We start from the raw sequence: 115343 nt of genomic DNA, 5'->3' as shown, positions 1-115343 counted from the left end.
GCTGGGCAATAGCCGTCAGCGAGTAAACCGAAATATTCATGGTCATAGCAAAATTTGCTTCGCTAGTATCAACATAACGGCCAGTAAGCTCGTCCTTATCTGAAAAGCCAATAGCATGGATAACAAAATCAATTTTGCCCCATTTTTCAGCAATGACGTCAAAAACGGCATCAATGGTAGCAGGATCGGAAACATCACAATTACCGCACACCAATGCGCCTAACTCTTTTGCAAGCGGCTCAACCCGCTTTTTCATAGCATCACCTTGATAGGTGAAAGCGAGCTCGGCACCTGCATCATGAGCAGCCTTGGCAATACCCCAAGCAATTGAGCGGTTATTTGCAAGACCAAATACTAAGCCGCGTTTTCCACTCAACAAGCCCTTAGTCTTATTTTGATTTTCTGTTGTCGTCACGTTCTTGTTTGCCCCAACTCTTTCATTTGTCGCAATACCATTTATGGTCATTGACAAGTTCCTGTATTTTAAAATGCAATATTATCTTGAGCCTATGGCACAGCTTTAACTTTTCTTCAAGCAAATGGCAAAAATTTTATCGCAAAATAACGTATCCATAACAAAATTATGATTACCTTTACTAATTCCCACAGGTTTAAACTTGAATATTTAAAGACTTTGGTCATAATATTTCTCTGCTGCGCTATTTATGACGCAGCAGAAATTTTGACTATTTATGCTATTGAAAAGCTTAAATTTTTACATCATTTTATTCTAATTAACTTTATTAAACAGCCAAGGCTTTATTACCTAACAACACTTTATTATGTAACAACGCTTGATTAAGTAATAACACTTGGCTTATCGCGGCCAAGCTTGGTTTGCAAATCCGTAAGCTGATTAGCAATGGTGATAAGCCTTGCCAATGCAACTTGCGTATCAAGATTGTGGTTTTGTGGATCACGCTCATAATGCTCCATATAAAGGCGCAAAGTTGCTCCTTGTGTGCCAGTACCCGATAAACGAAACACAATACGTGCACCCCCATCAAATAAAATACGAATACCTTGATGAGCACTCACCGAGCCATCAATTGTATCATGATAGGAAAAATCATCTGCCTTACTAACAGTTAGGCCATCAAATTCTTTACCAATGAGCGCGGGAAGACTATTGCGCAACGTATCCATGAGGTCTTGAGCAGCTTTTGTATCCACTTCCTCATAATCATGGCGCGAATAATAATTGCGACCAAAACGCGACCAATGAGCATTGATAATATCCTTGACGCTTTTTTGACTTGCTGCAAGAATATTAAGCCAGAATAACACCGCCCATAGACCATCTTTTTCACGCACATGATTTGAACCTGTGCCAAAACTTTCTTCACCGCAAAAAGTCACCTTATCAGCATCGAGCAGATTGCCAAAAAATTTCCATCCTGTCGGGGTTTCAAACATATTGATTTTAAGATCTTCCGCAACACGGTCTGCCGCTTCACTGGTTGGCATCGAGCGCGCAATGCCCGTTACCTTATCCTTATAGGCTTTTACAAGATTGGCATTTGCAGCAATAACAGCCAAAGAATCAGATGGCGTTATAAATATATCGCGGCCAATAATAAGATTGCGATCGCCATCACCATCAGATGCTGCGCCAAGATCTGGCGCTTGCGGTGAAAGCATTAATTCATAAAGATCATGGGCATGTACAAGATTTGGATCGGGATGATGGCCACCAAAATCAGGCAACGGCACGGCATTAACTACACTGCCTTTGGCAAAGCCTAAGCGGTTTTCAAAAATTTCAAGACCATAAGGACCAGTAACCGCATGCATAGCATCAAAGCGAATGGTCAGCCCTTCGCTAACTTTGGTTTTAATCAAATTAAAGTCAAAGAGTTCTTCCATAAGATCTGCATAATCCTTAACTGGATCAATGATTTCAACCACCATATCACCAATAAGATAATGCCCAGTAACATCAAGGTCGATATCTTCGCTTTCTTCAATCAGATATTCATCAATAACTTTTGAGCGAGCAAAAATAGCATTGGTGACTTTTTCAGGCGCTGGCCCACCATTGGCAATATTATATTTAATGCCAAAATCACCATTTGGACCACCCATATTATGGCTAGCTGACAAAATAATACCGCCAAGCGCCTTAAACTTACGAATAAGATGGGACGCTGCTGGTGTTGATAAAATGCCGCCACGACCAATCATCAACTTTTCAAAACCATTAGCAGCAGCCATTTTAATCAGCTTTTGGATAACTTCGCGATTATAATAGCGCCCGTCTCCGCCAACAATGAGCAAGGCTCCGGCTTTCTCGCCCACACAGTCAAAAATTGACTGGATAAAATTTTCCGCATAATTTTTACTTTGGAACACGCTGACCTTCTTGCGAAGCCCTGATGTGCCGGGGTTCTGATCAGAAAATGGCTCTGTTTTAATATGCTTTATCATAAAATTATCCAGTTTTTAAAATTTAATCTAATACCATAATAACCGAAGCTTGAAAAAACACCAAGGTAGATCTTTAAAAGCAAAAACTTTTAGCCCTTTTATAAATATTTTTTGCTTTTTTCGCGGTTATTTCGGTAAGCTTTTATTAAAAATTATATTTCTATTTTAAAAGAAATGCGAAGCTATAAGCCTAGAGTGAGACCTCTCATTTAAAACAGAAAAAGAGCAAATAACTTATTCGTAAGACAAATGTAATCTACACCATAAAGCATCGCCATATGTTTTTCTTATAAGTGCAATAACCCCAGTTTATTGGCATTTTCCCAATCGTTTCTACGATTTAAATTTATTCTAAAGATGCTAAAATCCTTTGACTATTTTCAAAAAATTCGTTAGTGTCACCAACATTAGAATTACCTTTTCCAAATAGCCTTATCATGACTATGTTCCTTTCTGCTATGCAGGTAAGGCTGTTTTATTTGTTCATTTTTAGGAGTAATTTAATATGATGATCGGTAGAAAAGTTCCTGATGTTACATTCCGCACGCGTATTCGTGATGAATCAATCGGGGGCTCAAACCCTTACCGTTGGGAAGATGTGACATCAGCTGATTATTTTGCCAATAAGCGGGTTATTCTTTTCTCATTGCCAGGTGCATTTACGCCTACCTGTTCAACATTTCAGCTACCAGACTTTGAAAAACTTTTTCCAGAATTTCAAGCTCTAGGCATTGATGACATTTATTGCTTATCGGTTAATGATGCTTTTGTTATGAATGCATGGGGCAAGCAGCAAGGTGTTCAGAACATTAAGCTTATTCCAGATGGCTCTGGTGAGTTTACTCGTAGAATGGGCATGTTGGTGCGTAAAGATAATGTAGGCTTTGGCCTACGCTCATGGCGTTATGCCGCCGTTATTAATAATGGCACTATTGAGCAATGGTTTGAAGAAGAAGGCTTGAGCGACAATTGTGATAGCGATCCTTATGGCGCATCATCACCACAGAATATTTTGGAAGTTTTAAAAGCTGAAGCCAAGGCTGCTTAATTTCCATAGATTATAAATGTTTTTTACTATTTAAATATATAAAAAGCGTTTGCATATTGATTATGCAAACGCTTTTTTATTTTGATTTCAATAATAACCCGTCGAAATCTGGTTAATTTAACGAATTATCTGAGCCAAAAACTCACTTAATTTATACTGAAAATGCAATAAGATTATCCCCAGTCTTAAGAACAAGCGCTTTTGGTTTAAAAAACAAACTCAATAAACAGCAAGTCGCTTTTAACAAAGCTTGAAAAACTCTAAACTGTCATGATATTATCAAGATTGATAGGTGAAGTTTTATAGCTTAAATGCGGTTTCACATTTATTTAACGAGGCTGCTAATGTTTTTGAGTATTTTTGAAATTTTTAAAATTGGCATTGGTCCATCATCATCCCATACAATGGGACCAATGAGTGCGGCTTCCCTTTTTTTAGATTATTTAAGAAACTATCGTAAAAACAACGAAATTCATGCAATTAGCGCAACGCTTTATGGATCACTCGCCTTTACCGGTAAAGGACATGCTAGCGACCGAGCAATTGCTTTAGGATTATTAGGCTTTTTACCTGCAACTCTAAATTCTAACCAAGCCGAAGCCGAGCTTTTAGCACTGGAAGAACAAAAGCAGATTAGACCGCTTGGGCTGCCCAAAATGCGATTTGATCCGCAAAAAGATATTATTTTTGATTATGGCCCGCCTTTGCCCGGCCATGCTAATGGCATTATATTTCGAGTTTTTGATGAAAAATGCACCGAGCTTTTACAAGAAACCTATTATTCAATCGGTGGGGGCTTTGTATTAACCGCCGCGCAATTAGAAGACCAAAAGCATAATATTGAGCGTAATAGCGATGCCACGGTATTCCCTTACCCCTTTGAAAATGCTTTAGAAATGCTAACCATGGCACGCGAGAGTGGCCTATCTATTGCCCAAATGAAGCGCGAAAATGAACTTTGCCGCCGCTCATTAAGTGATTTTGATGAGGGTATCGACCAATTATGGGCGGTTATGAATAATTGCATTGATAACGGGCTTGAACATGATGGCGAATTACCGGGTGGCTTACGCGTAAAGCGACGCGCAAAAAGGATCTATCAGCAATTAATCACTGAAAAACAAAGTAATTTAATGCAGCCCCACGCCGCCACCGATTGGTTAATTGTTTATGCTATGGCGGTTAATGAAGAAAATGCTGCAGGCGGCCGTGTGGTAACTGCTCCAACCAATGGTGCAGCCGGTGTAGTACCGGCAGTTTTGCGTTATTATCTTGACCATTGCCATGGTGCGACAAAGGAAAAAATTGCAGATTTCTTACTAACTGCCGCCGCAATTGGTGGACTGATCAAACATAACGCGTCCATCTCTGGTGCAGAGGCAGGCTGTCAAGGTGAAGTTGGATCAGCATCAGCTATGGCGGCAGCAGGTCTTTGCGCAGCTTTAGGCGGTACGCCAATGCAAATAGAAAATGCAGCCGAAATTGCGCTTGAGCATCATTTAGGCATGACATGCGACCCCGTTGCAGGTCTTGTGCAAGTGCCATGTATTGAGCGCAATGGCCTTGGTGCAACCAAAGCCGTTGCGGCGGCATCGCTTGCCTTACGCGGTGATGGCACCCATTTTATGCCACTTGATAATTGTATTGAAGCCATGCGCCAAACCGGCGAAGACATGAATTTGAAGTTTAAGGAAACAAGCCAAGGCGGTCTTGCTGTCAATGTGCCAGAATGTTAAATTTCTAAGTACATATGATTTATTTTAAAAATCATAGGCATTTGTATTGGTATCATTGTAATTGAAAATTTTTAATTTCAAACCAATAGGCTCATTTCGACAGCCAACAACATAAGATAAAGGGCTAGCATAGATAGTTTATAGCTATTACAGTTAAATGGATAAGTCATATAGACAGCTTTGCAGCATCTGATGTTCAATATCTGCCTATATCCCGTTCGTTAACAGATCAACAACTACAAAACATTTGTGGATGAGCGTAATCATATCAATAAATTCTATCCCTAAACAGTACATTTGAATTTTTAATATGTATTAATTACATTATATATTTAAAAAGCTGCATAATTCTATAAATAAAATAATTTATGATTAAATATCAAAGGATATACTCTCTTTTAATAAGGCTTCTAACTTGTATACAAAATCTAAAATATTTATCCTTTTTGCAGCAATTGGAATATTAACTGCCCAAGCACAAGCAGCAGCACAATGTCCTATTCATCTACCAAAACAAGGAGAAGTTCAAAATTTGATCGATTTAAAAAACATTACTATTGATGAACTGCTAGACCATCAATTCTTAGGATTAGCTAATGAGTTGGTCCCACAGCTTCTAAATCCGCCTGAACAAAATCAACAAGCCTATGGCAATTTAAAAGCCGATCAGCGTTTGCTTGCAATGGATGATGATGTGCAAGATATCTTTTGGCTTTATGATGTCGCACGTTTTCCCAATATAACCAGATATTTTCAAACTCGTGACTCTGATTTTGCGCCCTATGTGCTAAGAGCTTTAAACCGGCAAAACATGCCCGAATTGGCTAGCCAATTTGAAGCAATCATGAAAGAATTTGATAAGCGTTACGATGCCTTTGATCCACATCAAAAAAACATAATTGGCTTTAAAATACTAGCGACACAAGACGAGCTTGACGCAGCTTTTTTCGACGGATTAAAAGAGCTTGGCTCTTCAGCCCAAGGAAAAGCCTATATAGAAAATATAAAACAACGCCGTGCTACAGCCAAAGCCAATAATCGGCTAGCGGAAGAATTTAGTGAACATGACTATGAGCAGCTTTATTTTTCTTCTGCCAAAACAAAAAGCATGCAGGAAAAGCTACAAAATTTCCCCAACCAAAAGGCATTTTTTGCAGCAATTGGCCACAGCCTATGTCAAAAGCCCAACCTAGTAAAATGGTATGAAGAACAAAGAAAAAATATAAGTGATGAAAACCGCTTTAGATATTTGAAATATAAATTGGTTGCAATGATCCAACAGCCAGGCGTGGATGAGGCGACTGCCTTCAAAGGATTACCGCGGGCATATCAAGATATATTTTCACTCTTTTGGTTCAATATGGAAATAACCAATGGTGGCATTGGACAATATTTATTCAACACCCAGGGTCGAGATATTGCGAATTTGCTAAGGGCTTTAAATGATAATGACGAAAAAGACCTAGCATTGCAGATTAAAGAAGCTATTTATCTTTACAAAAAGGCTTATCCCGACGAATTATCAAACGTCCCAACTGACATGACAATTGCCGGCAACATTGACTATGATAATTTTACTGACTTTGATGAAGATGTAGATCTAATAGCAATAATCGAGCAGGTTGAAAACCTCATGTATACTATTACCATTAACGAAAATCTTATACCGCATTAGAGCTGTTATCGCACCCTATAAAAAAGGCAGCGGTAACGCTGCCTTTTTGCTTTATAAAACTACCAATGTATAAAACTACCACTGTGAGACGGCTTTGCTATCAAGGAATTCTTCAATCCCCCAAATTCCACCTTCTCTTGCGCGACCGGAGCTTTTAACACCGCCAAAGAAGCATTGACGTGGCAAGCCCTTACCATTGATGGCCACCATGCCAGAGCGCAAAACACGCGCAACGCGGCGACATTTTTCTGCGTCTTGTGATTGGATATAATTGGTCAAACCATATTCCGTATCATTGGCAAGTTTTATTGCTTCTTCCTCGCTATCAAAGGGCATAATTGACAAAACAGGGCCAAAAATTTCTTCACGATAAATGCGCATATCATCACGCACATCAGCAAAAATAGTGGGGCGCACATAATAGCCTTTTGACAAATGATCGGGACGACCAACACCGCCACAGAGCAAAGTTGCCCCTTCATCTATACCAACTTGAATAAGGTCTTCAATCTTATCAAATTGTGCTTTAGACACAACAGGGCCAATATGATTGCCTGCTTCCTTTGGATTGCCAACTTTAACGCTTGCACCAAAGCTTTTCGCAAATTCAACTGCTTTTGCATAAAGTGGACGTTCAACCATCATACGGGTTGGCGCATTACAGCTTTGACCGCTATTATTAAAGCAATGTAAAATACCGCGCTTTACCGCATCTTCATCTGCATCAGCAAAAATGATATTAGCACCTTTACCACCAAGCTCAAGTGCAACCCGCTTTAAGGATTTAGCCGCATTTTCAGATATTGCCTTGCCAGCGCGAGTTGAACCGGTAAAGCTAATCATTTCCACATCAGGGTGACCAGAAAGACAAGTGCCAACACCAGCGCCATCACCATTAACCAAATTGAAAACGCCTGCAGGAACGCCAGCTTCATCAATAAATTCTGCCATGAGCAATGATGACATTGGCGCAATTTCCGATGGTTTAAGCACCATAGTACAACCAGCAAGAAGGGCCGGTATGACTTTCAAAGTAACTTGGTTCATCGGCCAGTTCCACGGCGTAATCAAACCAACGACACCAATGGCATCATAAACAAGTGCGCCCTCATTTTCTTCGTTAAGGGGGCGTACAAATTTGAATTTTTTAAAAGCAGCAATAAAATCTTCAATATGGCATTTTCCAGCTTCTGCCTGTTGAGACAAAGCCATGTCGCTTGGCGCACCCATTTCATAGGTAATAGCTTCAGCCATTTCACTGATACGGCGATTATAAACAGCCAAAATACGTTCCACATAATTAAGCCGTTCCTCTGGTGTTGTTTGCGACCATGTTGGAAAGGCCTTTTTAGCTGCTGCAACAGCATTATTGGTGTCTTCTATACCACCAATGGAAATAACCGCATAGGCTTCTTCGGTTGCTGGATCAATAACGCTTAAGTCATTATTTTGAATTGGATTAACCCATTTACCATCAATATAGAATTGGCGTTTCTCAATCATATTCTATCTCCCATAGTTTATTGATTAAAGTGTTTGCACGACAATGGAGCAATGCGATTACCCCAGAATTTATTTCATAATATCTAAATACAACTCTTATTGGCTGTTTATATTACAGTTCTTTAGGCTTTCCCATATACGAACTGGCAAATTACAAAAAATTTATCCATGAATTTTAAGAATATTCATGCTATTATTAAAATACCTAACGAACCAATGTCCACCTTAAGTTTCAACGATTAAATATTCACTTTTTTTTATATATATCTTAACATGCATTGGATCAAAATATTCCCGTATCATGCATTACCTAGATATTCATTTGTGTTAACGCAGGTTTTCAAGATCCTTAGCCATAATACAATGAAACGCTTTTTGAAATAGAAAATACCATAATTTGATAAAATACGTAAATATTTTGATCAAATTATGTAGGGTTTTTAATTTATAATATGGCATATTTCGTATAATAGGCAAAAAATACGCTAAAAATGTATGAAAAGAAAAACAATTGAAAAATAAACCAAAATATTTACTGCTAAAATTTGTCATTTTAGCCCTGCTTTGTAATTTTGTTTTTGGCTGCAAAAAAAATCCTGCTAATGCAAGCGATGAACAATTAACTGTATTTTTTGGCGAAATAACCAAAGACCCTCTATTCAAAGAACTCTCAATACGAAAAATAGATATTACAAACATGCTTTGCTTAACCAAAATGGCAAAGCTTCCTGTCGATAGTTCCCTTCAAAAGCTTCAAGACTTGATGACTTCAGACCAGCGATTTTGTGAACGAATTTTCGTTGATCTTATTAATGATCCACAGAAAAATAAATTAGACATAACTATGGATGACTTAACCGACCCCCAATTAGCTAAACGCGTCCTTCATTTATACCAAACGCAAGGTATTTTCTACGGCAACAGCAAATAGTCGTAAAGCAGGGTTATTCCTATATTGAATTCATAATGTCACTATAGGAATTTTTGTTTGTCTATGCTATGGCATAGCCATTCTTTCCCTCCATCTTCAAATAGGGTAATTCTCATGGCTGTCATTTCTAAACATGTTCCCGCTCCTGATTTACATCGGGTGCGCCGCGCTTTGCTTTCTGTTTCTGATAAACGCGGTTTGATTGATTTTGCAACTAAGCTCACTGCTCACGGGGTTGAACTTATTTCAACAGGCGGCACAGCCAAAGCAATTAGTGAAGCAGGCTTGAAAGTGCGCGATGTGTCGGAAATTACTGGCTTTCCTGAAATTATGGATGGCCGTGTAAAGACCTTGCATCCATCGGTCCATGGGGCATTATTAGCCGTGCGTGACGACCCAGAACATGCCAAAGCTATGCAAGATCATGGCATTGTTGGTATTGACCTTGTGGTTGTTAATCTTTACCCATTTGAAGAAGTTGTCGCCTCTGATGCTGACAATGACACCATTGTTGAAAATATCGACATTGGCGGCCCTGCTATGATTAGGGCATCGGCTAAAAACCATGCCTATACCGCCATCGTCACCGATCCTGATGATTATGACCAAGTTCTTGCTAATCTTGATAAATATGAAGGTAGCCTCAACCTTGAGTTTCGCCGCAAATTAGCGGCTCGTGCTTTTGCTCGCACTGCGTCTTACGATGCGGCTATTTCTAATTGGTTTGCCAAAACATTAGAAATTGATACACCAACTTGGCGCGCAACAGCAGGTAAATTGCACACAGTTATGCGCTATGGAGAAAACCCACATCAACAAGCTGGCTTTTATGTCAATGGTGAAAAACGTTTTGGTGTTGCAACAGCGCAAGTTGTGCAGGGCAAACAGCTTTCTTATAATAACATCAATGATACCGATGCAGCCTTTGAATTAGTTGCCGAATTTTCGCCAGAAAAGCAAGCCGCGGTTGCAATTATCAAGCATGCTAATCCTTGCGGTGTAGCGCAAGGCACAAGTTTAAAAAACGCTTATTTACAAGCCCTATCTTGTGATCCTGTTTCAGCCTTTGGTGGCATTGTGGCATTAAATCGCATTCTTGATGAAGACGCTGCAGAAGAAATCGTAAAAATCTTCACCGAAGTTATTATTGCACCCGATGCAACCCCAGCAGCGCGCGAAATCATCGCCGCCAAGAAAAACTTGCGCTTGCTCATTGCCGGTGGTTTACCTGACCCTAAAGCTGCAGGCATTACCTATCGCAGTGTCGCGGGTGGCCTTTTGGTGCAAAGTCGTGATAATGGCATTGTTGATGCCTGTAATTTACAAGTGGTAACTGAGCGCCAACCAACTGAGCGTGAATTAAATGACATGAAATTTGCTTTCCGTGTTGCAAAACATGTAAAATCAAATGCCATAGTTTATGCTAAAAATAGTGCGACCGTCGGCATTGGTGCTGGCCAAATGAGTCGTGTGGATAGCGCTCGTATTGCCGCACAAAAAGCCATCGATGCAGCCAATGCCCAAGGCTTGAGCGAGCCGCAAACCAGAGGCTCGGTTGTTGCATCAGACGCATTTTTCCCATTTGCTGATGGTTTATTATCAGCGATTGAAGCAGGTGCTACCGCAGTTATTCAACCAGGTGGCTCTATCCGAGATGATGAAGTAATTGCCGCGGCTAATGAGCATAATGTTGCCATGGTGTTTACTGGTATGCGTCATTTCCGCCATTAATTTTACCTGCAATATTTAAATCCGCTCAATATGTCATTGGGCGGATTTTGCTTTTGTAATGGAGGCATAGGATTTGACTTTTATTTGTCCCGCACCAATATTTTTTGAGTGAAATAGAATAGATAATTGACTTATGGCAAAAAAACGCTAAAAACAAATCCCATAGGAGTTTTCGAAAATGCGCAAGTTATCGGAAAATTTGGCTCAATTTACACACCATTTTGGTGTAAGCCTTGCTGCGCGCTCGTCAACTCTAAAATCTGGCCTCAAGAAAACGACAACCAAAACGGTTTAATGTCCCTTGGCCAACTCGCCCCTCTCCCGGGTCAAGGCCCGGGGAGAAAGCCTGGTGTGGCCGCCGGGTTCTCGTGAAAAGCGGAGAGGGACAGGAGTGACAAAATGGGTTATAAGGTTGCAATTGTAGGTGCGACAGGCAATGTTGGCCGTGAAATGCTTAACATCTTGGAAGAACGCGGCTTTCCTGCAGATGAAATTATTCCGCTTGCTTCAAGACGCAGTTTAGGAACAGAAGTTTCCTATGGTGACAGAACGCTTAAAGTTCGCGCCCTTGATAATTATGATTTTTCCGATACTGATATTTGCCTTATGTCGGCTGGTGGTACTATTTCAAAAGAATGGTCACCTAAGATTGCCGCACAGGGCTGTGTCGTTATCGACAATTCCTCGGCATGGCGTTATAATTCTGATGTGCCTTTGATTGTACCTGAAGTTAATCCCGATGCGATTAATGATTTTAAAAAGCGCAATATTATTGCCAATCCAAATTGCTCAACTGCACAGCTTTTAGTCGTGTTAAAGCCTTTACATGATGCAGCGACCATCAAGCGCGTTGTTGTATCCACCTACCAATCGGTATCGGGTGCAGGTAAGGAAGGCATGGACGAACTTTTTGAACAAGCACGCGGCGTTTTCGTTGGTGATCCAATCTCGGTTAAAAAGTTTACCAAGCGCATTGCTTTTAACGTTATTCCTCATATTGATGTCTTTATGGAAGATGGCTACACCAAGGAAGAATGGAAAATGGTAGCCGAAACCAAAAAGATGCTTGATCCAAAGATCAAGATGACCGCAACAGCTGTGCGTGTTCCTGTCTTTATTGGCCATGGTGAAGCGGTTAATGTTGAATTTGACAAGCCAATTAGCGCTGAAGAAGCCCGCGAATTATTGCGTGACGCTCCAGGTGTTCAGGTAGTTGATAAGCACGAAGATGGTGGTTATGTCACACCCCATGAAGCTGCCGGCGAAGATGATACTTTTGTTAGCCGTATCCGCGAAGATATCACCGTTGAAAACGGCTTATCTTTCTGGGTGGTTGCTGATAATTTGCGCAAGGGCGCTGCCCTAAACGCAGTACAAATTGCTGAACTTCTCGTTGCCAAGGGTCTATTGACACCTAAATCAGCTGCATAAATGACGACAATCTATCCCCAAAATGGAATACCCATTTTGGGGATTTTTATAGGTGCTTAACGAGATCTCATCATTATCCCTAAAAGTTATCATCCAATGAGCTAAGCATCACATGGTATGACTACAAACCACATGCACTTTTTCTAAGGTGCTATTTTCTAGGCATTTTTTAACGAAAAACCGTTACACAATTTTTCTAAATTACTGTTTTCTACGCATTTCTTAACGAAAAACCGCTACGCACTTTTTCTAAAATGTTTTTTTCTACGCATTTCTTAACGAAAAACCGCTACGCACTTTTTCTAAAATGCTTGCCTCAAACATCAAGACATATATCAATATTATATTCCAAAACGCCATCTTCCTGAAGTGTGGAAAGATTATTGTTAGGATTAATATTAATCAAACGATAAATAAGGCTATTGTCAATATCGCCATTATTATCACGGAGTGGGTTGAGCCTTTGTTCCCGCCAAACAATATTCAACATATTGCCATCCAAAACGCGCCAATATATGCTTATATTTTCAAGCTCAACATTATTGTCAATCGCATCGTGAATGAGCCCTTGTATTAAAAGTATCAAAGGAGGTTGGTAAAGCGCACTCAAAGCAACACGATCGCCCTTAATAGAAATAGCGCTGATATCAGCCACCATTAATGATAATGCATTCCTGATAGTTTCCTCAATATCTTTAGATAAGCCCTGCATATCAATAAAAGATGCTTGAACTTCAACCAAGAGATCAAAGCGGCGTTGTAATTCCATTTCAGCGCTTACTGTATCACTTTCACGGCTTAATACTTCATCAACTGAACGCTCAATCATTTTGATTATATCACGAACCACGCTTACCGATTGTTGTTTCAATAAAGCAAGATTTTCATGAAAATGCTTACGTTCTGTTACATCTGTTCCCTGCACATAAATACCAATAATCTCGCCTTCCTTGTCGCGAATAGGATGATGCAAAAAATCGGCATAGCGAATTTTAAAGTCTGGACCGTTATTGATAAAAGCACGATAAGGCAGCTCCCGCGCCATAAATGGTTTTCCAGTTTTCCAAACTGAATCTAAACGGCCGACTATATCCTTTCGTAATGGTTCAGGTGCAAGTTCTTTAATGCTTAAACCGATTACATCCATACCACCAAGCATCACTTCAACTTCCTTATTTGTAAAAGCGAACCGGTAATCTTCTCCTAAAAAAATCATCACAAACCCTGGGGCTTGCGCGAGCAAATCCTGTAAAAATGCCAATTCTGGAAGTTTTTTAACATTAGTCAAAATAAATATCCAATTCAAACAACGCATCTTAAGCCAAGCGAAAATGCGCTGAGCAATGCAGGAAAATAGGTGTGACTTTTGAAGGGAATTCATCTAATTGATTAATTAGAAGGTAAATAGATCACTTAAAAATAAGCGCATTCCACAGTAAGTCATGATCGATATAGTAACAACGCATAAAACTGATAATTGGTTGCGCGCTTGAATGACTTTTATCAAAGCAAACAGATTTTAAGGAGCCAATAAATAGAGCAAAGTTTTAATTTTAGGCGATTGTTTATATGAAAACTACAATTAAAACTGAATTAATATGTTCTAAGCGCGCGAGCCATGAATAATCATGCTAAGTAAATGACCACTATAACTTATTGCACCTGCAATAGAATGTCTGGTTAAACATTGCTATTAATTTCCACAGTTAAACAGTAAGATGATAATATCTCCCTATGCTCATGCATCTTCAAGACATAGGTCAAGTACATATTCAATATTTTGCGAACGTCTTAACGATTTTATCTTATTTTTCTGGTTCAGCGTCATTAATCTATTTACAACACTGCTATCAAGGCTTGATAATTGACACTTATCAGTTTCGATCGCTTTTTCTTGCCAAGCTATATTTAACTTATTTTGGCCGTTTCGCTTCCAACTTATATGGATTTTTTCAGGCGCTACCCCGTTTTTAATAGCAATGCGTGCCATGTCTTGCATCAACAACACCAAAGCTGATTGGTAATTGCGGTCTAGTTCAATTGGTTGCCCACTAATTTCTATAGCTTGCGCATTAGGCATTATGAGCGATATCGCGCTTCGGATAATGCTGTGCAGACTTCTATTGCCATTCGTATTGCTTAAAAAACTTGCCTGTAACTCTGCCAATAAATCAAAGCGACGTTGCACGTCGTTATAAGCACTATCCAGATTATCAGCTGTTTCTAATGCATGATCAACCGAGTTTTCGATCATGATTATATTATCACGCATAAGGCTTATAGACTGATGCTTTAAAAACGCCAAATTTTCTTGTGCAATTTTTCGATCGGTAACATCAATCCCTTGCACATAGATGCCCACCATTTTGCCATCATGGTTTTTAATCGGTTGATGCAAAAAGTCACCATAACGCACAATAATATCATTCTTATTCTTATCGTAAGTTCGATAAGCTAAGGCTTTGGCCATGAAAGGTTTTCCGGTTTTCCAAACGCGGTCAAGTCGATTTGTAATTTCATGACAAAGATCAGCGGGCAAGGTTTCAAAAACGGTTTGGCCAATAACATTGCGTCCGCGCAGCATCACTTCCATGCCTCTATTCATAAAAGCATAGCGATATTCACGACCCAAAAATACAGTAACAAAACCTGGAGCCTGCGCGACGACTTGCCTTAAAAAATCGAGCTCAGACAAAATTTCCTTTGCATACACTCAATATTACCTCATAAATTTTAAATCTAGTCTTAAAGATGCAGCAAAAATGAAATTGAATATTGAAAAATAGAAAGATCAATAAATTACAAATATTCTTTTGCTTTGATAACAGTCAAATGTAAACCTTTTTTATTTCCTAGTTTAGAAAAATACTACAATACCGCACCTAATTTCGTTAGTTATGGCGGTTAAAGACAATTGAAAGGTTTGCGCGGTTAATTTTTGTTAAAATTTTTTGATTGAAGTTTAACGATACGCTAATTGGCAAAATATCTTACAGAACCGCTTTGACAATTTTTATTCAAACTTCTGTCCAACTAAATGAGATAATTGAAAGCGAAAAGCTGTTAAATGTTTAAATATTATTTCCTGAGTCCAAATGATGCTATCGTGATTTTTTATATATAAAATTGATTCTGTCTTATGAAATGTTAATGGGGTTGGGCATTTGCGATGGTAAAGGAAAAAGTTATTTCCGACATCAATTTTTTAAGGGAGCTTATCGCACAGGCTCCCGGCTTTGTTATTGTGTATCTTCACCGGCAACATGAGATATATATAACCAATAAGGCCCTAGAAGAGCTTGTTTGGCAAACTGATCTTATCGGCCATACAGTTGATGAAATTGTACCTGAATTTGCTCGTGATGCAGTGCGCGAAAAGCTTGATAGAGTTTGGGAAACCGGCGAGCCCTATATTGGTAATGACATACCAATTTTGGTACAGCCTCCAGGTAGTGATCACCCCGTTACCCGTTATGTGGATATGATTCACCAACCATTGCGATCCGCCAGCGGTGAAATGATTGGGATCTATGTGCAAGGAGTAGATGTCACTAAACGGCGTGAATATGAAGAAGAAGTAAAGCTGTTAAATGGCGAATCGATTCATCGTATTAAGAACATTATTTCAGTTGCCAAAGCAATTGTATTGCAAACCCTTAAAACAAGTGATGATATTAGCAGCGCCCGACAAAAAATTTACAATCGACTTGAAATATTAAATTCAGCTCAAAATGCCATTGCTGGTGAAAGCATATTGAAGCTTGATCTACGCAATATTATTAAAGATTCTATTGCAACAAGCCTTGAAACTTTTCCCAATATTACAATTGAAGGCCCTTCTGTAAATTTACCAAAACGCTATTGTTTACCGTTAAGTCTGACCTTGCATGAGTTGGCAACCAATGCATTGAAATATGGAGCATTAGCGGTGCCGGATGGAGCATTGTCAATTCATTGGCAATTACAAAAAGATGGTGCAATCGATATTTTATGGGAAGAAAAATTTACAAATAATAATATAAAACAGGAAGACAATTCTTCTAAGCCGTTTAAAAAAGGGAGAGACGGCTTCGGCTCAAAACTTATACAACGTAGTCTTGGCATTGATGTACGCAATAAAATCTCAACTAATTATAAGCCTGATGGATTTAGCTGTTATATCAAACTTTATCTGGATGACTAGAAGTTTTTGCGCAGTACTCAACAGCAATAAGCGTTTAGATTTATGGCTAAAAACAAATAGGATATTCATTGTCTTTAACTAACGCAGAGCTGTCTTGGCATTTTTTTTCACTCGATAATTATAGGCAAATTTTGTGTTTTCGCCACTAAATTTGCTTGAACTAGGGCTATAAGGCTTTTAAAAGGCTCCATGTTAACTAGCTCAGCTGCACATCACGACAAGTAGATAAAAATGACTGATAAAAATAATGCTTCAAGCGACAATGTAACACCATTGCGCCCACCTGTACCCTGCCCAGAATGTGGAAAACTGTCTAGCCGCAGCACTTATCCATTTTGCTCTTCAGGCTGTAGATCAATGGATCTTAACCGTTGGCTATCAGGTCGTTATGTCTTACCTGGTAAACCAATAAATGATGAGAATGAAAATTGATTTTTGCATTTCTTTTTATTGAGATTTTGTGAAAGCTTTAATCACTAGCTTCGCCAATCAACATATTAATTGATTTTTTACTTTTAAATCAATTAGATGGTCTGATTGTTAAGTAATAAAATACGCAAATTAAATATTACTAAATATACAATTAAATTATTTTAGCAAAAATAAGTATTATTGATTGAATGGACTTGCTTACCTAATATGTAAAAAAATTTAATTATGGATAAGCCCCCGCATGGCTTATCAAAATTTATACACTAAATGAGCGCATGGTTGCACCGGCAGAATCTGCATCCGGTCCATAATCAGATTCGCCATCAACACCTAAAAGCTCTTGCAATCGAATACGGGCGCGACTAACGCGACTTTTAACCGTACCAACCGCACAACCGCTAATCTCCGCCGCTTCTTCATAAGAGAAACCTGAAGCGCCGATAAGAATAATTGCTTCACGCTGATCGGCTGGCAATTGTTCCAAAGCTTTTTTGAAATCTTGTAAATCTAAAGCACCATATTGTGAAGGATGCACAGCCATATTATCGGTAAAGACATTATCTGGGTCTTGAACTTCACGCCCACGTTTGCGCATTTTGCTAAAAAATTCATTACGCAAAATAGTAAAAAGCCAAGCCTTTATATTTGTACCCGCCTCAAAACTATCTTGCTTGCCCCATGCTTTCATGATGGTATCTTGCACAAGATCATCAGCCCGATCATAAGCGCCGGTTAATGATACAGCAAATGCGCGCAATTGCGGCAAAGTTGCCAACATATTTCGTCGAAAATCGTTTGCTTCACCAGTCACTTTATTCCCCCTTAAAGCCTTTCGCTTGCCCACTCATTTCTATTTCGTCAAGTTGTTCGAGAAGATCCAAAAATCGATCTGGAATCTCTTCTTCTTGAATCGAAGTATAAAAGGCACGCAACTGATTTGCGATTTGGCTGTTAGAACCAAATAACTCATCAGACACAGGCTGACCCCGATTTTCACCTTTGTCTTCTTTATTTTGCATTTTTTCTAACCTTTTAACTTTAACCACAAATATAAGTGATGTATGTTCTTTATCATCAAAAGATGATAAGTGGTATATGTTCTTTACCACCTATAGATGATAAGTGATATATGTTTTTTATCATCTATAGTTGAACATGTAAAAATAAAAAAAGTTCCGAATTGTATGAAACTTTTTTCCTCGTCAGGCATTATACCCTAAAGTTGTATTTTTTAGGGCCAAAAGGAGCTAAATGGCATGTCCCTTTCCACACGGATTGCACCGCATCTTCCCTATTTAAGACGCTTTGCACGCGCAGTTACAGGTTCCCAGCAGTCAGGGGATGCTTATGTTGCTTCAATGCTTGGTGCATTGATAGCAGATATATCGATTTTTCCAAAATCAACTAGTGATCGTATTAGTGTCTATCATTTGTTTTGTGGGCTTTTTGACCAAACATCTTCAAATATTCCTGAGCCAATGCCACAAATTGATAAATTTGCTCATCCCGATGCCAAATTATCTTACCTTACACCGCGCGCACGGCAAGCATTTTTGCTGGTTGCGGTTGAAGGGTTTAATGAAAAGGAAGCCAGTGAAGTTTTAGGCGTTAGCGAAAGCAAATTTCTTGATCTTCTGGGTGAAGCATCAAAAGACATTTCTGAGCAGGTAGCAACAACAATCCTCATAATTGAGGACGAACCCCTCATCGCCATGGATATTGAGCAATTGGTTGAAGGCTTGGGGCATGATGTTGTCGGTATTGCCCGCACTCGTGACGAGGCAGTCAAGCTATTTAACGAATCAAAACCCGGTATGGTTCTTGCTGACATTCAGCTTGCTGACGGAAGCTCAGGAATAGACGCAGTAAACGATATACTCGCCGATAACGCCTTACCAGTCATTTTTATAACCGCTTTTCCAGAGCGACTATTGACAGGCTTGCGCCCTGAGCCAACATTTCTTGTAACCAAGCCATTTAATCCTGATATGGTTAAGGCACTTATAAGCCAAGCTTTGTTTTTTCAGGAAAACGCCCATAATGGGTAATGATTGCTTAATTTTTTAAAAACCCTTCTGATAAAATCAAGATTATCTTACTTTATTTTGGGTTTTAACCAAACAGTATAAATATAAAAGAATAGCTATACCCTTTTAAATAAACCAAAAAGGGTATAGATTAATATTGATTAATAAAAATAAGCTTCAACAGAAGGCTAATTTCGTTAGATGATATTATCAATACTTTAATTTAGCATAATATGAAGCTTATCGAACATGCATGAAGATGTAGGTTTGTACAAAATATAGGCGAGCAGCATGGCCATAGAGGTTCTAAAAACAACAAATACTGATCAAGAACAAATTGATGGCCTTATTCAAGCGATCCACAATGCAGATATTTGTGTTTTTTACCAAACTCCTGACTTAATCTTTCAATGGGCAAAAAATTTACCTCCGCAGTTAGAAACATTATGGAAACCCCATTGCCTTGACGGAGATTTATTCGATGCTGAAACAAGTTCCCTCATGGTTAAGGCTAAAAAATCCGTTCTCGAAAACGGTACTGGCGATACCGTAGAGGTAAAAATTGGCGACGGTGCTAAACCTTCATGGCTTAAATTCTCAATCGATTGCCACCGCAACGATAAGGATGAAATTATTGGCTTAATAACCACTGGCGTTAATGTTTCAGAACTAAGGCAACGTGAACAAGTTTTAAAAATACTATTGCGTGAAGTCAGTCACCGTTCCAAGAACTTATTAGCAATCATGCAAAGCATTGCATCTCAAACGGCTAAGTTTAGTGATTCTGTTGCTGATTTTTTAAAAAAATATCAAGGGCGTATCCAATCCCTTTCTCATTCTCAAGACCTCGTTACGGATTCAAACTGGCGTGGTGCCTTGTTAAAGGATCTTATTAGCTCGCAAGCTACGGGTTATACCGAGCATTCTAGCGGACGCTTTATCATTCATGGTGAAAATCCCTACCTTTTTCCAAGCGCTGCATTGCATATAGGGCTTGCCTTTCATGAGCTTATCATCAATTCGTCTTCTTATGGTGCACTCGCAAGCGACTGCGGCGTTGTAAAAATCGACTGTATTTTGAAAACCAATGAAGATAATAGTAATTTCATCCAAATTACATGGCAAGAAGTCTTCAACCCGACCAATCTCACCAATGCAGGAAATGCACGCTTTGGTTCAACAGTCCTTGAAAGAATCGTTCCAGCATCAGTGGATGGTAAGGCAGAATATTACATTAAAAATGGTAAGGTCAATTATTTGCTTAATGTACCTGCTGCGAACTATGATTTATAATTTTTCATTCATATCACTTCCAGCTACTTCAAAAAGCCCATTTAAATAGTAACATGTTGGTTTTTTTATATTAATTCTATAATGGTATTTTTTTTAAAAATAGTATTCAATTATTTATTGGAAAAACTTTAAAAAAATTGCAATTGCCTATAGACAGAATGAAATTTAATGCTATAACGCAAACCACTTCACCATGTTGAAGCAGATGCCCAGATAGCTCAGTTGGTAGAGCAGCGGATTGAAAATCCGCGTGTCCGTGGTTCGAATCCGCGTCTGGGCACCATTTGCCTTTTTTTACCTTATAAATTATTGATTTTATTGGTTTTTATTTTAGGTTAGGGCAAGAAAAAATAGGTTAGGGCAAAGAAGTTTTTCATTTGTTCCGATTATCTAGCTTATCAATAATCTGTTTTGCCAATTGTTGGTGATCTGCGCTCTTGGTGTATAGTGAAGCCATCTTGTCAGCTTCCCAGCCAAATAATGCTTTTAATTGCGCTACAGTTGCCCCAGCATTAGCGGCACGGGTTGCGCTTATCTTTCTTACCCCATGAGCTGATTTTTCAATCCCTGCGGCTCTACATGCTTTTCTAAATTGGTTGCCAAAAGATTCTTTGGTCAATGGTTGTTTGTTGGCTCCACAAATAAAAGCTAAGTCACTTGTTGGGCCAGCTTCTAGCGTTTCCTGCAACACTGGTAAAATGGGCAATGTCACTTCGGTTTTAAATCCGCCTTTTTCCGTTTTAATTGTTGCTACACAATCGCGAATATGTTGCTTGCCAATTCGCACAGCATCACCACGGCGCAAGCCAGTATATAGCAGAACATCAAGCCGAACACGCTCTTTATTTCCTATCGGCCATTTTGCACAATAGGCATCAATGTCATTTTCATTCCACGCTTCAAAGCCGTCTTGGTTTTATATCTTTGAGGCTTTTACACCTATACATGAATTTTCGATTATATATTAATATTCTACAGCCCATTTAAACAAACCAGACATAGCTTTTACAAAGCTACCTAGGGTCAGGACCTATTAATTATTTGGATTCCTTTTTTTGTTGATTTGTGATTCATTGGTTTTGTGGAGGTGAAACTAATGAGTGATTTGTTTTTATTGAGCGAAGAGCAGATGGCGCGAATATCGCCCTGTTTTCCACTGTCTCATGGGGTTGCTCGTGTCGATGACAGGCGCGTTATCAGCGGCATTGTCTATGTCATCAAACATGGTCTGCAATGGAAAGATGCGCCCCTCGGTTATGGTCCGCATAAAACGCTCTATAATCGCTTTATCCGCTGGAGCAGGTTGGGTGTATTTGACCGCATCTTCGCAATGCTGGCCGGACAGGGCCCAAAACCTCAACGCATCATGATTGACGCCACACACCTCAAGGCGCATCGCACGGCTGCCAGCCTGTTAAAAAAGGGGATATTCCCCGCCGTATCGGGCGCACGAAAGGCGGCTTGAATTCAAAGCTGCACACGGTCTGCGATCAAAATGGAAAGCCAATATGTCTGCTACTAACTGAAAGGCAGATGAGTGACTACAAAGGAGCCGCTCTTTTGCTAGCGCATCTGCCAGATGCCAAGGAACTCATTGCAGACCGGGGGTACGATGCTGACTGGTTCCGGCAGGCATTGCTTGACAAAAAAATAAAGGCTTGCATTCCGCCCAGAAAGGGCAGAACCACCGAGATAGTTTATGACAGGCAAACTTATCGGTTGCGTCACATAATCGAAAACCTCTTTGCCAAGCTAAAAGACTGGCGGCGCATCGCGACACGCTATGACCGATGTGCACACACCTTCTTCTCGGCTATATGCATCGCCGCAACCGTAATATTCTATCTTAATTAATGAGTCCTGAGCCTAGATCCCTCAGCCATCCCTAAATGTTTTGCGCTTGCGTGATATTTATTGACACAATCCCATAAAATTATCCCAACCTCGTTCCTATGGTAGCAACAATGTTTACTTACTGCCGCCTTTCAAGTGCATTCAAAGATAGAAAATCCTATTTTTGAAAAATTTTGCTTTTGCGTCATGTGCATTATAAAAATAAAAAATTAAAACACTCCCTGCTTTATCAATAAACACGCTCTTGATAAATTATCAATTCAAACGACAGGAAACATCATTCCATTTAAATCACTCTACTTTTATATTTAAACTTTATGCATAGCATATCAGCATACATAATGATGATTGTAAGTGCGGAATAATTATTCAATTGACAACATATAAAACTGTTGATCGCTCTGCAAATCCGCACGAAGCGATAACACAAAAACTTTTCTAGCTACTTTTTACTATTGTTTTTTATGAAACATTAGTGCAAACCTGCCTAAGTTTGCTTATGCTTTATATTCTCGGAATAATATATCTATGGCATGAATTATTCCAAGATTGGTTATTTGGAAGACATGGCAATTGCTAGATGCAATTTAAAGCTAATCAATGGCCATATACAGAAAGAAAAAATTTCTATTGTCTATATGCTCCCAAAATTAATTAGATTTGAGGAAAAAATATTGAATAAAATAATAACCACTTTTACTATTTTACTCCTTACGCTTATGACTGGTTGCGTCAGTCAACGAGAGGTTACTTTGTATAGCAATAAAACAAATTACGTACAAATGCCAGATGACAAATATCGTGTCTTTGAATCAAAAAATAGTAACAAAATAATTCTTGTATCTAGTCTTGGTAATTACATACCAAAAGACTTACTAAAAAACATAACGTATGGACTAGTAAATACGGATGCACCAAAAATAAACTATAAGGCAGCTGCAAGGAAATATCTCAACGAGCATGGGCGAGAAAAATGTGACATCACCAATGATGGAGATGTTCCTGAACGGGGACGTTATGAATTCATCTATGTGTGCCCTGAAGGTTTTATTCCTCAAAAATCAATTTGAAATATTTAAACCTCATTAGATATAGCCATCATTTAGTTGGTTTTGAAATAAAAATTATGGGGCTGGCATAGATAGCTAAAAAAGCTCAACCGTTGATATTTTTACGTCAACGCAGATTACAAATAATATTTGCGAAAAAGATAATGTTGGTATTTCTTCGCCTTGGTAATTTGCCCGCCAGATAATCACTAAGCTTGTAATTATTTCAGCTATTATCCTTAACAAAAATCGAGAATGCCTCGCACACTCAACAATAATCGATAACGCCACCTTAATGAGCGGCGTTATTTTTAATCAGTAAAATATAATTAAAGACTATATTGAGCTTGAATATACGTAAAATTATTTCGTAAACAATTTTATATAAATAGCCCTAGACCTTGAAATCTTCATCTTTAGCAAGTTTGATAAAGCAAAAATCACATGCTTTAAAAAAACTTATTTACACGGCTTCAGGCGTATAATTAGCATCAATAATAGCTTGCTTTACTTTAGCTGCATCTTGAGTTCCACTAACCGTTACAAGATGACTTGCAACATCAGCTTTTACTATTGCATTTGGCAAAGCCTCAACAATGGCATTTGTAACCGACTTAACGCAATGGCCGCAGGTCATATCAGCAACACGAAATACAATATCAGCATTTTCACTCATTTTATTCTCCTTTTATTCATATGGGTCTATATGCGACCTTCCAACGCGGCAAGGTCAAGAGGAAAAATCAAAAGGATTAATTATTTCATATAATGAGCATTGCACTAATCTTATAAATAGGCTTATTACCAATTTACCCTTTTAAACAGACTTAAATCTTAAATGGGAAGACAATTGGACATATATTTAGGAGAGGCAAAATGAGCGAACCGCGAATGTTGACGCGTTCTGATATGAAAACCTTGGGCTTATCCTCGTTGGGCGGGGCTCTCGAATTTTATGACTTTATCATTTTTGTCTTTTTTGCCAAAATCATAAGTACCGTATTTTTTAATCCAGAAATGGCGGAATGGCTAACCACCCTACTCACCTATAGTATTTTTGCTGCTGGTTATTTGGCCCGTCCCCTTGGCGGCATCATTATGGCGCATCTTGGCGACAAATTAGGCCGCAAAAAAGTTTTTGCTTTTTCTATTCTACTTATGGCTGTATCTACCCTCTGCATGGCTCTTATCCCATCCTATGCCAGCATTGGTGTTGCTGCCCCCATCTTGCTTGCAATTCTGCGCGTTTTGCAAGGTATTGCAATTGGCGGCGAAATTCCTGGCGCATGGACCTTTGTGTCCGAACATGTGCCCTCGCGTTATGTCGGTTTTGCAACCGGCTTTTTAACCTCTGGCCTATCATTAGGCATATTGCTAGGCTCATTAGTTGCAACTCTTGTTAATCACCTCTTTACACCACAATTTGTAACCGATTATGGCTGGCGCGGGGCGTTTATCCTTGGTGGCATATTTGGTTTGTTAGCGGTTTGGTTACGACAATGGCTTGATGAAACCCCTATTTTTAAGCAAATGCAAAAAGCACGCAGCTTAACCAAAGAAGTGCCGCTTAAAATTGTTCTTAAAAAACATGGTGAAAGCGTTCTTATTGCGATATTGCTGACTTGGGCATTATCAGCAACTATTGTTATCTCAACCTTAATGACACCCAATTTCTTACAGCACCCACCCTATAATTATAGCGGTGATATAGCCCTTGCAGCTAATTGCGTCACTTCATTATTTTTGATTATCGCAACGCCAATAGCTGGTATTTTATGTGATCGCATTGGCAGTGGGCGCTTTTTCATCGGTGGTGGCATTTGTTTTGCCATAACCGCTTATGTATTTTATAATTATGCCGACAGCTCAACCACTTCACTCTTTATTCTATCGGCATTTTTAGGATTTTTTGCTGGCTATGTTGGTGCGGTAGCTTATGTCATGGTTAAGGCGTTTCCTGCAGCCGTGCGTTTTTCTGGCCTCGCTTTTTCCTATAATATTTCTTATGCAATTTTAGGTGGAACCATACCGGTTGTTATTTCTCTCTTTAACCGCTTAACCCCAATGGGACATGTCTGGTATTTGATCGCTATTGGTATGCTGGCCAGCGGCCTTGGGATTTATTTACTATGCCGTGGTCAAGCCCGCGAATTTGAAATTGGCGTTGAAGAAAAACCACAATAATTAGCTTTTTCTTTCAACTAATAGTAAAAACAAAAGCGGATAATAAATAATCTATTATCCGCTTTTTTAATCAAATCTACATATGAACAAGGCGCCAATAACTGCCTTAATTAAAACCTATAAAGTCTTCATCATATAAACTGCATCGTCACTATAGGTTAGAAGCTTTTGCTGCAAAGTGCTGTTCACCACTTGGGTTACAAATCCTTGCTTTAGCCAAAAAGGCGACGAGTTATTGACTGCCACCAATGACATAGAGCTATAACCCAATGCTTTTGCCTGTTGGTATAGGTTTTTTAAGCCTAACGAACCAACACCGCCAATACGTGCATCAGGTAAAATTGCAATATCATGCAAATAAAGCGTATCTGCATCTTGCGGTAAGCCATCTAATAATTGATTGAGTGGCGGAATATTATGCGCCTTCCAAGAATGAGCTAAAATATAACCGCTTGGCTTACTATCCTTTTCCAAAATATAACAGCTTTGCGGCGCCAATGCTTGCTTTTGCGCCAAAACCGCTTCATCTTCTGGATAATCAGGATGACAAATGGAGGCGACCTCGCAGATAGCTGCAAGATCGCTTTTATTCATAAAACGCCAATTAATCGACATTATGCCTCAATAGTGTTAAATTCCAACGGTTGAACGCGCTTAATACCTGCAACATTTTGCAATTCTTCGCGTACTGCCGCTGGAATTGGCGCATCAAGATAAAGCAATGCAATGGCATCACCACCTGGCTTATTACGGCCAAGGGCGAAGTTTGCAATATTAACACCATGCTTACCACAAATCAAACCAATTGTACCAATAATGCCGGGTGTATCGCTATTGGTAATATAAAGCATATGCGCACCAACTTCTGCATCAAGATTAATATCCTTTATTTGGATGAAGCGTGGCTTGCCATCAACAAAACAAGTGCCGGCAATTGATCGGGTACGCTTCGATGTGCGCACAGTTAACTTGATATAACCATCAAAAACACCTGATTTATCGCGCTTAATTTCAGAAACGATGATGCCACGCTCTTTAACCACAACTGGTGCTGAAACCATGTTAATGTCGGCCATTTGTGGACGCACTAAACCAGCAAGGGCTGCACTAATCAAAGCACGAGTATTCATAGTTGCAGTTGAACCATCAAAAAGAATTTCAACTTCCTGAATGTCTTCTTCTGTGGATTGTCCAACATAACTACCAAGCACTTCGGCAAGCTTGACAAATGGTTTTAGGCGCGGCGCTTCTTCCGCGGTAATGGCTGGCATATTGATGGCATTACTTACTGCACCTTTAACAAGATAATCAGCCATTTGCTCAGCCACTTGAATAGCAACATTTTCCTGTGCTTCTGAGGTTGAAGCACCAAGATGCGGCGTGCAAACGGTATTGTTTAACGCAAAAAGTGGATTATCAGCTGCTGGCGGCTCTTGCTCGAACACATCAATACCAGCCCCTGCAACTTGGCCAGATTTTAACGCTTCCACCAAATCTTTTTCAACAACCAGACCACCACGAGCACAATTGATAATGCGAACGCCTTTTTTCATTTTAGCAATGGCTTCTGCATCAATAATATTGCGGGTTTTGTCAGTAAGTGGCGTATGCAAGGTGATGAAATCAGCGCGGCGCAGCAAATCATCAAGCTCAACTTTTTCAACGCCCAATTCTTCGGCACGCGCTTCAGAAAGGAAGGGATCAAAAGCAATAACATGCATTTTAAGACCAATGCCGCGCGCTGCAACAATCGCACCAATATTACCGCAACCAATAATACCAAGGGTTTTACCGGTTACTTCAACACCCATGAAACGGTTTTTTTCCCATTTGCCGGCGCGAGTTGAAGCATCAGCTTCAGGCAATTCACGCGCAACAGCAAACATCATGGCAATTGCATGTTCGGCCGTGGTGATAGAATTACCAAAAGGCGTATTCATCACAATAATACCACGGCGTGAAGCTGCTGGAATATCAACATTATCAACGCCAATACCAGCACGGCCAACCACTTTAAGCTTAGTTGCTGCGTCAATAACCGCTTGGGTTACCTTCGTTGCAGAACGAATAGCAAGCCCATCATATTGACCAATAATTTCAAGTAACTTGTCTTTGTCCTTGCCAAGATCAGGCAAATAATCAACATCAACGCCGCGATCTTTAAAGATTTGTACTGCTGTTGGAGAAAGTTTATCAGATACTAATACGCGAGGTGCCATTATGGCCTCCATAATTGTCAAAATACTGCAAAGGATTATTAAGAAAGCGCTTTTACCACCATGCGCATTTCATAATTTTTCATTTTAGTTTAACTTCATCCATAAAAAAGGTGAAAGAAAACCTCATGCCTTAACAACTAATTGCAAGGCAAAACTAAAACTTCAAGAAATTTGAGATTGAAATAGAGTGGCTTCAACCACTCTATATGTTTAACTATAAGCGAATATTAGGCGCCCAACGCAGCCTTTTCGCAAGCAAAAGCCCAGTCCAACCACTGCGTTAAAGCAGCTAAATCATCAGCCTCTACCGTCGCACCGGCCCAAATGCGTAAACCCGATGGGGCATCGCGATAAGCACCAATATCATAAGCAACACCAGCCTTATCAAGACGAGTTACAATTGCTTTTGCAAAAGCTGCTTGATCATCCGCACTCAACTTTTTGATATCTTCATCAATAATGGTTAAGCACACGGATGTATTGGAACGGGTTGTTGGATCAACAGCAAGATTTGCAAGCCATGTTGATTTTTCAACAAAAGCATCAAGAACAGCAAAATTATTATCAGCACGTTCACGCAAAGCTTTTAAACCACCAAGAGATTTAGCCCATTTTAATGCATCAAGATAATCTTCAACACAGAGCATTGATGGCGTATTAATAGTTTCGCCTTTGAAAATACCTTCAATAAGCTTGCCACCCTTGGTCATGCGGAAAATTTTTGGCAATGGCCATTGTGGCACATAGCTTTCCAAGCGCTCTACTGCGCGTGGGCTAAGGATAAGAATACCGTGGGCACCTTCACCGCCAAGAACTTTTTGCCATGAAAACGTAACAACATCAAGCTTAGCAAAATCTAAATTTTGCGCAAAAGCCGCGGATGTTGCATCGCAAATGGTTAAACCTTCACGATTATCTGGAATAAAGCCAACATTGGGAACACGCACACCCGATGTTGTACCATTCCATGTAAAGACAACGTCACGATTAAAATCTACTTGTGAAAAATCTGGCAATTCGCCATATGGAGCATCAAAAATGCGGGCATCTTTTAGCTTCAATTGTTTGACCACATCTGTGACCCAACCTGAGCCGAAGCTTTCCCAAGCCAACATGTCAACACCGCGCGCACCAAGCAATGACCATAATGCCATTTCAACAGCACCAGTATCTGACGCAGGTACAATACCAATGCGATAATCAGCAGGAACTTCTAAAATTTCATGGGTGAGATCGATGGCTTCTGCCAATTTGGCCTTGCCAATTTTTGCACGATGAGAGCGACCTAAAGGTGCATCATTTAGTGCTTGTGTTGTCCAACCTGGACGCTTGGCACAAGGGCCAGAAGAAAAATTAGGATTATTCGGGCGATTACCCGGCTCATTAATATTAGTCATTTTATTCTATCCTCTCAGATAGCTCGCCTCTCGGTGGGGAGAGGTGGCCCGTTGACCTGTCTATTTCAACTTTAATTAAAAAGCAACCAGATTTTTTATAAATCAAAATTATTTTATTTTTATTTCAAGTTTGCAACAAAATACACAGTTTTATTAGGAAAAATAAATATATACTTATTAACTAACCATCACGATTAGTACAGTATGTTTTTGGCCTTTTGGGCTGATACTTATGGTGTTCAATTATACTTTACTGCGACTAATATTCGCAATCGAAAGAATAGCTAGTGCTTGGCATTGCTATATTTTGCCACTATATAAGAAAATTAAGGAGAAAATACGTGGCTATTACAATTTACATTAAACCGGGCTGTCCTTATTGCGCGAAGGCACTAGCTTTGCTTGAACAAAAGGATGTTGAATTTATCGCGATTGAAGCTGCAAGCGATCCACAAGTGCGGGCGCAAATGCGTGAGCGTGCAAATGGGCGCAATACATTTCCGCAAATATTTATTGGCGATATCCATGTCGGTGGTTGCGACGATCTTTTTGCATTGGAAGAAACTGGCAGGCTGGATGAACTTTTACAGCCTTACAAAAAAGGGAACTAACCAATGATTCGCTTCAATCTTCACTGCGACGGTGGCCACCATTTTGATGCTTGGTTTCGCTCCAATGATGATTTTGACATGCAATGTGCACGAGGTTGGGTTTCGTGCCCACAATGCGAATCAATAAAAATTGCCAAGGATCTTATGGCGCCTGCCATTTCAACTTCGCGCAAAAAAGAAAAAATGGTTGGCAATGCGCTTTCTTCACAAGAACGCGATTTACTAGCGCAATGGCGTAAAGTGTCTGAAAAAATCCGTGAGGAAGGCGATTATGTTGGTGAAAAATTTGCCGAAGAAGCCCGAAAAATTCATTATGGCGAGGCACTTGAACGCACAATTTATGGCGAAGCCGATGGCGAGGAAGTGAAATCGCTGGTGGAGGAAGGTATAGACTTGCTCCCCTTACCAACGCTTCCTGAAAAGAAAAACTAGTTTTCGGCTAAAAGCAATATTATAGTCCTCATAATATATCTGCAAATTTATAAAAACTATAAATGTCTTTTGCAAAATGCTTTGATGGGGTGAGGATGGTATGATTCAAACAATAGGCATTATTGGCGCTGGACAAATGGGCAATGGTATTGCTCATGCTTGTGCATTGGCAGGAAAATTTGTGTTGCTTCATGACCTTTCACAAGAAAAGGCAGAAGCCGCTCTTGCAACTATCAATGGCAATTTAGCAAGACAAGTAGCACTTAATAAACTATCAGAACAACAAAGACAGCATGCGCTATCTTTCATCAAAGTTTTGGATCATAAAGAACAGCTTGGATCTGCTGACATAGTTATTGAAACAGCTTTTGAAAATGAAAAAACCAAACAAGATATTTTTCATGATCTATGTCAATTTCTAAACCCACAAGCAATCATTGCCACCAATACCTCCACCATTTCGATTACAAGGCTAGCTGCTACAACCGATAGGCCCGAGCGATTCATTGGTCTTCATTTTATGAATCCCGTGCCTTTGATGAATCTTGTGGAAATCGTGCGCGGCATTGCGACTGACGACAAAACTTTCAATGCAGCAGCTCAATTCATCGCAAGCCTTGGTAAAACATCAGTTGTAACGCAAGATTTTCCAGCCTTTGTGGTCAACCGTGTTTTACTGCCGATGATTAATGAAGCAATTTATACCCTTTATGAGGGGGTTGCTAGCGTTGAAGCCATTGATAGTGCCTTGCGTCTTGGTGCTAACCACCCCATGGGGCCACTGCAACTTGCTGACTTTATAGGATTAGACACATGCCTTTCTATTATGCAAGTTTTGCATGATGGCCTATCAGATTCTAAATATCGCCCCTGCCCGCTTTTAATCAAATATGTTGAGGCTGGATGGCTCGGTCGTAAAAGCGGACGCGGTTTTTATGACTATCGTGGCGAAATACCGATACCAAGTCGCTGATAAAGTGAATATTTTAGCGATAAAGTGAAAAGAGTTCGCAATGCTTGATATTTTTGAAGTAAGCCGCGACTTCAAATTGGATGACATCAATGGCAATAGTTTAAATCTAGTCTCGAACATCGATCTGGAAGATTTTTTTAAAGTAGATTTAGCGATACAGAAACTGAACAAGGCTTTTAATATAGAGTTTTCCTATTTTGAAAATTTTATAATGAACATTTCGATGATTGAAGAATTTATTGAAATTATTAAAAATGCTTCCATTGATAAGGCAGAAAAATCAAGGTGGCTTACCCTATTAGAAACAGCCACGAAAAATGGCAACAGCTTATATTTTGTTTGTGACTAAAGTCACGATTAACATAAAAATAAAAAGGCATATTCATATCACAATGATATAAATATGCCTTTTATTTAAAGCAAATTATCGCTTAATTATTAAAGCCTACTCAAGACCAAGCTTACCGCGAAGTTCTGAAAGGTCTTCTGCAAGAGTATTTACAGCTGCTGACAGCGTGTTGCGGTCATCATCAGTAAGCTTTTCATAGCTTACATAGCCTTCACCTTCTTTGTATTTGCTGAGAATTTCATCAACAGTATCAAAGTTTTCAGTAACCTTAGTTACGAAAGCTGCATCATCCTTACCAAGGAAGCCCTTGAAAAGATCAAAAATCTTGCGTGAACCATCAAAATTACCGCGGAAATCCCAAAGGTCCGTGTGGCTATAACGGTCTTCTTCACCTGAAATCTTGGTTGCTGCAACTTCTTCCATCAAGGCAGCAGCGCCGCCAACAACGGTTTCTGGTGGGAAAGCAAGATCAGAAATACGTGCTTGCAAGTCTTTAACGTCCGTTAAAAGCTTGTCAGCTGTGCCTTGGATATCGTCAGTGCTTTTGGTTTCCCACAAAGAATATTCAATGCGGTGAAAGCCCGTGAAATTAGGATCTTTTTCTTCTTTTTCAAAATCATCAGCGCGGGCATCAATTGACTTATCAAGATCAGCAAAGAGTTCAGCGATTGGTTCAATAGCTTCATAGCTGATGCGGGTTGGTGCAAATAGTGCTTTAGCTTCGTCTACTTTGCCAGCCTTAATCGCTGCGGTAAATTTTTCGGTGTCTTCGACAAGCTTATCAACTTTTTCGCTAACATAAATCTTATATTCGGCAATCGGCGCAACAAGATCAAGCTCTGGCTCATTTGCCGCAAAAGCAGGTGTCATCAATGACATAAGACCAGCAATTGCCACAGCCTTTAAAGCCATTGTCCGCATCGGAAGTGCTTTCAAAAACATCGCTATTTCCTTTTCTATAGCTGTTCAACGAAAACGGCGGCGATTTAGTATAATCCACCACCTTTGATACAGTGATGAAAAATCCAAGCATATCAGCTAAAAAATCAATCATCACTTGTATTTATGACGATACCAATTTGAAATTGGTATCGAAAATTTGCGCATGAATGAAAAGGCGTTTAACGCAGTGGTCAAGAAAACCATACTATTAAAGCAGTTACCTTTTTCATTCATCTTAATTTATTAGCTAGCCTTTACCGCTTCCATAAGCGAACGGCCTAGCCAATCTTCATCATTTTGAACACCGGGAAGCGTGAAGAAATACCCACCACCTTCTGGCTTCAAATATTCTTCTAGCGGTTCGCCATCAAGTTGACTTTGCACATGGATAAAACCATCATGAAGGCTAGCTTGATAACAAATAAACAATAGGCCTTGATCTAATTGGCCAGACTTGGTTACGCCGTTGGAATAATTAAAAGGCCGGCGCAAAATTTGATGTTTTTCTGAGTCTGCCGTTCTTGGATTAGCGAGGCGAATATGGGCATCAAGCAATGTTACTTTACCATCAGGATCCTTAGTATAATCTGGAACATCAGATTCTTTCTTGCCATCCATCGGCGCACCACTATCACGCTTGCGGCCAAAAATGCGCTCTTGCTCTTGCAAGGGAGTGCGATCCCAGCGCTCAACAAAATTGCGGATAATGCGCACGGCTTGATAGGAGCCACCACGGGCCCATTCTGGTTCATTTTTGCGGCTGTCATTAACCCACAAAATACGATCCATCAACGCGCTATCATTGGTATCAGGATTGGCAGAACCATCACGGAAGCCTAAGAAATTACGGGCATTTTCGACTTCGCCATTTGGCAATGGGGCAATGACTGGAACACTCCCTTCTTGCATCCATTTCATCACCAATAGGTTTGATAGGTTTTTATTAATGTCACGCAATGCGTGAATAACTGTATCAATATCATTGGCACAAATTTGTATTGAAATATCTCCATGACAACGGCTCGCAACCAAAGCATCATTATGAAAGCCGGTCATTTGTTCAAGCTCCGCAGGCTTATGAGCCTTTAGCCAATCAAATTTTTCAAAGAGCGAATTGCCGAGCGCAACCGTTACCGTAAGACCATTCGGTGTAATTTCTGGCCCCAAGATACCAGAATCATAAGGCGGTAATTTATCATCACGCTCTGGATAGCTACCACCCTTGGTTAAGAAGCGGATACGGTCGGTAAGACGGCGAAACAAGTCTTCTAATTGCTCAGGTTTGCTAACAACAACATTTAATGCCGCCACAAGACCAGTTGCCGGTCGCGGGGTTAAAATACCTGCCTGATGCTCGCCATAAAAAGCGACAACATCTGATAAATTATCATTGCCCGTTGGTGCAGCTGTCACCGCACCACTTTGCGCCATATGCGTGGCTTTTGCATTATCTTGGGCAAATGCCTCATTGCCAGCCACCAAGGTCGGTGTGACTAACGCCGTTGCAGAGGCGGTTTTTAAAAACGAACGACGATTAAAAGGGCTTGATCCACTTTTGGTCATTATCTTCTACTCCATAGGATCAAGTGACAGATTTTATCCATCACCCAATCTCTTCATTTCACAGTGGTTCTTTATTGCGTGCGCATGGTAAAACCACTTATTTCAAGGGGTTTAGTGCAATATTAGCCGCACTAAAACCCTAATTTTGCTTGTAACTGCGTTAGCTGCTCCGAAAGCTTTTTCAAATCAGCTAAAAGAACTTGCTTTTTATCCGCCGCAAGTTCACCAGTTTCATTTACACCATCTTTGAAAATCGTGCTTAAAGCATCCAGATTTTGATTGATCTCGGTTTGCAATTGCGGTGCAGAATGCTGTGCAACTTCAGCCATGAGCGATGCGGTCTTTTTTATACCATCAATACTGGCCGCCATTTCGCTCGCTTCATCCTTAGCCCAAGCATTAACACCATGATCGCTTGTCAACATATCAATTAGCTTTTGGGTGATATTTTCAGCACTTGTCAGCATTTCAACCGGTGCAACCTGATTATCCTTGATGCGCTGGGAAAGATCATTGGCCGCAGTTTCTAAATCGGCCATAAATGGTGCAAGTCCTGCAGTAGAATTTTGCCCCCATAGACCATATTCAATGCGATGGAAGCCAACAAAAGCTTTGTCATTTTCACGGTTAGCAAGATATTGCGCTTGCGGATTCATTTTGGTTTCAAGATCAGAAAAACGCCCAGAGAATGTATCAAGCTTGCGATAGTGAAGACGGGCATCAAGCCATGCTTTTTTGGCCGCATCAACATCATTGGCATCAATGGCTGTTTTAAGTGATTGAAGCGCTGTAGACATGCGCTTTGCTTCTAAAATGAGATAGACGCGATACTCGGATAAAGGCTTTAAGAATTCGCGATTACCCGGCTGAGCTGCAACGGCATTTTTCCACTCATCACTTGACGTGACAACCATTTTGCCGCGCGGATTGGTTAGCAAACCGCAAGTAATTTCATATTCACCAGGTGCAAGCGTTGCCGATAGACGCGATTTAAATCCGGGTAAAATATTTTCACGCTCTGCAAGCACCATAACGCCCGATAAAATCTCCCATTCAACCGCACGCTCTGATGTGTTTTCAATTTCAAAAAAACGCTTGCCAGCAGGTACAGTCAAATTCATCGGATCGCAGCTATCGCTGCCCACTTTAACCGCAATGATATCATTAACATCGGTATCATCTGTATGATTGCTGCTTGCCCACCACAATGTTCCGGCCGCAGCAACAGCCAAAACACATGAGCCGACAAGAGCAATCACCATAGGGGTCTTATTTGTTTTTGGCGATGTCATGAAACTTACTTTCTTTAATAAACACTATTTCGTTTTTTAAGGTACTTTACCATCAAGGCACCTCATTCATCTTGCAATGGCTAGATATTAAGCGCCTACTGGCTTTTTAGGCTGCTTGCTTTCGTAAATATAAAAACCAAGAACAGGCACCAAATAGATAACGTAAATCACCACCTCACCAATGGTTGGAGCGGGATTATAGCCAAAGAGACCTGCTAAAAATGTGCCTAAAGTGCTATGATCGGAAAGGATATGCTGAATATTGAAGGCAATGTCTTGCAAACTATTCCAGATACCTGCTTCATGCAACTTATTGAGCGAACTTGCGGCAAGACCGGCTGCAACGAAAATGATAAGAACACCAGTCCAACGGAAGAAAACCCGTAAATTAAGCGAGATACTACCTTTATATAGCAAAAAGCCAATAGCACTGGCTAAGAGAACACCCAACAGCGCGCCCCATAGAGTATTGGTTTCATTGCCTTGCTGAAGAATAGCAAGCAAGAAAAACACCGCTTCCAAACCTTCACGCGCAACAGCTAAGAAAGCCATACCGACAAGAGCAAGGGTTGTGCCTTTTGAGCCTGATTTATCTTGCGAAAAAGCAGCTTCAACCGATTCCTTTAATTCACGACCAACACTTGATGCGGCCTTTTTCATCCATAATATAACCCAGGTAAGCACGCCAACCGCCAAAAAGCCCACAAAGGCTTCAAACATCTCCTGCTGTCTTTGCGGAAATTCAGCACGTAATGCCAATATCATTGCTGCAACAAAAAGTGAAAGCGCGATAGCTAAAAAAATACCAACCCAAATGGCTGGCAACCATTCACGGCGCCCCGTGCGTGTCAAATAGCCTGAAATAATAGCAACAATTAAAACAGCCTCAAGTCCTTCACGCAACATAATAAGAAAAGCAGCAAACATTAAATAAACTTTCTAAAACCAATTTTCATATAAGCATCCAATATATCCTGCTTATATTGAATGTGGTATTTTCATTTATTATTAAATTAGAGTATTTTGGTGTATATTGATAAATTTGCACCATATGCAATCACAATGCTTAGTCATACTTTATTAACCCCACGACAATAAGACATGCTAGCTTCCAACCAGCCTCTCACTTCATCGGGCTTTTTACATATGCCAAAACACGTAAAATGATAATACTAATAACATTATCTTCATAACACATATTAAAATTAAACTTAAGTATTAAACAGAAAATACTGCAAATAATTGTAACATTACACCAAAATTTTACTAATAAATTTAGAACTATTATAATCTATATTATTAAAAACATAATCCCATTATTTTAAAACCTATTATACGCTAATTACACCAAAACTAAAAACAGCAAAACTATAGCTATTTTTAATCAGAAAATGACTCACCATAACGCCACACAACCAATAATATCGACAAACAAGTTCAAAATCACAAAATCATTAGTAAAACAATTAAAACCTAAACATTTTCTAACAATGTCCAACATTCAAAACATACTAGCTTTCCCAACCATTAAGTCATTTCACAATTGAGTATTTTAAGATTTTTAATCCCATCCGTTAGCTTCATTGCAAGATAATTTACGAAATGCTAAAAATTTTAACACTTATGTCACAATTCTGCTATTAAAACTTCACCTAATAAGTCAAGTGTTCGAGTAATGTTGTTTTTGGTTTTTAACTATGGTTCTAAATGTGCGATCAAGATTTCGCCTAATTTTCATTGATAAAAGCCAAATTGAATATTACGATAGTACCAAAGTGAATAAGATATATCGATTTAAAGATCACTTTGTTATGAAAGCACTGAATAAGTTCATATTGGAAAAGCAGAAGCGATTCTACTTTTTCACCAAACACCGATTATTTATGATTAATTTAAAAAGGATCATCATTTTACCACAGATTTAGCACCAATATTTCTTTGTTATTTAGCCTCTTTGCCATTGCAATTATGCAGCAAAATGTCAAAATCCCTTTATTACCAAGCCAGTTCTTGGCACAATCACCAGCTCTTGGCACAATCAATTGGGAATATTTTGCTTCGTTGAGATAAAAAGGTTTAAAAAACGCGATAGAGAGATATATGAATGAACAATAGCATTTGTGCTTTTGCACCATTCATGGCATCAATTAATGGTAGAATGAATATTTAAATTGGCATAAAGAAAGGTCAGCGCTTTAATGGAGTATCGCCAATGCAATTGAGATCTATAGTGAAATGGTTTTTTGCCGGTTTCCTATTTCTGATTTCTGTCAATTCGGCGATGGCAGATTTACGCGTTTGTAATACAACCCAAGATATTGTTGGGGTTGCTGTTGGATATCGCTCTGATGAAGGTTGGGTTAGCGAAGGTTGGTGGCGCATTAATAAGGCAAGCTGTGAAACAGTTATTGTTGGTTCGCTTTCTTCACGCTTCTATTATCTATATGCCGAAGATGAAAGCGGTAAAAGCCGCTGGGATGGTCCTGTTACCATGTGCGGCACCGAAGCCGAATTTAAAATTCCGGGAACTAATGATTGTTTTGCCCGTGGCTTCCAGCGTTTTGGTTTTCAGGAAATTGATACACAAAACCAAAAAAACTGGATGGTGCAATTAACTGAACCAGTTACAACAAATCCTGCAATAAATAATTCATTGGTGACAGGGAGTCAAAATCCGTGAGACGCAACCGTAATGTGAAAATTCTAGCCACCCTTGGGCCTGCATCTTTTGACGAGACCGTGATTGAGCGGCTTTTCGTAGCAGGTGCCGATGTTTTCCGCATTAATATGAGCCATGCCGACCATGATACAATGCGCGCACTTGTGCAACGCATTCGAAATGTTGAAAAAAAGCAAGGTCGCCCAATCGGCATTCTTTGTGATTTACAAGGCCCTAAACTGCGTGTAGGCGCATTTGCTGACCGCGCCGTAGAATTAAAGCAAGGGCAAAATTTTACCCTTGACCGTAATGAGGCACCTGGTGACACTAATCGCGTTTATTTGCCTCATCCTGAAATCTTTGCGGCTGTAAAGCCCGGAGACCGCTTACTTATTGATGATGGTCGGCTTGAACTGGTTATCATCCAATGCGACCTTGATAAGATTGAGTGTCGCGTGGTGGCTGGCACCAAAATTTCTGATCGTAAAGGTGTGAGCCTACCTGATACATTATTGGCAGTTGGCGCGATGACTGAAAAAGATCATCGCGACCTTGCAGCTATCGTCGAGGAAGATGTCGACTGGATTGCACTATCCTTTATTCAACGTCCCGATGACATTGCCGAAGCACGCAAAATTGTCAAAGGTCGCATGTCGATCCTGTCAAAAATCGAAAAACCGCAAGCCTTGCTGCGCATTGAAGAAATCATCGATCAATCTGATGCGATCATGGTAGCACGTGGCGACCTTGGCGTTGAAATGCCGCTTGAAAGTGTCCCGGGTACCCAAATGCGGCTTATTCAAGCTTGCCGCAATGCAGGTAAGCCCGTTGTTGTTGCAACCCAAATGCTTGAATCAATGATTAGCGCCCCTGTTCCAACACGCGCAGAAGTATCTGATGTTGCAACAGCGGTTTATGAGGGTGCTGATGCAATTATGCTTTCAGCAGAATCAGCTTCCGGCCAATATCCGATTGAGGCGGTACAGACTATGGATCGCATTGCGCAAAAAATTGAACGCGATATTTTCTATAGTGGCATGATCAATGCTCAACATCCAAAACCAATGGCAACAAGTGCAGACGCTATCGCTCTTGCCACCAGACAAATTGCTGAAACACTTAACCTTGCTGCCATTGTTGCCTATACAACAACGGGCACAACTGGCATTAGAACCTCGCGTGAGCGTCCGCGCACACCTATCATTCTCTTATCACCTAAGGTTGAAACGGCACGTCGCCTTGCTATTGGTTGGGGCTTGCACTGCGTTGTCACGGAAGACGCAAAAGACCTTGATGAGGTAGTAGATCGCGCGGCAAAAATTGCTTGCCACGAGGGTTTTTGTAAAACTGGAGAGCGCATCATCATTACCGCTGGCGTTCCTTTTGGTACACCAGGCTCAACCAATATGCTGCGTATTGCCGTTGTTAATGAAGAACATAAGAATTGAATATCTACTTAAACTTAGTTTTATCAAGCGAATAATAACCTAATTATAGATTTATTATAAAAGGCATTTCTTTTATCGAAAGATAGAGAAATGCCTTTTTTGTTTAATCTTATTTTCGCCGTTAATTGTTTGATAATGGTGTTAGAAACTGCTTGGTACTAATGAATTGGATGCAAGTATTTATTTAAATAATTGGGGGACTTATGCGATTTTATTTGGCTTTTATTTTAATGACTATCGTATCGCTTGCCCAAGTACAGTTACAGGCACAGGCACAGTCTATTGATGGTTTGCGAATAGGGGACGATCAGTCGGTTTTAGAGAACTATCCAAATTTAAAACCTACAATGGTTAAATCTCGTTTTCCGATAAATATTTTTTCTGACAAGAACCTCAAAGTCACGATTAATCGAAATACCGGAAAGATAGTAAAAATCTTAAAAATTGCGCATACTAAGGGCGATACAGGCATTTTCTCAAATTTCGAATTAAAAAAAACGCGCTACAAAGATATTTTTATTAATAAAAACTTCCTTTTAAATAATTCTAACAATCAAAGAATACATTTTTTATCTAGTTTTTCTGACTTTAATGCGCCAACAACTTATCTAAACTATAGAATAACCAATGATGACAAAATGGACAACACTGTCGTAATAAGTTTTATTTTCAATAAAGATAGCTATGTAACGACAACTCCGGTTATGGACACGAATAAAATAATATTTTTCCAACCCTCCGCTTTTTATAACAAAAAGGAAGAATATGCTTGGGATAACAACGCAAAATTACAAGCCATCGCCCTAACTGATTTAGATTATATCGCCAAAACTGAAAAAGTGGAGGGTTTAGAAAATTTACCTTTACTGGACTGGCTAGAGCCAAAGGAAAACCAAGCCAAAGCATTTAAGATCTTGAAAGCCAAAGATTACTTTGTTTCAAAGATCTATAATGGTCCCAAAAAAGACCCTAGTTTTAACGGTGCTAATAGCCAATATAAGCGTTATCGAACGGCACTGACTGAAAGCTTTTCTAAATCTGATATACCAATATTTGCCGGACAATATGGTTTTGGATTTATTTACTTTGCCCCTAGCAATCATGATATGTATTTATATGACTTCCAAACCGGCAAAATTGATAAGTTTCCCTTAGGTGCACATTACACAAATCTACAGCTTATTATGCGGCAAGATTCAAATTTACTATTAGCCCGTTGGGAACAAGACAATTTTTGCAAGCGACAATATTTTTCTTATAGGCTAGAAAAATGGCATGAAGAAAGCGCGATAGAAAGCGAGGGACCAGCATGGAACTGTGCGCTTATAGACGACAAAAAATTTTTTAAATAAAGGCTTGCCGTTTAAAGATCTCGAAGCATCGCCGCCTATCATAGGATATCAACACGTGAAAAAATTTAAATTATTAATACCCTGTGGCGTGATAATTTTATTGATTTTTATTGGATATCAAACCTATCGCCATATGGCCTTGATGCCAACGCCACAATCGGATCTTTTATTTAGTGAATATGACAAAAATGTATATCATTTGGCACAAAAAATTGAAAGACATCAAGATATCGGCGAAAGCGATTTTGCAAAACTTCCGCAGGGAGCAATAAATCAACGTTATGGACAAGAAATAACTTTGCTTTTCCATGCCTTGTCGCAACGCAATATACAAGCAATTGATACGTTGATTGGTAATGGCGCGGACATAACTATGGTCGATAGACCAACAAAGCGTCATCCGATGACTTTTATGAATTACTTAGGAATGCCAGGTGGTGACGATGATGAGGCTGAAGATTTAGTATTCATCAATGAACTTATAAAAATTTATCTTAAAACTGGTGGAGATCCCAATTATATACAAACAAACAGTAATAATACTCCACTGGTTTTAGATGTTGCTATTGCTCAAAATTATGAAGGTGTTGATATTCTTGTAAAAGCTGGCGCAAATATTTGGTTGCCAAGAGAAACTGGTCTTAATTTAGTTCAATCATTAGCACTATCATCAAGTGGTAATCAAGCATTATCTAACCTTATTGATTATGGACTTCTAAACCATGCGAAAATGAGTGATATCATCAATACTATTCAATTCCTGTCTGGATATACTCAGCGCGGCGATAAAGAAAGTAATGATAAACGTATTTCTGCGATGAGAATATTAAAACGCTATCCCGAATATCAAGATGATCAATTTACTACAAGGCTATTTGGCGGCGAAATTCCATGGGCTGAAATTAAAGCTTTAAATGAATGAAGATATTAGATGTTTAGGATAGCTAGGCTTTAGGTGAGGGTTTAGACAAACTATCCAAACCCTCATACTGCCTTTAACTAAAGCAATGTACCCGTTAAAATAAGCGCGGCAATGGAAAAATAAATCACAATACCAGAAACATCGACAAGGGTGGCAACGAGTGGTGCAGAAGCACTTGCCGGATCAAATCCAACCCGCTTTAACAAGAACGGCAATAACGAGCCGGTAAGCGAACCAAAGGTAACAACAGCAATAAGCGTAAAGAAAATAGTTACAGCAATCAAGAACCAATGAGGACCATAGTCATAAAAACCAGAAAACTGCCAGACAATAATTCTTACCAAACCAATAAAACCTAAAAGCGCCCCTAAAATAAGGCCCGTTGGCAGTTCTCGAAAGAAAATTTTCCACCAATCGCGTAAGGTGACTTCACGTAACGCCAAGGCACGAATAATAAGCGAGGTTGCTTGTGAACCCGAATTACCACCAGAACTGATAATCAAAGGTATAAAAAAAACAAGAACAGACGCTTTTTTAAACTCATCGTCGAAAAATTGCAAAGCGGTCGTCGTAAACATTTCACCAATAAGCAAGATAGCTAACCAACCGCCACGCTTTTTAAACATTTCCCAAATGCTGGTTTGCATGTAAGGCTCATCAATTGCCTCCATACCACCAAATTTTTGGGCGTCCTCGCTCATATCATCGACCATAACGTCAAGAACGTCATCAACGGTGACAATACCGATAACATGTTTTTCATCATCAACCACCGGTACTGACAATAAATCATAGCGGCGGAAAAGCCTTGCCACATCATCGCGCTCGGTTAATGGCGAAATGGTAACTGGTTCCTGATGGCGGCCCGCCTCAAGGATTAATTCTGATGGTTTTGCTAAGACGAGATCACGCAATGACACATCGCGCAGTAAAATACCACTTTCAGGATCAATAACATAAGTTGTGTAAACTGTTTCACGGGTGCGCTCAACTTCACGGATAAAATTAAGGCTGCGTTCCACCGTCCAGGTGGCTGGAACGGAAATAAATTCTGTGGTCATTAAAGCACCAGCAGTATTTTCTGGATAAAGGGTCAGCGTTTTCAATTCATGACGCGTCACCGGCTCCAACATGGAAAATAGTCGTTTGCGGACCTCTTCATCCATGTCTTGGAAAACGTCAGTCGCCTCATCGGCAGACATGCCATCTAAAATATCAACTGCTAAATTGGTTGGCAGCGCTTCCATAATTTCACTGGCGCGCTGCAATTCATGCATGTCAAAAAGGTCAACAGCGTAATCAAGCGGTAAGTGGATAAATACCTCAATCGCCTCATCTATTTCTAAACTATTGATAACATCAATTGCGTCAGCATAACGCAGCCGTACAAGCTCAGTTGCAATAACTTTAGGCGCGAGAGAGGCAATGGAATCGGTTTTATTGGTAGGCTCTGTCACTTTAATATACCTCTCATTTCATCTGCATGAATATTATCACTAAATGTCTTTTATATTTTCCACGCTTTTTCAATATATTAACATTAAATTCATCGAATAGCTTATTTGATGATTTGTCTGTGTTTTTTAGACAAGTCAATAAAAGCTTTGGTGAAAACAGCCGTATTTATCAAAATCCCACTAAAAAATGACGGTAAGATTTCAACAAGTTTGGTTTTATCAATATATATGCTTTTAATCATAATTTTTTTTCTTATATTCGATAGGACTTGATATAAACAAACGCATATCTTTGATAAAATTAACCAATACAGAAATTATTGATATAGAAAAGCGATTACAATGACAAAAGATTTAAATGATCATGGTTTGAAAGCTCTTAGCCAATGGCAGGGCTTTCAGGGGCTTCCTGATTTTTCAAGCTTTAGTGATGATGATTTTAAACCTGCTTTTGACCTTGCTTTAACAAAAGCAGAAGCAGAAATTGAGGCGTTAGCCCAAAATAGCGAAGTGGCAACCGTAGAAAATTTTCTTATTCCTTTTCAACTATCTGGCAATATGCTTGACCGCGTTTCCTCTATTTTTTGGATGCGGTCGGGCGCACATTCCAATGAAGTTACCCGCGCATTAGAGCAAGATTTTGCTCCAAGATTATCGCGCTTTTCATCGCATATTTTAATGGATGAGCGCATTTTTAAAAAAATTGACCATCTTTATCAAAATCGCGAAAATTTGGGTCTAGATGAAGAAACCAAACGGGTTATTGAGGAGTCTTGGAAAGGCTTTACACGCAATGGCGCCCGCCTTGGCAGTGAAGACAAAAAACATCTTGCCAAAATCAACGAGCGGCTTGCTATGCTTGGCGCACAATTTGGTCAAAATATTTTACACGATGAAGCTGAATGGGTGCTTTTCCTTGAAAGTGACAACGATCTTGCTGGACTGCCAGATGATTTACGCGCCGCAATGCGCGAAGCCGCCAAAGAACGCGGTAAAGATAATGCCTATGCCCTTACCTTATCCCGTGCCATTATCGATCCATTTTTAACTTTTTCAAAAGTTGCCCATTTGCGTGAAAAAGCCCATGAAGCGTGGATAAAACGCGGTGAAAATAATGGTGATCATGATAATCGCGCCAATATTCGCGAAACGGTAAAGCTGCGTGATGAAAAGGCAAAGCTTTTAGGCTATCAATCCTTTGCTGATTATAAGCTTGATAATACCATGGCCAAAACGCCGCAGCATGTTATGGATCTTTTATTACCTGTTTGGCAAAAAGCAAAAGCTAAGGCTGAAGAAGAATATAGTGAGCTGCAAGATTTAGCTGCATCACAAGGCGATAATGGTGAAATCAAAGCTTCTGATTGGCGCTATTATGCTGAACAATTAAAGGCGCAAAAATTTGCCTTTGATGAGGCCGAACTTAAACCTTATTTGCAACTTGATGAAATCATCAATGCTGCATTATATACAGCCAATCGCCTCTTTGGTTTGCAATTTGAAGAAAAGAAAGGCGTGGCGCTCTGGCACAAGGACGCGCGGCTATTTATTGTTCGCGATGAAAATGGTATGGACAAAGGTCTTTTCATTGGCGATTATTTTGCGCGCTCTAGCAAGCGTTCTGGCGCATGGATGAGCGCCTTACAATCCCAGCATAAGTTAGCTGGTGGTGAAAAGCCAATTATCTATAATGTGATGAACTTTGCCCGCCCACCAGAAGGTGAGACAGCTCTTTTATCTTTAGATGATGCCCGCACCCTCTTCCATGAATTTGGTCATGCATTGCATGGGCTTTTGTCAGATGTTACTTGGCCATCGGTTTCCGGAACATCAGTATCGCGTGATTTCGTTGAGCTGCCCTCACAGCTTTATGAACATTGGTTGACGGTGCCGCAAGTTCTAGAAAAATTTGCCCGCCATTATAAGACTGGTGAAATCATCCCCGATGCATTATTACAAAAAGTGCTTGCTTCACGCACCTTCAATGCAGGTTTTGAAACCGTGGAATACACTTCATCAGCCTTGATTGATATGGCTTTCCATAAGGGCGGCGAGGTAAATGACCCATCCGCATTTGAGCAAGAGCAACTTATTGCCACGGGCCAACCAAAAGCTATTGGGCTGCGCCATCGTCCACCCCATTTTGCACATATTTTTGCAGGTGATGGCTATAGTGCCGGCTATTATTCCTATATGTGGTCAGAAGTTTTGGATGCCGATGCTTTTGAAGCTTTTGAAGAAACAGGCGATGCGTTTAACAGTGAGCTTGCTGCCCGTTTAAAGAAATATATCTATTCGGCAGGCGGTAGCAAAGATCCTGAAACTCTTTATAAAGAGTTTCGTGGGCGTATGCCAACGCCTGATGCGATGATGCGTGATCGGGGATTATGAAACGTATCATCATAGTTTTCTTGCAAAGAAAATAATTTAAAACACCAATGGTAATTAAATTTTCAACTAATTATCGCCCGATAAAACTATTTATAGGCCCTGTTTGATTTAACAGGGCCTATAAGTTAGAAAATATTATTTATTCATTTCAATAATTTGTTTACCTGTTTTACCTTGAATCTTATCTTTTAAGGCAGCTTCCATTTTAGCTTGGTCTGTTTCACCAGTTGCAATAATGTCAGCCATAATTTTTGCTACTGCTTGCTGAAACTTAACCTTGTCTTCTGCAGAAAGTTTTTCGACAACTTTTTGAGTTGATTCAGTTGCTTTTGTTGCGTCACTCATATCAATGGTAGGCTCGCTACCACATGCACTTACCATCAAAGCAACGGCTAATAGACCTAAAAATTTTTTCATTCTTTTAATCTCTTCAATAAAGGATTTAATCACACCTCATCAATAAGGTTGAATTTTTTTCTTTTTTCAAGTGAGAATAAATATAATGAACAATTATTTTTATATTTCAAATATAAATAGAATATTTTTAAATTATTCTAATAAATTCCCATTATCTATTTTGCAAAAAAACAAGTTTTAATTGCATCATTAAAAAAAGCCTATAGATTGAAAAGGCAATCTATAAGCTTTTTTGAATAATAAAGCGGTTAAATTTAAAAATCCAACCTAATTCGCTTAAAAAAAACTCTATCTACGTGTCCAGAAAAAAGCACCGGCCAAAAACCCTATCGCTGCAACAACAGCAAGTGTTGTTTTAGGATTTTCTTTCACCTTATCACGCACAATCATAGCCTGATCAGCTACTTCGTGGGCTGCCCTGCGGCCATGCTGACGCAAGCGCTCTCCAAGCTCATGGGCATCATCAAGAAGATGCATATCTTTAGATTTTTGAGTGAGAGCATTAAGCTCTTCGCGCAAATTTGTAATATGCTTTTTTAGTTTTTCAACTTCGGATTGCTCACGCTCAAAAATACTCATTGCAAACTCCTAAAATAAAATTTTTAACCTTATATATATCTGGGAAAGCACAAGGGATTTGACAAGAGCTGTTGAAACAGCAAACAATAACAAAATGGTTACCGGTTAACCGACTCGTAGAAAATTAGCTAAAATGCCTATTTTGTGTAATTTTCTCTCAAAATGAGGCATTAATTTAGCTATTTTGCAAAAAATCCTACCTAATTACGGATATTTTTGTATTTTTTAACATGAAAATAGTGCAAACTTATTGATTGAAACGACGTATCTGTTATGAACATCGCCCAACAGTGACGTACAAACAGCAAATGAAAAAATGCTATATGCTTAAATGAGCGAGCCAAATAAGCTCCAAGACACTGATGAACTATTTAAGCAATCAGGAAATTGATATTATGGATTATAATTACTTCCTTCAAGCTTTGATACAAGGGCTTGCTCTTGGTGCAATTTATGGCTTGATAGCTATTGGCTATACGATGGTTTACGGCATCTTAGGAATGATCAATTTTTCCCATGGTGATGTATTCATGGTGAGCGGTTTTATTGCTTTAATTTCGTTTATGCTGCTTGCCTTGCTACCCACAGCATTGCCCGTGGCTTTTGCGTTGGTGGTTGTGTTGCTAGTCACGATGTTTTTTACATCAGCTTGGAGCTGGACAATTGAACGCGTGGCCTACCGCCCATTACGTGGATCTTTTCGCCTAGCTCCGCTTATTACCGCTATTGGTATGTCAATTGTACTGCAAAATTTTGTACCAGTATTCCAAGGTTTGCGACCCAAAACCTTTACCGGTGAAATTTCAGGTGGTTTTCTTATCCCTGGAACAACCGTTACCCTGCAATATAAACAAATTCTTGTTGTCGCAACTACAATTATATTGCTTTCAATTTTTTCGTTTATAGTTGCCAAAACTTCGCTAGGGCGCGCTCAAAGAGCTTGCGCTCAAGATGCAAAAATGGCGTCTCTGCTCGGTATTAACGTGGATCGTACAATTTCAATAACCTTTATTATGGGTGGCGCACTTGCTGGCGTTGCCGGTGTTATTTTCTTAATCTACTATAGTACGATTTCCTTTACCGAAGGATTCATTGTCGGCATCAAAGCTTTTACTGCAGCTGTTTTAGGCGGCATCGGCTCTTTGCCGGGTGCTGTCTTAGGTGGCATTTTAATTGCGTTCATTGAAGTATTTTGGCAAGCCTATGTTGACCCTGCTTATAAGGATGCCGCCACATTTATGATTTTGATCATAGTGTTGATTTTCCTGCCCACTGGGCTTCTTGGTCGTCCAGAAGTGGAGAAAGTCTAACATGTCAGACCTATCCAATCAAAATATGTTATCAGAACGCTTTTCCAATGCTTTAAAGCAAGGTTTATTAACTGGCGGTATTGCCTTTATTCTATTTCTATTCATTATTGGTTTTAATGCCGATTATGATCTTGAAAACCAACTGGTTTTAACCCCACAAATTGGCTATTTGGTCAATTATATCGCTATTGCAGCTATTGGACGCTTTACATGGGTGCTATTTGGCGGCGGGTCACGTGGAACATATGCTGCGATCATACCAGTTCTTGCATTGTTTATTGGGTATCGTGCTTGGCTTTGGTATGTAACTGCAAGCCAAGAAGGTCTTTACGATTTTTCAGCCCAAATAAATCAATTAGCCATAATTGCTATAATACTTGCTGTTCTATTGATTTTTCTAAACATAATACGATCGTCTTCAAGATTTGGCCAAAAATCGACTGATCAGGTCTTGAGATTTATATCTAACGGCCTTTCCAAAGCAGGAGGAAAATCAGTTTCTATTCTGCTTATTCTCTATCCAATTTTAGTTATTTTCCTTATTTATATATTTGCTTATTTATCTTCGACAAGTGAGCCAAAACTAGCTGATATTTTTAAAAAATCATCGTTTTTTATCGATAATTACGGTATTTATATCCTCATCTATGTGATATTGGCTTGGGGGCTTAATATCGTTGTTGGCTTAGCTGGATTGCTTGACCTTGGATATGTCGCATTTTATGCTGTTGGCGCCTATACGGTGACATTGCTTGGCAATCACTTCGGGTTTTCTTTCTGGCTGTGTCTTCCCCTTGCAGGTATTTTGGCTGCTCTTTGGGGTATGATGCTCGGCTTTCCTGTTTTACGACTGCGCGGCGACTATCTAGCAATTGTTACATTAGCTTTTGGCGAAATTATCCGTATTGTTTTACAAAACTGGGAATCCGTTACCGGCGGCAGCAATAGCGTTAAGGTGCAATCGCAAGCTACTTTTTTTGGTATTTCTTTTGCTCGTGGCAAGGAAAGCTTTGCCGATATTTTTGGTCTCATAAATAGCCAAATTTATTTTAAAATTTTCCTTTATTATCTTGTGCTATTTTTTGTCATCGCAATGGCTATTTTTATCACTCGCTTAAAAAAATTACCTATTGGACGAGCCTGGGAAGCTTTGCGTGAAGATGAAATTGCCTGCCGTTCACTTGGTATAAATCTAGTTACAACCAAATTATCTGCTTTTGCCACAGGCGCTTTTTTCGGCGGCATTGCCGGTGCATTTTTTGCGCAACGTCAAGGCATGATTGATTATACAAGCTTCAATTTCTTAGAATCGATCATTATTCTTGCCATTGTTGTCCTTGGTGGCATGGGCTCGCTAAAGGGCATTGCAATCGCTGCTATTATTATGGTTGGCGGCGCAGAAGCTTTGCGCAGTATTCCATCGGTACAAATGGTATTTGGTCCTGGTTTTGATCCTACTCAATATCGTATGTTGTGGTTTGGTCTTGCTATGGTCTTTATTATGATTTGGCGGCCACGTGGCTTTGTAAGTGGACGCGAACCGAGTGCCTATTTAAAAGAAAAGAAAAATATTTCTGGTAATTTTACCAAAGAGGGAAATGGTTGATGAAAAATCTAACAATGTCCCAACAAGAAAAGTCAATTAATCAAGATGATATCATTCTTGATGTCCAACATTTACGCATGGTATTTGGCGGTATTATCGCCATTGATGATTTAAGCTTTAGTGCAAAACGTGGTGAAATCACAGCAGTGATTGGGCCTAATGGCGCAGGAAAAACAACCGTTTTTAACTGTATTACCGGGTTCTACCGCCCAACGGGTGGTATGGTGTCGATGCGGCAAAAAAGCGGCAAGACACTAAAATTGGAACGTCTTGCTGATTTTGAAATAACCAAAAAGGCAAAGGTTGCCCGCACATTTCAAAATATAAGACTTTTTACTGGGCTTACCGTACTTGAAAACCTGCTTGTTGCGCAGCATAACACTTTAATGCAAGCCTCTGGCTTTAGCCTTTCTGGCCTCTTAGGCCTTAAATCTTATAAAACTGCAGCAAAACACGCCCTTGATAAAGCCGCACAATGGCTTGAAAAAATTGACCTTATTGACCGCGCTGATGATCCTGCAGGTGATTTGCCTTATGGCGACCAAAGGCGCTTGGAAATTGCTCGCGCCATGTGTACAGATCCCGAGCTTTTATGTCTTGATGAGCCTGCTGCAGGATTAAATCCGCGTGAGTCGCTTGAACTTAATAAATTGCTGCTTTCAATAAGAAAAGACTACAACACCAGCATTTTGCTTATTGAACATGACATGTCCGTGGTTATGGAAATATCCGACCATGTTATCGTTCTTGAATATGGTTCAAAAATTTCGGATGGAAAACCACTGGAGGTCCAAAACGATCCTAAAGTTATTGCCGCCTATCTTGGTGTTGATGATGAAGAAATTGAAGATTTGTGGATTGATGAACAAGATACACACAGTAGTGATAAAACCGATGAACTCGTTCATAAGCTGATTGAAGAAACTGACGAGACCACGAAAGACGCAGCACGATGAAAGATAGTCAAGTAACGAATGATAAGAAACTGCTGCTCAAGGTCAATAATGTTGAGACTTTTTATGGCTCTATCCAAGCCTTAAAAAATGTTAACATTGAAGTGCATGAAGGTGAAATTGCCACCCTTATTGGTGCCAATGGCGCTGGTAAATCAACTTTGATGATGACTATATTTGGTGCGCCCAAAGCTCGCAGTGGTAGTATTATATTTGATGGTAAAGATATTACAAAATTGCCATCTCATGAAATTGCGCGTTTACGCATCGCGCAATCCCCTGAAGGAAGACGCATTTTCCAACGTATGAGCGTAATGGAAAACCTGCAAATGGGTGCAAGCCTTGATAATATGGCTTATTTTGATGAAGATGTCGAAAAAATGTTTGCACTATTTCCCCGCCTTAAAGAGCGCTTGCACCAACGCGGCGGTACACTTTCGGGCGGCGAGCAACAGATGTTGGCGATTGCACGTGCATTAATGGCAAGGCCGCGCCTTCTTTTGCTTGACGAACCCTCGCTTGGGCTTGCACCGCTTATTGCCAAGCAAATTTTCGCTGCCATTAAGGATTTAAACAAGACAACTGGTCTTACAGTGTTTTTGGTTGAACAAAATGCTTTTAGTGCGCTGCGTCTTGCTGACCGCGCCTATGTTATGGTCAATGGTGTTATTACGATGAGTGGCAGTGGCCGTGAATTATTAGAAGACCCACAAGTGCGCGCTGCGTATTTGGAAGGCGGCCATCATTAGATTTACCAATTAAAATTTGCGAAAAATAGTAAAATACCAAAGACAAGCATAAGGAGAAAACAAATGAGAGGCATTTTATTCGAGCAATCCTCGATAGTTTATTTTCTCATCATTACAGTAATATTAGGTGGCGGTGCAGCGTGGATGACTGGACGTGCTTGCGCCCTTACTTGGCGCAATATTAGCATTGCGCTTGCCTATATGGTTTTATTGGCTGTAGCCATTCGTTTTTTGCATTATGTCATTCCTTACTACGAAGCCGACAATGGAAATATCACTTATCATGCAACATTTTTATCGCTGCATTATTATTTAGTTGACCTTGTGGTTATGCTCATTTTTTGTGCCCTTGGCTATCGCCAAACACGAGTAAATCAAATGGTGCGCCAATATAGTTGGCTTTATAAAAAAACTTCCCCACTTTCCTATAGTGAAAAGTGACAACTGAACTATTAAACAAACCATTTGTTGAAATGTGAAGCGAGTCTTATTTTGGCAATATTTTTATCATTTTTAATAGCAATATTGTTTTTTAACCATAGATTAGAAAAAAACTATCGATAAAAGCGATTAATTGTAAAATCTTATTGCAAAATAACAGATTTATCGTTTTTTCTTTCTTGGTTTTTTGCTATAGCCGCACAATTATGCAGATAAATCCGGCAATGATGACCGGCCATTACAAAGGAGCATTTCCATGGCATTCTTTACTGCACTTAAACGCCGTACACTTTTAGCAATGATATTGTCACTAGGTATGGTTGGCACGACCATGTCTTCGCTTCATGCTGAAGATAAAACCACCATCAAGCTTGGCGTGATGGATGGTCAAGAAGCAGATGTCTGGAAAGTTGCTGCTGAAGTTGCTAAAAAAGATGGCCTTAATATCGAGCTTGTTATGTTCGATGATTATGCTATTCCAAATGAAGCTGTTAATGGCGGTGATTTAGATGCCAATGCGTTTCAACATACGCCTTACCTTGACGCGCAGATTGCGCAACGCGGCTATAAACTAACTATCGCAGGTGATACTGCTTTATTTCCAATGGGTGTATATTCGCGCAAGTTCAAAAACCTTGACGAATTAAAGGAAGGTGCCAGCGTTGGTATTCCTGATGACCCATCAAATGAGGGGCGTGCGTTACTCGTGCTTGCCCAACATGGCTTGATTACTCTTGATGACCCTAAAAATATTTTAGCAACGCCAAACAACATCAAAGACAATCCAAAAAAATTGAAATTTGTTGAAATGGATGCAGGTATGCTTGGCCGTTCTATCGCAGATTTAGATATTGCTGTGGTTAACACAAATTGGGCTTTAGTGTCTGGTCTTGATGGCGCAAAAGATGGTATTGCGTGGGAGAAGCCAGAAAATAACCCATATACCAATATTATTGTTGTACGCACTGCCGATAAGGATGAACCTTGGGTTAAAAAACTAGTCGCTGCTTATCACAGCGAACAAGCGCGCGCTGAACTTAAGCGCATCTTTGGTATCAATTACGCAACGACGTGGTAATGACATTACAAACAACCCCAGTTTTAGAACTGAAGCACATCCGTCGCCATTTTGCACAAACGGCGGCGGTTGATGATATTTCATTGACAGTTAATAGAGGCGAAATCCTTGGTATAATTGGCCGTAGTGGCGCTGGAAAATCAACCCTTATTCGTTGTTTCAATGGTCTTGAGACCATTGATCAAGGGCATATCTATTTTGAAGGGCAAGATATTTCCAAATTGAGCGACAATGAATGGCGTAAAATTCGCCAAAAAATCGGCATGATTTTTCAACATTTTAATTTATTATCTTCCAAGACAATTATTGAAAATGTTGCATTACCGCTGAAATTTTCTGGCATGAATAGCAAACAACGTTTTGCTCGCGCTAATGAATTGCTAGAACTTGTTGGACTTGCTGATAAAGCTACAATGTATCCGGTGCAATTATCCGGCGGCCAAAAGCAGCGCGTTGGTATTGCCCGCGCACTTGCAGGTAATCCTCGCATCTTATTATCCGATGAGGCAACCTCTGCCCTTGATCCTGAAACAACCCAATCAATCCTTGAGCTTTTGCGCGAAATTAATCGCAAAATGCAACTTACTATTATTCTCATCACCCATGAAATGGAAGTTGTTCGCTCTATAGCTGATCGCCTTATTGTACTTGATCGCGGAAAAATAGTAGAACAAGGCTTTGTCAAAGATATTTTTGCTCGCCCACAAAATGCAACGACACAATCTCTTTTACAAGTCATAACGCCACAATTACCAAGCAGCATTGCGGCTAAATTACATCAAACCCGTGGAGACGATGCGATTATAGAATTGCATATTTCCGGTGATGAAGCGCGCAAACCGTTTTTCAATAATCTTGCCAATGACACTGGCATGGTCACCCGCATTTTGCAAGGTGGTATTGATACAATTCAAGATGAGCCTATAGGCCTTTTCTTCATTGCAGCGGATGCAAAAGATAAAAATCGACTTAGCCTTGCCATGAATTGGTTAAAGCAAAGAGCAGACCATTGCGAGGTTTTGGGCTATGTTTAATAGTGAAAATATTTCGATTATTTATGACGAAGTTCCTAAAGCCATTCTTGATACCTTTTGGATGACTGGTTGGTCAGGTCTATTTGTGCTTTTATTTGGGCTACCGCTTGGACTTTATCTTTATGTGACAAGTAAGGATGGTCTTTTTGAAAATGCTTGGCTTAATCGACCCGTGAGTGCTCTTGTCGATGCGGTAAGAGCCATTCCTTGGATAATTCTATTTGTTTACTTGATGCCTGTATCGCGGTTTGTTGTAGGTAAGCCATTTGGTAATGAAGCAACTATTTTCGTGCTTGCCATATCAGCAATACCATTTTACGCAAGAATGGCCGAGCTGTCATTCCGCAATATTGATAAAGGCCTTATTGATGCAATACGCTCGATGGGCGCAACACGTATGCAGCTTATCCGTGAAGTGATCATTCCAGAATCAAAATCTAGCTTGATTACCGGCCTTACTGTTACAATCATTGCTATTATTAGCGCCAGTGCTATTACTGGCTTTGTTGGCGGTAATGGTTTGGGTAGAATTGCCATTAGTTATGGTTATAAACGCGATATGAGTGACGTTATGACGGTTGTAGTCGCTATACTCATTGCATTGAATGTAGCCGTGCAGTGGTTTGGTGATCATCTTTCGCGCAAATATGATCATAGCAAACGTTAAAGCTGCAAAAAGGCTTTTACCAAATTTAAAATGCATTGAACATTATTGCTATAAACATGCTTTGTTGCAGTTTAATTATTAAGCAATAAAAACCAATTACCCTATTTTGGGTAATTGGTTTGATTAGACAGCCAATAATAAGGCCTATTTGCCAACACGTGCTTGTAAATGGGCAGGATAACGCGCGCCAACAACTTCAATCGCATCAAGAGCGGTTTTAATATCGCTTAAGGCTGCGGGGGATAATACAACGTCAACCGCTTTAATATTTTCCTCAAGGCGCGATATTTTTGTTGTACCGGGTATAGGTGCAATCCAAGGTTTTTGGGCTAGTAACCATGCAAGGGCGATTTGCGCGGGTGTGGCATTATGATCTTGTGCAATTTTTTGAATAGCATCAAGCAATCCTTGGTTGGCTTCCATAGCTTCCTTGGCAAAACGCGGTACCGATAAGCGGAAATCATTTTCTTTAAGATCATCTGGTGAATTGAGTTTGCCAGTTAAAAAGCCTTTGCCTAATGGGCTAAAAGGTACAAAGCCAATTTCTAGCTCCTCTAATAATGGAATGATCTCATTTTCTGGTTCACGCCACCACATGGAATATTCGCTTTGTAATGCGGTTACTTCTTGCACCATATGGGCGCGGCGTATGGTTTCACATCCTGCTTCGGAAAGACCAAAATGGCGCACTTTGCCTTGTGCAATTAAGTCTTTTACTGTGCCGGCAACATCTTCAATCGGCACATTGGGGTCAACACGATGCTGGTAATAAAGATCAATATAATCAGTTCTTAAACGCTTTAATGACTGTTCAACCACGCGCTTAATATGTTCTGGCCGACTATCCATATTTTGTAAAGCATTGGCATTTTCAGTATCAAAGCCGAATTTAGTGGCAATGACTACATCTTCACGAAATGGTTGCAAGGCTTCGCCAACAACATCTTCATTCAAAAATGGCCCATAAATTTCGGCGGTGTCAAAAAAACGGACGCCTTTGTCATAAGCTGTACGAATAAGTTTGATGGCCTCTGCTCTATCGGTGGCAGGACCATAGCCAAAGCTTAAACCCATACAACCAAGACCAAGGGCCGAAACCTCTAATCGACTTTTTCCTAAATAGCGCTTTTGCATGATTTTCTCCAATGAGGTTGGTGCAGTTTTATTTTTAGCTGCTCTATGACTAAGATATAAATGATGCTATAATTAATTATAATAGGGTATAATTGGATAAAGCTTATAAGGCGTACTTATTAATATGGAAAATTTAAATGACCTTGTGGCCTTCATTGCTGTTGCTCATGAGAAAAGCTTTACTAAAGCCGCCGCAAAGCTTGGAGTATCGCAATCGGCGCTTAGTCAAACAATACGTAATCTTGAAGAGCGATTAGGGATTAGATTGCTTATGCGCACCACACGCAGCGTATCACCAAGCGAAGCAGGAGAAAAATTATTGGCAACCTTGGTGCCACGTTTTGACGATATTGAACAAGAGCTTAATAATATAAAGCAAATGCGCGATAAACCAAGCGGTACAATTCGAATTTCAGCCGGTGAGCATCCAGCAATGACAATCTTGCAGCCGGCGATAACAGCATTTTTAAAAAAATATCCTGATATTAAAATAGAGCTCGTTGTTGACAATAGCTTTATTGACATCGTTCGAGATCGCTTTGATGCTGGTGTGCGTTTTGGAGAAGCGATTGATCAAGATATGGTAGCGGTTAAAATCGGCCCAAAACAACGCATGGCAATTGTTGCAACACAGCAATATTTTGAAACCTATGGCAAACCTGTTACCCCGCGCGAGCTTGTCCACCATAATTGCATTAATATGCGCTCAGCAACAACGGGCGGCTTTTTTCAATGGGAATTTGAAAAAAATGGTCGCGCTTTAAATGTTCATATTGATGGTCAACTAACTTTAAGCCAATTGCAGTTGCGGGTAAATGCTGCACTCGATGGCGCAGGCCTTGTTTATATTCCTGAAGATCTCGTATTGGAATTTATTGAGCAAAAGCGGCTTATTCGAGTATTAGATGATTGGTGTGAGCCATTTGAGGGCTATTACCTTTATTATCCTAGCAAGCGTCAGCATATGCAGGCCTTTAATCTTTTTATCGACCATATTCGTTATCGTCGCAGATAATAATAATTGATTTTACCTAAAAAAACGGCAGCCTTTGGTTTAAGGCTGCCGCTTTTTTTAATGATTGTTTTTATAAAAAGTTAAATTGCTTATGATGCAACTGCATCAGGGGCAGTTTTGCGGTCAAGAGTTGCATGAAGCTGTTCTTGATCCAAAGCGTTTTCCCATTTGGCAACAACAACACAAGCAACGGCGTTACCAGTAAAATTGGTAAGCGCACGGCATTCTGACATGAAGCGATCAATACCAAGAATAAGGCCAAGACCTTCAGCAGGAATGGTTGGGAACATGGCAATCGTTGCAGCTAGGGTAACAAAGCCAGCACCAGATACACCAGCCGCACCCTTTGATGACACCATAGCAACCCCCAAAAGAGCAAGCTGATGCCAAATGTCAACAGGAACACCATAGGCTTGAATGATAAATAAAGCAGCCAAAGTCATATAAATATTGGTGCCGTCAAGGTTAAACGAATAACCCGTTGGTACAACCAATCCAACCACTGATTTTTTTGCGCCAGCTTTTTCCATTTTATCCATTAGAGATGGAAGTGCCGATTCCGATGACGATGTGCCAAGAATAAGTAAAAGCTCATCTTTGATATAGCGCACAAGCTTGAAAATTGAAAAGCCATTATAGCGGCAGACAGCACCAAGAATGATGACAACAAATAAAACCGAAGTTAAATAAAATAATAAAATTAGATAGCCAAGGCGGAAAATAGCCTCTGACCCATATGCACCTGCAGTAAAGGCGATAGCACCAAATGCACCGATTGGCGCAGCGCGCATGATGATTGAAACTAGTTTGAAAACAGGTGGTATAAGGTTTTGGCAAAACGTAAGAATGGGCTTGCCGCGCTCGCCAATTGATGCAAGCGAAATACCAAATAAAATAGCAACCAAAAGAACTTGTAGTAAATTGCCTTCAGTAAATGCCGATACTAATGTTTTAGGCACTATGCTTTTAAAAAAATCAATAATTGAAATACTTTGCGCATCGGCCGCATATTTTAATGCTTTAACTTTATCAGCATCTGAAATGGCGGTTGGAAAGTTATGACCTGGCTGGAACACATTAGCGACAATTAAGCCTATGATCAAAGCAAGGGTAGAAAAAGTTAAAAAGTAAATGAAAGCTTTACCAGCAACCCGCCCCACACTCGCAAGATTGCTCATGCCAGCAATACCAACAACAATGGTTAAGAAGATAACGGGAGCAATGATCATTTTAATCAAAGCAATAAATACAGTGCCTAATGGTTCGAGTGATTTGCCAAGATCTGGCCATTTAAGACCAATTGCAATACCAAGAGCAATAGCAAAAACCACTTGAACATAAAGATGGTTGTATATTTTCGGCTTTGGTTTTGTTGAAACTAGATGTTCAATTTCAATTGCCATATAAATCTCCTCATCCAACTGAAATGCAAAATTTTCCTCAATTGACATTTTTATCAATAAAATACAAGAAAAAAGCAATTTGATCAAAAGTCGCATAGCAGCTTATTGATTGAAATCAAATTTTATCCATTATTTCGCCACTTATTCGCCATGAATAATGTGGACAACATCGCTTGGTGGGCCGCTATTCACGGCTGTCAGTAAATCGGGGCTAGAATTATTGATCTATCTTATACTCTTATTTGCGTTCTGGCTATTCATCGGCTTTAAACGCACCAACCAATTGCCTGTGCCTTTTTATAAGCGGTTTGTATTGATTATCGGCTGGTTAGTCTTTGCAATTTTGACACTTGGCCTATTATTGCCGTATGTTTTAAATCCCTTTCCCGATCAGCCGTGGTCTCGCCTCTTTATTTTAGTCTTTTGCGCTTTAATGGCATACCTTGTCTTACTGCTTTATTTGGAAGCGCGGTGTTTAACCCTTAAACCACGCATAACAAGAGAGTTCATCCGCGACATAATGCTTGTTGTAAGTTTACCATGCATTGTTCTTTATATTGGCTTTTATATTTTCTTATTTTTACCTACTTATCATAAAATTGACAATCAACTGGTGGCGCAGCCAATTGTTGACAAACTGGGCAAACCTTTGTCTTTTGATCAATTTTTAAGTGTTTATCAGCAAAGCTATTCGTCACTGGCCCCTTTAGATCTATATCGGGCACAGTTCGTATCATCGGAAACAACTGATTTTATGGACAATAATGATCTTGATATTTCTGGAAGCAATGTCGAGGCATTTCATGCAATGCTGAAAGTCATAGATGAAAAACTTTCTTTTCATTATTTCTTATTAACTTTCATTATATTCTTTTGGTTGTGGGGCATAAGTTTTTATCAGGCGATTTCAAGAAATTGGCGCCGCGATTATGATGGCAGTTTTATTTATGAATGACTTTTTCTTCGTAAATGTCAGTCAGTAAAATCTTCAAATTTTTTTAAATTACCGCTTTTGTATTTTTCATAAACGTCTTCAACATCTACTCTTGCCATTTGAACTATTTTATTCAAGTTCATCATATGAACTGATTGGCCATTTTCCTCATCAATAGTATTTTGAAAAGTACAAAAATCGTTATCTGTAATAAAAATAGTGCTGCTACCCTCATAAATATATTCCTTTGAATTTTCATCAATAATAGCTGGAGGAATAAAATAGTTTACAAAGACAACAATAGATGTTTTGTCACCCTTCACGCCTGTTACATTTATGCAATAATATGATGCACACCCGGCATAGCTAAATTTAAGGCGCTGTTTTTCATTTGCTTCCAGATAGATGTCTGTATTTGTAGTTTCACTATTTTCAGCAATAATCTGCCCTTTAAAAAGCCAACGGCTCAGCATGACATCATCATAAAAGGCTAGTCGTTCATGGTCAGTGCATTCACGGCTTTTGGCACATGGGGCAATAATGCTAAAGGTAAAAAAGGAAATTGAAAGAATTATCGCTGTTAAAATTTTACGCATAGATGCATCCCCTAAATACCTATCCTTTTGAGGATAACAATTAGGACCCAAATAACAAGCGGTATAAAATTCACTTTAAAAAAAATTAAGTCTTTTTAACTGGTTTTGAACCAAATAATTCATTGAGAATAATCAGCACAGCGCCAATGGTGATAAAAGCATCTGCGGCGTTAAAAACTGCAAAAGACCAGCCATAGGCATAAACAAGAATATAATCCACCACGTAATGAAAACGCACACGGTCGATTAAATTGCCAAAGGCACCACCGAGCACCAGCAAATAACCAATATTAGCGAGCTGTTTATTCTTATCGCCCTTCAGCCATAAAAATATAACGAAAATAATAACCACAATAGTTAAGGCAATAAGCCCCCAATCATGGAAAGATGCCAACATTGAAAAAGCAATACCAGTATTTTGCGTGTAAAAAAGCTTTAAAAACGGCAAAACATCAATAGCTTGATAAAGCTCCATATGGGTGACGACAAGATGTTTTATCACTTGATCAAGCGCGACTAAAATGGCGACAAAAATTATCCCACCCCATAATGCTGATTTCTTCATGCTATACGCTCATCCAATACCAAAACATTGCGGCGCATTTCATAAAGCATTACCGCCGTTGCCACCGCAAGATTTAACGAATCTGCACGTCCTGCTTGTGGGATACGTGCAAGCTTATCGCAGCTTTGAGCAAGACTGTCGGGCAATCCTTGTTGCTCATTGCCCATCATTAACATGATTGGCCCCTTTTTATAGGAAATAGTGCGATAATCCACCGAGCCTTTTAAATGGGTGCCGATAATGTCGCCATTAAAGCTTTTGCGCCAATTAAGAAATTCTGGCTCTTTAGCACGATAAAGCGGTACTGAGAAAATTGATCCCATAGTCGCACGCACTGTCTCCAAAGAATAAGCATCGGTTGTATCACCAATTAAGACGATACCACGTGCCCCAACTGCATCGGCAGTACGAATAATTGTGCCAAGATTGCCAGGATCGCGGACACGGTCAAGAGCAATATAGAGATCATCACGGCCAGCTTTCAACTGATCTAATGGCTGCCATTTTTGTTCAAAAACACCAATAACCGTTTGCGGATTTTCACGCCGCGTAATTGATGTTATAACCTTGTCATTTGCTTCAATAACAAGTCCGCCACTTGCAACGGTGCGTGCTGCCACTTTTTCAATCGCTGGATTACCAAGCCCAGATTTTGCAAATACCAATGTGCGAATTTGCCAACCCTGTTCAAGCGCATCAATAACCAGTTTCAAGCCTTCAGCTATGAAAATACCTTCACGGTCGCGGAATTTTTTCAAAGAAAGCGCTTTTAAATCCTTGATAATTGGATTGGCAAGGCTGGTAATTTCTTTTACTTGTCCGGTTCTTGGTCTTGAATTATTCATCATGCAATCCAACGGCTAAATAATGAGGTTGATAGGGCGCGTTTTGCCTGTTCTTCACGTAAAATAAGCTCACCTGATTGAACTTCGCCTTTAAGTCCGCGAAAACGGTCGCGCATTAATTCATGAATCGCATAAAATGACGCACGGATGGAATAGGCAGTGAGTACGACAGCCAAAGGTCTATCAGATAAAATATCGCGACAACCCGCAACCATTTGCGGTAAATGGTCAAATAATTGCCAAACCTCGCCATGTGGCCCACGGCCATAAGCCGGTGGATCCAGCAATATAATATCATAGGTCTTGCCGCGCCTTGCTTCACGCTCGACAAATTTCATCGCATCTTCACAAATCCAACGGATTGGCTTGTCATTAAGACCGGCAACTTCTTGATTTTCGCGTGCCCAACCAATGGCTTTTTTTGACGCATCGACATGAGTAACCTCAGCGCCGGCGCGTGCGGCAATTAATGAGGCAACCCCCGTATAGCCAAATAGATTAAGCACTTTTACTGGCCGTTTAGCATCAATAATCTGCTGCTCCATAAAACGCCAATGGGCATCTTGTTCAGGAAAAACACCAACGTGGCGAAATGACGTGAAACGGCCTAAAAATGGCATACCATTCCATGCCATAGGCCATGTTTCACCAAGTGGGGTTTTGGGAAAATTCCACCGCCCCAAACCTTCTTCATCGGTATTGCCGGTAAAAATGGCGTCGGCTTGTTCCCATTCCTTGATATCAAGGCTTGGCTGCCAAAGGGCTTGGCCTTCAGGGCGGATAATCTTATAAGGACCATAACGCTCAAGCTTTAAACCATGGCCACTATCCAGCAATGCGTAATCATTATCGGCAAGGGTTTCAAGAATAAGCGGTGCACTTCCTAATGGTCGCTCACCTTCCACCTTGGCAATCTCTATGTTGGATAATGCATTAAAGAGTGTTGCTTTATCAAATGGCAGTGCGGTAGTGGTTGCGCTGTCACCACTCTCGACAGGCTTTTCTGCTCGTCTCGGCTTACCGCTATGTGATTGGTTCTTATTATCCTCACTAAAGCTAGCCTGATCGCGTCTATCGCGGGGCTTTTGTTGGCCATTTTGAAAAGACCTTGCTTTTGCAGATGAATTGGCCTGTGAGGGACGTTGTTTATCCCAAGATTTTGGCTTATCTTTTGCCACTTTTTGCTTTTCCATTGATGGTCGGGCTTTTTTAGATTTCACCAGAATATTGCCTGTAATTGGATGGTTAAAAACTTATTTAAAATGAATGATGCGGGCATAGGCCCGCATGATAGTTTAACGTCAATAAAAGCCAGATTATGTCTAAGCCAAAGCGCTTACTTTAAATACTCGTTAAATAGCAAAAATATGTTCAACACTGCCTATCTGCGACTATATTTTATGACTTAACAGCAATATCGAGATCATGATTGCGATTTTTTGCCTTTTGTGCTGCTAATTCATTTTGGCATTCATGCAAGGCTTTGCGGTATTTATGCTGTTCAAACCAAACTGCAAACCCACCAATGATCATACCGATAATTAAGAACAAAAATAGCCAGATAAAAAATGGCAAAGTAAAATGCCAAGTAGTGCTATCAAAAGGGTTAAGCGCCAATGTGGCGGCAGCTCGATTGGCAACCATAAAGGCCACAACAATAATGGCTAATGGAATAAGGATAATTGCTGCTATGATACGTTTAAAAGTCATTCGTCTTCGCTATTCAAACGGTCGCGTAATTCTTTACCAGTTTTAAAAAATGGAACCCATTTTTCTTCAACTTCAACAGCGTCGCCGGTACGCGGATTGCGCCCCACACGTGATGGGCGATTTTTTACGGAAAAAGCACCAAAGCCTCTTAGTTCGACGCGGTTTCCTTCAGCTAAGGCATCGGAAATTTCGTTAAACACTGTGCTGACAATGTTTTCAACATCGCGCTGGAAAAGATGCGGGTTACGGCTGGCAATGATTTGCACGAGTTCCGATTTTATCACAATTAATCTCCGTTTCAGCGAATTATAATATTCATGTTATTTTAGCATAAATGCTTAAGTAAAATGTAGGTGTTTCAGTCTAATTTTTTTGTACGATCATGGCCCGGCATCAACTTGCCAAATATCACATTAATGTGAATCAGCAATTTAACCAATGAATAATTTTGTATGTTTCTTTTAAAACAATTTGCCGGCACTGTGAAGTACCTGAATTAAAAACCACAAAAAGTAACAGCTTTACAGCAATTTAAACTGCAAAAATTTAAAAATATTTTCGAGATGATCCACTTACATAAATTGATAAACTATTTTGTATTCAAAACAAAATAAACTTTGCGGATGACTTATGAAGACAAGGTGTTTATCCGTCAATGCCTTTATTAAAATTTTGATATATTTCGTCAATATTTTCTAATGTTCAATGAATGCAACGCTTGATAAATTGACAAAAGTCAAACAGCTTGCCAAATCTGAGCAAACTGTCTAAGCAATCGAAGCATCGTAAAATATGATTTAGCTTTTACAAAGAAAATGTATTGCCAAGATAGAGGCGACGCACGTCAGCATTTGCCACGATCTCGTCAGGAGAACCATGAGTGAGCACTTGACCTGAATGAATAATATAAGCGCGATCAACCAACCCCAATGTTTCTCTCACATTGTGATCAGTAATCAAAACGCCAATACCACGGCGCGTTAAATGACGGACCAATTGTTGGATATCAGAAATTGCGATCGGATCAATACCGGCAAAAGGCTCATCCAACAGCATGAAGTTCGGCTTTGAAGCTAACGCACGCGCGATCTCAAGACGGCGTCTTTCACCACCTGACAAGGAAATTGCTTGGGATTTTCGCAAATGCGAGATTTTAAATTCATCAAGCAATTCGTCTAATTGCAGTGCCCGCTTTTTCTTGTCTTTTTCAACAACTTCCAAAACGGCTTTAATGTTATTTTCAACACTCAACCCTCTAAAAATCGATGCTTCTTGAGGCAAATAGCCAATGCCCAATCGAGCGCGACGATACATGGGCATGGTGGTAACGTCAAAGCCATCAATTTCTATTGAGCCACCATCCGCAGGAACAAGACCAGTTACCATATAAAAGCAAGTAGTTTTACCTGCACCATTAGGTCCTAAAATGCCAACAGCTTCGCCGGCGCGCACACCAAAAGATACATCACTTACAACCGCGCGCCCACGATAGGTTTTACTCAAATTACGCGCAATCAGTGTGCCTTTATAGCGATTAACGCTGGCGTTATCTGCTTGGTCAACGGGCTCATCACTGCGTTCGATTTCGATTGTTTCTTCAACAATTTGCTGCATTACTATAACTTTATTCCGCGCGGTTCATGATAACAGAGACACGGCCTTTTTTCTGTTGATTGGAACAGCTTTCGAGAAAAGCCTTGCCGCTATCCATATGGGCAGTTAATTTGCAACCGGTCGCAACATTATCACCATCGGTTAGAACAACATTGCTACCCGTTAAAATCATAACATTGGTTTTACCATTAAAAGCACCTTGATCACCCGTCGCGATTTGCGTGCCTTGCTTGATATAGACCTTGTTTGACACTTCCATTTTTTCAATGCCGCTCGATCCAAGTCCACCGCTTGCTGCTTGCTGTGGCTTTGTACCATCGGGCTTAGCGTAATAGACAATCATTTTACCAGCTTTAAGCAAGCGATCACCTTGGATAACCGTGACATTGCCGGTAAATACAGCAAGGCCTTCTTTGTCGCGCATTTCAAGGTTGTCAGCATCAATCTTTATAGGTTCTTTGCCACCAGACAGATTAAGACCAAAATTAGCTTGCTGCGCCATTGCAGCTGGCGCAAGCGTAAAAAGACATCCCACAATTAGAGCCAAACGACCCAGGTGATGACGAGTGCAAATATTCAGCATTCTTTGACGCTCCTTCACTGGGCACGAACCACCCATATTTTGATGTTCCATAACTTGGTGTTCCATAACATAGTGTTATTGTGTTTTATTACCTGCTTCTTGCGGCGCAATAACCAGTTGGACTCTGCCGTTGAATATAAAGACCTGTCCATTTTCTTTAATACTTAAACTATCAGCCGTCAAATGTTCTCTGTCGCGAATTATTTCCACTGATTCATTTGTGGTTAATTGGCTTGTTTCAATGTTGATATCCGCTGACTTAAAACTAGCATTGACACCATCACTGGTTGTAACCGTAAAAGGTTTTTCAAGCACCATACGACCATTAATATTATCATAAATCCCACCAATGGCAGATACCTCAGCTTCGGCCCGTTCGCCAAGTGGCATTTTAGCGGTAATATCTTCAAGCTCAATCAGGCCCGGTTTTAGTGGATCTTGCACTGCGCGACTAGCATTGAATGAGTAAGGCTTTTGGCTTTTTGAATAGCCTTCAATTTTTGGGCTAGTCATGACAAGTTTGTCGTTGCCATCAGTATTAAGCGCAACAACATCCGCTGTTGGGCGGGCGGCAAAAAATGTAAACCATGCAAAAACCGCAGCAATCATCACAGCAATAATCGGTAAAAGAATTTTAATAAATTTTACCCTACTGGAATGCTTCATAGCTGCCAAAAAGACACTATCCTTTTTGACACTTGTTGAAAAAATACTGCTATCGCTATTTTGACGATCGTCCACGCGGTCCTCTTACATATTAATTTTTTATATTATGATATAATAATTATAATCTCTTTAACAAGGAATTATTAATTGCTCATGCTCCATATTAATAATTCACTCAATTAAACCTTTCTTTATATTTATAGTTAGCGCCCCTATTATCAATAGTGCTCTGCCAAACAGCAAGGGATAAATTTGGGGCATAAGCCAATGCTATTCTCGTAACGCTCATGTAACAATAAAAACTTGAAACTATATTAATATGAATAATGTTCTTGCTAGAATTGTATAACACAAAAGCGGTATTTTTGTGTGATAAATTAATTGAAATTTAAAGATCAATAATGATGGATAGGATTCATTCTACACGCCTATATATGCGAAATTTTTATCTTCGCCTCATTCCATATTTTGATTTTTACTGCTGCTATTTTAAAAACTTGTATAAAATTTAGAGATATTTTTTAAAAATCAGCTCATTTTTTTCAAAATATGAATCAAAAACAAGCACAGCCCATAACTATAGCTTTACCATTTCAATTTCTGGAGTGAGTGGTGTATAAACACGGTAATGTAAATATATTTTGTACAATCCATATATTGTTTTTAAATATCATAAATTACAATGAGGGCAAAAATGAATATTACTACACGTAAAATGGTCCTTGCAGATTGCGAGCATGTGGCACCATTATTGCAAAAAAATGCCCAATCCAATCATGGTGGGCTTTTTGGCGAATATCCACTAAAAAAAGTTGAAGGCATGTTCAAAACCAGCCTAAACACAGTTATCGCGCAAGAAAGTGATAAGGTTGCCGGTGTTGTTTTTAGTTTCTCGGTAAGTTCTGAAAGCTTGCCACCTGTTGCTAAAAAAATTGTAGAGCTTTATCCTAATTTAACCCAAGATGATTGGTTCTACGGTCCTGTTTGTATTGACGAAAATTATCGTGGCCAAGGACTTCTTGCCAAATTATGCGACAAGATTTGCTCTTTAAATACGGGAAAGCCTATAGCATTTATTAATCTTGACAATATTGCGTCATTAAAAGCCCACGAAAAGATAGGTTTTAGTGAAGCAGGACGTTTCACATTGGACAATGTTGATTGGCTTGTATTGGTAAAAGAGGATCCTTTCCAAGAGTAAAAATAAGTCCTGCGTTTAGTTTAACCCCTCAAAAATACGATTTTTTAAATAAAAAGCGCCGTTTGAGAACAGCGCTTTTAAAAGCTAAACACTGTATTTCCAAAATTCAACCCAGTTATTTTTGCTTATTTATCACTTTCAGCTGCTTCACTCCACTTACCCAATGAAGCAAGGGAGTTCATTTTGGCGCGGTGGGTAAAGGCGTTTTGACCAGCAAACACATTTTGCGCCTTTCCATCCCAAGCTTTAATTGCTGCTGCTTGCAAAGCGCGACCATACGAAAAACTAAGTGGCCAAGGTAAATTTCCAATTGCATTCATGGCATTAAGATGGGCTGTGGCCTCAACGTCACCCTGCCCGCCTGATAAAAACGCAATACCTGCAACGCTCGCTGGCACGGTTTCTTTAAGACACTGCACGGTTTTTTGCGCAACATCTTCAACCGATGCTTTACGGGCTTTTTTGCCATCAATAATCATATTAGGTTTTAATATCATACCATCTAAGGCAATATTTGCGTCATTTAAAGCGATGAAAACTTGTTGAAGTACAAATTTGGTTACTTCATAGCAGCGTTCAATCGAGTGATCCCCCGGCACGCCATCCATGAGCACTTCTGGCTCGACGATTGGTACTATATTATTTTCTTGGCAAAGTGCTGCATAGCGTGCCAAAGCTTGTGCATTTTGTAACACTGCTCCACGACTTGGTAGGCTTTTGCAATCTATAGCAATTACCGCTCGCCATTTGGCAAAGCGCGCGCCCAATTGATAATATTCTTGCAAGCGATTGCGTAAACCATCCAGCCCTTCGGTAATCGTTTCATTGGCAAAAAGTGCGAGTGACTTTGCCCCCTCATCCACCTTGATGCCAGGAATTGATCCTGCTGCATTGATGAGATCGGTCAACATTTGGCCATTTGAAGCCTTTTGACGAATAGTTTCATCATAAAGAATAACGCCAGAAATATAATTTTCCATCGCATCTTTGTCGGAAAATAACATCTCGCGATAGTCACGGCGATTTTCTTCTGTTGATTCAAGATGAATAGCATCAAAGCGTTTTTTAATTGTGCTGTTGCTTTCATCGGCCGCAAGAATACCCTTGCCAGTGGCCACCAATTTTTTGGCAATATCGGCTATACGTTCGCTCATTCACGGCTTCCTATAAGAGTTAATTATATGATTTTGGTAATGATAGGCAGAACAAATATGCTTTCATAAGGCAATGCCTAGATACCAAAAAACTTGGTAACGAGCATTGCCTTGGTGTTTAATCTTTATTTTTCTAGCGCAATAACACCTGGAAGCGGCTTGCCTTCCATCCATTCAAGGAAAGCTCCGCCAGCGGTTGAAATATAGGTAAACTTATCAGCAACGCCAGCATGATTAAGTGCTGACACTGTATCGCCGCCGCCCGCCACCGAAACAAGCTTGCCTAGTTTCGTACGCTCGGCAACGCGTTTTGCAACTTCAACGGTTGCATGATCAAAAGGCGTTAATTCAAACGCACCAAGTGGGCCATTCCACACCACGGTGGAAGCTTCATCAATAACTGCATTGATACGCTCAATTGAATTATCGCCAGCATCCAAAATCATGCCGCCTGCTGGTATTGCATCAATGCCGTAATTATGATGGTCAGCATTAGCTTCAAACCGACTTGCAACAACCGCATCAATCGGTAGAATAATCGCACAATTTTGCTTTTCGGCCTTAACCATAATAGCACGCGCCGTATCACTAAGTTCATGTTCGCAAAGAGATTTTGCGACGCTATAGCCTTGGGCTGCCAAAAATGTATTAGCCATACCGCCGCCAATAACCAACGCATCAACCTTATCAATAAGATTATTCAAAAGGTCAATCTTGGTTGAAACCTTGGCTCCACCAACAATTGCGACAACTGGCTTTTTAGGTTGCCCCAAACCTTTTTCCAAGGCTTCCAATTCGCCCTGCATTGCGCGGCCCGCATAGGCTGGCAAGACATGGGCAAGACCTTCAGTGGAAGCATGGGCACGGTGAGCGGCGGAAAACGCATCATTGACGTAAATATCGCCATTAGCTGCCAAAGCTTTAACAAATTCAGGATCGTTTTTTTCTTCACCGGCATGAAAGCGGGTATTTTCAAGCAAAAGAACATCGCCATCTTTCATTGCATCCACGGCTTTTTTAGCTTGCTCGCCAATGCAATCATCTGCAAAAGCAACTTTTTGTCCTAAAACACCTTCAACGGCAGAAATAATCTGCTTCAAGGAATCTTCAGCAACGACTTTACCTTTGGGACGACCAAAATGAGCAAGCAAAATCACTTTCGCACCATGGTCAGATAGTTCGGTTATCGTGCGTTTAACCCGCTCAATACGGGTAACATCACTTACCTTGCCATCACTTACAGGTACATTCAAATCGACACGCAAGAGAACGCGTTTTGATTTTACATCAACATCATCTAAAGTTTTAAATGCCACTTATCTTCTCCTCATTGCATTTAGTCAAATGCATTAAATAGCTTGGGCACGCCGCCCTAAAACACTTTAAAAAACAAAACGCCACACATTTTCCAGCTGAAAATGCATGGCGTTATAATATTCACGCGCTAATCTTAAAGGATAAGCGCATCAGCATTAAATGGTCTTTGCCAAAGCAACAGCTGTATCACTCATACGGTTTGAGAAGCCCCATTCATTATCATACCAAGTAAGAATACGGCACATTGTACCTTCCATTACCTTGGTCTGATCGGTGTGGAACACTGAAGAATGTGGATCATGATTGAAATCATGGCTTACCAATTTTTCATCAGTAAAGCCTAAAATACCTTTAAGCTGGCCATTGGCTGCATTACGGATAAGATCATTGATTTCTTCAACTGATGTCGCACGTTTAGCAATGAAAGTAAGGTCCACTACAGAAACATTAGGGGTTGGTACGCGAATAGCAACGCCATCAAGTAAACCTTTAAGTTCAGGCAATACAAGACCAACAGCCTTAGCAGCACCAGTTGAGGTTGGGATCATTGACAAGGCAGCCGCACGAGCGCGATAAAGATCCTTATGCATTGTGTCCAAGGTTGGCTGATCACCCGTATAAGAATGGATAGTGGTCATAAAACCTTTTTCAATGCCAATTGCATCATTCAACACTTTAGCAACAGGTGCCAAGCAATTGGTGGTGCAAGATGCATTAGAAACCACCTTATGATCTGCTGTTAGCTTATCATGGTTTACACCATAAACAACCGTAAGATCAGCACCATCAGCAGGAGCCGAAACAAGAACGCGCTTTGCTCCAGCTTCAAGATGCATAGCAGCCTTATCGCGTGCAGTGAAAATACCAGTGCATTCAAGGGCGATATCAACATTGTTTTCAGCCCAAGGCAGTTCTTTTGGGTCACGAACGGCATAAACCTTGATTGGGCCACGACCAGCATCAATTGTATCGCCGGCAACAGTCACGGTACCAGGAAAACGACCATGCACAGAATCGTAACGGAGAAGATGGGCATTTGTTTCAACTGGACCTAGATCATTAATGGCAACAACTTCGATGTCGGTACGACCGCTTTCGATAATTGCGCGCAAAACATTGCGTCCGATACGGCCAAATCCATTAATAGCTACACGTACTGCCATGGGTATTCTCCTGATTATTGGCATAATTTAAATATATGGCTTTTAAAGCCTATACCAAGTGAACTTATACGATAGTGATTTTATACAAAAAAAGGTAATTTTAAAAGCGATAATCCCATATTAATCTGTGGCATTGGAACGCATGATCTAAACTTAACGCCCAATCTTTGCCAATTAATGACGATTTCTTTTTAGCAACAAATATTTATACCTACTCTTGAAAAAATATATCTTTTAATAAAGGATAAGAAAAAAGCCGGCGGAAAAAACCGCCGGCTTGATGAAATTATTGAAGCTTTTCTTTTGCAGCAGCAACAACAGCATCGCTGGTAATGCCAAAATGCGGATAGAGTTCTTCAATTGGACCACTGGCACCAAAGCCATGCATACCAATAAAGATACCATCATTGCCAATGAAGCTATCCCAACCTTGGCGAATAGCCGCTTCAACTGCAATTTTAACCGGCGCTGAACCAATCAAAGCCTTGCGATAGGATGGTGATTGTTGCTCGAACAATTCAAAACATGGCACCGACACAACGCGGGTTGCAATACCCTGCTTTTCGAGAATATCACGGGCATTAACCGCAACTTCAACTTCCGAACCGCTGGCAAAAATGGTAACTTTTGCTTCATCGCTTGCAGTTACCAACTCATAGGCCCCAAGACCACAAAGGTTGTCGCTATCAAACTCTTTCCGTAAACTTGGCAAATTTTGACGAGTAAGAGCGATAGTTGATGGAGCTTTGTGGGATTTTAATGCTAATTGCCAGCATTCAACCGTTTCAGTCACATCAGCAGGGCGGAAAACCAAATGATTTGGAATAGCGCGCAAGGAAGCAAGATGCTCAACTGGCTGATGGGTTGGACCATCTTCACCAAGACCAATGGAATCATGGGTCATCACATAGATAACGCGGATACCCATAAGTGATGATAAACGCATTGCAGGGCGCGCATAATCGGCAAAGCACAAGAATGTGCCTGAATAAGGAATGATACCACCATATAGTGCCAAACCATTCATGATTGCGCCCATTGCATGTTCACGCACGCCATAATGCATATAACGGCCAGAAAAATCATCGGGTGTAATGCTTTTGGTCTGGCTGGTCTTAGTATTGTTTGAACCCGTTAAATCAGCCGAACCACCAATGGTTTCATTCACAACACCATTAATGACTTCCAATGCCATTTCAGACGCTTTACGCGTTGCAACCTTAGGCTGATCATTGGCTAGCTTTTGCTTATAAGCATCAATTGCCGCATCAAAATTGCCTGGCAAGTCACCACGCATCAAACGGTCAAATTCTGCACGAGTATTGGCGTCAAGCGCTTCATATTTCTTGGTCCACTCAACGTGTTTCTTTGCCGAGTTAAGACCTGACAAGCGCCAACTATCCAAAACATCTTCAGGCACAATAAACGGTTCAGCCGTCCAATTAAGCGCTTTGCGAGTTGCTGCAATTTCTTCTGCGCCAAGGGGTGAACCATGCACCTTATTGGTGCCGGCCATATGAGGCGAGCCAAAACCAATGGTAGTTTTGCAAGCAATAAAGCTTGGCTTATCGGATTGTTTAGCTTTTGCAATAGCATCAGCAATTGCTTGTTGATCATGACCATCAACATAGAATGTATCCCAACCAACAGCTGCAAAACGCGCTAATTGATCAGTATTGTCAGCAACATTTACATTACCATCAATGGTAATATTATTATCGTCCCATAGTAAAATAAGCTTGTTGAGCTTTAAATGACCGGCAAGGGCAATTGCTTCTTGCGAAATACCTTCCATCAAACAGCCATCGCCTGCTAATGCAAAAGTGTAGTGGTCAACAAGATCACCAAAACGCGCATTCATCAAACGTTCACCAAGGGCCATGCCAACGGCGTTGGCAATACCTTGACCTAATGGGCCGGTTGTTGTTTCAATACCAGCAGCGTGACCATATTCAGGATGCCCAGCGGTGCGAGCGCCCAATTGACGGAAATTTTTAATTTCTTCAATAGAAATATCTTCATAGCCAGTTAGATAAAGCAATGAATAGAGCAACATAGAGCCGTGTCCGGCTGAAAGCACAAAGCGATCGCGATTAGGCCAATGAGGTTTTTTAGGATCATGTGACATAAATTGGGTATAAAGCACGGTGGCAATATCAGCCGCACCCATTGGTAGGCCGGGATGGCCAGAATTGGCTTTTTGTACGGCATCGATGGAAAGAAAGCGGATGGCATTGGCCATCTGGTTTTGTTTCTCTGAATTTGTCATGAGCTTATTTTTCGCTTAATCTGGCATTGACGGGATGGGTGTAAACACGCCTTTTAAAAAGACTTAACCACAAATATCACTTAGGGCGGTTAAGTCAACATTAACGACAAATATACCTTATTTCAATAACAGTTTGTGTATTATTTGCTCCTATAACTTTCGTTCAATAATTATTTTAAACCTTTGGCAAAACACAATTGCCGGTTTTAAAAACTCATGCCAAACTCATAAGAAAACGTCTACAATCAATGAAAGTCCATTATTATATCGGACAATTTGAAAGATAAGTGGAATAAAATAAATTAACATCTTTCGTAATTTGCATGATTCGATTATGAAAGAACTTTAGGTGATTTTAAATTGGGCAAATCACTTAAATTACATTGTGATAAAAGCGAGAATAAAGGGTAGATGGATTTTTATCCATATGCTTTAATAGATAGGGTATAAAAGCCAATGGCAGTCAATACATCGTTAGAACAGGCGCTTGAGCATATGTCGCGTGCCCTTAACATGCTTGAAAATGCCGTCGAGGCTCGTATTGAAGCACAAAGCGACATGCAAGAATTTGAGGAAGAAGTGCAACGGCTAAATGCCGACCGCTCGCGCTTGGCGCAAGAACTCGACAGGGCTGAATCGCGCGGCGAGCGCCTTGAACAAGCCAATAAGGAAGTGTCCCGCCGCCTGATCACGGCAATGGAGACCATTAGAGCAGTTATCGAGCGATAGGAAAGTTAAAACCATGGCAACAGTGATGGTCACAATTGATGGCAAAACCTATCGTATGGCATGCGATGAGGGACAAGAGGAACATTTAGCGGGCTTAGCTGCCCGACTTGATCGCTATATTAGCCATTTAAAATCATCATTTGGTGAAATTGGCGATCATCGCCTATCGGTCATGGCGGGTATTATGGTCATGGATGAAATGACTGAAATTGAAAAGCGTGTCGAATATTTAGAAGACCAGAATGCCCAGCTCACTGCTGAGCAAGAAAACACCTCTTCCAATATTTCGCAGCAGGAACAAGCTTTTATCACACTTATTGATGAAGCTGCCAAGCGCATTGAAGGTCTTGCCGTGCGGATTGCGCCAACAAAGTAGGTTTTAAACGACAGCTCATAACAATTAACAAAGGCATTTTGTGCTAAAACCAGTTTTGACTATTTTAAAAAAGCTACTGAGGAGATGCGAATGTTTACCATTTGCAACAAAAAACCTTATAAACACTTGCCTTTAGACGTTTTTTTAGCTCATATATAGATTGACACAATAAAACGCATAATGCGTTAATTAAAGTGAGCAAAAATAGCTTAGTGGAGTCGAATTTTATGGATTTGGTTAGTCATCGCTATAAGGCACTTATTGCATCTGGGGAAATTAATGAAGATCCTGCGCAAGTCAAGTTGGTGGCTGAATTTGATAAGTTGATTGATCGTTTGCGCGAAAAAAATCTTTCTCGCAAATCAAGTCCACTTGGTTGGCTATTTGGCAAACGCAAAGCCGCACAAGAACCCATTCAAGGTCTTTACATTTATGGTGAAGTTGGGCGCGGTAAAACCATGCTTATGGATTTATTTTTTTCCTGCTTGCCCCAAGGTGATAAAAGACGCGCCCATTTTAATGACTTTATGAATGATGTCCATGACCGCATCAACCAACATCGCCAAGCTTTAAATCGTGGTGAAACCAAACAAAACGATCCAATTCCTGTGGTGGCTGATGCTTTGGCAAAAGAAGCTCATATCTTGTGCTTTGACGAATTTACCGTAACCGACATTGCCGATGCAATGATTTTAGGGCGCCTATTCACTGCACTTTTTGATAAGGGCGTAACCCTTATTGCAACTTCAAACGTTGCGCCAGATAATCTTTACCGCAATGGCTTAAATCGGCAATTATTTGTGCCATTTATCGCAATTTTAAAAAAACAAGTCGAGGTTTATAATCTTGATGCGCCAACTGATTATCGCCTTGAAAAAAATGGCCGTGAGCCAGTTTATGTTTCGCCACTAGGCAATGAAGCGCAAAAATTAATGGATGCGGCTTGGCAAAATGTCATCGGTGTTGAAAAAGCAGAGGCGACCGAAATATCAGTACGTGGCCACTTGGTGGAAATACCCAAAGCGACCAAGGATTGCGCAAGATTTGAATTTTTCGATCTTTGTTCAAAGCCCCTTGCTGCCTTTGACTATATGGCGCTTGCAGCACAATATCGCACATTTTTCATGGATAATGTACCAATACTTGATGATACGCGCCGTAATGAAACCAAGCGCTTTATTTTATTTATTGATACGCTGTATGACCATCATGCGCGGCTTTTTATCTCAGCGGCGGCTACGGCTGACAAGCTTTATAAAGGACGTTCTAATACAACTGAAACATTCGAGTTTGAGCGCACCGCATCACGCCTCTTTGAAATGCAAAGTGAAGAATATTTGCGCGAATGGGCAGAGGGCGACCCGAGGAAGAAGCAAAAGAATGAAGCAGAGTAAAATGACTGTCCTGTTATATTCCCTCGCCCTATCTTGATAAGGATCCATCATGGCTTTACACGCGCTTGATTTATGGAAAATAGACGAGACACTATTTTTTGATTGCGCTCATTTGCAAGATTTCTAATTTAATCACAATACCGATAAAGACTACGCATTCGTGTTTTACTAAACGTGCGCGTCATAAAACATTTGGCTTTTTCATAAGAATTTGCATCATCAATAATTTCAACTGTTTCTTGACGGCTAAAAGATCCACTCGCAACCCCACCCTTTGGAATAGTTTTTAACACATTGTCCAATTCATCACTGGTAATTTTAAGATATGGAATAAATAAACGTTTCTTATCGGCGCTTTTACCATCTTGAATATGTTGAGCCAGCCAAAATGCTGCATCAACAATCGCCGGTGGTGCACTTATAGAAATTGTTTTATAACCATTGAGTTTATGCTGCTCTTGCCACAATTGTAATTCATTTTGATTGCCCGACATAACGATAATTGGTAGTGGCCGTTTTGCTGTAAGAAAGGCTTGTGCAACATCATAGCCATAATCCCCCGAAACAAGTGCAGCGTCAATAGATGGCAAGTCCGTTAAAATATTACTAACTGCTTTTTGCGTCTCACCTTCACCTTGCCTTGCTAAGACAGATGCTACCGGTTTAAAATGAACAAATCTCGATAATCCACCTATGCTACCGTTTTCAATTTCTTCGGCAATAGGATCATTGAGCGGAGCAGTTACAAACACAAAATTAAAGTGATTAGAAAAGTGTTGTCGAAAATATTCAACACGCTTCTCTCCAATTTCATCAAAATCAGAAACAACTTGCCATGCACATGGTTCACTGATTGTAGCACCAAAAAAAACAATAATTATATGAGCAGCACAAGCTTCTGTGACTAATTCACTCAAAGAGGCGGGTTTACTTAAAAAACTAGGCGAGGTCGCATCAATAATGATAGCATCATAACCTTGTGCAATAATATCCCGAAATTTCGCCTTTTGCTCACCTTTTTTATCCGCAAGCACTGTAAAAACATTGGCCTTTGCAATGATACCACTTTTAATCGCTTCATTTGTAGTTTTTGTAAAACTTTCAAGCATGGCCTGATGCCAAGCGTCACCTGCATATATGTTGAACAAAGCAATTTTTTTATTTTCGGTTCCCGCATTTGCAAAATTACCACTTAATAATAGAATAAATAATATGAATAATAAATAATGCCGCATTTTATACTCCCGCTAAATACAATAAATTTAATACTCGAATAATATTCATCATAAGATTAATGTTAGAAAGCAATATTTATGGGACTTATGGTCAGGGCCTATTAATTTAAACGAAATGATGGTGAAAATTTTTGTGAGAACCCAAAGATTAAATGCGAAAAGAGCCGCCGAGAAATATAAATATTATCAAGGCTCTTCGACAAAGTTATCGCAAAAATTTAACATATCCTGAAAGGACACAAAAACAGCTGTAATCTACTACATCAGAAAGCTCAAATGGGTATACCACCCACTTTTCGCTTCCCCCCTTTGAATTTAAAATGAATATATTTTTGCTGTTTAATGTGCTTGTTTCTTTTAATTAATAGGTTCTACCCCTAATCCTCCACCCGCAAACCGCTTTGCTTATTAAAGGGGTGAAGATCTTTGAGCGGCACAGAAAACTGTAAATTCCCTTCATTATTTTGCTGTAAACGATCCGGCAATTCAATGGTTAATTGTTGCCCTTGCCACTCAACCAGAATTTGACAACCTGCACCGATTAATTCTACCAGCAAAATTTTAGCATTAAAATTGAGGCAATCTTGACGGGGCTCACCCAATAATACAGCGCCCGGTCTAAAGCCAATATAATCGGCCTCTTTACCAAACACCATGCCATCTCCACCAATGGCGCTTAACGCTGACCGTTCTAAAAAATTCATCTGCGGCGAACCGATAAAACTAGCCACAAATAAGGTTTTAGGCTTATCATAAATATCAACTGGCAAGCCCATTTGCTCAATTTTACCCTTATTCATCACCACCAATTTATCCGCCAAGGTCATAGCTTCCAACTGATCATGGGTTACATAAAGGCTCGTAGTTTTTAAACGCCTTTGCAAGGTCTTAATCTCTACGCGCATTTGACCGCGCAATTTAGCATCAAGATTAGATAATGGTTCATCAAAAAGAAATAATTTAGGTTTGCGCACAATGGCGCGCCCCATCGCCACACGTTGACGCTGACCACCCGATAATTGCCGTGGTTTACGATCTAAAAACGGTTCAATTTCAAGCATCTTGGCGGCTTCCATGATGCGTCTATCACGCTCATCCTTTGGCGTTTTGCGATTTTTTAGACCATATTCAAGATTACCGCGCACACTCATATGCGGATAAAGCGCGTAATTTTGAAAAACCATCGCAATATCACGCTCGGCTGGCTCGATATTATTAACCAGCTTGTCACCAATATGTAATTCACCACCGCTAATTTGCTCAAGACCTGCCACCATGCGCAATAGGGTGGATTTGCCACAACCAGAGGGTCCAACCAAAACCACTAACTCACCATCATTAACCGATAGGTTAAGTCCTTCAATCACGGTAATGCCATTATCATATTGTTTTTTTATGTTAGAAAGCTTTATCGAAGCCATCTCATTTCTCCGTTTCAATCAGGCCTTTAACAAATAAGCGTTGCATCGACACAATCACTATAATAGGCGGCAACATGGCAAGCACTGCAACTGCCATTAAAATATTCCATTTGGGGTCATATTGTACCGATTCCACAAAAAGCTGGCGCATCACCACCAAAATTGTTTGATATTTAGCGTCAGTAGTGACAATAAGCGGCCATAAATATTGCACCCAACCATAAACAAACTGAATAATAAATAATGCCGCCAAATTAACCCGGCTTAGCGGCAATAAAATATCCTTAAAGAATTTAAATGGTCCTGCCCCATCAATTCGCGCCGCTTCCAATAATTCATCGGGTACCGTTAAAAAGAACTGTCTGAATAAAAAGGTAGCTGTAGCCGAAGCGATCAGCGGAATAATCATACCCGCATAAGAATTAATCAGCCCCAAATCGGCAACCACTTTAAATGTGGGCACAATACGCACCTCAACTGGCAGCATCAAAGTCACAAAAATCAATGCAAAAGCGGTTTTACGAAATGGAAAACGCATATAGACGATAGCATAGGCGGAAATGATCGAAATCGCAATTTTACCAATTGAAATTCCCATTGCCATAATAAATGAATTCGTTAATAGCGGTGCCACCGCTGGTAGGCCCATTTTTGCCATGCCATCGCCAAGCACCAATGTATAATTTTCAATAGCATGACCACCGGGCAAAAGCGGTAATGTGCCAGTAGAAAACGCATCAGAACCATGGGTTGACGCAATGATGGCGATATAAACAGGAAAGCAGGTAATAATGATACCTACAATGAGGATAAAATAAGTAAGGAACACCATAAAAGGGCGATTTTCTACCATGATGGAACTCCTTAATACTGCACACGCCGCTCAACAAAGCGGAATTGGAAAATAGTAAGCGCAATAACTAAAATCATCAAAATGGTTGATTGCGCGGCAGAAACGCCGATCATTTGATTTTTATAACCATCATCAAAAACCTTATAGACAAGGGTATTGGTTGCCTGTGCCGGTCCGCCTTGAGTGGTGCCATCGATAATTGCAAAAGTATCAAACATCACATAATTTATATTAATAATTAAAAGGAAAAAAGTTGTTGGCGATAATTGTGGAAAGACAATAGTCCAAAAACGTTTTATTGGCCCTGCCCCGTCAATTGCAGCAGCTTCAATTTGAGATTTTGGTATGGATTGCAAGCCGGCAAGAAAAAACAAAAAATTATAAGAAATTTGCTTCCAACTTGCAGCGATAATGATCAATATCATCGCTTGAGTTCCATTTACACGATGGTTCCAATTAACATCAATAAAATGTAATAAATAGGGTATTGTGCCAATGGTAGGATGGAAAAGAAACAACCACAAAACACCCGCAATGATCGGCGCAACCGCATAAGGCCATAAGAGCATTGTCGTATAAAATGATTTTGCTTTAATAACCCGATCGGCGGCAACAGCAAGCAATAGCGATATTCCCATGGAAAGTACCGTCACCGATACGGCAAAAATAACAGTCACATAAATGGCATGGAAATAGGCAGGGCTTGAAAAAATGCGAATATAATTATCAAAGCCGACAAATACAGTTTTAAAGCCAAATGGATCTTCACGCTGGAAAGATGAAATTATACCTTGTGCAGCCGGCCATAAAAAGAAGAAAAACGTTACCGCTAATTGCGGTGCCAATAGCCAATAGGGCAGCGTATTGTTTTTAAAATAGACCCGTTTTTCTTGCATAGTGCTTTTTTTCCAAATTTTAATTATGGCCAATCAGCCTAAAAAAATGAAAGAGGAAATGCCCTTAAATGGCCATTTCCTCGACTTTAAAATGCGCTTACTAGCTATTGATTAGCAGCTTCAAACTCACGCAATATTTGATTGCCGCGTGAAACGGCCTCGTCAAGCGCTGCCTTTGGTTGCTTTGACCCATTAAGGACAGCTTCTAATTCCTGATCAAGGATAGAGCGAATTTGTGGCATATTACCAAAACGCACGCCTTTTGAATTTTCTGTCGGTGGATTTAAATTAATTTGCTTGATAGCTATTTCAGTGCCGGGATTTTTTTCATAAAAACCTTGGCTTTTGCTCAGCTCATAAGCTGCTTTGGTAATTGGCAAATAGCCGGTATTTTGGTGCCAACGCGCTTGATTTTCTGGCAAGGACAAGAAATTTAAAAATTTGGCTGCGCCCTTATATTGCTCATCCTTATGTCCTTGCAATACCCAAAGCGATGCACCACCAATGATCGAGTTTTGCGGAGCGCCTTTTACATCAGCATAATAAGGCAACATGCCAAAGCCCACATCGAACTTAGCTTGCTTGACAATACCGCCGCGCGAACCCGATGATTGCATAAACATGGCACAATTTTGTGCAACAAACATTGGTGCAGAATCAAGAGCGCCAGCAGGACCGCCATAACGGAAAGTGCCATTATCCGACCATTTTTTCAGGTCTTTCCATAGGCGCTCTTGCAAGTCACCATTAAAAGTTAAAGTTGCATCTAATCCACCAAAGCCATTTTCTTTGGTGCCATAAGGAACATTATGCAAGGCCGAGAAATTCTCAAGTCCAATCCAATGAGCAGCATAAGTCATGGTAAAACCACAACTTGCTGCCTTTGAATCAAGAATTTTCTTAGAAAAAGCTTCAATGTCTTCCCAAGTTGTTGGTGCTTTTTCCGGATCAAGTCCAGCCTTTTTGAAAACGTCTTTATTATAATAAAGGATAGGTGTTGAAGAATTAAACGGCATAGACAGCATTTTGCCGTCAGTATCGGTATAATAGCCACTAACAACAGGCAGATAAGCAGATGGATCAAAAGCCTCTTTGGTTTCTTCCATCAATTTATATACGGGATAAACAGCGCCCTTAGCTGCCATCATCGTGCCAGTGCCTACTTCGTAAATTTGCACGAGTACTGGCTGTTGCTTAGCACGAAAGGCAGCAATCGTTGCAATCATGCTTTCTTCATATTCACCGCGAAAAGATGGCACTACCTTATATTCTGTCTGGCTTTTATTAAAATCATTGGCAAGGCTTTCAACTTCCTGCCCGAGCTGACCACTCATTGAATGCCAAAAAGTAATTTCTGTTTGCGCAAATGCAGTACTCATTGAAAGCGCTGATACAATTGCGGCAATACCAAATTTAACCGAAAAACCCATAACCTACTCCAAAGTTAGATCCAAATTCTCATAAAAAATATGACCAGCCATGTATTTTGGCTCATTCAATCTCTTGGAGTTACCGCTTGCTTATTGCAAATTTATTACATTTTGTTGAATTAAAAAATGGCTCCTCCAAGTTGAACTGTTTCCTCAAACTGCAACTTTTATTCAACAAAAAATTTGTAGCAATATTTTTAAGAAAATACAAATCTTTAGCTATTGAAATATCGAAAAGGGTTAACGCAGTTGGCACTGCCTTAAATACCGATAACATCACTGCCAAATGCAAATATCCAACCATTAGATTATATAAACATTACCCATCCCTCAATCGGTAAGCATCAAAAGGCAAAGCTGCACTTTAAATTATATATTTAATAATTATATTAAAACTTCAGCCGCTGGTAATTTAAGCGGGTATTAGCTTTTATTTTATAAGATAGATTGTAAAATCTTAGCTAGCTATAATTTTGTTAAGTTTAGAGGCCACTGCGCTGTTGATTAAAAGGCATTACTAATGAAGCTGCGTTTATTTGGATTTGTATTTTTTGCAGCTTTTTTTATTGAAGTTGCAAGCATTATAGTTGTTGGAAGACAAGTCGGCGTACTTTGGACATTATTACTATTGTTTTTGGGAATGGTAATTGGGGGATCACTGATCGCAAAATCAGGCCGCGATATGATAACGCAAGTTCAAATAGAGCTTGCAGCAGGAAGAAATCCAGACCAACACATGGTTAAAGGTTTAATGACCTTTATTGCCGGTATTTTGCTTTTTATTCCGGGCTTTGTAACGGATATTTTGGCAATTATTTTGCTCATTCCTTTTGTGCAAGAAAAATTGCTAAAATTCATGAAGAACCACACCAAACTTAGCACAAAATATTACGCAGACCATCAAACAAGTAATCGTCGCGGTTATTCATCGACAGAGGATGGCGAAATAATCATTGATCTTGATAGTAATGATTATCGCAGTGAAAATGATGAAAAGCGTGACATTAAATACATAAGTGACACTAAAAACGATGATAACTTGCGATAATCCTAAAAAAAACGTAAAACTATTTCCAGCTTTTCTTGCCATAATTGTACTTACGTGATAGCGAATAATATATTCCAACGCTGGCGGGCCGTTGTTCGCCTTTAAAAGAAGGTAGTGTTTATGTCTGAAACAGATGCAAACAATAATGGTGCAACTGCACCTAGTCTTAATATTTTAACGCAATATATCCGCGATTTTTCTTTTGAAAGTCCAAATGCGCCAAATTCATTGCGCTTGCGTGATAATGCTCCGCCAATCAATATTGCTGTAAATGTTAACGCCAATGAAATGGGCGATGACATGTATGACGTCGTGCTTTCATTAAATGCACGTGCAGGCGATGAAAAAGACGTTATGTTCAATATTGAACTCGTTTATGGCGGCGTGTTCCGCGTGCAAAACTTCCCGCAAGAACATGTAATGCCGGTTGTTTTCATTGAATGCCCACGTTTGCTTTTCCCATTTGCGCGTGAAATCATTGCTGGTATTACTCGCAGTGGCGGCTTCCCACCATTGATGATTGACCCAATTGACTTTGCAGCAATTTTCCAACAGCGCATGGCTGAAGAAAATGCACGTCAACAAGTGCAAACAAACTAATCTTTAAAATGCAAAATGCCTCAAATGAAAATTTGAGGCATTTTTTTAATTTACTTTAAAATTAGCTAGTGCCCTAATGATGTCCAGTTGAGCCAAAGCCTTTTTCGCCGCGCTCTGTTTGCGAAACTTCTTGGCGCTCTTCGCACTGTAACTGCACAACAGGCGCAATTACCGCTTGTGCAATGCGCATAGCACGGGTGATTCTAAATTCTTCTTCACCTAAATTAATCAACAGCACCTGAATTTCACCACGATAATCGCTATCAATAGTACCAGGCGTATTAAGGCAGGTTATGCCATGCTTTAAAGCAAGACCAGAGCGTGGTCTGATCTGCACTTCATAACCCAATGGAATTTCAAAAATCAAACCAGTTGGCACCAAAATGCGCCGGCCTGGGTTTAAAATAATCTGACGGTCTTTTGGGAGCGCAGCACGTAGATCCATTCCCGCCGCACCTGCCGTTTCATAGGCAGGTAGATCCAAACCATTGCTATGATCAAGACGGATAATACCAAGTTTAGGGAGGTGAGCAGACATCATCAATCCTTCAAGGAAATAATCAATATTTGAGTAAATTTTTCAATTTTATAAATGAAAAATATTGCCCTTTGGTTAAACAAAAGGCAAGAAATGTCTATGCCTATCGCAACGCTCTCATCTATAAAAATTATCGTATCTTAATTTTGCGAGAAACGCCCATCATTCGCACGTTTAAAACTAATTATTTCTCTTTTTCTACTTGGCGTTTAATGCATTCAAATAAAAGATCCTGAACGCCCTGATTGTCATAAATACGCGATAAATTTGCAGGATTATATTTCGGCTCCTTTGATTTATCCTTATGATTATCACCGCGATAGTCGACTTGCTCGCCGTTAGCAAATGCTATCTGATAATTAGGATGAACACCTTCGCCTACCGTTCCAAATCGAACGATTGCGCCATCTTCGGACATACCCATATTGACAAGCACCTTAATGTAATATGCGTGATCTTTCACTAATTCCCATGGCTTAAGAGTTGAATTATCCATAAAAAAACCTTTCTAAAACCGACATTTAATTAGCAAACCAGATTTTCTGGTGAACATTACTATGAATGCAACATTAGATAAATAACACAATCCTCATTTCATCCAATGTCGCAAAAATACAAAATTTGTTAAATCAAGGACAATCTTCCGACACTTTATCAATAAAAACAGTTGCCTCATAAATGCGATCATCATCCTTGTCTGAATAACGATAAGTACCGCAAAGGCGGTGTCCGCACTCCATTACACGTAATTGTTGAAAGGCCTTATTGGTGCAATCGGTATCAAACACAATGTCATCATGCACCATCGTTGTACGGCTTTTGCAAGATGCTTGTTGGGCTGGCGGCAGCGCAATATTCACGCCATTTTTAGCGTCTTCTGCGCTATAGCAACGATTTAACTCTCTTTTCTCAATTGTTAAATTGGGCGTTAGCATCGGTTCAAACCAAGTGATACTGTAAAGGCCGGGGGTAAAGGTTTCAGCAATCGTATCGCGGGCTTTGCCTTCTATGAGCCGATCTGTATCAAGCAAACCACTAGCTCCATAAGCGATTGGCATAAATGAAAATATGACCAATAAAATAACAGATAATATACGCAACATCAGTCCTCACAATCACTCATACGTTTTGCTGTAACATAGGCAACGGAATGAAGTTGATAAGCTAAATCTTGCGGCGCAACTCCATAATTGAGTGGCCCCTCATAAATGCCATCTCCTTTATGATCTAGGCTGAAACTTAGGTGGCTATAAATATCTTGTCCTTCATCACAAATATAATTAATGTCAATATTATCTGCAGCAAATCGATTGCCACGAAGAACGCAGCGACCCTTTAAAGGCTTGGGCGTAAACGGAATTGCCGCTTGATCCATACCCTTTTTTAGACAGACCTCAACCGTATTTGTTTGTGGATGAATAGATGTTTCATCACGCGTAAGGCTGGTAACGATAAATTGCCATTTACCAAAAGATTGATACTCGCCTTCAAGGCGGGTTCCTGGCACATAATTGGGAGCACCTTGCGCCATGACCTGAAAGGTTGACAAAAGATAGCTTAAAATTGCCAGTATCAATAGACGGTTCCATTTTATTACCATTACCGAATACCCATGCCTAGCGTAGTAGCACGCCCAAGCCACGCGCCAATAATCTGTAACTCCTCAAAAGTGTAGCCCTTATCCTTTAGCACGCGGTCAGATGCGGCTAGCTCACCCATATCAGGTTCAAAAGCAATTTTATTGCCATAATAACGCATAAGATCGCTATATTCAGTCATTGTCATCGGGGGATCAAGGTAAAGAGGACCATCATTTAAAACCGATTGGACATAATCCTTGGCAAACTCGCTGTTTTTGCCGCCAGCGCCAGCTTGATCCCAGAAATAGGCACCAAAAAGGTTGATGAATTTAAAACTTTTATCATCCTGCATACGCTTGCTAAAAACTTCGTTGGCCTTATCAAACTGCGCTTTGGTAATATTATATTCAGCCTTTAACGCATCATCACTATCAAGGGGAATTTTTTTATAAAACCCATTATAAGTAATGCGCGTATAAAGCTGTAGCGATACACCATCCACATCATCCAATAATGCCTTATCAAAATCAGCATCATTTTTTGCCACGGGTGGTGGTACTTGATGGGCAGATTGAATTGCCGCATCTGGTATTGGCGCAGCCACTACGATTGTTGATGTAATTGTTGATAAACTAGCCAATAGGCCCGCTGCCAAAATAACTGAAAGAGCTTTTTTCATCATCCACCATTTGATTATTTTAAATATTTTCAAAATAGAATAAATTATACTTTTAGAAAAATGTAAACAACAAATGGAAATACATTAAATTATTTTTTATAATATGTAAGTTCTTTGCAATTTGGTATATTTATAATAAATCGCAATAAAAAACGGCGATAAGATTAATAATCTTATCACCGTTAATATTTGCCTTAATAAGCCTTAAGACTAGTCAGCATCAAGCGATTTAACAATTGCTTCAACCATCTTCTTGGCATCACCAAACAACATCATTGTATTGTCACGGAAGAAAAGTTCATTTTCAACCCCAGCATAGCCAGAACCCATACCACGTTTCAAGAATAGCACTGTTCCTGCCTTATCAACATCAAGAATAGGCATACCGTAAATTGGTGAGGTTGGATCAGTTTTGGCTGCTGGATTGGTAACGTCATTTGCACCAATAACAAAGGCCACATCAGCGGTTGGAAATTCTGAATTAATATCCTCAAGCTCGAAAACTTCATCATATGGCACATTTGCTTCAGCCAATAGCACATTCATATGGCCGGGCATACGGCCAGCAACTGGGTGAATGGCATATTTAACTTCAACGCCTTCTGCCTTTAACTTATCAGCCATTTCACGCAAGGCATGCTGTGCTTGTGCAACCGCCATACCATAGCCTGGAACGATAATAACTTTAGCAGCATTCTTCATCACAAAGGCAGCATCATCGGCAGACCCCTGCTTAACCGGGCGTTGTTCAGTAGAACCACCACTAGAAGCAGCAGTTGTTTCACCACCAAAGCCGCCCAAAATCACAGAAATGAATGAGCGGTTCATGCCTTTACACATAATATAGCTTAAAATTGCACCAGATGAGCCAACCAGCGCACCAGTAATAATAAGCGCCATATTTTGCAAAGTAAAACCAATACCGGCTGCAGCCCAACCGGAATAGGAATTAAGCATTGACACAACCACAGGCATATCAGCCCCGCCGATTGGCACAATCATGGTAACACCGATAACCAATGCCAAAATAACAATAAGCCAGAAAACAAAATGACTTTCGCTCGCCACCAAAACAATGATGAGAACAAGAATAGCAACGCCAAGGGCAATATTGATAAGATGACGGGCTGGCAATAAAATTGGCTTACCAGACATGCGGCCATCAAGCTTCAAGAATGCAATGATAGAACCGGTAAACGTCACAGCACCAATAGCAACACCAATCGCCATTTCAACCAACGCGCGGCCATGAATTGAGCCAACATCGCCAATATTAAACGAACTAGGTGAATAAAGCGCGGCAGCAGCTACCATAACAGCTGCAAGCCCGACCAAGGAGTGGAAAGCCGCGACCAATTGTGGCATGGAGGTCATTGCAATGCGATCTGCAATTCTAGCGCCAATCACGCCGCCAATACCAAGACCTGCAATAATAAGGGTTATACCCAAAAATCCGGGAGTGGTTAATAATAGGGTTGTAACAATGGCAATGCCCATACCAACCATGCCATAAATATTACCTTTACGGCTGGTGGTTGGATGCGATAGACCGCGCAAGGCCATGATGAATAGAATGCCTGACACCAAATAAAGGAAGGCAGCAAATTGAACACTCATTATTTAAGCCTCACTTTTCTTTTTTCTTATACATGGCAAGCATGCGCTGTGTCACTAAAAACCCACCAACAATATTAATACTGGCAAGGATAAGAGCAATAAAACCAAAGGCTGTCGCCATACCAGAAGCAGACCAACCCACAGCTAAAAGTGCACCAACCACAATAACCGATGAAATAGCATTGGTAACCGCCATAAGCGGCGTATGAAGCGCGGGCGTAACCGACCAAACAACATAATAACCAACAAAAATAGCCAAAAAGAAAACAGCCAATTGGTAAACAAAATCCATAGAGCCACCCGTTGTTGTTTGGGTGATAGTTATAATGGTTTCGCTCTGATTTGCAGCAATCTGTTCTAAACTGTTTTTAGCTTGATCAAGGCTTTGAATTATATTTTCAATAGCAGTGGTCTCCATCATTCAGCCCCTTTCTTGGCGGCCTTTTTGGCAGCTGGTTTTTCTTCAATTTCTACATGGGCGAAAGCCTGATGAAGTATCGCCCCATCATGAGTAAGTAAAGTTGCCTTTACCAATTCATCATCTAGATTGATCTTTAACTCTTTAGCTTCCTTATTTGTCATGCTTTCAAGGAAAGCAAAAAGATTGCGCGCATAAAGTTGAGACGCTGTGGCAGCAATACGGCCTGGCATATTGGTGTAGCCTACAACTTGAACTCCTTCAACATCCACCACTTGATTGGCAACCGCACCTTCAACATTACCGCCGCGCTCAACCGCAAGATCAACAACAACCGAGCCAGGACGCATGGTTTTAAGCATGTCTTTGGTAATTAAACGTGGTGCAGGACGGCCTGGAATAAGCGCCGTTGTAATAACAATATCTTGCTTGGCAATATGATCTTGGGTAAGAGCTGCTTGTTTTGCCTGATATTCGCTGGACATTTCCTTAGCATAACCACCAGATGTTTCAGCGGCACGAAATTCATCATCTTCAACGGCGATGAACTTTGCGCCAAGTGATGCCACTTGCTCTTTGGCGGCGGGACGCACATCATTGGCAGTTACCACAGCTCCAAGACGACGAGCTGTCGCAATAGCTTGCAAGCCGGCAACGCCTGCGCCCATGACAAATAATTTAGCAGCCGGCACAGTACCTGCGGCAGTCATCATCATTGGCATGGCACGATCATAGGTGCTAGCTGCATCAATCACCGCTTGATAGCCGGCAAGATTAGCCTGGGAAGAAAGTACGTCCATCACCTGAGCACGGGTAATGCGCGGCATAAATTCCATTGTAAACGCACTAATGCCAGCTTTGGCAAGCGCTGCCACATCACCTTCATGACCATAGGGGTCAAGCATGGCAATGAGCACCGCGCCTTTTTTATAGGATGACAATTCTTTTTCATTAGGCCGGCGAACCTTTAAAATAATATCGGCATTTTTTGCCTGACTTGCGCTTGCAAGGGTAGCGCCTGCTGATTCATATTCGCTATCTGGAATGCGTGAGCGATCACCAGCTGATTTTTCAACAAGCACGTTATAACCAAGACTTATATATTTTTTTACTGTTTCAGGAGACGCAGCAACACGCGGCTCCCCCTCTGCCGTTTCTTTGGCAACGAAGATTATCTCGCCCAAGTCATCTCTCCTTTTAACTAGAACCAACCAAAGCATTAAAAAATGCTTCACCTAAATAAGGTGATACAATGTATTTTTTTGACACATTTTTGTTGCCCCATAACAGCACCATTATCAACGTGATTGCAATGCTATTTTAACCTTATGAGGCAAAAAAAATTAATTACTTAATATAATTATTTTTTATGTTTAGATATTTTGATCTATTCGCTATTTTTTTCAGCCTTTAGAATTGCCCAGAACTCTGTTTGAATCTGCACAAGATATTAGAATTAATAAAAATTTTAGCCCAAAAAGTGGTGAAATATTTTATAAATCTTGTTGATTTTTTAATTAACTATTTACTCTTTGCAAAATTGCTCTAACTCTTATATTGAAATAGAAGGTCACCTAAGCTCAGTAACTTACACAGCTTGTGTTGCAGTATTTTAATGAGCAAAGAAATGATTAATTGGTTTCGACAGAACGTCATAATATAAAATTTCAAAATTTAATTCTATTTGTATTAGAATTTTTATTTAAGAAAATTAGAAATTATGAGAAAACAAGCTTTAGATTTAAATATAAAGCCACAATCTATGACTATGAAACAGGAAGAAATATGATGAAAAAACTGTTGATCGCAGCTGTATTGAGCATCGCTGGACTTGGGGTCGCTTCTGCACAAGATGCTGCTCCTGCCGCAAATTCAGTTAGTTTCTCCGGCGGTGCAAGTACCGTACAAGAAACATTCCAAGATTGGACTGTATCTTGCGGTGTGCAAAATTCCAAAAAAATCTGTAGTGTATCACAACAGCAAATGCAAAATAATGGTCAGCGCGTCATGGCTATTGAGGTTATTCCAAGTGCAACCGACAGCAAAATCAACCTTGTTTTGCCTTTTGGTCTTCGCTTAGCTGAAGGCATGACCTATCGCATTGATAATGGCGCACCAGCGACCACAGCTTTCAATACTTGCTATCCAGGTGGTTGCGTTGCAAATCTTCCACTTACCAACCAATTGGTTTCTGGTCTAAAAAGTGGACAAAACCTCATTCTCGTTGGCAAGGCTTTTGATGGTGGCCAAGATGTAACGCTCACCGTTTCACTAAAAGGCTTTAGCGCAGGTCTTGACCGCGCCGTTGCCTTACAGCAATAAGCTTTTAATGTCTTTAAATTTTAAAGCACCTGTGTGAAAACACAGGTGCTTTTATTATTTACGAAACGTCCATATAAAGATCACCATTTTGCTTATATTTTTGTGCCATTGTTGCCATACCTTCTTTTTTTTGCTTTTCCTTTTCCATTTCGTCTTTAATTTCGTGCGAAATTTTCATAGAGCAAAATTTGGGACCACACATTGAACAAAAATGCGCAAGCTTATGAGCTTCTTTCGGCAAGGTCTGATCATGAAAAGAACGGGCAGTTTCAGGATCCAATGATAAATTAAACTGGTCCTCCCAGCGAAATTCAAACCGTGCACGCGACAACGCGTCATCGCGCAATTGAGCAGCTGGTAATCCTTTGGCAAGATCGGCGGCATGAGCTGCAATCTTATAAGTGATAACTCCGGTTTTAACGTCTTGTCGATCTGGCAAGCCAAGATGCTCTTTTGGTGTAACATAACACAGCATAGCAGTGCCATACCAAGCAATTTGCGCCGCACCTATTGCCGATGTTATATGGTCGTAGCCCGGAGCAATATCGGTAGTAAGCGGCCCCAAAGTATAAAAAGGTGCTTCACCACAATAGGCTAACTGCTTATCCATATTATCCTTAATCTTATGCATGGGCACATGACCTGGCCCTTCAATCATCACTTGACAATCTTTTGCCCAAGCAATTTTTGTAAGCTCTCCCAAGGTTTCAAGTTCGGCAAATTGCGCCGCATCATTGGCATCAGCAATCGAACCTGGACGCAAACCATCCCCCAGTGAAAAGGCAATGTCGTAAGCACGGGCTATATCGCATATTTCATCAAAATGCTCGTAAAGGAAACTTTCCTTATGGTGATATAAGCACCATTTCGCCATGATCGAGCCGCCGCGCGAGACAATACCAGTAACACGATCAACGGTTAATGGAATATAGGAAAGACGCACGCCAGCATGAATGGTAAAATAGTCAACCCCCTGCTCAGCTTGCTCAATCAAAGTGTCACGAAAAATTTCCCAGTTTAGATCTTCGGCAATGCCATTAACTTTTTCTAAGGCTTGATAAATTGGCACAGTGCCAATAGGGACTGGGGAATTACGAATAATCCATTCACGAATATTATGAATGTTGCGCCCTGTTGAAAGATCCATCACTGTATCCGCCCCCCAGCGAATGGCCCATACCATTTTTTCGACTTCTTCCTCCATTGAAGACGTCACGGCTGAATTACCAATATTAGCGTTAATTTTCACACTGAAATTACGACCAATAATCATTGGTTCACTTTCAGGGTGATTGATATTATTCGGAATAATTGCTCGACCAAGCGCAATTTCATTGCGGACAAATTCGGGCGTTACAAATGGTGGAATAGCTGCACCAAAGCTTTCACCAATGGTGCGTATTTCATGCTCTAAATTTTCACGCCCCAAATTTTCTCGTATCGCAACAAATTCCATTTCTGGCGTTATAATACCAGCGCGTGCATAAGCCATTTGCGTGACGGCTGCATTATTTTTGGCGCGAAGTGGTTGGCGACATTGCAAAAATTCTGGTGTTTTTTTTGCCTCCGATACAAAACCATTGTCTGCAGCCTTGACGGTTCGCCCTTCATAGGTCTCAACATCGCCGCGCGCCAATATCCAAGATTCACGAATAGGCGCAAGCCCCTTATCAATCGTAATATCCACATTTTCATCGCTATAAGCGCCAGACGAATCATAGACTGGCAAATCTGGTTCATTACTAGAAGGATGCAATTTTATATAGCGAATAGGCACCTTTATTTGCGGATAAATAGTGCCTGATTTATAGTTTTTTTTAGAAGAAGGAAGTGCGCCAGTTGTTACTTTAAAACAATTTTCTGACATGGTGAATTCTCCTTGCTTTATTTAAAGGAAAATCCCTCTCGCCAAAGGTAAAGGAGAAAAATGCCTATTTGCGATAAGTCTAATGATAAAGACGAGAAGCAGCAGACATCAGACCATCCCTCCACCAGTATGAGCTGGATCAGGTTCAACGGGTCATTGCGCTGCTTTAAAGCCAGCAATATCTCAGCCTCTTGTCGAGACACCCCAGGTACAAGCCGATCATTAGCTAAATATAATGAATTGTCAATGAGGAATAAAATCATTCTAAAATAAGCAAAAGGCCATTAAATGAATAATGACCTTTTTTAAGTTAAACAATAATTTAAAGATAATTACGGATAAAGCCGCACGGTTTGCCAGTTTTCATCATCAATATTATCTCGTTTAAAGACCAAACGGTCGTGAAGGCGAAATGGCCTATCGTGCCAAAATTCAATATAAGTTGGACGAATGCGAAAGCCAGACCAATAAGGCGGGCGCGGAATGGAACCAACAGCATAGCGCAAGCCATATTCAGCGACTGCCTTTTCAAGTGCAAATCGGCTTTCAAGCGGTCGTGATTGTTTAGATGCCCAAGCACCAATACGACTTCCGCGTGCTCGGCTATTATAATAGGCATCGGCTTCTTCATCACTAACGATTTCCACAATACCGCGAACACGCACCTGCCGCTTTAAGGTTTTCCAATGAAAACACAATGCCGCCTTCATGCTATTTAAGATTTCCACACCTTTTTGACTTTCAAAATTGGTGTAAAAAACAAAGCCATCATCATCAAAACCTTTCAGCAAAACCATACGCACATCGGGTAGGCCTTGGCTATCCACTGTGGCTAAAGCCATCGCATTGGGGTCATTTATTTCGCTAGCGCTTGCGTCATCTAACCATTTTGTAAAAAGATCAAAAGGAGATTCCTCCTTGGTAAAGTCATCTTCTGTTAATGTATCATTTGTCATAATATATCCTAGCGCTTGTGAAATTCTGAGATAGAAGTTAAGCTCAAGTCGTCCGGCTTGATATGAGCCTATTAGTATTGCGTAAAGAGTTCAAGCATTGGTTACATCAAAACCTTTGTTTATAAAGTACCGGAAAGCTTTTGATGATTAAATTTAAAAACGCATTTTCTTGTTATTTTCGCCCCATAATGCTTGGTTCTAGCCTATTAGTGCTAGGGTCGTGCCTGCAAGCTTGCGTTATTGTGCAACCCAAAACACCGCAAATCATGCCTGATAACAGCATTATTACCGGATCAATTGGTGGGAATAGCGTAAATTTACCCAAGGTTGATTTAGGCGGCGACGAAAAAGTCATGCGTGAACAAATAGCAGCGCAGCCTGATTCCTCAATCGTTAACTGGAAAAATGACGCAACAGGTAGCCGCGGAACCATGTCTATCCTTAACAGTTTTGTTGAAAATGGCAGCCAATGTCGCTCATTTAAAACTACGCGCGAATCCTTTAACGGCATTATGATTTATCAAGGCAAAGCCTGCCAGCAAAATGATACTTCATGGAATGTATCACAAATAAAAGCGCTTTAATTCCATCAAAAATAAATTCAGCTTGAAATTTTAGTTGAGTTTTAAGTGAAAGTTTGCATTGAAGGAATGGCGCATTATCATGTGTAATAATGCGTAGTAAGCGTTGCAATTTTTGATCATTGACGCAATATGCTTTTTGTCAAAGTGCCATCGTCTATGGTGACATGATGATAATTGCCTATTTTTAAATCATCGCTTAAGAACGACTGGAACACAAGCCTTGCAACCAAGCGCCACTGACAATAAGCCCGTAACGCCTGTAGTTGATCGCCCAACGCCAATGATGGAACAATATATCGAAATCAAGGCGGCCCATAGCGATTACATGTTGTTTTATCGTATGGGTGATTTTTACGAATTGTTTTTTGATGATGCAGTTGATGCTTCGCGTGCGCTTGGCATAACGCTCACAAAACGCGGTAAGCATCTTGGTGAAGACATTCCCATGTGTGGTGTGCCTGTTCATACCGCAGATGATTATTTGCAACGCTTGATTACTGCAGGCTACCGCGTTGCCGTATGCGAGCAGATTGAAAACCCTGCAGAAGCTAAAAAGCGGGGTGCAAAATCGGTGGTGAAGCGCGACGTTGTTCGTCTTGTAACACCAGGAACACTCACCGAAGAAAAATTGCTTGATCCATCATCGGCCAATTATCTTATGGCTTTGGGACGGGTTAAAGGACAAGGCGACAACGGCTTTGCTTTGGCATGGATTGACATTTCAACCGGTGTTTTCAAAGTCATTGAAAGCAGTCTTGAACGACTTTTGGGCGATATTATGCGCATTGACCCTAGGGAAATTTTGGTCAGTGATGAGCTATTCCACGACCAATCCTTACGGCCCGTTTTTGATATTTTAGGGCGCAGTGTTACAACACAACCACAAAGCCTATTTGATAGTGCAACTGCCGAAGCTCGAATTTGCAATTATTTTAAAGTGGCAACCTTAAGCGGTTTTGCCAATTTTACTAAGCCCGAATTAATTGCTATTTGCGGTGCAATTGCTTATATTGAAAAAACCCAAATTAGCGAACGTCCACCCTTGATGCGGCCGGAGCGTGAGTTTGAAGGCTGCAGCCTTTTTATTGACCCAGCAACGCGTCTAAACCTTGAATTAAGCCGTACTTTATCGGGCGATCGCAATGGCAGCTTATTAAAAGCCATTGACCGCACGGTAACCAATGGCGGAGCAAGGTTGTTAGCTGAACGTTTAATGACCCCTCTTACCAATCCCAATGTCATAAATCAAAGATTAGATGCAGTGGCTTTTTTCCTTGGTAATGCGCAAATTTGTGATGGCATAAGAGCAATTTTAAAAGGCATAGCTGATATGCCGCGCGCTGTATCACGCCTTGGGGTTGAGCGCGGCGGTCCACGCGATTTTGCCGCAATTTTAAATGCAATGTCCGCCGCCTTTTCGCTAACGGAAATACTAGAAAATACTTTATTACCTATTGAATTGGCGCAAGCTTTAGAAGCCTTAAAAACCTTACCCCTTCCACTTTACGCCCATTTAGAACGCGCCCTAGCCGATGAACTGCCCTTGTTAAAACGCGATGGTGGTTTTGTACGCACAAGCTACCATCAAGAGCTTGATGAAATGCGCGCATTACGTGATGAGTCGCGCCGAGTTATTGCAGCCTTACAAGCGCGTTATATGGATGAAACAGGCATTAAGACCTTAAAAATCAAGCACAATAATATTTTGGGTTATTTTATCGAGGTAACCGTCAACCAATCTGGCGCAATGACCGAAGGGGCTGACGCTAAAGCCCGCTTTATTCACCGCCAAACCATGGCCAATGCCATGCGCTTTACCACAACTGAACTTGCAGACCTTGAAAGCCGCATTGCCAATGCAGCCGATAAAGCTTTGACCATAGAACTTGATATTTTTAGTCAACTCGAAAATGAAGTTATTGCAGTAGCCGACCTTTTACGCAATGGTGCCAATGCCTTAAGCTTATTTGATGTTACCAGCAGCCTTGCTATTTTGGCTGATGAACAAGGCTATTGCCGCCCACAAATTGATGACAGTCTTGCTTTTAATATTGTTGCTGGCCGCCATCCCGTTGTTGAGCAAGCTTTGCGCAAACAAGCAAGTGATCCCTTTGTTGCCAATGATTGCAATCTATCTCCGAATAAAAATGCGCAATTTGGTGAAATCTGGTTGCTCACTGGCCCCAATATGGGTGGTAAGTCTACCTTTTTGCGGCAAAATGCTCTTATTGCGATTATGGCGCAAATGGGTTCTTTTGTGCCGGCAGGCTCTGCCCATATTGGTACTGTTGATCGCTTATTTAGCCGTGTTGGCGCGTCTGATGATCTTGCCCGTGGCCGCTCAACCTTTATGGTGGAAATGGTCGAAACAGCTGCTATTTTAAATCAAGCAGGTGAACGCGCTTTGGTCATACTTGATGAAATTGGCCGAGGTACTTCAACCTTTGATGGTCTTTCTATTGCTTGGGCAAGTGTTGAATATTTGCATGAAGTTAATCATTGCCGTGCGCTATTTGCCACCCATTTTCACGAAATGACCGCTTTAACCGAAAAACTGCCACGTTTGCGCAACCACACGATGAAAGTGCGCGAATGGAAAGGCGATGTTATTTTCTTGCATGAAGTGGGTGAAGGTGCGGCCGACCGCTCTTACGGGGTACAAGTTGCCAAGCTTGCCGGCCTACCTAAACAGGTAGTAAACCGCGCGCGTGATGTTTTAAAGCAGTTGGAAGATGGCGAAATTTCTGGCAAAGCCAATAAGCTTATTGATGATTTACCGCTGTTTTCGGTAGCTTTAAAGCATGAAGAAAAATCAAGCATTGATTCTGCTTTTGACGAAGCGTTTAAAAGCCTTAACCCTGATAATTTATCGCCCCGTGAAGCTTTAGACGAATTATATCAATTAAAGGCCCTATGGAAAAAACAACAAGCTGATCGTCATTGAGTTTCAAAAGCGGTAAGGATTATGTGATCCTTACCGCTTTTTCTAAAACCAACGCTTATGCTAATCGCCTTTTTAATCCTTGCGCAAGATGAAACGTCCTGCAAAACCGGTAAAAATTGCTATAAAAACCGCCAATAAGCCATATAGCCAAGCATGGGCATGAGCCAAATGATAGATAGAATAGGCAAAATGCGCTTTCATAATATCCATACGGGTTTCAGCATGGCTAACATAGGCGCCATCGCGGAATAAATACGCTTTGATTTGATAATTACCAACCGGCAAATTAGCAGGCAATTCAAAACGCGCTTTAAACAATGAAGACGGATCAAGCATAACTGTTCCCGGATTTTCGGTATAAAGATGTTGTTTTTTCTTCAAAGCAATGAGCTGTTCACGAAATTGGTGAACTTTTTCCTGGTCTAAACTATCTGACTGCAAGGGCATATAATCAATAGACAAACCAAGATCACGATAGGTTTGCGGCGCGGTAATATCCCGCAGCTCACTTGTTGCACCAAGATTATAATAAAGTGGTACAGCCTTAAAGGTGAGTGCATCGGCATTAACCCAAACGCCTAGGCGGCGTTTTTTTTGGCGCATGGTCATTTCACGTGAGGGGCCTTCAAGGGTCACAATAATATTATAGCGATTTTGGCGCGCAACCAAGGGGTCGGCATGCTGCACAACGCCAGCAATATAAAGATCAGTACCGGTAAAGTTTGTGCCAATAGTGATGGTATCAGTAGTGACAATAATTTGCACCTGCTCAGGTATTTGGGTCGCAACTGGCGCTGTTGATGTAGCATCCTGCGCTTGAGCATTGGCAGCAACTACCATCGTTGCTAAAACACAAACAGCTATTTTGTTTAAAAGATAGGGAAACCGATTTTTCATCACCTACCCCGTCACAATGGTTAAGCTAAAGAGCTCGCTTGGGCGAATAAATAGCTGGAATGCTAGCCAAAGCGCCATAATCAATACCAATAAAGCCAATAAAAGACGTAACTGCTCGGCCTTTAACTTGCGACCAGCCTTGGTGCCATATTGTGCACCGACAACACCGCCAAGCATTAGCAAAAATGCTAAAATCACGTCAACCGATTGGTTGGTAATTGATTGCAAAACAGTGGTAAAGGCGGTGACAAAAGTGATTTGAAAAAGCGATGTTCCAACAACGACATTGGTTGGTACTCGCAAAAGGTAAATTAAAGCTGGCACCATAATAAAGCCACCGCCAACACCCATCACGGATGACAAAATACCAATAACAAAACCAATACCTAAAACGGGAATCACACTAACATAGATTTTTGACGCTTTAAAACGCATTTTAAATGGCAGGCGGTGAATCCAACCTTGATGTCCAGGGCGGCTGACTGTTGGCGACATGCCACCACGCGCACGGCGCATTGAGCGCACGCTTTCAATGGTCATTAATATGCCAATGCCACCAAGTAAAACCACGTAGAGCAATGAGATAATAAGGTCAAGTTGGCCAATACGTCGCAAGAGTGAAAACAGCTCAATACCGATTGCCGAGCCAACCAAACCACCGACAACTAAAAATGTACCCATCTTTATATCAAGAGTACGGCGTTTAAAATGCGACAATGCGCCAGTAACCGATGAAGCAATAACTTGATTGGCACCTGTACCAACGGCAATTGCTGGCGGAATATTATAAAAAATTAACAGTGGCGTAATCAAAAAGCCACCGCCAACGCCAAAAAGACCAGATAAAAAACCGACAATTGCTCCCATGCCAATTAACACCAGCATATTTAAAGACATTTCAGCAATGGGCAGATAAATACTCATCTCTTAAATCCGAAGCAGGCTTTTAACGTTCATCTGTCTTATATTTCAATATAACTATAGGGCGAACCTGTTAGCCAGATTGAATGAAGCTTATATTTTCAAACCCATACCCCATAAGCATATGATAGATGGGTAATGAAAAAGCGCTAACTGTCCATTTTATAAAACTTTTGTTCTATAATAGAACAATGGTTTAGGCGCTTTTATGCGGCCAGGATAATAATCTTCTAAACTAGGGTCAGAACCGATTAATTTAAATGAACTGGCACAATAAACAGCAAAAATATACAAGGAGGAAAGCGAAAAGTGGGTGGTATACCCATTTGAGCTTTACGACGCAGTAGATTACAGCTGTTTTTGTGTCCTTTCAGGATATGATAAATTTTCGCGATAACTTTGTCGAAGCCCCTTGAAAATATTTATATTTCTCGGCGGTTCTTCTCACCTTTAATCTTTGGGTTCTCACAAAAATTTTCTCATACCATTTCGTTCAAATTAATGGGTCCTGACCCTAACTAAATTAATCAATATATTTTGTTGAATATAGCGGTTGAGACCACAAAATATATCAAAATATCATCAATAATGTCTCATTTGAAATCTATAATAGATCAAAAGCACGCATTATCAATATAATCAATAAAATTAGAAATGGTTAATTTTTTAGCAGTTAATTAGAAAACGCCGCATTTAATCCCTATTTAAACGATAATATTCGCATAAATAAGCGTAAACCAATTTTAAAATGGTTGCTTGAACTTTTTAATTATAGGACGATTGTATTGGATAAAAAACAATTGGGTAAAATTTTAGCTGCAGGTAGTGAACGCCAACAACAAACCCGAGCCACACGTGTTAAGAGACTATTTTGGTCTACGTTCAAAAAAGCAGCACAATATATTCCATTTACCCGTGAACTCATTGCTGCATATTATTGTGCTTTTGATCCAGCCACTCCAAAACATGTCAAAGCAACGCTGTTTGCAGCGCTTGCTTATTTTGTTATGCCTATTGATATCATCCCTGATTTTTTGGCAATTATTGGCTTTAGCGATGATATAACCGTATTAGCTGCGGCCCTTGCAACTATTAAACCTTATATCAATGAGCAGCATTTTGACCTAGCTGATGAGGCATTGGAAGCAAAAAACGTGAAAAAAAGTGCATATTAAGCAGAAAAATATACACTTATTCACTTTTTAGTAACCCTATTTAAGCCATTATTGATTTGTTTTATAGAATTTGCCATTAAATTGCTATTTGCTAATTTGGGCTTAAACAATTAAAAGACAAAAATTATTTGAGTAATAGTCATTTTGGAAATTTATGATGTAGCTGTTAATGCACTAAAACCAAAAGACTAAAGATAAACAAAAATGAAACAAAAAAGTGAGCTGGTATAATGATGTTTGGAAAAACTTTTGTTGCAGCGTCAATCATGACCATTGGATTGACCATTGGTTTGGCAACTGCCGCCATGGCACAGAGCCCAACACGGTTAAATCAGTTTGATTACTGGGGCGCTTATTCCTATAAAGCTGGAACGGGTACCGTTTGCTATGTCTTGTCGGCACCTACGAAACAAGAGCCATCAAGTGTCAATCATGGCGATAATTTCTTTCTTATTTCCAAGCGTCCTGATGGATCTACAAGTTTTGAACCGCAATTCATGGCCGGTTACAATTTGCGCGCCAATGTAACGGTGACGATTGATGGTAAAGGTAGCTTCACACTTTTCACCAAAGAAAAATCGGCTTGGATTGAATCACCGCAAAACGAAACAAAATTAATCGCAGCATTGCGTTCGGGTACGACTATGGTAGTGAAGGCGGTATCAGCACGCGGTACCAATACGACGTATACTTACTCGCTTAAAGGCATTACCGCTGCATTAAACTCCATGAAAAACTGCAAATAATTTGCTTTAATTGATGGCTCACTAAACAGTATAAAACATTAAACATTAGCTATTCTTTTGATTTAATGGTTTTATTTTGAATTTATAAGCCTATTAAACTCATAAACCCATGTGCCTTCACATGGGTTTTTCACTTTAAGACATCTTGCAATTTACAAAATAGATGGCCAACATCTTAGCTATAAGTTCCATATTGCATGTTAATAAAACTGGCTCATTTATCACTATTATAAAAAACGTGACCTTTTAGAATTTTTATGATATAAGCCTCCTTTAATGAGATATAGATTTTCATCTACGGAATAGAGATATTTGCACTTATTTGCCTTAACTTGACTAATGATGCTTAAAATGAGCAATCACAAGGGTGGCCTATCTGGATAATATGGATTAAACATTTCAATTTAAAAATTGAAAACTCCTTACGTCTTTGTGCAATGAATAAGTGCCATAATGAAACCAACCATAAAGCCTTTAGATAATCGAGCCTATTAATGAGCATTTCTTATGATTTAGCCCCTGTTGGTGCATGTCACAAAGCACCCCCACTTGTTGGCATGAGTGAAGCCCTGCCAGCCCTTATTGGCATGAGCCGCGAAGAAATGGCCGAGGCGCTTGAAAAAATCGGTGTTCCTGCACGTCAAACACGTATGCGCGTTGGGCAATTATGGCATTGGCTTTATGTACGTGGTGTTTCGTCTTTTGATGATATGTTTAATATTTCTAAAGAATTGCGGCAAAAGCTTGCACAAAACTTTACAATTGCACGCCCAGAAATTGTAACCGAGCAAATTTCAAGCGATGGTACACGCAAGTGGTTGTTGCGTTTTCCCCCGCGCGGTGCGGGGCGGCCAGTCGAGATTGAAACCGTTTATATACCTGAAGAAGGGCGCGGTACGCTTTGTATTTCAAGTCAAGTTGGCTGCACCCTTACTTGCTCATTTTGTCACACTGGCACACAGCGTATGGTGCGTAATTTAACCTCGGAAGAAATTTTGGCGCAATTATTGGTTGCCCGTGACAAACTTGGTGATTTTCCAGATAAGGATACGCCTGATGGCGCGATTGTACCTGAAGAAGGGCGTAAAATTTCCAACATCGTCATGATGGGTATGGGTGAGCCGCTTTATAATTTTGAAAGCGTCAAAAAAGCTTTACTGATTGCATCCGATGGCGAAGGAATTTCTCTATCTAAACGCCGTATAACCCTATCAACGTCGGGTGTTGTGCCAGAAATTTATCGCACCGGTGATGAAATAGGTGTAATGCTTGCCATATCGCTCCATGCAGTGCGCGATGACTTGCGTGACTTGCTTGTGCCAATCAATAAAAAATATCCACTAGAGCAATTAATGGAAGCCTGTCGTAATTATCCCGGCCTTTCCAATGCACGGCGTATTACCTTTGAATATGTGATGCTCAAAGATGTTAATGACGGCGTTGAGGATGCAAAGCGCTTGGTTAAATTATTGCAAGGCATCCCAGCAAAGATTAATCTTATTCCATTCAATCCATGGCCTGGCACCAATTATCAATGTTCAGATTGGGAACAGATCGAACTTTTTGCCGATATTGTTAATCGTGCCGGTTATGCATCACCTATCCGCACGCCTCGTGGCCGTGATATTCTTGCTGCCTGCGGTCAATTAAAATCAGCATCTGAACGCATGCGCAAAGCAGACCGCGAGAAGCTTGCTGCAGCCAATGCATAAAAGCTGTTTTTAAATTGCAATTATGAAAGCCCTGAATAAAGTTCGGGGCTTTTTTATTTATAATAATGGCAAAAGACCTTGGGAAAGCCAAAAAATAAACAACAAATCAAGAAAAGAATAAAAAAAGCTTTATGAAAAGACCTTTTTAGGTTTTAAAAGACTTGGATTATTAAAAACTGGTCAATATTTTGCAGCGAAGGGAGGAGGTAAATGGCTTTATCAGCAGAATTACATTTGCGGCACTCCCAACAGCTAGTGATGACATCGCAATTGGTGCAGTCAATTAAATTATTGGCAATGACCGGTATTGAGCTTGAACGTTTTATTAACGAGGAAATTGAACGCAACCCATTGCTTGATCTTGTCAATAAAAACGATAATGATATTAAAGATACTCGCCCAAATAGTGATGAAACACCAAGCCTCACCACTGAGGAATTGCAAAAATCAGCCTTTAGTCAAAGTGAACATATCGCCACCGATAGTGCAGTTATTAACGATAATATCTATGATAGCGCTCCCAGAATCGAAGATCCAAAACAGCCCGATATAAGGGCAGATTTTCGCTTAAAAGATAGTGCAAACAGTAATATTGACGATTTTGCACAATTTATCAGCGCACCGATTAGCCTTCGCGCCCATATTGATGAACAAATTCTTTATAGTTTTCATGATTCGGTTGATCGCTTTATTGCCCGTGATCTTGCCGATCAGATTGACGAATCAGGTTATTTCATTGGAGATCTAGAAGAAACCGCTTTGCGGCTTAATCAATCAATTGCGAGAATAGAAAATATCTTAAATCGCCTGCAAGGATTTGATCCTATTGGTATTTTTGCGAAGGATTTAGCCGGCTGTCTTACCTTACAACTTAAAGACAAAAATCGCTATGATCCAGCAATGGCAAAGCTTCTTACCCATTTAGAAGATCTTGCCAAACGAGATTTTGTTAAATTAAAGCGGATTTGCGGGGTTGATGAAGAAGACTTAATCGACATGCTTGGAGAAATTCGCGCGCTTGATCCAAAACCGGGGCTTGCCTTTAGCTCAAGCCCCACTGATATCATAGTGCCGGATGTCTTTATTACGCATATTGGCGATGATTTTCGAGTTGAACTTAACCCACATCTATTACCCAAAATTTTAATCAATGAAAATTACAGCAATATTGTTTGCCGTGACAAAACCGATCAAGAATTCTTAAGCAATGCATTACAAAGCGCCAATTGGTTGTTAAAAGCATTAGACCAGCGTGCGAATACGCTTTTGCTAGTGGTAAGCGAGATCGTGCGCCAACAACAGGGCTTCTTGCGCCACGGCATTAGTCATTTAAAGCCATTAAGCATGACTGCTTTAGCTGAAAAAATTGGTATTCATGAATCAACCATCAGCCGAGTTACCACCAATAAATATGTTGCAACACCACGCGGCACGCTTGATTTGCGCTTTTTCTTCACCACGGCGATTGCCGCCGCAGATGGTAGTGAAGCGTATTCATCAGAATCTGTGCGCCACCGCATCAGGCAATTAATCCAAGACGAACCGGCCAATGCTATATTATCCGATGATAATTTGGTTGATTTGCTAAAAAAAGAGGGCATGGATATTGCACGGCGAACCGTTGCCAAATACCGCGAAGCAATGAATATTCCATCTTCTGTTGCACGTCGGCGTGAGAAAAAAGCACGAATTTTGTCCACAAAAGCCTAAATTCGACGATTGACATTTGTATAATTTGTGACTAGAACCCCGCAAAACTGGTGCTCAAATCAAGTTGTTTGTGGAAGATGCGGATAGTATTTGCGCTATTCATCGGTTAGGGCTACATTGGTCTTGTAACAAATAATAAACGAGGTTCACAATGTCGCTACGCATCTCAGGACAGCATATGGATATCGGTGATGCTTTCCGCACCCGAATTGAAGAGCGCATCAATGATGCAATCTCTAAATATTTTGCTGATGGCACTACAGGGCATATAACTGTAACAAAGTCAGGGGCAAAATATTCTGCCGATTGCGTATTACATTTAAGCACTGGTGCGGTATTGCAAACCACCGGTGACGCAATGGATCCGCAAGGCGCATTTGACGCCGCTGCTGAACGCATTGAAAAGCGCCTACGCCGTTATAAGCGCCGCATCAAGTCCCATAAAAACGAGTCTACCAGTCAGGCTTTTGCTGATGTTGCTTATCGGGTTATGGAACCTGTCCCTGATGAAGAGGACGATTTTCCAGAAGATTATGCACCAACAATTGTTGCTGAAACATCCATGGCGCTGCGCCTATTATCGGTTGCAGATGCCGTTATTGAACTTGATTTGATGGATAATCCGGTCCTTGTTTTCCGCAATGCGGGAAGTGAAAAAGTTAATATTGTTTATCGCCGTGCCGATGGCAATATTGGTTGGATTGATCCATCAAATGTAAAACATACTGGAAGTAATTAAATTTAGCCCTATATGGTGCAAATTATACTTTAACCAGTAGCTATGCTGACTGAAGGGAAGCAAATATGATGGGTTTAAGTGATCTGATAGCGCCGGAAGCTATTATTCCGGCGTTAAAAGCGAGTTCTAAGAAACAGCTTTTACAGATTATGGCCGAAAGAGCTGCAGAATTAACCGGTTTACCGGAGCGCGATATATTCGACACAATTTTGCAACGTGAAAAACTTGGTTCAACAGCTGTGGGTAATGGTATTGCTATTCCCCATGGTAAATTGCCAGACATTGATAAAATTGTCGGTGTTTTTGCTCGATTGCAAAATCCGGTCGATTTTGAAGCGCTTGACGATCAACCTGTTGATCTCGTTTTTCTTCTTCTTGCTCCAGAAGGTTCTGGTGCGGATCACTTGAAAGCACTATCACGGATTGCACGCCTATTACGCGATTGCGACATGGTCAATAAATTGCGCAATAGCCACGATTCGCAAGCCCTTTATTCGCTTTTAACTGATCACGCTGTGACAGCCGCATAGTGTTTTAAAAAACTTATAGAAAAGCCCGCTTTATGCGGGCTTTTTATTGTCTAAATATCAATACAAATTTATAAAAATTAGACCATAATGAAAAACCCACACTACTATGAAATATACATAACAATAGGGTTTCATATAACTCTATCAACGCGGCTTAATAATACTAAAAAAAGGCTTATTTTATAAGGTGAGTTATGATGCTTGAAAGGCATATATCTAATCTATGGATACAAGCAGGGATAGTTATTAGTCAAAACAAAGATGCGATGGTTTTATGCCCCAAATGTCAAAAGCAAAATTTAAAAGTTTGGGATGTAGAAAGCAATTTTAATTCAAATGATATAGAGCGCCATATGGTTTGCGAAAATTGCCAAGCTTATAATGCATTGCGTATAAAGAAAAAATAATACCACTGATATTATAGCCAAAGACCAAGCGACCTAAGTGATAAAGCTGCGCAAAAGCCAGTAGAATATCCATAATCAAAAATCATTTACTTTTAAGGACTCGACATAATCGTAATGGCGGCTTAACATTTTTAATTGCGGGCGCTGATATTTATCAAGCGATGTCATTGCATGAAAAATGCAAAATAACAACTTATTGGGGGGATAATGCGTTATACATTACGTCAAATTCAATATTTTATTGCAACTGCAGAAACTGGAAGCATCACCCTTGCAGCAGAGCGGGTTCATATATCGCAGCCTTCTATTTCTGCCGCTATTGCCAATTTAGAAGAAGAATTAAAAGTTCAGCTTTTTATTCGCCGCCATGCCCAAGGCCTAGCGCTGACTCCAGCCGGCAAAACCCTATTAATACAGGCAAAATTATTGCTAGAGCAGGCAGAAAGTCTTTATGTTGTTGCCTCTGAAACAGCCAATGGCGCACGCGGACAACTCACACTAGGTTGTATGGTAACCCTTGCCTCAATGGTAATGACCGAACTTACCTATAGTTTTACATCGCAATATGATGAAGTCATTATAAATAATGTTGTTAGCGATCATCATGGTCTTCTCCAGAAGCTACAAAATGGCGAAATTGACGTAGCACTCAGTTATGACCTTTTAATTCCTGACGGCTTTGAATTTATTGAACTGGCAGAATTACCGCCTTATGTCGTAATGGGTGAAACCCACCCATTAGCAACTGCAAAATCTTTACAATTGTCTGACCTAGTACGCGAGCCATTATTACTGCTCGATTTACCCGTAAGTACTGAATATTTTTTATCATTGTTCTTTAATCAAGGTCTTAACCCCAATATTGCCATGCGCTCTCCCCACCAAGACGTATTACGAACAACGGCTGCCAATGGTTATGGTTATACTCTTGCCAATGTGCGTCCACGCTCTCATATTTCCATGGACGGACGCAAACTCATTCATATTCCACTTGAAAAAGGCTTAAAACCAATGAATATCGGTCTTATTGCGTTGGCTGGCACAAAAAAAACACGGCTCGTACAATTATTTTATGATCATTGTTATAAAATGATTTCTAATGAGGTTATCCCCGGAATGGATGCGCCTTATTAACTTCAATCCTAAAATTTTAATTTAACGCAATGCCACCTTACTGGAAAAAGCCAAGCTGCTAAAAAGTTTGTTTTATATCACCCACTTCCATAATCATAGCAGCAAGGCATAAATGTTTGATTGCTAGATTATTGGGAAAAATACGAGCATAAAAACCTAAGCTTTCAGCCATTGATGCAATTTGGTAAGCATGGTTTGACATTTTTCTAATTGTTCAATAGCAATAAATTCATCTGGCTTATGCCCCTGCTCCATATTACCGGGTCCGCAAACCAATGTGATAATGCCAGCATCTTGAAATAATCCACCCTCTGTTCCAAATGCCACAGTTGAAAAATCCTTGCTGTCACTCCATTTTGCCAAGTTTTGTGCAAAAGGCAATTTTACATCGGTTAAAAGCCCGGGATAGCGGCTTAATTGACTAAATTCAATATGTGTTGCCTGATGGACTGCCTGCATTTCTGGCAATAAAATATCCGATGCGTAATTTGCAATTTCAGTTAATGCAATATCTGGCTTACTATTTGGCAAATGACGAATTTCAAAATCAAATTCACATAATTGCGGTACAATATTAAGTGCGCTGCCACCACGGATTACCCCCACCTGCATCGTACTAAAAGGTGGATCAAAATTTTTGTCTTGCGTTGCTTTTAAGCCATCAGCAACCGAAATGATTTTATTCATCATTTTAGCAGCATATTCAATCGCATTCACCCCTTGTGGCGCATAAGCAGAATGGCAAGCATGTCCATGGATTTGGCAACGCATAGCAACTTTACCCTTATGCCCATAAATCGCTTGCATTTGAGTTGGTTCACCGATGATACAAAAATCTGGCTTATCATCCATTAACTTTAACTGATCAATAAGATGACCAACACCAAGACACCCAACTTCTTCATCATATGAAAAAGCAAGATGCAGGGGCATTTTCAGATCTGCGCTTAAAAACAATGGTAATGACGCTAACACACAGGCAATAAAACCTTTCATGTCGGTGGTGCCGCGCCCATAATAGCGGCCATCCTGCTCTGTCAATTCAAACGGCGCAAATGTCCATGTTTGCCCATCGACTGGCACGACATCGGTATGCCCCGACAATATGATACCGCCTTTTGTTTGTGCCGGTAAACAGGCATAAAGATTAGCCTTTTTGCCACTCGCATCATGAATAAGCTTTGGCTCTAAGCCATAAGATTGTAATAATTCCTTGATGTAATGAATAAGATCAAGATTGGATTTATAGCTGGTTGTATCAAAAGCAACAAGCTGCGCCAATATCGCCTTAACATTTTCATTCATCACCCGGAACTCCATAACTTGGTGCTTGCCTTGGATCAAGCGCACGAACCATATAGGCATCCATTTGAGGTGCATAATCTAGCCAAAGTTTTTGAAGCACGCTAATTGGCGCATCATCATGCCAATCCACTCTTAAATCCACCATCGGCCAAGCTTGGTCACCAACAACTTTAACGGCTGCAGAATGCACAGGACCAGCCTCTCCCCCTGCATTTATAGCCGCTTGCAAAGCCTTTATCAAACGTCCAGCCAGTAAACCATCACTGTTTTCAAATGCTTGCACCATGGCATCAATAACCGCAGTATTTGCCAACATATTGCCAGCACCAATACAATTATCGCCGCTAACCACATGATAAATACCCAAGGTTTGCTTACCGCTAAAGGATGCGGTTTGCCCTTCAGCATTGATCATTGCAATTTGACGATAATCAGCAAAAGGATCTTCTGCTAAAGCTTTTTGCAAAGCCACATCAACGCTATCGCCATTTTTTAAAAAGACAAGACCGCGCAGTCCCAAAGAAGGCAGAGTGATATTTTGGCTGGAAACCGCGCCAATTTTTGCTTGAAGCCAAGGACAGCGTGCGCCAACTGCAATGCTTGAAGAGCTCAAAGCAATGCCAAGCTGACCCGTTTGTGCGCAGCGTGCTGTAATTGAAAAAGTCATGATCGCTCCTTAACTAGCACTTTCATCAGGAATAACGGCAATTACGTCAATTTCCACCAACCATTGGGGTTGCGCAAGACCAGAAACAACAAGACCCGTTGAAATGGGAAACACACCTTTAAGCCATTTACCAACTTCTTGATAAACAGGCTCCCGATAACGAGGATCAATAATATAGGTTGTTGTTTTAACAATATGCGATAAATCACTGCCTGCTTCTTCTAGCAATTGTTTGATATTTTTCATTGCTTGCTCGGCTTGAGCGCGTGGATCACCCAAGCCTATAAGATTGCCATCAAAATCAGTCCCAACTTGCCCACGCACATAAACAGTATTGCCGGCACGAACTGCTTGACATAAATCATTATCCAAGTTTTGATTTGGGTAAGTTTCCTTAGTATTAAACATACGAATACGGGTGTGAGTTGGCATTTAATGCTCCTAACAAATTGGAAAATAACATTTAAAGATTTTTTTATTTTTGCAAAAATGCTTTATTGCTATGGTTAAAGGCATTAAGCTCGTTGGCTCTTATCCCTATATTGCGTATATTTTTTTCGGTTAGCAATATGATCGGCAACAAATTTGGCGTCATGCCAAACACCCCAGATAAAAGATGATCCGCGCCGCGATAACCATGGTAGGCCAAGGAAATAAATGCCTTCATAATTAGAAACACCACGTTGATGTTTGGGGCGTTGTTGTCCTTGAAATTCGTCAATCTCTACCCAACTATAATCAATTCCATAGCCCGTTGCCCAGATAATTGAGGTAATACCTGCCTCTTTAAGATTTAGCGATAAGATAGGTTTATCCATCTCTGGGGGATTGGGCAAAAATTGCCTTGCTTGCGGCTCTTCAGGTAAATCAAGACCATTGGCTTTGATATAAGCATCGGCAGCATCAAGCAAAGCCAAATAGTTTTCATCACCAAGGCGGATATTTTCATTAAGATTATCCGCAAAAAACACTTCACCATCAGCAAAGGATTTCGTTAAGCCAACCAAAGTAATCCCTTGATGGGCAAGATTACGAAAATCTACCGTATGACCGCCGCGCGCGCCACTTACTGCAATGGTTACATGTTCTTTACCCGGCGCATTAGCAGGGGCATCCCAAAGCCCTAAAACGCCAAGCCACCAGCAAAAATCACGGTTACGATAGGAACGCGGTGGGCGATCATGGGCGCCAATTGAAAGATATACTTTTTTTTCCGCTCTTTGCAATTCATCGGCAATTTGCACACCAGACGAGCCAGCGCCAACCACCAATACCGCACCTTCAGGTAATTGTTGCGGATTATAATAGTCGGCAGAGTGAATTTGATAAAGATCAGAGCCAAGTGGGGCAATAGCTGGAATAATTGGCTTTTGAAAAGGCCCGGTTGCGATAACAATATTTTTCGCTTCAATAACGCCATTGGTAGTCTCTACAGTATAACCATAGCGTCCCTCATTGGGCGTGACACAGGTGACTTCAACACCTGTTTCAATTGGTGCGTTAATTTGGCTGGCATAATCTTCCATATATTGGGCGATATCATCCTTGGGGATAAAAGCATCGGGATCGCCACCCTTAAATTCCATATTAGGAAAACTATCATGCCAAGCAGGACCATTGGCAACCAATGAATCCCAACGTCCGGTGCGCCAAGCTTCGGCAATGCGATTTTTTTCAAGTACGATATGCTCAATATGATTATTGCTTAAATGTTCACTTGCTGCAATTCCTGCCTGTCCTCCACCAATGACAAGCGTATCAATAACCCGCTTTTGTTCAGTCATGTGTTCCTCTCCTATTATTGCTATAACTAGAGAGGTTATAAATTTGCATTCAAAAGGTAAAATATAATAAACCTAGGACGAAGCTAGAAAATACTGAGGTTAGAAATTAGTTTTTCACTGGTTCTCATTGCTGATGAAACAAATAGCATGTTCATTTTTCCGCCAAGCTATACGCCATCAGACCCCGCTACAACTGCAAGGGTCTGCATTGATTAAGTGAAACACATTCTAAATATGATGATTTGTTGAAAAACCTGTCATAACAGGGCGAAATATGAGGAACAAATTTGCTTTTTTCATTTGTTAATGACAAAGTGCGTAACTAAAATTTCATATTGTTGTCAAATTTCGGATTAGTATATGGACGCTGCCAGTTTTATAAATATTATCGGCTTTGGCCCTGAAGGCTGGGGCAAAGTGCTATTATTGGGTGCTTTGTTAACTATTGCTCTTGCCATTTGTGGTTTTTTTCTTGGTGCAGTGATCGGAATTTTGGCAGCTTGGGCAAAATTGTCAGGTGGTCGCATTTTGCGTATCATCGCCGAAACCTATACAACCGTTATTCGTGGTATCCCCGATCTTCTAGTGATCTACCTATTTTATTTTGGCGGCAGCAGTGCTGTCACCGCTATTGGGCGTTATTTTGGATCAGAGGGTTTTATAGGTTTTCCGGGATTTTTAGCCGGCGTCCTTGCTATTGCCATTTGTTCAGGCGCACTTCATACTGAAGTCTTTCGAGGCGCGTATAAAGCAATTCCATCAGGTGAAATTGAAGCCGCAACCGCAAGTGGAATGAGCATTTGGATTAAATTTCGCCGAATTATTGCCCCTTTGGCTTTTCGCTATGCGCTACCAGGTTTTGGCAATGTTTGGCAGGTTGCCCTTAAGGAATCAGCCTTGGTCTCTATTGTTGGTATTATCGATTTGATGCAACAAGCTAAATTTGGTGCGGGCAATACGGGCTTACACTTCCAGTTTTATATAATAGCTGCTGCCATTTATCTTTTAATTTCGACAGTTTCGGGCAGTGCATTACAAATATCTGAACGCATTTTTTCCCGTGGCATGAGGCGTTCACGATGAGCGATAATTTTTACATCGATTCTTTTTTTCAAATCCTATCGGGCGCACCACTCACCTTGCAACTTGCGGCATGGTCGGTATTTTTAGGCATGTTTTTTGCTTTATTGCTAGCAGGTATGCGTCTATCAGGCCTATGGTTTCTTGACTGGACCGCACGGTTTTATATTTTCATTTTCCGCGGGACACCTTTTCTTGTTCAAATTTTCATTATTTATTATGGATTAAGTCAATTTCCCACAATCCGATATTCGTTTTTATGGCCAATTTTACGTGAACCTTATTGGTGCGCAATTATAGCTCTTATGCTCAACCATGCAGCTTACGGTTCTGAAATTATTCGCGGAGGTCTACGCTCTGTATCAGAAAACCAAGTTGAAGCAGCTTTTGCCTGTGGCATGTCACGATTTGCCTGCTTTAGACGGGTGGTTTTACCCTTAGCAATAAGGCAGGCACTTCCTGCTTATGGCAATGAAATTATTCTCATGGTCAAAACAACCTCACTAGCATCTGCAATTACCTTGCTTGAAATTACTGGTATTGCAGGTAAAATCATTGCAGAAACTTATCGCGCGGTTGATGTTTTCATCATTGCTGGCGCAATATATCTTGCAATAAACTTTATTCTAACACGGTGTGTCGCAATGATCGAATACCGTCTAAATGCTCATCAACGACCACCGGTCGAAATAGAATTGAAAGTATTAAATTCATGACCATTGCCGATAATATGAATACAAATGACGCCAATATAATGCCGGCATTGGAAGTGCGTGAACTTCGCAAAACATTTGGCAATCATGAGGTATTAAAAGGCATTTCATTTAAAGCGATGGAAGGCGATGTCATTTCTATTTTAGGCTCATCAGGTTCAGGCAAATCAACGCTGTTGCGCTGCATTAATTTTCTTGAAACCCCTTCTGCCGGTGAAATAATTGTTGCTGGTGAACCAATTAAAATGAAGCATCCGGGCAAGAAAAATTATGGGCCTGCAAGCCGTAAACAGGTCGAGCATATTCGCTCTGAGCTTGGCATGGTATTTCAAAGTTTCAACCTATGGAGCCACCGCACTATTTTAGAAAATGTGATTGAGGCACCAATTTATGTTCAAAAGCGTGATCGCAAGGACTGTATAGCCGAAGCAGAAGCCCTGCTTGAAAAAGTTGGCATTGCCGACAAGCGCAATAATTACCCTTCGCACTTATCGGGTGGGCAACAACAGCGCGCAGCTATTGCCCGTGCACTTGCTATGCGCCCCAAAGTCATGTTGTTTGATGAGCCAACATCCGCCCTTGACCCCGAACTTGTTGGTGAAGTTTTGCGCGTGATGCGTAGCCTTGCCGAAGAAGGCCGTACCATGTTGGTGGTTACCCACGAAATGGGTTTTGCCCGTGATGTTTCAAATCGTGTTTTATTTTTAGAAAAAGGTCATATCGAGGAAGACGGACATCCAGCAGACGTTTTCAAAAATTCGAAATCGGAACGTTTTCGCCAATTTATCAACCATGAGCATCAGCGTAACCATGACTAAATCACTTTCACTTCAAGCAGTGAGGCGCTCTAAATTCTTTGTTTTATCGCATTTTTCAATCTAAAAGCTAATTGAGCTTTTACTCAAAAATGTTTTAGAAAGGCATATTTTATGAAATTAAAAACCGCATTACTCGCAATTGTTGCAGCCATTTCTTTTAATGGGTCACTTGCACAGGCACAAGAAAAGCCAATTACATCTATCCGTATTGGTACTGAAGGCGCATTTCGTCCTTTCAATTTTACCAAGCCAGATGGCAGCCTAGATGGCTATGAAATTGACCTTGGCAATGCCTTATGTGAAAAAATGAAGGTGGAGTGCACCTTTGTTATTCAACCCTTTGACAGTATGATACCCGCGCTTAATGCAGGAAAATTTGATGTCATCATGTCCGGTCTTACCAATACTGCAAAACGGCGTGAAACCATTGATTTTTCACAATCTTATAGCTTAACTCCACAGGTTTTTGCAACCCTTAAGGGCAGTCCTTTAGATCCTTTGCCCCATCAAGGCGAAACTTTGCAATTGGCAAGCGATAAAGAAAACGCCGAAAAAGCCATAGAAGACATCAAGGCTGCCGTTAAAGGCCGTGTTATCGGCGTACAAACCGCGTCATTAGGCCTTTCCTTACTTGATGCCTATTACAAGGATAGCAGCGAAATTCGTGAATATAAAACAACACAACAGCATGATCTTGACCTTAAAGCTGGCCGCGTTGATATGATCGTTGCTTCATTAGGCTATTTTAACGACCTTAAGACCAAGCCTGGTTATGAAGATTTAGTACTTGTTGGACCATATTATAAAGGTGGACTTCTTGGGCAAGGTGCTGGTGTTGGCATGCGCAAAAATTCGCCACAACTACAAGCAATGTTTAATAAAGCAATTGATGAAGCTAAAGCTGATGGCACAATCAAACGCTTATCAGAAAAATGGTTTGGTTTTGATGTAACGCCATAAGTTACAAATAGGGGAACACAATGAAACAAATAATTATAATAATTTCGAGTTTATTTTTGAGCATGGTGAGCATAATTGCCCATGCTCAAAACAAACCCATTACCGAAGTAAAAATCGGCACAGAAGCATCCTTCTATCCCTATAATTTTACTAAGCCTGACGGCACATTAGATGGCTTTGAAATTGAACTTGCGCGTTATCTTTGTGAAAAAATGCAAGTTAAATGCTCTTATGTTGTGCAACCATTTGATAGCATCATTCCCGCTCTTAATGCTGGAAAATTTGATGTCATCATGTCTGGCCTCACCAACACACCGAAAAGAGCGGAAGTTGTTGATTTTACCGCTTCTTACATGGCTGGTCCACAAGTATTTGCAACCATGAAGAATAGCCCACTTGCAAAGCTACCCCATGATGGCGAAAACCTATCCCTAGATGGTGATAAAGCTACTATTGATCAAACCATGAATGATGTAAAAGCTGCGCTAAAAGGGCATGTTATTGGTGTGCAGACAGCATCACTAGCCCAGTCTTTAGCCGCTGCTTATTTCAAAGATGTTGCAACCATCCGCGAATATAAATTGACCGAGCAACATGATCTTGATTTACGCTCTGGCCGGGTTGATGCCCTTATTGCGGCACAAAGCTATTTTCGCGTTTTACAAAAAAAGCCTGGTTTTGAAGATTTAATCATGGTTGGACCTTTTTATAAGGGTGGGATTTTGGGTGAAGGCGCAGGCATCGGACTTAGGAAGAACTCGCCAGAGCTACAGGCAATGTTTAATCAAGCCATTGCACAAGCCATTAAAGAAGGTGTTGTAAAAGAATTAGGCATTAAATGGTTTGGTGTTGATGTAACCCCTTAAGATCAACCTTGAATTAACTACCTCAACTTAAATTATAGTGTTCTAAGCCCACTATACTGCTTTTATAAAAAGGCTTTAGGGCAAGGAATTTAGGAGTATAGAATGAGCAAGAATTCTCTTGATGTATGGGATATTGTTGAATCTAAAGAAGAAGCTTTTTTTGGGCTTAGTGACACGGTCTGGGATCATCCAGAATTGAATTTTAATGAGTTTGTTGCCTGTGACGCTCATGAAGCAATGCTCCACGCTGAGGGCTTTAAAGTTAAGCGTGGCGTTGCAGGATTACCAACCGCCGTTACAGGTGAAGCGGGCGAAGATGGACCTGTTATCGCAATCCTTGGCGAATATGATGCTTTGCCGGATCTTGGGCAGGTTGCTGGCCTTGCTGAAGAAAAGCGGGCAGATAATGGTACCAACGGTCATGGCTGTGGTCATAATCTTCTTGGCTCTGGTTCGATATTAGCGGCAGCAGCAGTCAAGGACTGGCTACAAAAAAATGGCGTAAAAGGGCGTATTCGCTATTATGGTTGCCCCGCTGAAGAAGGTGGCTCGGGCAAAGGTTTCATGGTGCGTGAGGGTCTTTTTGACGATGTTGACGTTGCTATTTGCTGGCACCCAGGACCATTTGCCGGTTTAACCGATCCCATCTCGCTTGCTTGTATGGAAATTATCTTTTCTTTCAAAGGCCGCTCGGCTCATGCGGCGGCCTCCCCTCACCTTGGCCGTTCAGCGCTTGATGCAGTTGAATTGATGAATGTTGGCGTTAATTATATGCGCGAGCATATGCCGTCATCGGCACGTATTCATTATGCAGTTACCAATACTGGCGGCGTTGCACCTAATGTGGTGCAGGCCTATGCTAGCGTGCGCTATTTAATTCGCGCCTTAACCTTGCCAGAAGTTTACGAATTGGTTGAGCGGGTAATTAAAATTGCACAAGGTGCCGCCCTTATGACCGAAACTGAAATGTCGCAAGAAATTGCCAGTGGTGAAGCCAATCTTATTGGCAATACACCGCTTGAAGCTATTATGCAACGAGAATTGGAGCGTCTTGGACCACCGATTTTTGACGAGCAAGATCGTGCAACAGCCAAAGAATTTCAAAAAACATTTAGCGCGCAAGATATTGAAGAATCATTCCAACGCTATGGCGTGCCCTATAAAGCCGACCAAAGTCT

At 40.5% G+C, this 115343-nt stretch carries 107 protein-coding genes, 1 tRNA gene, 3 pseudogenes and 1 riboswitch (2 of these 112 only partly in view); of the genes and pseudogenes, 56 read left to right on the top strand and 55 right to left on the bottom strand.

Annotated elements, in window-relative coordinates; genetic code table 11:
* Nucleotides 1–466 carry the 5' portion of an enoyl-ACP reductase FabI gene (gene fabI, locus N6A79_RS01385; protein ID WP_182418563.1) on the bottom strand. 422 nt of this gene lie to the left of the window's left edge, so 466 of the gene's 888 nt are visible here — the first part of the coding sequence; its start codon is at nt 464–466; its stop codon lies beyond the left edge, outside the window.
* A 332-nt stretch (nt 467–798) separates the two neighbouring features.
* A complete protein-coding gene (locus tag N6A79_RS01380; protein ID WP_268546683.1) occupies nt 799–2427 on the bottom strand; it encodes an alpha-D-glucose phosphate-specific phosphoglucomutase in 1629 nt (542 codons plus the stop codon).
* 508 nt (nt 2428–2935) lie between these two features.
* On the opposite strand from N6A79_RS01380, the gene N6A79_RS01375 reads away from it, so the two are divergent.
* The 3 genes from N6A79_RS01375 to N6A79_RS01365 all read left to right on the top strand — a co-directional run bounded on the left by N6A79_RS01375 (nt 2936) and on the right by N6A79_RS01365 (nt 6886).
* Nucleotides 2936–3475 (top strand): peroxiredoxin, encoded by a 540-nt coding sequence (locus tag N6A79_RS01375; RefSeq protein ID WP_182419590.1) that lies wholly within the window; start codon nt 2936–2938, stop codon nt 3473–3475.
* A gap of 344 nt (nt 3476–3819) precedes the next feature.
* Nucleotides 3820–5211, top strand: a complete 1392-nt coding sequence (locus tag N6A79_RS01370) for an L-serine ammonia-lyase (protein ID WP_268546681.1) — start codon at nt 3820–3822, stop codon at nt 5209–5211.
* 415 nt (nt 5212–5626) lie between these two features.
* On the top strand, nt 5627–6886 hold the full coding sequence (locus N6A79_RS01365; RefSeq protein ID WP_268546679.1) for a DMP19 family protein: 1260 nt from the start codon (nt 5627–5629) through the stop codon (nt 6884–6886).
* 75 nt (nt 6887–6961) lie between these two features.
* Here N6A79_RS01365 and N6A79_RS01360 read toward each other — a convergent pair whose 3' ends face one another.
* Complete coding sequence (locus tag N6A79_RS01360) at nt 6962–8389, bottom strand: aldehyde dehydrogenase family protein (RefSeq protein ID WP_268546677.1); 1428 nt, start codon at nt 8387–8389, stop codon at nt 6962–6964.
* Nucleotides 8390–8900: 511 nt separating this feature from the next.
* Between N6A79_RS01360 and N6A79_RS01355 the strand changes: the two genes are divergently transcribed.
* The 3 genes from N6A79_RS01355 (at nt 8901) to N6A79_RS01345 (ending at nt 12482) form a co-directional block, all read left to right on the top strand.
* Nucleotides 8901–9320 carry a hypothetical protein gene (locus N6A79_RS01355; RefSeq protein WP_268546676.1) on the top strand — a complete coding sequence of 140 codons (420 nt, stop codon included), beginning with the start codon at nt 8901–8903 and terminating at the stop codon, nt 9318–9320.
* 114 nt (nt 9321–9434) lie between these two features.
* Nucleotides 9435–11051, top strand: a complete 1617-nt coding sequence (purH, locus tag N6A79_RS01350; RefSeq protein ID WP_268546675.1) for a bifunctional phosphoribosylaminoimidazolecarboxamide formyltransferase/IMP cyclohydrolase — start codon at nt 9435–9437, stop codon at nt 11049–11051.
* Between the two features lie 399 nt (nt 11052–11450).
* On the top strand, nt 11451–12482 hold the full coding sequence (locus N6A79_RS01345; RefSeq protein WP_182418556.1) for an aspartate-semialdehyde dehydrogenase: 1032 nt from the start codon (nt 11451–11453) through the stop codon (nt 12480–12482).
* Nucleotides 12483–12798: 316 nt separating this feature from the next.
* On the opposite strand, the gene N6A79_RS01340 is transcribed toward N6A79_RS01345, so the two are convergent.
* Nucleotides 12799–13770: a PAS domain-containing protein gene (locus tag N6A79_RS01340; RefSeq protein WP_268546673.1), complete on the bottom strand. Its 972-nt coding sequence runs from the start codon at nt 13768–13770 to the stop codon at nt 12799–12801.
* Between the two features lie 450 nt (nt 13771–14220).
* Entirely contained in the window at nt 14221–15177 is a 957-nt protein-coding gene (locus tag N6A79_RS01335) for a PAS domain-containing protein (protein WP_268546672.1), read from the bottom strand.
* Between the two features lie 474 nt (nt 15178–15651).
* On the opposite strand from N6A79_RS01335, the gene N6A79_RS01330 reads away from it, so the two are divergent.
* Both N6A79_RS01330 and yacG read left to right on the top strand, forming a co-directional pair.
* Complete coding sequence (locus N6A79_RS01330; RefSeq protein WP_262079550.1) at nt 15652–16665, top strand: HWE histidine kinase domain-containing protein; 1014 nt, start codon at nt 15652–15654, stop codon at nt 16663–16665.
* Between the two features lie 231 nt (nt 16666–16896).
* Nucleotides 16897–17097, top strand: coding sequence for a DNA gyrase inhibitor YacG (gene yacG / locus N6A79_RS01325; RefSeq protein WP_262079548.1), 201 nt, complete (start codon nt 16897–16899; stop codon nt 17095–17097).
* Between the two features lie 256 nt (nt 17098–17353).
* Here yacG and N6A79_RS01320 read toward each other — a convergent pair whose 3' ends face one another.
* On the bottom strand, nt 17354–17908 hold the full coding sequence (locus N6A79_RS01320; protein ID WP_182418551.1) for an RNA polymerase sigma factor: 555 nt from the start codon (nt 17906–17908) through the stop codon (nt 17354–17356).
* A 1-nt stretch (nt 17909) separates the two neighbouring features.
* On the bottom strand, nt 17910–18116 hold the full coding sequence (locus N6A79_RS01315; protein WP_182418550.1) for a NepR family anti-sigma factor: 207 nt from the start codon (nt 18114–18116) through the stop codon (nt 17910–17912).
* A gap of 237 nt (nt 18117–18353) precedes the next feature.
* On the opposite strand from N6A79_RS01315, the gene N6A79_RS01310 reads away from it, so the two are divergent.
* From N6A79_RS01310 to N6A79_RS01300, 3 genes are all read left to right on the top strand, one after another.
* Entirely contained in the window at nt 18354–19145 is a 792-nt protein-coding gene (locus N6A79_RS01310; protein ID WP_268546671.1) for a response regulator, read from the top strand.
* A 270-nt stretch (nt 19146–19415) separates the two neighbouring features.
* Nucleotides 19416–20417: a sensor histidine kinase gene (locus tag N6A79_RS01305; protein ID WP_268546670.1), complete on the top strand. Its 1002-nt coding sequence runs from the start codon at nt 19416–19418 to the stop codon at nt 20415–20417.
* 207 nt (nt 20418–20624) lie between these two features.
* Nucleotides 20625–20700: transfer RNA gene (locus tag N6A79_RS01300), tRNA-Phe, on the top strand.
* A gap of 90 nt (nt 20701–20790) precedes the next feature.
* Here the strand turns inward: N6A79_RS01300 and N6A79_RS01295 are convergent.
* Entirely contained in the window at nt 20791–21297 is a 507-nt protein-coding gene (locus N6A79_RS01295) for a tyrosine-type recombinase/integrase (RefSeq protein WP_268547524.1), read from the bottom strand.
* A gap of 216 nt (nt 21298–21513) precedes the next feature.
* Here N6A79_RS01295 and N6A79_RS01290 point away from each other — a divergent pair.
* Both N6A79_RS01290 and N6A79_RS01285 read left to right on the top strand, forming a co-directional pair.
* Nucleotides 21514–22271, top strand: a protein-coding gene (locus N6A79_RS01290) for an IS5 family transposase (protein WP_263499871.1) whose coding sequence is annotated in 2 segments (ribosomal slippage) — nt 21514–21847 and nt 21847–22271 — 759 coding nt in all. Because the reading frame shifts where the segments join, the coding sequence is not laid out codon by codon here.
* Between the two features lie 566 nt (nt 22272–22837).
* The gene (locus N6A79_RS01285; protein WP_268546669.1) at nt 22838–23341 is read left to right on the top strand and encodes a hypothetical protein; all 504 of its coding nucleotides are present in this window, start codon (nt 22838–22840) and stop codon (nt 23339–23341) included.
* A 442-nt stretch (nt 23342–23783) separates the two neighbouring features.
* On the opposite strand, the gene N6A79_RS01280 is transcribed toward N6A79_RS01285, so the two are convergent.
* On the bottom strand, nt 23784–23996 hold the full coding sequence (locus tag N6A79_RS01280) for a heavy-metal-associated domain-containing protein (RefSeq protein WP_268546668.1): 213 nt from the start codon (nt 23994–23996) through the stop codon (nt 23784–23786).
* A 200-nt stretch (nt 23997–24196) separates the two neighbouring features.
* Between N6A79_RS01280 and N6A79_RS01275 the strand changes: the two genes are divergently transcribed.
* Nucleotides 24197–25504 carry an MFS transporter gene (locus N6A79_RS01275; RefSeq protein ID WP_182418536.1) on the top strand — a complete coding sequence of 436 codons (1308 nt, stop codon included), beginning with the start codon at nt 24197–24199 and terminating at the stop codon, nt 25502–25504.
* Between the two features lie 117 nt (nt 25505–25621).
* Here the strand turns inward: N6A79_RS01275 and N6A79_RS01270 are convergent, their stop codons facing one another.
* The 3 genes from N6A79_RS01270 to N6A79_RS01260 form a co-directional block, all read right to left on the bottom strand.
* Nucleotides 25622–26119: a GNAT family N-acetyltransferase gene (locus N6A79_RS01270; RefSeq protein ID WP_268546666.1), complete on the bottom strand. Its 498-nt coding sequence runs from the start codon at nt 26117–26119 to the stop codon at nt 25622–25624.
* Nucleotides 26119–27723 carry a phosphoglycerate dehydrogenase gene (gene serA / locus N6A79_RS01265; protein WP_262079538.1) on the bottom strand — a complete coding sequence of 535 codons (1605 nt, stop codon included), beginning with the start codon at nt 27721–27723 and terminating at the stop codon, nt 26119–26121. Before serA ends, N6A79_RS01270 begins: the two co-directional genes overlap by 1 nt.
* A gap of 227 nt (nt 27724–27950) precedes the next feature.
* Nucleotides 27951–29120 carry a phosphoserine transaminase gene (locus tag N6A79_RS01260; RefSeq protein WP_268546665.1) on the bottom strand — a complete coding sequence of 390 codons (1170 nt, stop codon included), beginning with the start codon at nt 29118–29120 and terminating at the stop codon, nt 27951–27953.
* Between the two features lie 341 nt (nt 29121–29461).
* On the opposite strand from N6A79_RS01260, the gene grxC reads away from it, so the two are divergent.
* The 4 genes from grxC to N6A79_RS01240 all read left to right on the top strand — a co-directional run bounded on the left by grxC (nt 29462) and on the right by N6A79_RS01240 (nt 31485).
* A complete protein-coding gene (gene grxC / locus N6A79_RS01255) occupies nt 29462–29731 on the top strand; it encodes a glutaredoxin 3 (protein WP_182418532.1) in 270 nt (89 codons plus the stop codon).
* A 3-nt stretch (nt 29732–29734) separates the two neighbouring features.
* On the top strand, nt 29735–30163 hold the full coding sequence (locus N6A79_RS01250) for a DUF1178 family protein (RefSeq protein WP_182418531.1): 429 nt from the start codon (nt 29735–29737) through the stop codon (nt 30161–30163).
* A gap of 100 nt (nt 30164–30263) precedes the next feature.
* On the top strand, nt 30264–31136 hold the full coding sequence (locus tag N6A79_RS01245; RefSeq protein ID WP_268546664.1) for a 3-hydroxybutyryl-CoA dehydrogenase: 873 nt from the start codon (nt 30264–30266) through the stop codon (nt 31134–31136).
* A 40-nt stretch (nt 31137–31176) separates the two neighbouring features.
* On the top strand, nt 31177–31485 hold the full coding sequence (locus N6A79_RS01240; RefSeq protein ID WP_268546663.1) for a hypothetical protein: 309 nt from the start codon (nt 31177–31179) through the stop codon (nt 31483–31485).
* A gap of 96 nt (nt 31486–31581) precedes the next feature.
* On the opposite strand, the gene efeO (N6A79_RS01235) is transcribed toward N6A79_RS01240, so the two are convergent.
* From efeO (N6A79_RS01235) to efeU, 4 genes are all read right to left on the bottom strand, one after another.
* On the bottom strand, nt 31582–32427 hold the full coding sequence (gene efeO / locus N6A79_RS01235; protein ID WP_410007220.1) for an iron uptake system protein EfeO: 846 nt from the start codon (nt 32425–32427) through the stop codon (nt 31582–31584).
* Nucleotides 32428–32670: 243 nt separating this feature from the next.
* Entirely contained in the window at nt 32671–33990 is a 1320-nt protein-coding gene (gene efeB / locus N6A79_RS01230; protein WP_262079530.1) for an iron uptake transporter deferrochelatase/peroxidase subunit, read from the bottom strand.
* Nucleotides 33991–34121: 131 nt separating this feature from the next.
* Nucleotides 34122–35282: an iron uptake system protein EfeO gene (gene efeO / locus N6A79_RS01225; protein ID WP_268546662.1), complete on the bottom strand. Its 1161-nt coding sequence runs from the start codon at nt 35280–35282 to the stop codon at nt 34122–34124.
* 87 nt (nt 35283–35369) lie between these two features.
* A complete protein-coding gene (gene efeU, locus N6A79_RS01220) occupies nt 35370–36209 on the bottom strand; it encodes an iron uptake transporter permease EfeU (RefSeq protein ID WP_268546661.1) in 840 nt (279 codons plus the stop codon).
* A gap of 1285 nt (nt 36210–37494) precedes the next feature.
* Between efeU and N6A79_RS01215 the strand changes: the two genes are divergently transcribed.
* The 4 genes from N6A79_RS01215 to N6A79_RS01200 all read left to right on the top strand — a co-directional run bounded on the left by N6A79_RS01215 (nt 37495) and on the right by N6A79_RS01200 (nt 41663).
* Nucleotides 37495–37962, top strand: a complete 468-nt coding sequence (locus tag N6A79_RS01215) for a DUF1036 domain-containing protein (protein ID WP_182418525.1) — start codon at nt 37495–37497, stop codon at nt 37960–37962.
* The gene (gene pyk, locus N6A79_RS01210; protein ID WP_182418524.1) at nt 37959–39389 is read left to right on the top strand and encodes a pyruvate kinase; all 1431 of its coding nucleotides are present in this window, start codon (nt 37959–37961) and stop codon (nt 39387–39389) included. The genes N6A79_RS01215 and pyk overlap by 4 nt, the downstream gene beginning before the upstream one ends.
* Before the next feature lie 203 nt (nt 39390–39592).
* The gene (locus tag N6A79_RS01205) at nt 39593–40741 is read left to right on the top strand and encodes a hypothetical protein (RefSeq protein WP_268546659.1); all 1149 of its coding nucleotides are present in this window, start codon (nt 39593–39595) and stop codon (nt 40739–40741) included.
* A 55-nt stretch (nt 40742–40796) separates the two neighbouring features.
* Nucleotides 40797–41663 carry a hypothetical protein gene (locus N6A79_RS01200; protein WP_268546658.1) on the top strand — a complete coding sequence of 289 codons (867 nt, stop codon included), beginning with the start codon at nt 40797–40799 and terminating at the stop codon, nt 41661–41663.
* A gap of 77 nt (nt 41664–41740) precedes the next feature.
* Here N6A79_RS01200 and mgtE read toward each other — a convergent pair whose 3' ends face one another.
* Nucleotides 41741–43120, bottom strand: a complete 1380-nt coding sequence (mgtE, locus tag N6A79_RS01195) for a magnesium transporter (RefSeq protein WP_268546657.1) — start codon at nt 43118–43120, stop codon at nt 41741–41743.
* 342 nt (nt 43121–43462) lie between these two features.
* Here mgtE and N6A79_RS01190 point away from each other — a divergent pair, with 342 nt between their 5' ends.
* Complete coding sequence (locus tag N6A79_RS01190; RefSeq protein ID WP_268546656.1) at nt 43463–45511, top strand: M3 family metallopeptidase; 2049 nt, start codon at nt 43463–43465, stop codon at nt 45509–45511.
* A 135-nt stretch (nt 45512–45646) separates the two neighbouring features.
* Here the strand turns inward: N6A79_RS01190 and N6A79_RS01185 are convergent, their stop codons facing one another.
* Complete coding sequence (locus N6A79_RS01185) at nt 45647–45928, bottom strand: DUF6694 family lipoprotein (protein ID WP_182418520.1); 282 nt, start codon at nt 45926–45928, stop codon at nt 45647–45649.
* A gap of 288 nt (nt 45929–46216) precedes the next feature.
* The gene (locus tag N6A79_RS01180) at nt 46217–46507 is read right to left on the bottom strand and encodes a hypothetical protein (protein WP_182418519.1); all 291 of its coding nucleotides are present in this window, start codon (nt 46505–46507) and stop codon (nt 46217–46219) included.
* A gap of 395 nt (nt 46508–46902) precedes the next feature.
* Between N6A79_RS01180 and N6A79_RS01175 the strand changes: the two genes are divergently transcribed.
* From N6A79_RS01175 to N6A79_RS01140, 8 genes and pseudogenes are all read left to right on the top strand, one after another.
* Nucleotides 46903–47817: a branched-chain amino acid ABC transporter permease gene (locus tag N6A79_RS01175; protein WP_182418518.1), complete on the top strand. Its 915-nt coding sequence runs from the start codon at nt 46903–46905 to the stop codon at nt 47815–47817.
* A 613-nt stretch (nt 47818–48430) separates the two neighbouring features.
* Nucleotides 48431–49423 (top strand): annotated as a pseudogene (livM, locus tag N6A79_RS01170) (high-affinity branched-chain amino acid ABC transporter permease LivM); the annotation flags it as partial.
* Nucleotides 49424–49437: 14 nt separating this feature from the next.
* Nucleotides 49438–50346 (top strand): annotated as a pseudogene (locus tag N6A79_RS01165) (ABC transporter ATP-binding protein); the annotation flags it as partial.
* A gap of 29 nt (nt 50347–50375) precedes the next feature.
* Entirely contained in the window at nt 50376–51125 is a 750-nt protein-coding gene (locus N6A79_RS01160) for an ABC transporter ATP-binding protein (RefSeq protein WP_262079521.1), read from the top strand.
* A gap of 63 nt (nt 51126–51188) precedes the next feature.
* On the top strand, nt 51189–51566 hold the full coding sequence (locus N6A79_RS01155; RefSeq protein WP_268546655.1) for a DUF6867 family protein: 378 nt from the start codon (nt 51189–51191) through the stop codon (nt 51564–51566).
* 256 nt (nt 51567–51822) lie between these two features.
* Complete coding sequence (locus N6A79_RS01150) at nt 51823–52644, top strand: MetQ/NlpA family ABC transporter substrate-binding protein (protein WP_442784242.1); 822 nt, start codon at nt 51823–51825, stop codon at nt 52642–52644.
* Nucleotides 52644–53678: a methionine ABC transporter ATP-binding protein gene (locus N6A79_RS01145; RefSeq protein WP_268546653.1), complete on the top strand. Its 1035-nt coding sequence runs from the start codon at nt 52644–52646 to the stop codon at nt 53676–53678. The genes N6A79_RS01150 and N6A79_RS01145 overlap by 1 nt, the downstream gene beginning before the upstream one ends.
* The gene (locus tag N6A79_RS01140) at nt 53671–54345 is read left to right on the top strand and encodes a methionine ABC transporter permease (protein WP_182418514.1); all 675 of its coding nucleotides are present in this window, start codon (nt 53671–53673) and stop codon (nt 54343–54345) included. Before N6A79_RS01145 ends, N6A79_RS01140 begins: the two co-directional genes overlap by 8 nt.
* Nucleotides 54346–54489: 144 nt before the next feature.
* On the opposite strand, the gene N6A79_RS01135 is transcribed toward N6A79_RS01140, so the two are convergent.
* Nucleotides 54490–55479 (bottom strand): aldo/keto reductase, encoded by a 990-nt coding sequence (locus tag N6A79_RS01135; protein ID WP_268546652.1) that lies wholly within the window; start codon nt 55477–55479, stop codon nt 54490–54492.
* A gap of 124 nt (nt 55480–55603) precedes the next feature.
* On the opposite strand from N6A79_RS01135, the gene N6A79_RS01130 reads away from it, so the two are divergent.
* Complete coding sequence (locus tag N6A79_RS01130; RefSeq protein ID WP_442784241.1) at nt 55604–56494, top strand: LysR family transcriptional regulator; 891 nt, start codon at nt 55604–55606, stop codon at nt 56492–56494.
* Nucleotides 56495–56583: 89 nt separating this feature from the next.
* Here the strand turns inward: N6A79_RS01130 and N6A79_RS01125 are convergent, their stop codons facing one another.
* Nucleotides 56584–57897: a dicarboxylate/amino acid:cation symporter gene (locus N6A79_RS01125; RefSeq protein WP_182418512.1), complete on the bottom strand. Its 1314-nt coding sequence runs from the start codon at nt 57895–57897 to the stop codon at nt 56584–56586.
* Between the two features lie 157 nt (nt 57898–58054).
* Here N6A79_RS01125 and N6A79_RS01120 point away from each other — a divergent pair, with 157 nt between their 5' ends.
* Nucleotides 58055–58852, top strand: a complete 798-nt coding sequence (locus tag N6A79_RS01120) for a hypothetical protein (RefSeq protein WP_268546651.1) — start codon at nt 58055–58057, stop codon at nt 58850–58852.
* Nucleotides 58853–58869: 17 nt separating this feature from the next.
* On the opposite strand, the gene N6A79_RS01115 is transcribed toward N6A79_RS01120, so the two are convergent.
* The 9 genes from N6A79_RS01115 to lptC all read right to left on the bottom strand — a co-directional run bounded on the left by N6A79_RS01115 (nt 58870) and on the right by lptC (nt 65485).
* Nucleotides 58870–59427: a hypothetical protein gene (locus N6A79_RS01115; RefSeq protein ID WP_268546650.1), complete on the bottom strand. Its 558-nt coding sequence runs from the start codon at nt 59425–59427 to the stop codon at nt 58870–58872.
* A gap of 85 nt (nt 59428–59512) precedes the next feature.
* Nucleotides 59513–59992 (bottom strand): signal peptidase II, encoded by a 480-nt coding sequence (lspA, locus tag N6A79_RS01110; protein ID WP_182418509.1) that lies wholly within the window; start codon nt 59990–59992, stop codon nt 59513–59515.
* Nucleotides 59989–60840, bottom strand: a complete 852-nt coding sequence (locus N6A79_RS01105) for a TrmH family RNA methyltransferase (RefSeq protein WP_182418508.1) — start codon at nt 60838–60840, stop codon at nt 59989–59991. Before N6A79_RS01105 ends, lspA begins: the two co-directional genes overlap by 4 nt.
* Nucleotides 60837–62030 carry a class I SAM-dependent methyltransferase gene (locus N6A79_RS01100; protein ID WP_442784264.1) on the bottom strand — a complete coding sequence of 398 codons (1194 nt, stop codon included), beginning with the start codon at nt 62028–62030 and terminating at the stop codon, nt 60837–60839. Before N6A79_RS01100 ends, N6A79_RS01105 begins: the two co-directional genes overlap by 4 nt.
* A gap of 205 nt (nt 62031–62235) precedes the next feature.
* Complete coding sequence (locus tag N6A79_RS01095; protein WP_262079513.1) at nt 62236–62547, bottom strand: LapA family protein; 312 nt, start codon at nt 62545–62547, stop codon at nt 62236–62238.
* Nucleotides 62544–62831: an integration host factor subunit beta gene (locus N6A79_RS01090; protein WP_182418506.1), complete on the bottom strand. Its 288-nt coding sequence runs from the start codon at nt 62829–62831 to the stop codon at nt 62544–62546. Before N6A79_RS01090 ends, N6A79_RS01095 begins: the two co-directional genes overlap by 4 nt.
* 520 nt (nt 62832–63351) lie before the next feature.
* Nucleotides 63352–64131, bottom strand: coding sequence for an LPS export ABC transporter ATP-binding protein (gene lptB / locus N6A79_RS01085; RefSeq protein ID WP_442784263.1), 780 nt, complete (start codon nt 64129–64131; stop codon nt 63352–63354).
* Between the two features lie 40 nt (nt 64132–64171).
* Nucleotides 64172–64744: an LptA/OstA family protein gene (locus tag N6A79_RS01080; protein ID WP_268546648.1), complete on the bottom strand. Its 573-nt coding sequence runs from the start codon at nt 64742–64744 to the stop codon at nt 64172–64174.
* Between the two features lie 75 nt (nt 64745–64819).
* A complete protein-coding gene (lptC, locus tag N6A79_RS01075; RefSeq protein WP_268546647.1) occupies nt 64820–65485 on the bottom strand; it encodes an LPS export ABC transporter periplasmic protein LptC in 666 nt (221 codons plus the stop codon).
* A 619-nt stretch (nt 65486–66104) separates the two neighbouring features.
* On the opposite strand from lptC, the gene N6A79_RS01070 reads away from it, so the two are divergent.
* Nucleotides 66105–66611: a GNAT family N-acetyltransferase gene (locus tag N6A79_RS01070; protein ID WP_268546646.1), complete on the top strand. Its 507-nt coding sequence runs from the start codon at nt 66105–66107 to the stop codon at nt 66609–66611.
* Nucleotides 66612–66736: 125 nt separating this feature from the next.
* On the opposite strand, the gene N6A79_RS01065 is transcribed toward N6A79_RS01070, so the two are convergent.
* From N6A79_RS01065 to tkt, 4 genes are all read right to left on the bottom strand, one after another.
* Nucleotides 66737–67765, bottom strand: coding sequence for a class I fructose-bisphosphate aldolase (locus N6A79_RS01065; RefSeq protein WP_268546645.1), 1029 nt, complete (start codon nt 67763–67765; stop codon nt 66737–66739).
* 125 nt (nt 67766–67890) lie between these two features.
* Nucleotides 67891–69081, bottom strand: coding sequence for a phosphoglycerate kinase (locus tag N6A79_RS01060; RefSeq protein ID WP_268546644.1), 1191 nt, complete (start codon nt 69079–69081; stop codon nt 67891–67893).
* A gap of 156 nt (nt 69082–69237) precedes the next feature.
* On the bottom strand, nt 69238–70245 hold the full coding sequence (gap, locus tag N6A79_RS01055) for a type I glyceraldehyde-3-phosphate dehydrogenase (RefSeq protein ID WP_182418499.1): 1008 nt from the start codon (nt 70243–70245) through the stop codon (nt 69238–69240).
* Nucleotides 70246–70531: 286 nt separating this feature from the next.
* A complete protein-coding gene (gene tkt, locus N6A79_RS01050) occupies nt 70532–72514 on the bottom strand; it encodes a transketolase (RefSeq protein WP_268546642.1) in 1983 nt (660 codons plus the stop codon).
* Between the two features lie 456 nt (nt 72515–72970).
* Here tkt and N6A79_RS01045 point away from each other — a divergent pair, with 456 nt between their 5' ends.
* The 3 genes from N6A79_RS01045 to zapE all read left to right on the top strand — a co-directional run bounded on the left by N6A79_RS01045 (nt 72971) and on the right by zapE (nt 75013).
* Nucleotides 72971–73243, top strand: a complete 273-nt coding sequence (locus N6A79_RS01045) for a DUF4164 domain-containing protein (RefSeq protein WP_182418497.1) — start codon at nt 72971–72973, stop codon at nt 73241–73243.
* 13 nt (nt 73244–73256) lie between these two features.
* Entirely contained in the window at nt 73257–73619 is a 363-nt protein-coding gene (locus tag N6A79_RS01040) for a cell division protein ZapA (RefSeq protein ID WP_268546641.1), read from the top strand.
* 227 nt (nt 73620–73846) lie between these two features.
* Nucleotides 73847–75013: a cell division protein ZapE gene (zapE, locus tag N6A79_RS01035; RefSeq protein WP_268546640.1), complete on the top strand. Its 1167-nt coding sequence runs from the start codon at nt 73847–73849 to the stop codon at nt 75011–75013.
* 128 nt (nt 75014–75141) lie between these two features.
* Here zapE and N6A79_RS01030 read toward each other — a convergent pair whose 3' ends face one another.
* The 5 genes from N6A79_RS01030 to ugpB all read right to left on the bottom strand — a co-directional run bounded on the left by N6A79_RS01030 (nt 75142) and on the right by ugpB (nt 80848).
* Nucleotides 75142–76248 carry a substrate-binding domain-containing protein gene (locus N6A79_RS01030; RefSeq protein WP_268546639.1) on the bottom strand — a complete coding sequence of 369 codons (1107 nt, stop codon included), beginning with the start codon at nt 76246–76248 and terminating at the stop codon, nt 75142–75144.
* Nucleotides 76249–76625: 377 nt separating this feature from the next.
* On the bottom strand, nt 76626–77669 hold the full coding sequence (gene ugpC / locus N6A79_RS01025) for a sn-glycerol-3-phosphate ABC transporter ATP-binding protein UgpC (protein WP_268546637.1): 1044 nt from the start codon (nt 77667–77669) through the stop codon (nt 76626–76628).
* Nucleotide 77670: 1 nt separating this feature from the next.
* A complete protein-coding gene (ugpE, locus tag N6A79_RS01020) occupies nt 77671–78522 on the bottom strand; it encodes a sn-glycerol-3-phosphate ABC transporter permease UgpE (RefSeq protein ID WP_182418491.1) in 852 nt (283 codons plus the stop codon).
* Between the two features lie 11 nt (nt 78523–78533).
* A complete protein-coding gene (gene ugpA / locus N6A79_RS01015) occupies nt 78534–79418 on the bottom strand; it encodes a sn-glycerol-3-phosphate ABC transporter permease UgpA (protein ID WP_268546635.1) in 885 nt (294 codons plus the stop codon).
* A gap of 104 nt (nt 79419–79522) precedes the next feature.
* Nucleotides 79523–80848 (bottom strand): sn-glycerol-3-phosphate ABC transporter substrate-binding protein UgpB, encoded by a 1326-nt coding sequence (gene ugpB, locus N6A79_RS01010; RefSeq protein WP_268546634.1) that lies wholly within the window; start codon nt 80846–80848, stop codon nt 79523–79525.
* A gap of 520 nt (nt 80849–81368) precedes the next feature.
* Here ugpB and N6A79_RS01005 point away from each other — a divergent pair.
* Nucleotides 81369–81896, top strand: coding sequence for an FxsA family protein (locus tag N6A79_RS01005; protein ID WP_182418488.1), 528 nt, complete (start codon nt 81369–81371; stop codon nt 81894–81896).
* A 120-nt stretch (nt 81897–82016) separates the two neighbouring features.
* Nucleotides 82017–82496: a protein-export chaperone SecB gene (gene secB, locus N6A79_RS01000; RefSeq protein WP_182418487.1), complete on the top strand. Its 480-nt coding sequence runs from the start codon at nt 82017–82019 to the stop codon at nt 82494–82496.
* Between the two features lie 73 nt (nt 82497–82569).
* Here the strand turns inward: secB and dut are convergent, their stop codons facing one another.
* The 8 genes and pseudogenes from dut to N6A79_RS00960 all read right to left on the bottom strand — a co-directional run bounded on the left by dut (nt 82570) and on the right by N6A79_RS00960 (nt 88512).
* Nucleotides 82570–83037, bottom strand: a complete 468-nt coding sequence (dut, locus tag N6A79_RS00995) for a dUTP diphosphatase (RefSeq protein ID WP_442784240.1) — start codon at nt 83035–83037, stop codon at nt 82570–82572.
* A 181-nt stretch (nt 83038–83218) separates the two neighbouring features.
* Complete coding sequence (locus N6A79_RS00990) at nt 83219–83530, bottom strand: hypothetical protein (RefSeq protein ID WP_268546633.1); 312 nt, start codon at nt 83528–83530, stop codon at nt 83219–83221.
* Nucleotides 83531–83663: 133 nt separating this feature from the next.
* Nucleotides 83664–84137 (bottom strand): hypothetical protein, encoded by a 474-nt coding sequence (locus N6A79_RS00985; protein ID WP_268546631.1) that lies wholly within the window; start codon nt 84135–84137, stop codon nt 83664–83666.
* On the bottom strand, nt 84137–84634 hold the full coding sequence (locus N6A79_RS00980; protein ID WP_268546630.1) for a hypothetical protein: 498 nt from the start codon (nt 84632–84634) through the stop codon (nt 84137–84139). The genes N6A79_RS00985 and N6A79_RS00980 overlap by 1 nt, the downstream gene beginning before the upstream one ends.
* A complete protein-coding gene (locus N6A79_RS00975; RefSeq protein WP_268546629.1) occupies nt 84634–85296 on the bottom strand; it encodes a hypothetical protein in 663 nt (220 codons plus the stop codon). Before N6A79_RS00975 ends, N6A79_RS00980 begins: the two co-directional genes overlap by 1 nt.
* A gap of 207 nt (nt 85297–85503) precedes the next feature.
* Entirely contained in the window at nt 85504–86910 is a 1407-nt protein-coding gene (locus N6A79_RS00970) for an NAD(P)(+) transhydrogenase (Re/Si-specific) subunit beta (protein ID WP_268546627.1), read from the bottom strand.
* Nucleotides 86911–86920: 10 nt separating this feature from the next.
* A pseudogene (locus N6A79_RS00965) lies at nt 86921–87217 on the bottom strand (proton-translocating transhydrogenase family protein); the annotation flags it as partial.
* A gap of 110 nt (nt 87218–87327) precedes the next feature.
* The gene (locus N6A79_RS00960) at nt 87328–88512 is read right to left on the bottom strand and encodes a Re/Si-specific NAD(P)(+) transhydrogenase subunit alpha (RefSeq protein WP_268546626.1); all 1185 of its coding nucleotides are present in this window, start codon (nt 88510–88512) and stop codon (nt 87328–87330) included.
* 601 nt (nt 88513–89113) lie between these two features.
* Between N6A79_RS00960 and N6A79_RS00955 the strand changes: the two genes are divergently transcribed.
* Entirely contained in the window at nt 89114–89650 is a 537-nt protein-coding gene (locus N6A79_RS00955; protein WP_182418480.1) for an invasion associated locus B family protein, read from the top strand.
* 58 nt (nt 89651–89708) lie between these two features.
* Here N6A79_RS00955 and thiC read toward each other — a convergent pair whose 3' ends face one another.
* Together thiC and pdxH are read right to left on the bottom strand one after the other, a co-directional pair.
* Nucleotides 89709–91517 carry a phosphomethylpyrimidine synthase ThiC gene (gene thiC / locus N6A79_RS00950; RefSeq protein ID WP_268546625.1) on the bottom strand — a complete coding sequence of 603 codons (1809 nt, stop codon included), beginning with the start codon at nt 91515–91517 and terminating at the stop codon, nt 89709–89711.
* 99 nt (nt 91518–91616) lie between these two features.
* A riboswitch (TPP riboswitch) is annotated at nt 91617–91734 on the bottom strand.
* Between the two features lie 115 nt (nt 91735–91849).
* Entirely contained in the window at nt 91850–92473 is a 624-nt protein-coding gene (gene pdxH, locus N6A79_RS00945; RefSeq protein ID WP_262079480.1) for a pyridoxamine 5'-phosphate oxidase, read from the bottom strand.
* Nucleotides 92474–92616: 143 nt separating this feature from the next.
* Here pdxH and N6A79_RS00940 point away from each other — a divergent pair, with 143 nt between their 5' ends.
* Both N6A79_RS00940 and mutS read left to right on the top strand, forming a co-directional pair.
* Nucleotides 92617–93057, top strand: coding sequence for an RT0821/Lpp0805 family surface protein (locus N6A79_RS00940; RefSeq protein ID WP_268546624.1), 441 nt, complete (start codon nt 92617–92619; stop codon nt 93055–93057).
* A 280-nt stretch (nt 93058–93337) separates the two neighbouring features.
* Nucleotides 93338–96001, top strand: coding sequence for a DNA mismatch repair protein MutS (mutS, locus tag N6A79_RS00935; protein ID WP_268547618.1), 2664 nt, complete (start codon nt 93338–93340; stop codon nt 95999–96001).
* 72 nt (nt 96002–96073) lie between these two features.
* Here the strand turns inward: mutS and N6A79_RS00930 are convergent, their stop codons facing one another.
* Together N6A79_RS00930 and N6A79_RS00925 are read right to left on the bottom strand one after the other, a co-directional pair.
* The gene (locus tag N6A79_RS00930) at nt 96074–96898 is read right to left on the bottom strand and encodes a TIGR02186 family protein (RefSeq protein WP_268546623.1); all 825 of its coding nucleotides are present in this window, start codon (nt 96896–96898) and stop codon (nt 96074–96076) included.
* A gap of 3 nt (nt 96899–96901) precedes the next feature.
* Complete coding sequence (locus tag N6A79_RS00925) at nt 96902–97822, bottom strand: sulfite exporter TauE/SafE family protein (RefSeq protein WP_268546622.1); 921 nt, start codon at nt 97820–97822, stop codon at nt 96902–96904.
* Nucleotides 97823–98604: 782 nt separating this feature from the next.
* On the opposite strand from N6A79_RS00925, the gene N6A79_RS00920 reads away from it, so the two are divergent.
* From N6A79_RS00920 to N6A79_RS00885, 8 genes are all read left to right on the top strand, one after another.
* Nucleotides 98605–98994: a YkvA family protein gene (locus N6A79_RS00920; protein WP_268546621.1), complete on the top strand. Its 390-nt coding sequence runs from the start codon at nt 98605–98607 to the stop codon at nt 98992–98994.
* A 233-nt stretch (nt 98995–99227) separates the two neighbouring features.
* Nucleotides 99228–99740: an invasion associated locus B family protein gene (locus N6A79_RS00915; protein ID WP_182419578.1), complete on the top strand. Its 513-nt coding sequence runs from the start codon at nt 99228–99230 to the stop codon at nt 99738–99740.
* Between the two features lie 494 nt (nt 99741–100234).
* Nucleotides 100235–101452 (top strand): 23S rRNA (adenine(2503)-C(2))-methyltransferase RlmN, encoded by a 1218-nt coding sequence (gene rlmN, locus N6A79_RS00910; RefSeq protein ID WP_410007217.1) that lies wholly within the window; start codon nt 100235–100237, stop codon nt 101450–101452.
* 210 nt (nt 101453–101662) lie between these two features.
* Nucleotides 101663–103162 (top strand): RNA polymerase factor sigma-54, encoded by a 1500-nt coding sequence (rpoN, locus tag N6A79_RS00905; protein WP_268546620.1) that lies wholly within the window; start codon nt 101663–101665, stop codon nt 103160–103162.
* A gap of 151 nt (nt 103163–103313) precedes the next feature.
* A complete protein-coding gene (gene hpf, locus N6A79_RS00900) occupies nt 103314–103901 on the top strand; it encodes a ribosome hibernation-promoting factor, HPF/YfiA family (RefSeq protein ID WP_182418473.1) in 588 nt (195 codons plus the stop codon).
* A gap of 68 nt (nt 103902–103969) precedes the next feature.
* Nucleotides 103970–104431, top strand: coding sequence for a PTS IIA-like nitrogen regulatory protein PtsN (gene ptsN, locus N6A79_RS00895; protein WP_182419577.1), 462 nt, complete (start codon nt 103970–103972; stop codon nt 104429–104431).
* A gap of 194 nt (nt 104432–104625) precedes the next feature.
* Nucleotides 104626–104838 (top strand): hypothetical protein, encoded by a 213-nt coding sequence (locus tag N6A79_RS00890; RefSeq protein WP_268546619.1) that lies wholly within the window; start codon nt 104626–104628, stop codon nt 104836–104838.
* Between the two features lie 207 nt (nt 104839–105045).
* Nucleotides 105046–105972: a LysR family transcriptional regulator gene (locus N6A79_RS00885; RefSeq protein ID WP_182418471.1), complete on the top strand. Its 927-nt coding sequence runs from the start codon at nt 105046–105048 to the stop codon at nt 105970–105972.
* Nucleotides 105973–106128: 156 nt separating this feature from the next.
* Here N6A79_RS00885 and argE read toward each other — a convergent pair whose 3' ends face one another.
* The 4 genes from argE to N6A79_RS00865 all read right to left on the bottom strand — a co-directional run bounded on the left by argE (nt 106129) and on the right by N6A79_RS00865 (nt 109728).
* Complete coding sequence (gene argE, locus N6A79_RS00880) at nt 106129–107277, bottom strand: acetylornithine deacetylase (RefSeq protein WP_268547617.1); 1149 nt, start codon at nt 107275–107277, stop codon at nt 106129–106131.
* Entirely contained in the window at nt 107270–107944 is a 675-nt protein-coding gene (locus N6A79_RS00875; RefSeq protein WP_268546618.1) for a DUF1028 domain-containing protein, read from the bottom strand. Before N6A79_RS00875 ends, argE begins: the two co-directional genes overlap by 8 nt.
* Before the next feature lie 9 nt (nt 107945–107953).
* A complete protein-coding gene (locus tag N6A79_RS00870; RefSeq protein WP_182418468.1) occupies nt 107954–108376 on the bottom strand; it encodes a RidA family protein in 423 nt (140 codons plus the stop codon).
* Between the two features lie 83 nt (nt 108377–108459).
* Nucleotides 108460–109728, bottom strand: a complete 1269-nt coding sequence (locus tag N6A79_RS00865) for a flavin-containing monooxygenase (RefSeq protein ID WP_268546617.1) — start codon at nt 109726–109728, stop codon at nt 108460–108462.
* Nucleotides 109729–110088: 360 nt separating this feature from the next.
* Here N6A79_RS00865 and N6A79_RS00860 point away from each other — a divergent pair, with 360 nt between their 5' ends.
* The 6 genes from N6A79_RS00860 to N6A79_RS00835 form a co-directional block, all read left to right on the top strand.
* On the top strand, nt 110089–110811 hold the full coding sequence (locus tag N6A79_RS00860; RefSeq protein WP_268546616.1) for an ABC transporter permease: 723 nt from the start codon (nt 110089–110091) through the stop codon (nt 110809–110811).
* Nucleotides 110808–111524: an ABC transporter permease gene (locus N6A79_RS00855; protein WP_268546615.1), complete on the top strand. Its 717-nt coding sequence runs from the start codon at nt 110808–110810 to the stop codon at nt 111522–111524. Before N6A79_RS00860 ends, N6A79_RS00855 begins: the two co-directional genes overlap by 4 nt.
* Nucleotides 111521–112339 carry an ABC transporter ATP-binding protein gene (locus N6A79_RS00850; RefSeq protein ID WP_326848744.1) on the top strand — a complete coding sequence of 273 codons (819 nt, stop codon included), beginning with the start codon at nt 111521–111523 and terminating at the stop codon, nt 112337–112339. Before N6A79_RS00855 ends, N6A79_RS00850 begins: the two co-directional genes overlap by 4 nt.
* A gap of 111 nt (nt 112340–112450) precedes the next feature.
* Nucleotides 112451–113299 carry a transporter substrate-binding domain-containing protein gene (locus N6A79_RS00845; protein WP_268546614.1) on the top strand — a complete coding sequence of 283 codons (849 nt, stop codon included), beginning with the start codon at nt 112451–112453 and terminating at the stop codon, nt 113297–113299.
* A 20-nt stretch (nt 113300–113319) separates the two neighbouring features.
* Nucleotides 113320–114165 (top strand): transporter substrate-binding domain-containing protein, encoded by an 846-nt coding sequence (locus N6A79_RS00840; protein ID WP_262079470.1) that lies wholly within the window; start codon nt 113320–113322, stop codon nt 114163–114165.
* 102 nt (nt 114166–114267) lie between these two features.
* Nucleotides 114268–115343: the 5' portion of a M20 family metallopeptidase gene (locus N6A79_RS00835; protein ID WP_268546613.1), read on the top strand. Its footprint extends 346 nt past the window's final position; 1076 of the gene's 1422 nt are visible here — the first part of the coding sequence; it begins with the start codon at nt 114268–114270; the stop codon falls past the right edge of the window.

Origin of the sequence: Bartonella sp. HY761 (assembly GCF_026743145.1) — a bacterium.
Lineage (GTDB): Bacteria > Pseudomonadota > Alphaproteobacteria > Rhizobiales > Rhizobiaceae > HY038.
The sequence above is the reverse complement of the archived record's forward strand: the minus strand, read 5'-3'. Positions and strand labels throughout refer to the sequence as shown.

Coding starts and splice junctions, on each gene's coding strand:
- N6A79_RS00875 (WP_268546618.1), bottom strand. CDS start 107,944: ATGACTTTTTCAATTACAGCACGCTGCGCACAAACGGGTCAGCTTGGC.
- pdxH (WP_262079480.1), bottom strand. CDS start 92,473: ATGACAAATGATACATTAACAGAAGATGACTTTACCAAGGAGGAATCT.
- rpoN (WP_268546620.1), top strand. CDS start 101,663: ATGGCTTTATCAGCAGAATTACATTTGCGGCACTCCCAACAGCTAGTG.
- N6A79_RS01205 (WP_268546659.1), top strand. CDS start 39,593: ATGCGATTTTATTTGGCTTTTATTTTAATGACTATCGTATCGCTTGCC.
- N6A79_RS00865 (WP_268546617.1), bottom strand. CDS start 109,728: ATGACTGAACAAAAGCGGGTTATTGATACGCTTGTCATTGGTGGAGGA.
- N6A79_RS01105 (WP_182418508.1), bottom strand. CDS start 60,840: ATGATGAATAATTCAAGACCAAGAACCGGACAAGTAAAAGAAATTACC.
- N6A79_RS01030 (WP_268546639.1), bottom strand. CDS start 76,248: ATGCGGCATTATTTATTATTCATATTATTTATTCTATTATTAAGTGGT.
- N6A79_RS01360 (WP_268546677.1), bottom strand. CDS start 8,389: ATGATTGAGAAACGCCAATTCTATATTGATGGTAAATGGGTTAATCCA.
- N6A79_RS01160 (WP_262079521.1), top strand. CDS start 50,376: ATGAAAGATAGTCAAGTAACGAATGATAAGAAACTGCTGCTCAAGGTC.
- N6A79_RS00850 (WP_326848744.1), top strand. CDS start 111,521: ATGACCATTGCCGATAATATGAATACAAATGACGCCAATATAATGCCG.
- N6A79_RS01045 (WP_182418497.1), top strand. CDS start 72,971: ATGGCAGTCAATACATCGTTAGAACAGGCGCTTGAGCATATGTCGCGT.
- N6A79_RS01305 (WP_268546670.1), top strand. CDS start 19,416: ATGGCCATAGAGGTTCTAAAAACAACAAATACTGATCAAGAACAAATT.
- argE (WP_268547617.1), bottom strand. CDS start 107,277: ATGAATGAAAATGTTAAGGCGATATTGGCGCAGCTTGTTGCTTTTGAT.
- N6A79_RS00915 (WP_182419578.1), top strand. CDS start 99,228: ATGTTTGGAAAAACTTTTGTTGCAGCGTCAATCATGACCATTGGATTG.
- ugpA (WP_268546635.1), bottom strand. CDS start 79,418: ATGCAAGAAAAACGGGTCTATTTTAAAAACAATACGCTGCCCTATTGG.
- efeO (WP_268546662.1), bottom strand. CDS start 35,282: ATGACATCGCCAAAAACAAATAAGACCCCTATGGTGATTGCTCTTGTC.
- serA (WP_262079538.1), bottom strand. CDS start 27,723: ATGGCACCTCGCGTATTAGTATCTGATAAACTTTCTCCAACAGCAGTA.
- N6A79_RS01140 (WP_182418514.1), top strand. CDS start 53,671: ATGTTTAATAGTGAAAATATTTCGATTATTTATGACGAAGTTCCTAAA.
- N6A79_RS01280 (WP_268546668.1), bottom strand. CDS start 23,996: ATGAGTGAAAATGCTGATATTGTATTTCGTGTTGCTGATATGACCTGC.
- hpf (WP_182418473.1), top strand. CDS start 103,314: ATGTCGCTACGCATCTCAGGACAGCATATGGATATCGGTGATGCTTTC.
- N6A79_RS00860 (WP_268546616.1), top strand. CDS start 110,089: ATGGACGCTGCCAGTTTTATAAATATTATCGGCTTTGGCCCTGAAGGC.
- N6A79_RS01240 (WP_268546663.1), top strand. CDS start 31,177: ATGCTTGATATTTTTGAAGTAAGCCGCGACTTCAAATTGGATGACATC.
- tkt (WP_268546642.1), bottom strand. CDS start 72,514: ATGACAAATTCAGAGAAACAAAACCAGATGGCCAATGCCATCCGCTTT.
- N6A79_RS01215 (WP_182418525.1), top strand. CDS start 37,495: ATGCAATTGAGATCTATAGTGAAATGGTTTTTTGCCGGTTTCCTATTT.
- N6A79_RS00885 (WP_182418471.1), top strand. CDS start 105,046: ATGCGTTATACATTACGTCAAATTCAATATTTTATTGCAACTGCAGAA.
- N6A79_RS01185 (WP_182418520.1), bottom strand. CDS start 45,928: ATGAAAAAATTTTTAGGTCTATTAGCCGTTGCTTTGATGGTAAGTGCA.
- N6A79_RS00940 (WP_268546624.1), top strand. CDS start 92,617: ATGATTAAATTTAAAAACGCATTTTCTTGTTATTTTCGCCCCATAATG.
- N6A79_RS00990 (WP_268546633.1), bottom strand. CDS start 83,530: ATGGATAATTCAACTCTTAAGCCATGGGAATTAGTGAAAGATCACGCA.
- N6A79_RS01250 (WP_182418531.1), top strand. CDS start 29,735: ATGATTCGCTTCAATCTTCACTGCGACGGTGGCCACCATTTTGATGCT.
- ugpC (WP_268546637.1), bottom strand. CDS start 77,669: ATGGCTTCGATAAAGCTTTCTAACATAAAAAAACAATATGATAATGGC.
- N6A79_RS01375 (WP_182419590.1), top strand. CDS start 2,936: ATGATCGGTAGAAAAGTTCCTGATGTTACATTCCGCACGCGTATTCGT.
- N6A79_RS00890 (WP_268546619.1), top strand. CDS start 104,626: ATGATGCTTGAAAGGCATATATCTAATCTATGGATACAAGCAGGGATA.
- N6A79_RS01040 (WP_268546641.1), top strand. CDS start 73,257: ATGGCAACAGTGATGGTCACAATTGATGGCAAAACCTATCGTATGGCA.
- N6A79_RS00930 (WP_268546623.1), bottom strand. CDS start 96,898: ATGAAAAATCGGTTTCCCTATCTTTTAAACAAAATAGCTGTTTGTGTT.
- N6A79_RS01115 (WP_268546650.1), bottom strand. CDS start 59,427: ATGCGTAAAATTTTAACAGCGATAATTCTTTCAATTTCCTTTTTTACC.
- N6A79_RS01145 (WP_268546653.1), top strand. CDS start 52,644: ATGACATTACAAACAACCCCAGTTTTAGAACTGAAGCACATCCGTCGC.
- N6A79_RS00840 (WP_262079470.1), top strand. CDS start 113,320: ATGAAACAAATAATTATAATAATTTCGAGTTTATTTTTGAGCATGGTG.
- efeO (WP_410007220.1), bottom strand. CDS start 32,427: ATGTTTTTGAAAGCACTTCCGATGCGGACAATGGCTTTAAAGGCTGTG.
- N6A79_RS01345 (WP_182418556.1), top strand. CDS start 11,451: ATGGGTTATAAGGTTGCAATTGTAGGTGCGACAGGCAATGTTGGCCGT.
- N6A79_RS01070 (WP_268546646.1), top strand. CDS start 66,105: ATGAATATTACTACACGTAAAATGGTCCTTGCAGATTGCGAGCATGTG.
- N6A79_RS00955 (WP_182418480.1), top strand. CDS start 89,114: ATGATGAAAAAACTGTTGATCGCAGCTGTATTGAGCATCGCTGGACTT.
- N6A79_RS01330 (WP_262079550.1), top strand. CDS start 15,652: ATGGTAAAGGAAAAAGTTATTTCCGACATCAATTTTTTAAGGGAGCTT.
- N6A79_RS00855 (WP_268546615.1), top strand. CDS start 110,808: ATGAGCGATAATTTTTACATCGATTCTTTTTTTCAAATCCTATCGGGC.
- gap (WP_182418499.1), bottom strand. CDS start 70,245: ATGGCAGTACGTGTAGCTATTAATGGATTTGGCCGTATCGGACGCAAT.
- thiC (WP_268546625.1), bottom strand. CDS start 91,517: ATGTCAGAAAATTGTTTTAAAGTAACAACTGGCGCACTTCCTTCTTCT.
- dut (WP_442784240.1), bottom strand. CDS start 83,037: ATGATGTCTGCTCACCTCCCTAAACTTGGTATTATCCGTCTTGATCAT.
- N6A79_RS01120 (WP_268546651.1), top strand. CDS start 58,055: ATGTGGACAACATCGCTTGGTGGGCCGCTATTCACGGCTGTCAGTAAA.
- N6A79_RS01380 (WP_268546683.1), bottom strand. CDS start 2,427: ATGATAAAGCATATTAAAACAGAGCCATTTTCTGATCAGAACCCCGGC.
- rlmN (WP_410007217.1), top strand. CDS start 100,235: ATGAGCATTTCTTATGATTTAGCCCCTGTTGGTGCATGTCACAAAGCA.
- N6A79_RS01260 (WP_268546665.1), bottom strand. CDS start 29,120: ATGACTAATATTAATGAGCCGGGTAATCGCCCGAATAATCCTAATTTT.
- N6A79_RS01370 (WP_268546681.1), top strand. CDS start 3,820: ATGTTTTTGAGTATTTTTGAAATTTTTAAAATTGGCATTGGTCCATCA.
- N6A79_RS00845 (WP_268546614.1), top strand. CDS start 112,451: ATGAAATTAAAAACCGCATTACTCGCAATTGTTGCAGCCATTTCTTTT.
- mutS (WP_268547618.1), top strand. CDS start 93,338: ATGATGGAACAATATATCGAAATCAAGGCGGCCCATAGCGATTACATG.
- lspA (WP_182418509.1), bottom strand. CDS start 59,992: ATGAAGAAATCAGCATTATGGGGTGGGATAATTTTTGTCGCCATTTTA.
- N6A79_RS01175 (WP_182418518.1), top strand. CDS start 46,903: ATGGATTATAATTACTTCCTTCAAGCTTTGATACAAGGGCTTGCTCTT.
- ugpB (WP_268546634.1), bottom strand. CDS start 80,848: ATGGGTTTTTCGGTTAAATTTGGTATTGCCGCAATTGTATCAGCGCTT.
- N6A79_RS00985 (WP_268546631.1), bottom strand. CDS start 84,137: ATGTTGCGTATATTATCTGTTATTTTATTGGTCATATTTTCATTTATG.
- N6A79_RS01315 (WP_182418550.1), bottom strand. CDS start 18,116: ATGCAAAATAAAGAAGACAAAGGTGAAAATCGGGGTCAGCCTGTGTCT.
- N6A79_RS01005 (WP_182418488.1), top strand. CDS start 81,369: ATGAAGCTGCGTTTATTTGGATTTGTATTTTTTGCAGCTTTTTTTATT.
- N6A79_RS00970 (WP_268546627.1), bottom strand. CDS start 86,910: ATGAGTGTTCAATTTGCTGCCTTCCTTTATTTGGTGTCAGGCATTCTA.
- N6A79_RS00870 (WP_182418468.1), bottom strand. CDS start 108,376: ATGCCAACTCACACCCGTATTCGTATGTTTAATACTAAGGAAACTTAC.
- N6A79_RS01180 (WP_182418519.1), bottom strand. CDS start 46,507: ATGAGTATTTTTGAGCGTGAGCAATCCGAAGTTGAAAAACTAAAAAAG.
- secB (WP_182418487.1), top strand. CDS start 82,017: ATGTCTGAAACAGATGCAAACAATAATGGTGCAACTGCACCTAGTCTT.
- N6A79_RS01155 (WP_268546655.1), top strand. CDS start 51,189: ATGAGAGGCATTTTATTCGAGCAATCCTCGATAGTTTATTTTCTCATC.
- ugpE (WP_182418491.1), bottom strand. CDS start 78,522: ATGGTAGAAAATCGCCCTTTTATGGTGTTCCTTACTTATTTTATCCTC.
- N6A79_RS01285 (WP_268546669.1), top strand. CDS start 22,838: ATGGCAATTGCTAGATGCAATTTAAAGCTAATCAATGGCCATATACAG.
- zapE (WP_268546640.1), top strand. CDS start 73,847: ATGGATTTGGTTAGTCATCGCTATAAGGCACTTATTGCATCTGGGGAA.
- N6A79_RS01275 (WP_182418536.1), top strand. CDS start 24,197: ATGAGCGAACCGCGAATGTTGACGCGTTCTGATATGAAAACCTTGGGC.
- N6A79_RS01100 (WP_442784264.1), bottom strand. CDS start 62,030: ATGGAAAAGCAAAAAGTGGCAAAAGATAAGCCAAAATCTTGGGATAAA.
- N6A79_RS01150 (WP_442784242.1), top strand. CDS start 51,823: ATGGCATTCTTTACTGCACTTAAACGCCGTACACTTTTAGCAATGATA.
- N6A79_RS01065 (WP_268546645.1), bottom strand. CDS start 67,765: ATGAGCGAACGTATAGCCGATATTGCCAAAAAATTGGTGGCCACTGGC.
- N6A79_RS01125 (WP_182418512.1), bottom strand. CDS start 57,897: ATGGCAATTGAAATTGAACATCTAGTTTCAACAAAACCAAAGCCGAAA.
- N6A79_RS00975 (WP_268546629.1), bottom strand. CDS start 85,296: ATGATGAAAAAAGCTCTTTCAGTTATTTTGGCAGCGGGCCTATTGGCT.
- N6A79_RS00925 (WP_268546622.1), bottom strand. CDS start 97,822: ATGAGTATTTATCTGCCCATTGCTGAAATGTCTTTAAATATGCTGGTG.
- N6A79_RS01310 (WP_268546671.1), top strand. CDS start 18,354: ATGTCCCTTTCCACACGGATTGCACCGCATCTTCCCTATTTAAGACGC.
- ptsN (WP_182419577.1), top strand. CDS start 103,970: ATGGGTTTAAGTGATCTGATAGCGCCGGAAGCTATTATTCCGGCGTTA.
- N6A79_RS00980 (WP_268546630.1), bottom strand. CDS start 84,634: ATGGTAATAAAATGGAACCGTCTATTGATACTGGCAATTTTAAGCTAT.
- efeB (WP_262079530.1), bottom strand. CDS start 33,990: ATGACCAAAAGTGGATCAAGCCCTTTTAATCGTCGTTCGTTTTTAAAA.
- N6A79_RS01080 (WP_268546648.1), bottom strand. CDS start 64,744: ATGCTGAATATTTGCACTCGTCATCACCTGGGTCGTTTGGCTCTAATT.
- N6A79_RS01190 (WP_268546656.1), top strand. CDS start 43,463: ATGACAAAAGATTTAAATGATCATGGTTTGAAAGCTCTTAGCCAATGG.
- N6A79_RS01130 (WP_442784241.1), top strand. CDS start 55,604: ATGGAAAATTTAAATGACCTTGTGGCCTTCATTGCTGTTGCTCATGAG.
- N6A79_RS01245 (WP_268546664.1), top strand. CDS start 30,264: ATGATTCAAACAATAGGCATTATTGGCGCTGGACAAATGGGCAATGGT.
- yacG (WP_262079548.1), top strand. CDS start 16,897: ATGACTGATAAAAATAATGCTTCAAGCGACAATGTAACACCATTGCGC.
- N6A79_RS01095 (WP_262079513.1), bottom strand. CDS start 62,547: ATGACTTTTAAACGTATCATAGCAGCAATTATCCTTATTCCATTAGCC.
- N6A79_RS01270 (WP_268546666.1), bottom strand. CDS start 26,119: ATGTCGATTAATTGGCGTTTTATGAATAAAAGCGATCTTGCAGCTATC.
- N6A79_RS01135 (WP_268546652.1), bottom strand. CDS start 55,479: ATGCAAAAGCGCTATTTAGGAAAAAGTCGATTAGAGGTTTCGGCCCTT.
- efeU (WP_268546661.1), bottom strand. CDS start 36,209: ATGTTTGCTGCTTTTCTTATTATGTTGCGTGAAGGACTTGAGGCTGTT.
- purH (WP_268546675.1), top strand. CDS start 9,435: ATGGCTGTCATTTCTAAACATGTTCCCGCTCCTGATTTACATCGGGTG.